The organism is Pseudomonas marincola (assembly GCF_900116605.1).
Taxonomy (GTDB): domain Bacteria; phylum Pseudomonadota; class Gammaproteobacteria; order Pseudomonadales; family Pseudomonadaceae; genus Aquipseudomonas; species Aquipseudomonas marincola.
The window spans coordinates 56,641-154,918 of sequence record NZ_FPBC01000011.1 but is presented as its reverse complement, the minus strand read 5'-3'; the positions used below and the strand labels follow the sequence as shown (position 1 = coordinate 154,918).

Here is a 98,278-nt window from a genome sequence, read left to right as displayed (position 1 = left end):
AGGCCGTCATGACGGAAGCCGCTGCGCGGATTCCATCTTCCAGCATAGAGAAGCTCACAACGGTGTGATTTTCGGCGTGCGGTGGATGGAACTCCCAACAACGGCGCGGTCGCGACTAGCGCTAAACCGCGCACGCTCTTGGTTTTATCAGCCGCGGTAATAGCGCTGTGGTACGAACGGGGTTTTGGCCACTTTCATCGCCACTTTCTTGCCGCGTACGATTGCCCAGACTTCGCTGTCTGCCGGTACATGGCTGGCTTTTACATAACCCATGGCAACCGGTGCGCCCAGTGTCGGGCCGAAGCCGCCGCTGCATACCGCGCCGATGATGGTGCCGTCGGCATCAACAATTTCTGCGCCCTCACGCACCGGAACACGCTCTTGCGGCAACAGGCCTACGCGCTTGCTTTCAACGCCGGCTTGCTGCTGGGCGAAGATACGTTCAGCGCCAGGGAAACCACCGGCACGCGCACCGTCGGCACGGCGAGCCTTGGAGATGGCCCAGAGCAGGCTGGCTTCGATTGGCGTGCTGCTGGTGCTCATATCGTGGCCATACAGGCACAGGCCGGCTTCGAGGCGCAGCGAGTCACGTGCGCCCAGGCCGATTGCCTCGACTTCCGGCTCGGCCAGCAAGCTGCGGGCGAGCATTTCGGCACTTTCATTCGGCACTGAGATTTCATAGCCGTCTTCACCGGTGTAGCCCGAACGGCTGACGAAGCAATCAACCCCGAGCAGGCGCACTGGCGCGAACTGCATGAAGGTCATCTGCGCCACTTCCGGCGCCAGGCGGCTGAGCACATCAACCGCTTTCGGGCCTTGCAGGGCCAGCAATGCACGCGTGTCGAACAGGCTTTCGATCTCGCACTGTGCGCCGATGTGCTTTTGCAAGTGGGCCAGATCCTGGTCTTTGCAGGCAGCGTTGACCACCAGAAACAGGGTGTCATTGCCGAGGTTGGCAACCATCAGGTCGTCAAGAATGCCGCCGTTCTCGTCCGTGAACATCGCATAACGCTGCATGCCGACCGGCAAGTCGATGATGTCGACCGGTACCAGTGTTTCCAGCGCTTTGGCCGCATCGGCGCCGCGCAGTACCAACTGGCCCATGTGCGAGACATCAAACAAACCGGCCTGATCGCGCGTGTGCAGATGCTCTTTCATCACACCCAGCGGGTATTGCACAGGCATGTCGAAGCCTGCGAACGGCACCATGCGTGCACCCAGTTCGAGGTGCAGGGCGTGCAGCGGGGTTTTTGCGAGTGTTTCGGTAGTCATGCGGGTCTCCTTGGTATTCTTTACGCCGCAGCGCGCTGGCTGCCACGTGTTTTCAGCATTCGATAATGTTTACAGCCAAACCGCCACGCGCGGTTTCCTTGTATTTGCTCTTCATGTCGGCGCCGGTCTGGCGCATGGTGCGGATCACTTTATCCAGCGAGATGAAGTGCTGGCCGTCGCCGCGCAGGGCCATGCGCACAGCGTTGATCGCCTTCACCGAGCCCATCGCGTTACGCTCGATGCACGGCACCTGAACCAGGCCGCCTACCGGATCGCAAGTCAGGCCAAGGTTGTGCTCCATGCCAATTTCGGCCGCGTTCTCGACCTGTTCCACCGTGCCGCCAAGCACTTCACACAGCGCACCGGCTGCCATCGAACACGCCACGCCAACCTCACCCTGACAACCAACCTCGGCGCCCGAGATCGAGGCGTTCTCTTTGTAGAGAATGCCGATTGCTGCGGCGGTGAGCAGAAAGTTGATCACGCCATCATCGTTGGCGCCGCTGATGAAGCGTGTGTAGTAATGCAGCACGGCGGGAATGATGCCTGCCGCACCGTTAGTTGGCGCAGTAACCACGCGCCCGCCGCTGGCGTTCTCTTCGTTGACTGCCAAGGCGTACAGGTTCACCCAGTCGAGTACGCTGAGTGCATCGCGAATATTGGCTTCCGGGTGTTTGCACAGTTGCCGGTGCAGAGCGGCTGCGCGGCGTTTGACTTTGAGCCCGCCCGGCATGATGCCTTCGTTGTTGCAGCCGGCGTTGACGCAGTCCTGCATCACTTGCCAGATGTGCAGCAGGCGCTCGCGGGTTTCCGCTTCAGGTCGCCACGCCGCTTCATTGGCCAGCATCACCTGGCTGATCGACAGCTTGTGTTCGGCGCAGTGGGCAAGCAGCTGCTTGGCCGTGGTAAAGGGGTAGGCCAGCTGGGTTTTGTCTTCGACAATGCGATCTGCCCCGGCGGCTTCATCGTCGACCACAAAACCGCCGCCAACCGAGTAGTACTCGCGGCTGCGGGTTTGCAAACCGGCTTCATCGAAGGCGCGGAAAATCATGCCATTGGGATGAAAGGGCAGCGGTTTGCGAATCATCGCAAGGTGTTCTTTCTCGACAAAACGGATGGTCTTTTCACCGAGCAACGGGATCTCACCGGCTTTGCGAATCTCGCTCAGCCGCTGCTCGATCGTCGTTGTATCGACGCTGTCCGGGTGCTCGCCGAGCAGGCCCAGCAGTACCGCTTTATCACTGCCGTGGCCTTTGCCGGTCGCGCCGAGTGAGCCGTAGAGTTCAACGCACACCTTGGCCGTCGATTGCAACAGGTCGTCACGGCGCAGGCCTTCGGCAAAACGGGCAGCCGCGCGCATGGGGCCAACCGTATGCGAACTGGAAGGGCCGATGCCTATCTTGAACAAGTCAAAAACACTGAGTGACATATAACCTCGATTTATCCGCGACCAACGCCGGGCGCTGGTCGCATCAATGACTTAACCTGCGGTTTAGTCAGCGTAGACCGGGAAGGTTTCGCACAGCTGCGCGACCTGACCGCGTACACGTTCGATAACTGCCGGGTTGTCCAGTTCATCGAGAATGTCGCAAATCCAGCCAGCCAGTTCGCGGCACTCGCCTTCCTTGAAACCGCGGGTGGTGACTGCTGGCGTGCCGATACGAATGCCCGAGGTCACGAACGGCGACTGCGGATCGTTGGGCACGGCGTTCTTGTTGACGGTGATGTGCGCATCGCCGAGCGCGGCATCGGCCGCTTTGCCGGTCAGGCCCTGCTTGATCAGGCTGAGCAGGAACAGGTGGTTATCGGTACCGCCGGACACCACTTCATAGCCGCGACCCACAAACACTTCCGCCATGGCGCGGGCATTGTTGATCACTTGCTGCTGATAGGTTTTGAACGCAGGCTCCATCGCCTCTTTGAAGCACACCGCTTTACCCGCGATAACGTGCATCAACGGGCCGCCCTGGCCGCCGGGGAAAACCGCCGAGTTGAGTTTCTTCTCGATCTCGGCGTTGGCTTTGGCCAGAATCAAGCCGCCGCGCGGGCCGCGCAGGGTCTTGTGAGTGGTGGTCGTAACCACGTCTGCGTACGGCAGCGGGTTCGGGTACAAGCCAGCGGCAACCAGGCCGGCCACGTGGGCCATGTCGACGAACAGATAAGCGCCAACTTTATCGGCGATTTCACGGAAGCGCGGGAAGTCCAGCGTGCGCGAATAAGCCGAGAAACCAGCCACGATCATCTTCGGCTTGTGCTCGACAGCCAGTCGCTCAACCTCGGCATAATCAATCAGGCCCTGATCATCAATGCCGTATTGCACTGCGTTATACAGCTTGCCGGATGAGCTGACTTTGGCGCCGTGAGTCAGGTGGCCGCCATGCGCCAGGCTCATGCCCAGAATGGTGTCGCCAGCTTGCAGCAGCGCCAGATAGACCGCCGAATTGGCAGACGAGCCCGAGTGCGGCTGGACGTTGGCGTAGTCAGCGCCGAACAGTTGCTTGGCGCGCTCAATGGCCAGGCTTTCGACGATGTCCACATGCTCGCAGCCGCCGTAGTAACGCTTGCCCGGATAGCCTTCGGCGTACTTGTTGGTCAGGCCGGTGCCTTGCGCGGTCATTACAGCGGGGCTGGTGTAGTTTTCCGAGGCAATCAGCTCGATATGGTCTTCCTGACGCTGCTCTTCAGCAGCAATGGCGTGGGCCAGCGCAGGGTCGTAATCATTCAGAGTCAGGCTTTTGTAGAACATTGCGGTGTCCTTCAAGAAGGCGCGGGCGCTTATCGCCCGCGCAAGATGATTTAGCGTTGCAGGGATTCGACGCTGCGCTCAACGATGTTCGGGTTGAAGTGATCGCGGGTCAGCTTGACTACGATCGGGCTCAGCAGCAGCAACGAAAGCAGGTTAGGCAGGGCCATCAAACCATTCAGCGTATCGGCCAGCAGCCAGGCGAAGTCGAGTTGGGCAATGGCGCCAAAAGGCACGGCCAATACCCAGATAATCCGGAACGGCATGATTGCTTTAGTGCCGACCATGAATTCCCAGCACTTCTCGCCGAAATAGCTCCAGCCAAGAATGGTGGTGAACGCAAAAACCACCAGCGCGATGCTCAGGAATGCGCCGCCAAAGCCGGGCATGGCCGACTCGAATGCCGAGGCTGAAAGCGCCGCGCCACTCACGCCGCTGGTCCAGACGCCGGAACAGATGATGGCCAGACCGGTCATGGTGCAGATGATCAGGGTGTCGATAAATGTGCCCAGCATCCCGATCATGCCTGAGCGAACCGGGCTATTGGTGGTGCCCGCCGCTTGCGCGATACCGGCGGTGCCGAGGCCCGCTTCGTTGGAGAAAATACCGCGGGCGACACCGAAACGAATCGCCGCCATCACTGCTGCACCGGCAAAACCACCGGTGGCGGCTGCTGGGCTGAAGGCGTGGGTGAAGATCAGGTTGAAGGCATTCGGGATCTGCTCGGCAAACACCACCAGCACCACAATCGAGGCGACGATGTAAGCGATGCACATGAACGGTACCAGTGCGGCTGCAACGACGCCGATGCGCTTGATGCCGCCGAGAATCACCAGACCCACGGCGACCATGCTGACCACGCCGGTTAGCCACAGGGGAATGTCGAAGGTGGTTTGCAGGGCGTGCGCCATGCTGTTGACTTGCACCATGTTGCCGATGCCGAAACCTGCAAGACCGCCGAAAATGGCGAATGCGGTGCCGAGCCACAGCCACTTCTTGCCCAGGCCGTTCTTGATTGCGTACATCGGCCCGCCGACATGCTCGCCGCGATCATCTTTCTCGCGGTAATGCACGGCCAGCACCACTTCGCAGTACTTGGTTGCCATGCCGACCAGCGCCGTGCACCACATCCAGAACAGCGCACCGGGGCCGCCGAGGAATATCGCCGTGGCCACGCCGGCAATGTTGCCGGTACCGACGGTTGCTGCGAGGCAGGTCATCAGCGCCTGGAACGGGCTGATCTCGCCGCTGGTTTCATCATCCTTCTTGCGGCCTTTCCACATCAGGCTGAAGCCAGCGCCGATCTTGCTCAGCGGCATGAACTTGAGGCGCAACATGAGGAACAGGCCCGTGCCGAGAATCGCCACCAACATGGGTGGGCCCCAGACGAGTCCGTTGATTGTGTTTACGAGGGTGTTGAGAAATTCCATATAACGCACCTTATTGTTGTTGTCAGCGTCAGGGGTTGCCTGTGCTGGTTAGGGGCTGTTTGCAGTTGTGTTGCAGGTGGAATTGTCGGTTGCCTCTGAACCACTCTGCGCCAGCTTTGTTGCGCTGGCGTTGAACATTTCTTTCAGAAGTCCGAGAACATCGTCAAACGGGTGAAACCATGGTGTTGCATGACCGATTACCGGTGAGCAATCGGCTATTGGTTGGCGCCACAGATTGAGGCGCCAATCCACACGGACCATCAGTTGATGAGCCGGGTATTCAATAAGCGGGGCGATGCCCCATAACAAACGCCTGCGGGTTGCGCAGGCGTTTGTCGGTGTTGCTTAGGCGTCTTGGTACGCTTCGATCGACGGGCAAGCGCAGATCAGGTTGCGGTCACCAAACACGTTGTCGACGCGACCCACGGGTGGCCAGTACTTACCGTCAATCAGCGAGGCGGTTGGGTAAACGGCCTGCTCACGGCTGTAGCTGTGCGTCCACTCGCCAACCAGCTCAAGAGCGGTGTGCGGCGCGTTTTTCAGCGGGTTGTTGTCTTTGTCGAGATCGCCGCGTTCTACCGCACGAATTTCTTCGCGAATGGCGATCATAGCGTCGCAGAAACGATCCAGCTCTTCTTTCGATTCGCTTTCGGTCGGCTCGATCATCAAGGTGCCCGCTACCGGGAACGACATGGTCGGTGCGTGGAAACCGAAATCGATCAGGCGCTTGGCGACGTCATCAACGCTGATGCCGCTGAGGTCCTTGATCGGGCGAATGTCGAGGATGCACTCATGCGCAACCAGACCGTTAGTGCCGGTGTAGAGCACTGGGTAATGCTCTTCTAGGCGACGGGCAATGTAGTTGGCATTGAGGATCGCCAGCTGCGATGCACGCTTGAGGCCTTCGCCACCCATCATGCTGATGTACATCCAGGTGATCGGCAGAATGCTTGCGCTGCCGAACGGTGCCGCGCTGACCGCGCCTTCTTTGCGCGCCATGTTGGCGTGGCCCGGCAGGAATGGAATCAGGTGCGACTTGACGCCGATCGGGCCAACACCCGGACCACCGCCGCCGTGCGGGATGCAGAAGGTTTTGTGCAGGTTGAGGTGCGATACGTCGCCGCCGAACTGGCCGGGTGCGCACAGGCCAACCATGGCGTTCATGTTGGCGCCGTCGATGTAAACCTGACCGCCGTTGTCGTGAACGATTTGCGCGATCTCGCGGATGCCTTCCTCAAACACGCCGTGGGTCGACGGGTAAGTGATCATCAGGGCAGCCAGACGATCCTTGTGTTCTTCAGCCTTGGCGCGCAGGTCTTCGATGTCGACGTTACCGCGAGCATCACAGGCCGTTACCACGACGCGCATGCCTACCATGCTGGCAGTTGCCGGGTTGGTGCCATGCGCCGATTGCGGGATCAGGCAGATATCGCGCTGATCGTCGCCACGGCTGATGTGGTAGGCACGAATTGCCAGCAGGCCCGCGTATTCGCCTTGCGAGCCAGCGTTTGGCTGCAGCGAAACACCGTCGTAACCGGTGGCAGCGCAGAGCATGGCCTCCAGTTCGTCGGTCAGTTGCTGGTAGCCAAGGCTCTGCTCAGCCGGTGCAAACGGGTGCAGGTTGCCGAACTCGGCCCAGGTCACTGGAATCATTTCGCTGGCGGCGTTGAGTTTCATGGTGCAAGAGCCCAGCGGAATCATGCTGCGATCCAGCGCCAGGTCTTTGTCGGCCAGCTTGCGCAGGTAGCGCATCAGCTCGGTTTCGGAGTGATAACGGTTGAACACCGGATGGCTGAGAATCTCGGACTGACGCAGCAGCGCTTGCGGCAGGCGGTTTGCAACGGCTTTGGCCAGCTCGTCGAAACTTGGCAGGCTGTTGCCCGGCTCGGCGAAGACTTCCCAGAGGCTTTCAATGGCCGCTTGGTCGGTGGTTTCGTCGAACGACACGCCAACACGTTGACCATCGACAACGCGCAGGTTGATCGACAGCTGATGCGCGTGCGCATGCAGCTTGGCCGTGCGTGCGCCGGTTGCGATGGTCAGGGTGTCGAAGAAGTTTTCCTGCTCGACAGCAAGGCCCAGCTTGGCCAGACCCTGAGCGAAGATTGCAGTCATCTGATGCACGCGCTTGGCAATGCGGGTCAGGCCTTGCGGACCGTGATAAACCGCATACATGCTGGCGATGTTGGCCAGCAGAACCTGAGCAGTACAGATGTTGCTGGTGGCCTTCTCGCGGCGGATGTGCTGCTCGCGGGTTTGCATGGCAAGGCGCAGAGCCGGCTTGCCGAAGCGGTCAACCGAGACACCGACCAGACGGCCCGGCATGTCGCGCTTGAAGGCATCGCGGGTGGCGAAGTAGGCCGCGTGCGGACCACCAAAGCCCAGTGGCACGCCGAAACGCTGAGCGCTGCCCAGGGCAACGTCGGCGCCGAATTCACCTGGCGGCGTGAGCAGGGTCAGGGCGAGCAAGTCGGCAGACACTGCAACCAGCGCGTTGGCCGCGTGGAAACGCTCAACCAGTGCGCGGTAATCGAAGATATCGCCGTTGCTGGCCGGGTATTGCAGCAGGGCGCCGAAGTAGGCGCTGGCGTCGGTGATTTCGGCTTCATCGCCTACAACCACGTCAATGCCCAGCGGTTCGGCGCGGGTGCGCAGAACGTCGAGGGTCTGCGGGTGGCAATGCTGGGAGGCGAAGAAGCTGTTGCTGGCCTTGTTTTTCGACAGGCGCTTGCAGAACGTCATGGCTTCGGCGGCAGCAGTGGCTTCGTCGAGCAGCGAGGCGTTAGCGATCGGCAGGCCGGACAGGTCGCTGATCAGGGTCTGGAAGTTCAGCAGGGCTTCGAGGCGACCCTGGGAAATCTCTGGCTGGTAAGGCGTGTAAGCCGTGTACCAGGCCGGATTTTCAAACAGGTTGCGCAGAATCGGTGACGGCGTATGAGTGCCGTAATAGCCCTGACCAATGAAGGTCTTGAACTGCTGATTCTTGGCCGCGATAGTTTTGATTTTAGCCAGTGCATCGGCTTCGCTGAGGCCCGGCGTCTGGCCCAGAACGCTGGTGCCTTTGATGCTTTCCGGGATAACGCTGGCGCTCAGAGCTTCCAGCGAGTCGTAGCCCAGCTGCGCGAGCATGGCTTCAATATCAGCGTCACGCGGGCCGATGTGGCGCGCGATAAATTCGTTTTGGGTCGTCAGGTCAGTCATCAGCAAACCTCAGGCGTCAGCGTTGGCATTTAGCAGGCGATCGTACGCTGCTTGGTCAAGCAGGTCGGCGATGGCGCCTGGGTTGGCAGGGCGGAAGCGGAAGAACCAGCCTTTGCCCAGCGGGTCCTCGTTGACCAGCTCAGGGCTTGATTCTAGCTCTGCATTGATCTCAACGACTTCGCCGTCCAGCGGCATGGTGATATTGCTGGCTGCCTTGACGGATTCGAGCACGGCGACTTCAGCTTCGGCGCTGTAGGCTTGCGTGTCCGGCAATTGCACGAATACCACGTCACCCAGCGCTTCCTGGGCATAGGCGGTGATGCCCACAGTGATCAGGCCATCTGCTTCCTGACGCAGCCATTCGTGCTCGACGGTAAAACGCAATTCGCTCATGTGAACTCCTCAAGTGACAGGCTCGCCTGTTTCTGTTGCAGGCGATGGTCTGATGCTCGCGGTTGGGTCGCGAGCTATTAATCAAACAATCTAGCAAGGGCAGTGCCAGTGCCGGTTTGTTTGATAAAAACCAGTAAAATCAGTCGTTTGAGGGTTTTTCACGGATACGGCGAGAGCGCTGCGTGTATTGATTTCGATACGGAATTTCAGGGTCAAAGCCTATATCCAGGGCTTGGCCCGCTGAATGCTGGATCTGGGTCATGTGTATCGAAACAGATACGATGTATTGAATTTGATACGGTTGTTCGTGTCAGCAAGCCAGTAATGGCCATTCCGGCCTAATGAAGAGCAGGCGACTTTTGAAGTTCGCGAAGGCGTTGCGCCAGTTGATAGCGCAGCGACTCATCTTCGGTCAGGAGCATGGCGCGCTGCAAATCGAACCGCGCCGCCTGCGGGCATTCCAATTGTTCAAGCAGATGCGCGCGGGCCAGATGGTCCGGCGCTGACGGTTCGCCCAACTGCAACACCCGCTCGGCATCTTTCAGGGCGGCCAGATAATCATCGGCCTGAGTGTGCAGTTCGCGCAAGTTGCGCGACAAGCGCTGGAGCATGTTCTGGTCGCTGGCCACCTGCAGGTACCCGGCCTGTAATTTGGCGTTCGTGCCCTGAGTGCGCAGCAGCAATTCGCGTTGGTCTTGCGGGTACAACCGCCGTCCGCTGCACGGGTCGAGCAGATGATCCGCGCCGGGAACCCGCAGCAGGAAGTAGCCGGGAAAATTAATCCCCTGCAGGGCTATTCCCAGACGCCGCGCCAACTCCAAGGCAATGATCGCCAATGATAACGGCTGGCCACAACGCCATTGCAGAACCCTGTGCAAGAGTGCGACGCGGGGCGTTAACAGCGGACTGTCGTCCTGACGAAAGCCCTGGTGACTGAGCTGCCTTAACAGCGGTTGCGCCAGTTCTTGTGGTGGCAGTGAGGGCAATGCCGCGTCTATCTGGCGCTGCAGTTCGCCGAACTGCTCAAGCACGAGGGCCGGTTGCAGCGTCGAATCATGCTCTGCGGCCAACCACAACGCGGCCTCCAATAAGGCGCTGGGCTGGCGGGAGAGGCACTCGATGCACATGGCGCGTGGATTCATTGGCAAACCCTCTGATGCATCTGTTTTAGCTGGCCTTGAGCGCTGCGTCTAGTGTTTGAGTGCTGGCTGCAGAACGGTTTTATGCCGTAGCCGACAAAACGCTGGGGCATGGCAGTTTATCGCTTGCTTATGCGCAGAGTTGCTCAGCAGCGGCTGGCTTATATCTGCTGGATAAGTCGGGGCTCAGGGCGGGGCCTATACTCATCTGAGTGTTCAGCAAGGGGCGCACCATGTTCAGCATGATGTCGGCATCGCGTCTTGAGTCACTGCATATGACCCAGGACCCGGCCACAGGCCTGCGGGCCATTATTGCCATTCACAATACGCAACTCGGCCCGGCACTGGGCGGCTGCAGATTCCTGACCTATCCCGATGAACAAGCCGCCCTGCGCGATGCCCTGCGGCTCGCCCAGGGCATGAGTTACAAGGCCGCCTTGGCCGGGTTGGCGCAAGGGGGCGGCAAGGCGGTGATCATGCGCCCGCCGCACGTGAATGATCGAGCCGCCTTGTTCGAGGCATTTGGCCGGTTTATCGAAACCCTCAAGGGCCGTTACATCACCGCAATGGACAGCGGCACCACCAGTGCCGACATGGACTGTATCGCCCAATACACCCAGCACGTTACTAGCACCACCTCGGCGGGCGACCCGTCACCGCATACAGCAATGGGCGTGTATAGCGGGATTCGTGCGACCGCGATGGCGCGCTTCGGCTGCGATGAGCTTGAGGGCATCCGTGTTGCCATTCAGGGTTTGGGCCATGTCGGCTACGCGCTGGCGGCGCATCTGCATGCAGCCGGTGCCGAGTTGATTGTCAGTGATATCGATCAAGGGCGCGTGCAACTGGCGGTCGAAGAGTTCGGCGCCAAGGCGGTGCCGACTGATGAGCTGCTCTCAACGCCCTGCGAGATTCTGTCGCCGTGCGGGTTGGGCGGCGTGCTCAATACCGAGAGCGTAACCAGGCTGCGTTGCAGTGCAATCGCCGGCGCCGCCAATAACCAGTTGGCCAATCCTGAAATATCCGACGCCTTGCAAGCGCGGGGCATCCTTTATGCCCCCGATTATGTGATCAATGCCGGCGGCCTGATCTACGTCGCCTTGCAGCATCAGGGGCAGGAGCTGCCGGCGATTACTGCCCACCTGGCGCGGATCAGCCAGCGCCTCACCGAAATTTTCGCCCACGCGCAGGCCGACAAACGTCCACCGGCCCGTGTAGCAGACGCGCTGGCAGAGCGCCTGCTGTATCCAAAATAGGTCGCAACACTGAAGCCGCGGCCAAAAGCCAACGCATCGGCAGACGCCCATAAGGTGTCGGGGAGCTAAACATGCAGGACAGCTTGAATATCACCTTCAGCCAATTTCTGGCCACAGACGGTCAACTGCTCGAAGCCTTGCCGGCGTGGGCGGATGACCAGCAGTTGCTGATTGGCTTGTACCAGCAGATGGTTTTAACCCGCCTGTTTGATCAAAAGGCCGTCGCCTTGCAGCGCACCGGGCGGATTGGTACCTATGCGCCCACGCTGGGCCAGGAGGCCGTTGGCGTTGGAATCGGCGCCGCGATGCATGCCGATGACGTGCTGGTGCCGTACTACCGCGACACGGCCGTGCAAGTGATGCGCGGCGTGAAGATGGAAGAAATTCTGCTCTATTGGGGCGGCGATGAGCGCGGCAGTGACTACGCCGATCCGGCTGTCGCACAGGACTTCCCGCTCTGCGTACCCATCGCCACGCAGGCTTTGCATGCGTGCGGCGTCGCCAGCGCGATGAAAATCCGTGGCGAGCATCGGGCCACGGTCACCACTTGCGGTGACGGCGCGACCAGCAAGGGCGATTTTCTCGAAGCATTGAACGTCGCCGGGGCCTGGCAATTGCCCGTGGTGTTCATCGTCAATAACAACCAATGGGCGATCTCGGTGCCGCGCAAGATCCAGTGCGCTGCCGCCACGCTGGCGCAAAAGGCAATCGGTGCCGGTTTCAGCGGCGAACAGGTCGATGGCAACGATGTGCTGGCGGTTTATCACCGCACACGCCTTGCGCTGGAGCGAGCACGGCAAGGAAAAGGCCCGACCTTAATCGAGTGCATGAGTTATCGGTTGGGCGATCACACCACCGCCGACGATGCCAGCCGTTACCGGCCTGATGCCGAGGTCAAGCAAGCCTGGCTGAGTGAGCCGATCAAGCGCATGCAAGCGTTCTTACGGGCGCAACAGTGCTGGGATGAGAGCCGCGAACAGGCGATGATCAAGACGTGTCAGGCTCAGGTGCAAGCGGCGGTCGATGCATTCGAAGGTGTCGACGCGGCGCCAGTCGAGTCGATTATCGACTACGTCTACGCGCAGTGGCCGCAGGCGCTCGCAGAGCAACGAGAAGACTTGCTGGAGCGCGCCAGTCGCAGGGAGGCCGAGCATGAATGAGCCAAGCAAATTAAGCCTGCTCGAGGCGGTGAATCTGGCGCTGCACCGGGCCATGAATGAAGACGAAAACGTGGTGGTGCTCGGCGAAGATGTTGGCGTAAACGGCGGTGTATTTCGCGCCACTCAGGGTTTGCGCGATGCATTCGGGTTGAAGCGGGTGATCGACACACCGTTGGCCGAAACCATGATCAGCGGATTGGCGGTCGGCATGGCGGCGCAGGGGCTGAAACCGGTCATGGAAATCCAGTTCATGGGCTTTATCTACCCGGCGCTGGATCATCTGGTGTCGCATGCCAGCCGCATGCGCAATCGCACGCGTGGCCGGCTGACATGCCCGTTGGTGTTACGCACGCCAATGGGCGCCGGCATTCGCGCGCCGGAACATCACAGCGAAAGCACCGAAGCGATGTTTGCGCAGATTCCCGGCCTGCGCCTGGTCATTCCTTCGTCGCCGGCCAGAGCATATGGGCTGTTACTCGCGGCCATCGACGACCCGGACCCGGTGGTGTTTCTTGAGCCAACGCGGCTGTACCGGATGAACCCGCAACCGCTGGTGGACGATGGCAAACGCTTGCCACTGGACACCTGCTTCACCTTGCGCGAGGGCGCAGACCTGACCCTCATCACTTGGGGCGCCAGCGTGCATGAAAGCCTGCTGGCGGCGGCTGCGCTGAGCGAGCAGGCCGTCTCGGTTGAGGTGATTGACGTGGCCTGCGTCAAACCACTGGACATGGACACGCTGCAGGCTTCGGTGCGCAAAACCGGACGCTGCGTGATTGTTCACGAAGCGCCGAAGAGCTGCGCGGTTGGCAGTGAGATTGCCGCCGGTTTGTATGAGCGCGCATGGCTGGATTTGCAGGCGCCCATCGTCCGCGTAACCGCGCCGGATATTCCGCCGCCTTTGTACCGGATGGAGCAACTCTACATCCCCGCGGTGACAGACATTCTCAGTGCGTGCACCGAGGTGCTCGAATACGCCTGATAGCCAGCGCTCAACTGTGCAGGAGAGCCGTATGAAGAACTTCAATTTGCCCGATTTGGGTGAGGGGTTGCAGGAGGCAGAAATCGTTCAGTGGCATGTCGCTGCGGGCGATACGGTTAAGGCAGATCAGTTGCTGGTCTCGGTCGAAACCGCCAAGGCAATTGTCGATATTCCCGCGCCTTATGATGGCGTGGTGCTGAAAACCTTCGGCAACGAGGGCGATATTCTGCATGTCGGTGAGCCGCTGTTGGCGTACGAAGGCGAAGCGGATGCCGGCACCGTGGTCGGGCGCCTGGACGGTGGCAAAGCCGAGCAGGAAGATCACTTTTTCATCGGTGCAGCGCCGTCGACTCGTGAGCACTCGGCTGCGCGTGCGACGCCTGCCGTGCGCCAGTTTGCGCGGCAGGTTGGCGTCGATCTCGACGGGCTCAGCGGCAGCGGCAGCAATGGCCTGATCACCAGAGCGGATGTCGAGGCGGCAAGCCAGACGGCACGCGATAAATTCGGCGGGGAGAAACTGCGCGGGGTGCGCCGCAGCATGGCCATCAATATGGCGCGCTCGCATGCGCAAGTGGTGCCGGTGGTGATTGTCGGCGATGCCGATTTGCATCGCTGGAAGCAAGCGCGTGACCCGATGGTGCGGCTGGCTCAGGCAATCGCCCAGGCCGGTACAGTCGAGCCGGTACTCAATAGCTGGTTTGACGGTCAGTCACTGTCGATCAAGCAGCATCAGAGCCTGGATCTTGGCATTGCGGTTGATAGCCCCGATGGCCTGTTTGTGCCGGTGCTGCGTGATGTTGGCGCGCGTAGCGCCGAGGACCTGAAAGAGGGCATGGCGCGATTGCGCGCGGATGTTAAGGCGCGTTCGATTCCGCCGCAGGAAATGATGGGCGCGACCATCACGCTGTCGAACTTCGGCACGCTGTTTGGCCGTTACGCCAACCCGATCATTGTCCCGCCGCAAGTGACCATCATCGGCGCCGGAGGCATCCGTGACGAACCCGTTGCGGTGGCCGGCAAGGTCGTGGTGCACCCGATTTTGCCGTTGTCGCTGACCTTCGATCACCGCGCTGTTACGGGAGGCGAGGCCGCGCGGTTTCTCAAGGCATTGGTCGATGCACTGGAGCAGCCCTGAATCGAAAACGGGCTCACCGTAGTGAGCCCGTTGGCAGTTGCATGGTATCGCCTGGCTACTGACTGGCGCTGTGCTCAGCGACCTGTATCGCGGGTCGCCAGCACCATGTGGTTGTCAGTAGCCAAGCAGTCTGGGCAAGGTCAGGGTTATTGCGGGAACGCAGGCGATAATGAAGGTCGCGATGGTCAGGATGGCCACGAATGGCAATGCCCGTTTCGAGATGTCTTCAATGGCCGTCCCCGAAATACCCGAGGCAATGAACAGGTTCTCGCCCATGGGCGGCGTCATGAAGCCGATGCTCAGGCAGCAGATCAGGACGATGCCAAAGTGCACCGGATCGATCCCCAGCGTATAGGTGATTGGCAGAATTACCGGTGTCAGAATCATGATCGCAGCCAGCGTTTCCATGAACATGCCGACAAACAGCAGGAACCCGATGATCAGTATCCAGATCAGGTAGATGTTGTCCGTCAGGCTCAGCATCGAGTCGGCCACCACCGCCGGAATCTGATTTTCAACCAACAAGCGGCCGAACACTGTGGCGGTAAACAGAATCACCAGCACCCTGCCGGTGATCCAGGTGGTGGTTTCCAGCGATTTGAAAATCTCCGGTAAACGCAGTTCCTTATGGATGAACAGGCCGACAAACAAGGTGTAGAAAATTGCCACGATGGCAGATTCGGTCGGCGTAAACAGCCCGGTGTAAATGCCGCCGAGAATCACGAACGGCGCCAGCATCGACCAGAAACCATCGCGCATGGCCTTGCGTATCTTGCTGCCTGACCAGCCATCGTTGCTGCCGGTGTAGCCGAGTTTTTTGCAGCGAAAGTAGTTCATGATCAGCAAGCCGCCCGCCAGCATCAAGCCGGGCACCACACCTGCAATAAACAGTTTGGGAATCGACACGGTGTCAAAGGCGCCGTATTTCTCCACCGCAGCCGGTGGTGGCAGCATGCCCATGGCCGAGATCCCGAAGATCACCATCGGAATCGACGGCGGAATGATGATGCCAAGCCCGCCGGATGAGGCCGTAACGGCCGACGCGTAACCTTTGGCGTAGCCGCGCTTGACCATCGCCGGAATCATCAGCATGCCGACGGCAGCCGTTGTCGCGGGACCTGAGCCCGAGATTGCACCGAAGAACAGGCAAGCCAGTACGGCTGCGGCAGACATGCCACCGGTAATCGGCCCGGCAAAGCTTTCGGCCAGCGTTACCAGCCGCCTGGAAATACCGGCTGCCTCCATGAGCGCGCCGGCGAGAATAAATGCCGGCAGTGCCATCAGTGGAAACGAGCCCACTGAGGTGAAGGCAATCTGGACGAACTTGATCGGGTTCTCACCCAGATAAAGAAACGAGGCCAGGGCCGATACTGCCAGTGAAATGCTGATGGGCGTGCCTATCAGCAACAGCAGAATGAAGGAGCCGAAAAGGATATAGACGATCGTGGTATCAACCATGGACCCGCTCCTGAAACTGGCTTACTTCGCGGGTGTTTTTGGCTTGGGAGTCCTGAATGATCTTTTCCAGTTCCTGGGCTTCCGGGTCGCGAATATCGATGCCCTTGACCAGCTTGTAATAGTTGACCTGAAGGACGCGCAAGGTCATCAAGGTGAACGCGATTGGCAGAACCAGATACAGGTACTTCATCGGGATGCCCAGCGTCTGCGATTTCCAGAAGACATTGGCCTTCATGAAGAACATCACGCTGAGGTAGACGAAGTAGCAGTTGAAGCAGACCCAGATCAAATCCGACAGCGCTTCCAGCGCTACAGCAACCTTGCGTGGCATCAACTTGAACTGGAACGTAACGCGGTTGTGTGCGGCTAATTTGGCCGCGTAACTGGCGCCGAAGAATGCGAACCAGACAAACATGTAGGTAACCAATTCCTCGGTCCATGAAAGGGAGTGATTGAACAGGTTACGGCTGAGAATTTGCGCAAACAGGATAATTACAAACAGGGCCAACAGGACCCGGCAAATGTAATTCTCGAGGTTGTCGATAATTTTGAAGAAGCGGCTGGCAGGTTTCATGATCGCCTTCCTGAACGCTCGGCTTCAGGGTAGAAGCGGGCGTTGTGCTGCGTGAGCAATTAGCCCGCAGCGAACAGCAAGTTCGCCGCAGACCGTGATCAGGGAAAGGGGGGCAGGTGCCGGGGTTGCCGGCACCTGACGGTTTAGATGGTGTCGCGACCCAGGGCCTTGAGCACGACATTGACCTGATCTTTACCGCCGATTTGCTCGTAGTACTTAGGCCACACCTTGCTGACTGCCAGATCGATCCATTCTTTCTCGCCATTGGCCGGGTCGGTGATTACCATGCCTTTGGCGGTCAGCTCTTGCTTGATCTTGTCTTCTTGCGCAACCAGCCACTTTTCACTGTGCAAGGTGGCAGCTTTGCCTGCATCCAGAATGATCTGCTGCATTTCCGGAGTCTGCTCTTCAAACATCGACTCGCTGACAATCAGCGGTTCAATGGAGAACAGGTAGCGCAGGTTAGTGACGTACTTCTGCACTTCGTCGAACTTCATCGCGTTCACAGTCAGGTACGGGTTGTCCTGACCATCGACCACTTTCAGTTGCAAGCCGGTAAACGTCTCCGACCAGGCCATTGGCGTTGGGTTAATTCCCCAGGCGCGATAGGTGTCGATCATGATTTCGTTTTTCGGTACGCGAATCTGCAGACCCTTGAGGTCGGCGACGGTGTTCACCGGCTTTTTCGAGTTGGTCAGTACCCGGAAACCCGAGTAAGCCCAGCCGATGATTCGCACACCGGCATCGCGCACGGTGTTGTCGATCAACTGCTTGCCGATGTCGCTTTGCGTCATGGCCACTGCATCATCCAGGCTCTGGATCATGTAGGGCATGGTCAGAATGCCAACGGACGGCGAGAACGGTGTGACGTTGTTGATCGCCAGAATCGAGAAGTCGAGGGTGCCCATTGCGGCGTTGCTGACGGTGTCTTCTTCGCTGCCAAGTTGGCCATTGAGAAATAGCTTGGCTTCATCCTTGCCGTTGGTACGGGCTTTCAGCTCCTCAGCAAACTTCAGGCCGAGTTCGTGTTGGGTGCCGCCGGCACCATCGCCCACTGCAACACGGAAGGTCTTCGCGTGGGTCATGCTGCTGCCAAGCGCAGATGCCAGTAAGCACATGGCGAGGGCGAGCGGTCGGGTGAACTGTTTGCTGGTTGTCATAACTGCGTACTCCGTTCTAGTTGTTTTGGATTACGAAAGTGCAGGCCGAGCGGTTTCCAAAATCCTGGGACCAAACTCGAGCAAAACCGAAGAGACGTGTGTTGCATTGCAGTGCTGCTAATGTCTGCGATGCCGTATTATTTTCCCGTCTTTACGTTTGACCGGGACCAATAATCCGCCTGTGTTTGAGGTCTGTTTAGGGCCACATCAAGCGCCTGTCTGGGGCCAGTTTGAAGTGCGCGGTTTAGGGGCAATAAATCGCTCTAAATCAGCTGTTTGCACCAAAAAATGACTCATTTTTATGAGTGTAAAAGGGGCGCTGAAGGGGCCAGTTGGCAGCGATGGTGCACGCCTACTGGCGTGTGTGCAAGAGCTGTAAAATCTCGTCGAAAACCCGGTTGTCGAAGCTCTGTGACAAGTCCAGCTCGAGGCTGTTCTGGTAGTAGTTGCTAAGATCCAGGCCCACGCCCAACGCATATAATTCCACGCCGGGCTGCTGCTCGATCTGCCGTGCGACCTGTTTCAGGTGCAGGTCGAGAATGTCCTGATCATTGGTTTGATGGGTGGCGCTGTCCATTGGGCAGCCGTCGCTGATAATGATCAGGATGCGCCGTTTGGCATCACTGCGGCGCAATCGCTGATGCGCCCAGAGCAAGGCTTCACTGTCGACGCTCTCGCGGAACAGATCCGATTTCAGCAGCGCCGCAATGCTTGGCCGCGCTTTGCGCCAAGAGGTGCTGGCGTCTTTGTATACGCGGTGCTCAAGCTCATTTAAACGGCCAGGATTGGCCGGTTGGCCTGCTGCGCGCCAACGTTTAAGCGGTCGTCCGCCATTCCACTGGCCAGTGGTGAAGCCAAGTATCTCGCTCTTGGCGCCGGCTAACTCAAGGGCGCGACTCAAGGTGTCGACCAGTAACGCAATCGACTCAATGTGATTGCGCATTGAGCCTGAGTTGTCGACCAGCAGGGTCACGCAGCAATCGCTGTGCGGCCGCTCGCGTTCATGGCGAAATATCTCGCGCTGTTCGGGGCTGATGATCAGGCGGCTGAGTCTGCCAGCGTCTATTTGACCGTCCGCCTGAGCAAACGCCCAGCCATCACGTTGCGGTTCGGCCAGCAGGTTACGCAGGCGTCTGGCCAGCCTTGGCAGATTCAGGCCTTGTTCGGCAGCGCGCTGGTCGAGGCGTTGGCGAAGCTGCTTTAACAGGTCGCTGCGCACCAGATTCGCGGCGTTCAACTCGCGATCATAGTCGCGGCTGTAAACCGGGTAGGTGAACGCGTCGTGGCCGTTGCGTGTGCTGCCTGCGCCAGCCGTCGTGGCGTGCTCATCGCCCGTTGCATCGCTCTCATTGTCGAGCAGCAAGGCAAAAGCCAGGTGCGATTTTTCAGCTATTTCCGAGACTTTGCGTTCATCGTTATTGAGCAGTTCTGCATCAAGCTGATCCAGCAGCTCGACCACTTTATCGGCAATCCAAAGCGCATGTTCGCCGAAGCGCAGTTGCTCATTACGCGTTCGCCTTAGCAGTCCGAAGTGCGCGCCGAAGTGACCGAGCAGACTTAGGCGCGGCGCTTCAATGAGCATTTCAGTTTGCTCGCTGGCGCGCCCGCCGCAGAGCAGGAACCAACTCATTTGCGCCACAGTGAAGAGCATCAGGCCGACGTGCCCTTCGGTTTGCCCTGAGTCCAGAAACTGCTGGCTCCAGTTGCCGTAGCGCTGCATAAGATTACGTTTCATGCCCGGGTGGCAGTCGCTCACCAGTGATTCAACGCGCAGTTGCTCAAGCAGTTCGAATACCAGCCGGGCAATCGGATGCGCAGGTAATTGCGTGTGCAAAAGCGCGCGGTCGCTGTACTTGAGTTTCAGCGCCAGGCTGTCGGCGACGGCGCGGTAGTCCGCAAAGTTATCCTGTTGTGGATCTGGGTGCAGATGCGGTGCGCGCACCGCAACGCGCTGGCCGTCTACTTCCAGCCGGGCGCCGCGATAGCGCACGCGACGTTCTCCGGAAAACGCCCGTAGAGACGCAGCGCACAGCTCTTCGAGTTGCTGTTGGCGCTTCTCGCGTCGTGGTTGTTGCATGTCACTGCTCACGCCAGCGCCAAGTGCGGCAACGCCGATTCTTGCAGTTCATCATCGAAGCAGCGCTGGTAGTATTCCGCGACAATGCTGCGCTCGGCTTCGTCGCACTTGTTGAGAAATGACAGGCGAAATGCCAGCGCCGGATCACCGAATATCTCAGTGTTTTCGGCCCATGCAATCACACCGCGTGGCGACATCAGCGTCGAAAGGTCGCCACAGGCAAAGCCCTCACGGGTCAGGCCGGCCACCGCCACCATCGACTCAAGCAGTTGTGCAGGGTAGAGGGCAAGCAGTTGCGGAACCCGCGCGGCTACAATTGCCTGCTCCTCAGCCGGGGGCAGGTAGTTCAGGCAGGCGACGATATTCCAGCGGTCGAGCTGCGCCTGATTGAGCACTTGTGTGCCGCTGTATAAGCCATTGAGGTTACCCAAACCGACCGTGTTAGATGTGGCGAACAGGCGAAACTGCGGGTGTGGGGTGATCAGCTGATTCTGGTCGAGCAAGTTGAGTTTGCCGTCACGCTCAAGAATGCGCTGAATAACGAACATCACGTCCGGGCGCCCGGCATCGTATTCATCGAATATCAGCGCCACTGGCCGGCGCAGCGCCCACGGCAGAATGCCTTCCTGAAATTCGGTGACCTGTTTGCCGTCCCGCAACACAATGCCGTCCTTGCCGATCAAGTCCAGGCGGCTTATGTGGCCGTCCAGATTAACCCGCACGCAAGGCCAGTTGAGCCGCGCCGCTATCTGCTCGATATGAGTTGATTTGCCCGTGCCGTGCAAGCCCTGAAGCATCACGCGACGGTTGCGGGTAAAACCTGCCAACACCGCTTGCGTGACTTCTGGATTAAACCGGTAGGCGCTGTCGATTTCCGGCACTTGATGATCGTGCTTGAGCAGGACCGGTACGCGCATGTTGCTGTCGATACCGAACAGTTCACGGGCAGAGACCAGCCGGCTGGCAGATTCAAGGGTCAGATCAGTCATGCGCAGTGCCTCTGAAACGGAATGAGTTCAACCGATTCTATGGGCGCTATTGATCAGGGGCAGGGGCCAGTTGGCATTCAACGATGGGCCAGGAACGGGCTTAAACAGTAGAGCTTTGCCGGGGCTGGAGCCAAAACTGCAGTGCAACTGGCTCTATGGCAGGCGCGCGTGCGCGCTAAGGATGGGGCCAGACAGAAACAATAAAGAGGCTTCCCGCATGTCGAACACGACTCTGACCCTTGCCCTCAACAGCCAGCTGAGTGATTTGTTTCAGCGCTATGAGGCGCATACACAGGTAACACCGGAGCAATATGTCGAGGCCTTGCTGGCCAAGACCTTGCCTACCTTGCAGGCTGTAGTTGAGGCGCTGGATGAAGCCGGTGGTGACTCCGAGGCGATGGCTCAGCTGTTCGCCAGCAAAATGGCGCAGATGGCTCAACCCGCTGCGCCCGCACAGGCCTGATACTCAGGCCAGGCATTCGATTTTCTGGCGAATCTCGGCAAGTTTGCCTTCCATCACACGTTCCAGGTGCTGGAGATCCTGCAATACCTCGGCCTTGGGCGAGAGTTGCGGGACTTCAGCTGTGGTCAGTTGTTTGAGTTCTGCCAGTGCGCTGCATAATACCGGGCTGCTGTTGCTCAACTCAGCGTAAGCCTGGCTGTGCCGACTCTGGCCCGGGATGGCTGTGCGCGGATGAGCGAAGGTGAACTTCTGGCTGTGTGCTCGCAATGAGCTGGCCGGACGCTCAAAGTAGATTTTCAGTACATCGCGGTCACGCTCCTGGCGCAAACTGAAGCGTTTGATTGATTCTACAGCGCTAATGCCCATCTCTTTCAGGGTTGGGTAGTCGGTCATGGCAGTTACCTCAGAAATCAGTGATCGATAATTCGGCTCCATTGCAAGCGCACGGCAATCAACCCGGCTGATGATTCCTCAGCTGAGCAAATTGGGGCGGATTGTTATTGTTTTCAGCGATTCTCGATCTGCATGTCAGGTGCAAGGCGCAGTTCGGAAGGGGGTGCCGCTCTCCTGCGGAGAGGTGTGCACAGTTTAGTCGGCAAGCTCGATTGGCCAAGAGCCAGCATTGGCCCTGCGATGGGGCCAGCGTTGTTCGGGCAAGCAAAAGCCCCGCAGCGGATTAACGCAGCGGGGCTTTTATCAGCCAATTTCAGGTGTGTGGCTTAGCTGTTGGTGACCGGCGCCGTAGACATTCGCGGCGCTGCTGTTGTTGATTTCTTGCGATTACCAATCCACCAGGCCGAGTAGGCACTCACCGCGCCGGCGAACAACACATACAGGCACGTCGTCCACGGTTGCCCGTCACTGCTGCGCATCAGCGCGGTGGCAATCATCGGGGTCAGGCCGCTGGCGAATATCCCTGAGAATTGATAGACGAACGAGATGCCGGTGTAGCGCACTTTGGCGTCAAACAACTCGCAGAACAGAGCGGCTTCCGGGCCATAAACGGCGGCATAGAAAATCCCGAACGGGATTACGATCGCCATCCAGATGAGGAACATATTGCCCTCGCTGGTCATCATCAACCAGAAGGCCGGGAATGCCGCCAGTGCGGTAATCAGCGAGCCCCAGAAGTACACGCGGGTGCGGCCGATGCGGTCACTCAGTGCGCCAAACATGGGGATCGTAAAGCACATCACCACCGCCGCAACCATGACCCCGATAAGTGCTTCGGAGCGCGGTAAATTGAGGGTCTGGGTCAGGTAGCTGAGGGAGAACACGCCGAATACGTTGAAGAACACCCCGTCGATGTACCGCGCTCCCATACCGGCGAGAACGTTCTTCGGGTAGCGCTTCATCATGTCGACAAATGGAATGGCGGCTTCGGCGTTGTCGGCTTTGACCTTGGCGAACTCCGGGCTTTCCATGACGTTCAGGCGAATCCAGGTGCCGACAAATACCAGACCGGCGCTGAGCAGGAAGGCGATCCGCCAGCCCCACTCGAGAAACTGTGTCTCGGTGAGGAAGTACGACAGCGCACCAACTACGCCCGAGGCCAGACAAAGGCCTATGGCAAGGCCGATTTGCGGCAGGCTGGCATAGAATCCGCGCTTATGCTTCGGCGCATATTCGAAGGCCATTAGCACCGCGCCTCCCCACTCACCGCCCAGGCCGATGCCCTGGAAAACACGCAACAGTAGCAGGAGCAGAGGCGCCCAGATGCCGATACTGTCATAACTGGGCACCAGGCCAATCAAGAAGGTCGCCACGCCCATGATCATCATGGTCATGACCAACATACTTTTTCGACCGATCTTGTCGCCAAAGTGGCCGAAGATAACCCCGCCAATCGGCCGGCTCAAAAAGCCGACAGCGAAAGTGCCGTAGGCCAGCATGGTTGAAATCAGTGGGTCATCACTGGGGAAGTAGAGCTGGTTGAAAACGATGCCGGCGACGACGCCGTAAAGGAAAAAATCGTACCACTCGATAGTGGCGCCTATGACACTTGCGATTACGACTTTGCGCACGGGATTTGGCGTGGACATGTCAGTATTCCTATGTGTTTGGCTCGGCAATCAAGCCGCTTGCGCACAGCTCGCGCGCCACGGCGGCTCTATTGCTGCAGTGACTCAAGAGGCGTGGGCACACAACTCTGAGGTTTTTGTCGGGTTGACGTTGACCGTGGCCAGCGACGGCTTGAGCGCATCTTCGAGAATCATCGTCGAGGCCTTCTCGGCAATCATCACCACCGGCACGTTGGTGTTGCCGGAAACCAGCGTCGGCATGATCGAGCAGTCGACCACGCGCAAGCCCTGGAGGCCGTGAACACGTAAACGTGAGTCGACCACCGCCAATGGGTCTGAACCCATTTTGCAGGTGCCGGACGGGTGGAAGATGGTCGCGCCGTATTGCCGGCAGAACTCGAGGATTTGCTCGTCACTCTGCGCTTCAATGCCGGGCAGGTGCTCGCGTTTGATCAAGTCCTTAAGCGGGCCGCTGGCCGCCAGTTTGCGGGTGTAACGAACCCCGGCAATTACCGTCTGGCGATCAAGCTCAGTCGACAGGTAGTTGGGCTGCATCGACGGCGGCTGATTAGGATCGGCCGAGACAATGCGCACGTACCCGCGACTCTCCGGCCGCAACTGGCACACCGACATGGTGAAGCCTGAGAACGGATGCACTTTGCCGCCAGCCGAATCGGCGCTGAGCGTGCCGAAATGGTACTGAATATCCGGCGTCTTGCTTTGCTCAATAACCTTGGTAAACAAGCCACCCTGGTTAATGCCGATTGCCAGCGGACCGCTGCGGGTAAACAGCCATTGCAGGCCCATGCGCAGTTTGCGCCACGGCGAACGCAGTTCGTCGTTGGTGGTAATCGGGCGGGTGCATTCGTACATCATGCGAATTTGCAGATGATCCTGCAGATTTTCGCCCACGCCAGGGAGGTCTTTTACCAGCGGGATCGAGAACTTCTGTAAAAGCTCGCTCGGGCCAACACCGGAGAGTTGCAGCAGTTGTGGCGATTGCAGGGCGCCGGCGCTGAGGATCACTTCACGTTTGGCTTTTACCGTGAGCTGCTGGCCGTTTTGCTCATACACCACCGCATTGGCCCGTGTGTCTTCAAACAGCACGCGCTGGGCTTTAGCCTGCGAGATGATGGTCAGGTTGCTGCGTTTCTGTGCAGGTTTCAGGTAGGCGACTGCGGTGCTGCAACGCAAGCCATTGCGGGTGGTCAGCTGGTAGTAGCCAACACCTTCCTGATCGCCGCTGTTGAAATCCTTGCTGCGCGGAACGCCCAGCTCAACGGCAGCGTTGATGAAACCTTCTGTGAGTGGATGGCGGGCCTTGATGCTGGAGGCGCTGAGTGGCCCGTCTGTGCCGCGGGTAGGGCCGGGGCCGAGGTCGTTATTTTCGCTGCGACGAAAATACGGCAGTACATCCTTCCAGGCCCAGCCTTCGTTGCCCGCGTCGGCCCAGGTATCGTAGTCGGCCTGTTGACCGCGGATGTAGATGAGCCCGTTAATGGAGCTGCATCCACCCCACACCTTGCCTCGCGGCCAATAGATGCGACGGTTGTTCATGCCAGGATCGGGGTCGGTGTAGAACCCCCAGTTATAGACAGGGTGGAACATGGTTTTGGCATAGCCAATAGGGATGTGGATCCACGGATACCGATCCGGTGGGCCGGCTTCGAGCAAGCAGACGCTGTAGCGCCCGTTCTCGCTGAGCCGGTTAGCCAGCACACAGCCAGCAGATCCAGCACCCACTACGACGAAGTCATAGATGAGCGACATTCGAAATCCTCTTTGTTTTTATTAGTGCGAAACCGAACTTCGAGATCAAATTAGAACAAAACGGTTCATTGTTGTTGGGCCAGAAATGACTTGTGATTGAGTCCACAGCCTTGTATTTACTGGCCTGTAAGATATTTTGTTTATAATCATGGAGTTATTTTCATGCCACAACTAACAGGCGGTATGGCAAATGGAACGAAACGTATCAAAAGCAGATGAGGCGCTGGGCGCTGCCACGCCAGATCGCAGCTTGCGGGCTTTGTTGCTGCTCGACGCCATCGCTCAGTCCGACTCGCCCTTGTCGCTGGCGCAGCTGAGTCATCGTCTGGATACGCCCAAGGCCACATTGCTGAGGATGGTGCAGGCGATGGAGCGGCTGGGGTTCTTGCTGCGCGAAGAGGACGAAAAGTCCTATTTGCTCGGCCCGCGTTCGGGGCAGCTTGGTTTGCACCTGTTGCGCAATGGCGTGGTTATGCAGCGCCATCGGCTGATTCTCGAAGCGCTGGTTCGCAAGCTGGGGGAAACCTGCAATCTGACCGCGCTGGATGGCTCGCAAGTGATCTATATCGATCGGGTCGAGACCACAGAACCGCTGCGACTGCATGTCGAGCCTGGCACGCATGTTCCGCTGCACTGCACGGCGAGCGGCAAGCTGTTTCTGGCTGAAATGCCGGTTGCAGATCGTGAGCAACTATTAACCTGCATTCCATTGCTGGCGCAGACCTCGCGCACCATCACCGACACGGGGTTGCTGCAAGCCGAGCTTGAGCGCATTCGCAGCCGGGGCGTGGGTATCGACAGTGAGGAATTTGTGGCGGGGATGGTCGCCGTGGCTGTGCCTATTCGCGATGCGCAGGGGCGTTGTGTGGCCGCGCTGGCGTGTCACGCGCCGACCGCGCGCAAGAGCCTGAATGATTTGATTGATGGAATTGAAGACATGCAGGCGGCGGCCGCGCAGCTGGCCTTGATGTTTGTCTCGCAAACAACCGGCGCCTGAAACAGCGGGGCGCCGGTGCCCAGGCTTCAGATAAACAAGCCGCTCAACGGGGACGATGCATCAGCGCTCAAACGACGCGGCATGCGTCCGGCCTGATACGCCTCTCGTCCGGCGCTAACGGCCTGACGCATGGCCGAGGCCATGCGAATCGGTTCGCGTGCGCGGGCAATTGCGGTATTCATCAGTACGCCATCGCAGCCAAGTTCCATGGCAATTGCCGCGTCGGATGCCGTGCCCACGCCGGCGTCAACGATTACCGGTACGTGAGCATTTTCGACAATCAGGCGAATGTTGTAGGGGTTGCGAATACCCAGACCCGAGCCGATTGGCGCACCCAAAGGCATCACTGCCACGCAGCCCAGTTCTTCCAGGCGCCGCGCTACCAACGGGTCGTCGCTGGTGTAAACCATCACCTTGAAACCCAGCTCAACCAGTTGGCGCGCAGCAATCAGGGTTTCGCCGATATCGGGGTAGAGTGTTTGCTCATCACCGAGAACTTCGAGTTTGACCAAGTCATGGCCATCAAGCAGTTCGCGGGCCAGCAAGCAGGTGCGTACGGCATCCTTGGCGGTGTAGCAGCCTGCAGTGTTGGGCAGGAGCGTGAATTTTTCGGGCGCAATGGCATCGAGCAGATTCGGTTCCTGAGCATTCTGGCCAAGGTTGCTGCGGCGCACAGCAAAGGTGACGATCTGCGCGCCGCTGGCATTCACGGCGGCTTGTGTCTCAGCCAAGTCTGCATAGTGGCCAGTACCAACCAGTAAGCGCGACTGAAAGGCCTGGCCGGCAATTATCAGCGGGTCCGCTATTGCTGCTGCGTGGGTCATAAACACTCCTGATCAACAGAATTGAAACCTTGCTTGCGGCTATCGCAAATCCCGAATCAGCCGCCGCCGATGGCGTGGACTATTTCGAGGCGATCGCCGCTTTGCAGGCGCCGTGTGGCCAGCTCACTGCGCGCAATAACCTGCAGGTTGTGTTCAACAGCCAGACGTCGTTCAACCAGACCGTTCAACTCCAGCAGTTCGAGCAGGCTCAGGTTTTCGGGCACTTGCTGCGCGGTGCCGTTAAGGATGATTTCAATCATGCGTGTATCGCACCGTGGTGGTTCGCTTTGTCTGCATGGTTGATTGATTCTGTGCGCCTCAGAAGGGCCAATGGTGCCAGCCATATTGGTCCAGTACGGCGCGGTGAAATGCCCCTGTGCGGCGCTGGCACCTCAGTTGGGTAAAAACTGGTTCTATGTGCGCTGGCGCCATGCTCCTAGTTTCATCACCAGAGGCTGAGCCTGCATTTACAGAACGCAGCCTGACGCTGGATAACCGCGGCCGCATGAATCTCCACCCCGGCCGCCGACAATTACAAAGTCCCACGCTGGAGGTTGGCATGAACACCATGACGAATGAAATTGATGCAGCTGAAGTGCTGGCCAGTGACCGCAGTCACGTATGGCATCACATTACCCAACACAAGCCGCTTGAACAGAATGATCCGATGATCATTGTTGAAGGCAAAGGCATGCGCGTGTGGGACATCAAGGGCAATGAATACCTGGATGCGGTGTCGGGCGGCGTGTGGACTGTCAACGTTGGCTATGGCCGTGAAAAGATTGCCGATGCGGTGCGCGATCAACTGGTCAAGCTCAATTACTTTGCAGGCTCGGCCGGTAACATTCCAGGCGCCTTGTTCGCCAAAAAACTGATCGAGAAAATGCCCGGCATGAGCCGCGTGTATTACTCGAACTCAGGTTCTGAGGCCAACGAGAAGGCCTACAAAATTGTTCGCCAGATTGCCCATAAGAAGTACGGCGGCAAGAAGCACAAGATTCTCTTCCGTGAGCGTGATTATCACGGCACCACCATCACTGCACTGAGCTCGACCGGTCAGTTCGAGCGCAAGAGCCAGTACGGCCCGTTCACTCCAGGGTTCGTCGAGTTCCCGCATTGCTGCGAATACCGCTCACAGTTCGGTGATGTCTCGGACTATGGCGTACGCGCGGCACTGGAAATGGAAAAAGTGATCCTGGCCGAGGGCCCGGATACAGTTGGCGCGGTGGTGCTTGAGCCCATTACAGCGGGTGGCGGGGTGATTACTCCGCCGGCTGGCTACTGGGAAACCATTCAGGCCATTTGCAAGAAATACGACATTCTTCTGCACATTGATGAGGTGGTTTGCGGCCTCGGACGCACCGGTAAGTGGTTCGGTTATCAGCACTACGGCATCAAGCCGGATATCGTCACCATGGCCAAAGGGGTTGCCAGTGGCTATGCAGCGATCTCTTGCACCGTGACCACCGAAGAGGTTTTCGAGTCGTTCAAGGGCGAAGCTGACGACCGCATGGGCTACTTCCGCGATATCAGCACCTTCGGCGGCTGCACTGCCGGCCCGGCAGCGGCGCTGGCCAATATGCAGATCATCGAAGAGGAGGGTTTGCTGGAGAATGTCACGCAAATGGGGGAGTACTTCATGGCCCGTTTGCGTGAGCTGCAAGACAAGCACCCGCTGATTGGTGATGTGCGTGGCAAGGGGCTTTTCTGTGGCTTGGAACTGGTCAAGGACCGGCAGACCAAAGAGCCGGTGGCAGAGAGCGTGGCCATTGCCGTCGCCGCAGACTGCATGCGCCAAGGCGTCATTATCGGGCGTACCAATCGCAGCTTTGAGCAGTTCAATAACACCTTGTGCTTCAGCCCGGCGCTGATTGCGACCCAGGCTGAACTGGATCAGATCATCACCGCCGTGGACAACGCGCTGGCCCGAGTGGGCGGCGGCGCTTAACTTCAGTAATGGCGTTTAATCAGCCGGGATGACCTGTGTGAACGGGTCTCCCGGCTTTGGCGTTTTGTCCATAAATGCGACTGATGCCGAGGTGGCTGACCAATAGTCTTGAGTGGCGGTTGGTGCTAGTCTGCGGCGCAGTCATCGCACCGAGGTGCATGGGCAAAGTGGAGTTGCTGGGCTGACGATGTGGGTTCCAGCATGTGCAGTTCTTACAGCTGAGGCCGCGATATGTTTCATCTATTTCATTTGTCCGCAGACAAGCCGACCGGCTTGCAGCAGCAGTTACGTGAACAAATTGCCCAGGTCATTCTTAACGGCAATATTCCGCTCGATAGCCCCCTGCCTTCCAGCCGTAAACTCGCCAAGCAGTTGAATATCGCCCGCAATACCGTGGTGCTGGCGTACGAGCACTTGCTTGATGACGGTTATCTGGTCGCCCGTGAGCGCAGCGGTTATTACGTAAACCCGGATATTCTGGCGCGCAAAGTCGAGCCGGCGAGGGTGCCGGTCGATTCGACATTTGATGGTGCGCCAGACTGGTCCACGCGGCTGGTGGTAAAGCCGACCGAACAGCGCAACATGAGCAAGCCGCGCGACTGGCAGAAGTACCAGTATCCATTTATCTACGGGCAGTTTGACCCGGTGCTGTTCCCGACTGCGAACTGGCGGGAGTGTTGCCGCGATGCCGTGAGTATTCCGGCGATTCGTGATTGGGCATCGGACCGTTTCGATGACGATGATCCGCTGCTGATGGAGCAAATTCGCACGCGCTTACTGCCGCGGCGTGGCGTTTGGGCCTCGCCCGAGCAAATTCTGGTCACCGTTGGCGCGCAGCACGCGTTGTATATGCTGGCGCGTTTATTGTTGCGCCCCGATAGCCTGATGGGCGTCGAAGACCCTGGCTACATGGATATTCGCAACATCGCCATGCTCAACCCGTCGCGGCTGCAGCCACTGGCTGTGGATGCGCAGGGCTTGGTACTCAGTGATCAGCTCAATGATTGCGATCTGGTTTACACCACGCCCAGCCATCAATGCCCGAGCACGGTGACCATGCCGCTGGACCGGCGTTATGAGTTGTTGCGCCGGGCCAACGAGCATGACTTTTTAATCATCGAGGATGATTACGAAAGCGAAACCAACTTCAAGGCCAATCCGATCCCGGCGCTCAAGAGTCTGGATAAGAACGATCGGGTTTTGTATGTCGGCAGCCTTTCAAAAACTCTCGCGCCAGGCTTGCGCGTCGGTTATCTGGTGGGCCCGGAGCCGCTTATTCGTCAGGCGCGTGCGTTGCGCCGGCTGATGGTGCGCCATCCAGCGGCAAACAATCAGCGTTCGGTGGCGTTGTTCCTTGAGCGTGGTTATCACGATGCGTTAATCATGAGCCTGATGCGCGCCTATCAGGATCGTCATCAGCAAATGGGCGATGCATTGCGTGAGTATTTGCCGGATTCGTCGCGCGAGCCGAGCTTTGGTGGCTCCTGCTACTGGGTCAAAGGCCCTGATGGATTGGACGCCCGCGAGTTGCAGAAACAGGCTGCCAAACAGGGTGTATTAATTGAGCCAGGCGATATTCATTTCTATGGTGAACGCCCGCCGCTGAACTATTTCCGGCTTGGCTATTCCTCGATTGCCGCAGAGCGAATCCGACCGGGTATCAAAATCCTCGCCGAGCTGATTGAGCAACTGAGCTAAAGCACTCTTCCGGGCCCACAGCAGTGGGCCATCTTGCCTACACCGCAGGCTTATGTCTGCGGTGCGATTTCCTGCGCGCGTTAAAAAGCCCTGTGGCCACTGGCGCAACAACTGGCCCGCAACTGGTTCTATCGGCTGCGTCTCTCAGGCTCCTACTCTAGGTCCAGTCCAGTTGGAACTGCATAGGCTCGACAGCGCAGGTTCTTACTGGGTTGCCGGTGCTCCATCACAAAAACAACGGGAGAGATCGACATGCAGAAAGTCTGTTCGACTGCGTCCAGTCACACCGCCCAAGGTGCCTTCGTGGTGCCAGTTGGTGGTCCAGCTGCCGTTTCGGGTTGGGTGTTGGAGCACCTGAATATTCAAGCAGGGCAGCGTGGCTGCCCTGAACCTGCCGAGGCTCTCGGCTATCCCTGTGCGCCGATGCCGCTCTGCGGCTAAGCCCCGATCAACCGGCGGCTTGGCCGTCGTACACCTAAGTTCTGAGAGGAAAGTCGATATGGCACGCATGACACCTAGCGAGGCTTTAGTTGAAACCATGGTCGCCAATGGCGTAACCGATATCTTCGGCATCATGGGCTCGGCCTTCATGGACGCAATGGATATTTTTGCCCCAGCCGGCATCCGTTTTATCCCGGTTGTGCACGAGCAAGGCGCTGGCCACATGGCCGACGGTTATTCGCGAGTGAGTGGTCGCCACGGTGTGTGTATCGCCCAGAACGGCCCGGGTATCACCAACTTTGTCACGGCCATTGCCGCTGCTTACTGGGCGCACAGCCCGGTTGTGGTCATCACTCCGGAAACCGGTTCAATGAGCCAGGGGCTTGGCGGCTTCCAGGAAGCTCAACAGCTGCCGTTCTTTGAAACCATCACCAAGTACCAAGGCCACGTTGCCAACCCGGCGCGCATGGCTGAACTGACCGCGCGCTGCTTTGACCGCGCCATGCAGGAAAACGGCCCGACCCAGCTGAACATTCCGCGCGACTTCTTCTACGGCGACATTAACGTTGATATCCCAACGCCAATTCGCATTGAGCGCAGCGCCGGCGGTGAAAACAGCCTCGCAGAAGCGGCTGCGCTGCTCGCGTCGGCGAAAAATCCGGTGATCATTTCCGGTGGCGGTGTGGTCATGGGCGATGCCGTTGAAGAGTGCAAGGCGCTGGCCGAATACCTGGGCGCGCCGGTGGTGAACAGCTACCTGCACAACGACTCATTCCCGGCCAGCCATCAACTGTGGTGCGGCCCGCTGGGCTATCAAGGCTCGAAAGCCGGCATGAAGTTGCTGTCCCGTGCGGACGTGGTACTGGCTCTGGGCACACGCCTTGGACCATTCGGTACGCTGCCGCAGCACGGCATGGATTACTGGCCGAAGCAGGCCAAGGTGATTCAGATCGATTGCGATCCGAAAATGCTCGGTCTGGTCAAGAAGATCTCGGTAGGGATCTGCGGGGATGCCAAGGCTGCTGCGGTAAACCTGCTGGGCCGCCTGCAGAATCTGGATGTGCTGTGCCTTGAGAACAAAGGCGCACGCGCAGAAGAAATCGCCATGGAGAAGGCGAACTGGGAAGCCGAACTGACTGCCTGGGTTCACGAGAAGGATGAATATTCGCTCGACATGATCAACGAGCAGAACGGCGAAGACGGCAACTATCTGCACCCGCGTCAGGTCCTGCGTGAGCTGGAAAAAGCCATGCCGGCGGATGCCATGGTCTCGACCGATATCGGCAACATCAACTCGGTATCCAACAGCTACCTGCGCTTTGAGCAGCCACGTTCGTTCTTTGCTGCAATGAGCTTCGGTAACTGTGGTTACGCGCTGCCAACCATTATCGGCGCCAAGGTTGCCGCACCGCATCGTACCGCTATCTCCTACGCCGGTGACGGCGCGTGGGGCATGTCGATGATGGAAATCATGACCTGTGTTCGCGAGAACATTCCGGTGACTTCTATCGTCTTCCATAACCGCCAGTGGGGCGCGGAGAAGAAGAACCAGGTCGACTTCTACAACCGTCGTTTTGTGGCTGGCGATCTGGAGAACCAGAGCTTTGCCGGCATCGCCCGCTCAATGGGCGCAGAGGGTGTCACTGTTGATCGTCTGGAAGATATCGGACCGGCGTTGAAGGCTGCATGTGAGGCACAGAAGGCAGGCAAAACCACGGTTATTGAAATCATGTGTACCCGCGAACTCGGTGACCCGTTCCGCCGTGATGCGTTGTCCAAGCCGGTGCGTTTCCTTGAGAAATACAAGGATTACGTATAAGCCCTGGCGGCCTGTACAAGCACCCTGCAGCGGCGCCTTTGGGCGCCGTTGCAGTATCGCCAGCGAGCAAATGGGAGGTGAATGATGTTGAGCACGACAGCACGCGAGTGCCCGGCTTTTTTGCTCAATCGGGCCAAGGCTTTGCCCCAGGTGGTAACCGCGGTGGTCAACCCGGTCAATCTGCTGACGTTGGGCAGCGCCAAGCAAGCCTTTGATGAGGGCTTGATCGTTCCGGTTCTGGTGGGTGATATCCAGCAGATGCGTGGGTTGGCCGAGCAACTCGACTGGGACCTCAATGGCATACGGCTGATAGCCGCGGCGGATGAGGCCGAGAGTGCTGCGATCAGCTGCGCACTGGCCGGCAAGGGTGAAGCGAGTGCGTTGATGAAAGGTCATCTGCACACCGACACTTTGTTACGCGCGGTGCTTAAACGCGATGCCGGACTGCGCACCGCCAGCCGTCTCAGTCATGTTTTCCACATGACTTTACCGGGCAGTGACAAGGCGCTGTCGATTACCGATGCGGTGATTAACGTGCAGCCTTCAATCATCGACAAGGTGCACATCGTTCGTAATGCAATCCAGCTGATGCATGCGCTGGGGTATGAGTCGCCGCGGATGGCAATCCTCTCCGGAACCGAAGAGGTGAGCAGCAGCATGCCGTCGAGTCAGGATGCCGCCGAGTTGACCAAATTGGCGGCTATTGGCGCGATCAGTGGCGCGAGGATTGAGGGCCCGTTGGGCTTTGATAATGCAATATCGGCCGAGGCCGCGAAGATCAAGGGCATTGCCGGACAAGTCTGTGGTAACGCCGATATTCTGCTGGTGCCAAATCTTGAATCGGGTAACTTTCTGTTCAAGCAGATGGTTTATTTCATGAGCGCTACGGCCGCAGGTCTGGTGCTGGGCGCCAAGGTGCCGATTATTCTGACATCGCGCGCTGATCCTCTGGAGGCACGACTTGCCTCATGCGCGCTGTCATCCATTTTTATTGATTACTGTGCGCAAACGCCTGAGCGGGCGCTGGCGGTTTAGTCACACTTCAACGGAGAGTTGCTATGGCAGTGCAACGTTACGCATTCATTTTCAAGGCCCCGGGCATGGATTTCATGACCCATAACGGCAAACTTGAGTCGGACGCTTTCTCGGCGACCCTGTGTGGGGTGGCCGATGTTGAGCAGGCTGTGATGGTGGCGCTCGAACTGCTGACGCATCACGTGCAGTTGATCGAGTTGTGTGGGGCGTTCAGCGAGGCGGAAACCGAGCAGATCCGTCAGGCCTTGGACGGCAGAATTCCGCTGGGCGCAGTTCAGTACAGCGCTGAGGACCGTGCGCGACTGCTGCAGCCCGGCGCTTAATCGCAGAACTCAGGCGGGCATTGGGGCTGTTTGTGCATGCAGATGCCAGGCGCTTAATACCCGCCGCGGCCACCAGTCACTGCTTTCTATCAATTGACGAATAAACACTTGCTGTTGCGTATCACCGGCAAAACATTGCGGGCGTGCGAATATCGGCAGCTCGCGCAATTGGTCGGTCTGTGCCACGGGTTGCGGATGATTGGGCAGTATCGGCAGTCTCGGGCACAGATAGAAGAGAATCTGGCTGGTCGCACGGCACTCATCGCTGCCATCAAACAAGGCATCACTGGCGCTCACAAGTAGCTGCTGCGCCAGTTCAGGTCCTTTCTCGGCAGCGCTTTGGCTTAGCGTTTCCCAGCGCGGGGCGACTTCCCGGCGAATAAAACCATCGAGCCGAGCGGCAAGTTCATCGGCGCTTAAGCCATGCATATCCAGTTGCGTGCACTGCGCGAGGATCCGCAAGTAGGTTTTGTCGATGAGGGTGCGTCCGGCATTTTGCCAACCATAACCGGCTGCTTTATGCAGGCTTCCATAAAGCAGCAATAGCAGCATGTTGTCACTGCTACGCGGATCGTTGCCGGTTGCGAAGCGCGGATTGGCGCGTTGCCAATGGTTGCGCAGGCATTCACTCATGCGCGTCAACTCAAGGTTGCTCAGGGCCATTTTTCCCTCCTGCTGTGAACCGCTCCGCGTGCTTTAGTGGGGCCAGTGTGAAACTCGCCAACGCACAGAATATGCGGCTTGTACGGATTCACTTAGCGCCAGCTGCGAGGGGCTATGGGGCCAGTCGGATTGGCCCCTAACAAGGCGGCTCAGTGGCCCTAATGAGTCGGTCCGGGTTTCACTAGCATCGGTGGCACGTGATGAAACAACGGTGTAGGTGCCAACCATGACAATAAAACAACACCACACGATTCCACCGGTTGCGGTCCCGGCAGAGTCGCAACCCGGCAATACCGACTCGTGGCTGGTACGGCGGGTACAGAAGTGCAAAGTGGTTATGCCCGGACTGATTATTTCGGCAGTAGTCGGTGTCAGTGCCTCGTTCCTCTCCGAGCACTACGGTGCACCTGTGATGCTCATGGCGTTGCTGTTGGGCATGGCGCTGGGGTTTCTTTCGGAGGAGGGCCGCGCTGTTGCCGGAATCCGTTTCACCTCCAGCACGATCTTGCGCATTGGCGTTGCGCTGTTGGGGATGCGCATAACCCTGGAGCAGATCATGTCGCTCGGCGGCACCTTGCTGGCAGTGGTAGTCGGTGGGGTGTTTTTGACTATGACCTTTGGCGTGGTATTGGCCCGTATGCTCGGGCAGTCGCGTGACTTCGGTATTTTGAGTGGCGGCAGCGTGGGCATTTGCGGGGCTTCCGCTGCGCTGGCGATTTCGGCGGTGTTGCCGCAGGACAAAAACAGCGAGCGCAACATCATCTTCACGGTGATCAGCGTGACGGCGCTGAGCACCATCGCCATGATCATTTATCCGCCCATCGCACAATGGCTCGGACTGGATGCACGGCAGGCCGGGGTGTTCCTTGGCGCGACGATTCACGACGTTGCGCAAGTCGTTGGGGCTGGCTACAGCATGTCGGATGAAACGGGCGATACCGCAACGGTAGTCAAGCTGCTGCGTGTGGCCATGCTGGTGCCGATTGTGTTCAGCCTGTCGCTGATGCTGCGCAAACGCAGCGATGGCCCGCGAGCGGCTCTACCCCTGCCGTTATTCATTATCTTTTTCGTGATCTTTGTGGCCATTAACAGCAGTGGCGTGGCAACACCGGCCATCCGTGAGTTCGCTGTGAGTGTTTCAAGCTGGTGTCTGGTCACTGCGATTGCTGCGCTGGGTATGAAAACATCGCTGAAGTCGTTGCTTGAGGTAGGCTGGCGCCCGGCTACGTTGCTGGTCAGTGAGACCGTGTTTCTGGCGACTCTGATACTGTTGGCTGTTCATTGGATGGGGTGAGGTTGAACGTGGGCGTAAAGCCATGAGTGTGCAAGTGCACCTGATGTTTCTGGGCTGTGTGTTACTTGCCACGCTGGCACAGAACCTCACAGGGTTTGCCTTCGGCTTGATCCTGCTGGGGATGGTTGCCACCCTCAATATTGTTTCACTCGCCGATGTGGCCGTGGTCATCAGTTTTCTCACCGTTGCCAATGCGCTGGCGACGTTGGGCGGGCCTAAACCTGCACTTGATCGCAGCGTCCTGATGCCGATTCTATTGAGCAGTTTGTTGGGTGTGAGTGTGGGTATGTGGGGCTTGGGTGCGCTGGATGAGGCGCAAATGGCCTGGCTGCGGCTCTTGCTGGGCTGCGTAATTATCATCGCCAGTTTGCTGTTGGTGGTGCAGAGCAAGCCCCGAGAACGTCTTTCCGGGCAACCCGCTTTCTGGGTTTCAGGCGTTCTATGCGGGCTGCTTAACGGGCTGTTCTCGAGTGGCGGGCCACCGCTGGTGTATCACCTCTATCGCCAGCCACTGGCTTATGAGGTCATCCGCAACACGCTGATCACCGTGTTTGCGGCCAACTCTGCAACGCGTCTGGGCTTGGTGATTGCCCAAGGGCAGTTGCACATGCAAGTGATCTGGCTGAGCCTTGAGGCGCTACCGCTGGTGCTGCTGGTAAGTGTACTGATGCGGCGCTACCCGCCGCGCCTGTCACTGCGCACGGTTCGCTGGCTGGTGTTTGCTTTGTTGGTGCTGGCGGGTGCCAGCCTTATCGTCGAGTCACTTGGGCAGGTGCTGGCAATGGCCGCAAAACCGCCCACGCTCCCCCACGGTGCATGACCGCAACCACGGGGTAATCAGCGTGGTGACCCTTACTCGGCGGCTTGCGGTTCCTTGTCCAGATCGTTGAGAGCATCCGGTTGGTTCTTGAAGGCTTTGGCGAAAATGTCGCGATTCTTGGCCATGAAAATGCCCAGTTCTTCGCCCTGTTGTTCGTTGAGGCTCGGAACGGCCTTTTGCAGCACGTCTGTCAGCAGCTCTGCCAGTTCAAGCATTTTGTCATGACGGTCAGCTTCTGCTTTATCCATGAATAAACGCTCCAGATCTCGACTGCTGCGGTACACCACTTCGACGGCCATTCATCACCTCTACCTTCACGCTGATTAATTACATTCAGGAGCTCTGCAAAAGCACGCGGCTGGCGCGGTGTGTTTGCAGGCTCTTTAGCTGTTTATTTATACAGTATTTGTAGCTTAAAGAATTCCAGCGGTTTTGAACAGCAGCAATCATGCCGTACCGCACAAAACCGAGAGCGCTGATTACTTATCGGAGCGAATCGGGCCAAACTTGATGTCAGTGCGAAATGTTAAGTGTGGCTGCCGATTACTGGCATTTCAGTGAAGCACGAATTGCCCGGGTGGTCTTGCTCAACGCGGCTAATTATTAAGTCGTCAGAGGCCGCGCTGCGTAGTAAATGTAATGCTTTCACGGCATTATGCGCGCATCAATTCAGCAATATTTTCGCGCCCCATAATCACCGGTTCGTCCCGAAGTTGCGGGTGTCCTGAGTTGTATTTTGGTCTGCGTGCGGGTCGGTTCAACGTTAAGGAAGTGGCTATGAAATGGGTGGATAACACCAGGCAGCAAATGCACAAAAGCGCAAACTCGATCGGTAATCTGCTGGTGGAAGGGTTCCACTACATTGGGCTGTTTGCCATCGGCGGCGTCACGGCGTGGGCGTCGATCATTGCCTTTATGGAGATGCTCGAAAAAGGCCACGCCAGTGTCGATGGCGTGCTGCTGTTATTTATCTACCTGGAACTGGGGGCGATGGTCGGGATTTACTTCAAGACCAATCACTTGCCTATCCGCTTTCTGCTGTATGTGGCGATCACCGCGCTGACGCGTTATCTGATTGGCGATGTATCGCATCACAAGGCGCCGGACGTGGGTTTGGTTTATGCCTGCGGTGGCATATTCCTGCTGGCCTTGTCGGTGCTTGCAGTGCGCTATGCGTCTTACCGCTACCCGTCGAGCAAGCCGATCGACGCCACCGGTGATGTGGTCAAGGATAAAGCCGAGAGCCATTAATCATCGGCTGTTTGGCAGCACTCTGTCGCGGAGTGCTGCCAGCGGCCAAAAGCGCTTATTTGTCGAGTGGTGCGAACAGTGCCGCCAGATCCTCTTCGCTGATCTGCCACTGTTCCAGGCTGCCGCCTTCAAGTACGCCACGGGCCAGATTGGCCTTGGTGTGCTGCAACAACTGGATTTTCTCTTCGACGGTGCCGCGGCTGATCATCTTGTAGACGAACACCGGCTTTTCTTGGCCGATCCGGTAGGCGCGGTCGCTGGCCTGTGCTTCGGCTGCCGGATTCCACCACGGGTCGAAGTGGATAACGGTATCGGCGGCCGTCAGGTTGAGGCCAACGCCACCGGCCTTGAGGCTGATCAGAAACACCGAGAATTCGCCAGCCTGAAAGTCATGCACCGGCGAGCGCCGGTCTTGGGTGGCGCCGGTCAGTTTGCCGTAGCTGATGCCGCGCTCTTTCAGCTCAGAGGCGATCAGGTCGAGCATTGAGGTGAATTGCGAGAACAGCAGCACGCGGCGACCTTCCTGCGTCAGCTCCTCAAGCATGTTCAGCAATGACGTCAGCTTGCCTGAGTCCGAGGCTTTCAGCGTGCTGGACTCATCGCCCAGCAAACGCAGATCGCAACAGGCCTGACGCAAGCGAAGCAGCGCTTCGAGAATGACTATCTGGCTGCGCGCCAGACCCAGTCGGGCGATCTCGTCGCGGACCTTTTTATCCATCACCAGACGCAGGGTTTCGTAGCGATCGCGCTGAGTCGGCGTCAGGTCGACCCATTGGGTGATTTCGGTTTTTGCGGGCAACTCGGTGGCGACTTGTTCTTTCTTGCGGCGCAGCACGAACGGCTTGATGCGCCCATGCAAATGCGCCAAACGCTGGCTGTTGGCGTTCTTTTCAATCGGCGTGCGGTAATCGTGATTGAAGCTTTTGCTGTCGCCCAGCCAGCCCGGCATCAGAAAGTTGAACAGCGACCAAAGCTCGCCAAGGTGATTCTCCAGCGGCGTGCCGGTCAGGCACAGACGGCGTTCGGTTTTCAGTTGGGAGGCGGCTTGAGCGGCCTTGCTGCGCGGGTTCTTGATGTTCTGCGCTTCATCCAGAATCACCAGATGATAACTGTGTGCGCCGAGCATTTTGAGGTCGCGCGGGAGCAGGGCATAGGTGCTCAGAATAATGTCGTACTCGCCGATGTGCTTGAACTGATTGCGCCGCTTGATGCCATGCAAAGCCAGCACTTTCAGTTGCGGGGTGAAGCGTTCGGCTTCGTCCTGCCAGTTGGGAATCAGGCTGGTCGGCATGATGATCAGCGCGGGCTGCTGCAAACGCCCGGCCTGCTTTTCACAGAGGATATGCGCTAGCGTCTGCACGGTCTTGCCCAGACCCATGTCATCGGCCAGTACGCCGCCTACCTCTAATTCGGCAAGCGCTTGCATCCAGGCCAAGCCATGCACTTGATAGGGCCGCAGTTGCGCCTGCAAGCCTTCGGGCGGGCTTACGGTTTTGTCGCTGTAGGCCTGCAAGCGCTGGGCAAAGCCGCGCAGTTGCTCGCCGCCTTGCCAGTGAATTGCCGGGCCTTGTTCGAGTGCAATCAGGCGCGCCGCGTCGGCTCGCGGCAGGCGCAAGGATTGGCTGGTTTCGCCCGGTTCGCGAAAGAACAATTCGCCGAGCGTCGCCAGCAGCGGCTTTAGCCGTGAAAAGGGCAGCGCCACGCGTTGCTTGTTCTGGGGCAGGGTCACCAGCAGCATTTCATCGTCGCGGCGCAGGGCCAGTGCTTCGCCATTGAGCAGGTTGGGGTTCTTGCGAATTGCCTGCAGCAGAATTGGCAGCAAGCTGATGCGCTGGCCTTCAACCTCGATACCCAACTCCAGATCGAACCAGTCATGCTCGGGTGCCTGCTCGATGTCGGCGTACCAATCTTCAATCTCGCTGAGGTTGAAGTAGAAGTCGTCGTCCATTTCGATCAGCCACCCGGCCTCGCGCAGTTCGGGCAGATGCTGTTTGGTGAATGTCAGCCAGGCGCCTTCATTGCCCAGCTCGAAGTGTTCGCCGGGATGGTCGCCCAGCGCTTCGCTCTGGCGCAGCGATATTTTCAAACCGCAGTCGAGCAGGTGTTGGCGCATTGCGGCTTCCGCTTGCGGGTTGCGGATTATGCGCAGCGGGATTTCACCAGGGCGTTTTACGATCAGGTCTTTAGGGGCTTTACCGAAGGCCAGATGGCCCTGATAGTCGAATGCCAGCGCAGCACGGTGCTGGGTTTGTTCCTGCATACGGGCCTTGCGCGCATCGAAGTGCACGCGCACGTGGCTGCCAAGCGACAGCACCGCGCGAGGGGAGACGCCTTCAAGGCGCTCCTCCAACAGTCCGGCAGTATCCAGGGACGGCGCATTCTGGCTCATCGTGCTGTTAACCCTAGTCAGCATTCACTGTCGACATGCCAACACTTAAACAAGAGGAAAGCAGACGATTTTGACACAGCTGGGAAGGCTTGCGGCGATCAGCAGACGAAATCGCTGCAATCGGTGCCGATGCCTGTTATTTGCAGGTAATTAACGCGCCAGCGAGTTGCCGGCGACGCTTTGGCGGTATTGGCTCGGCGTGGCATTGAATGCCTGACGAAAGCGATTGCTGAAATGACTGGCACTGGAAAAACCACACGCCAGGGCTATTTCAGCAAACTCCAGAGCGCTGCTGCGCAGCAGGAATTGCGCATGTTGCAGGCGTTGGTTGAGCACATAACGATGCGGCGGCAAGCCAAAGCTCAAGTTGAACATGCGCGCAAAGTGGTACTCGGAAAGCGCGCACAATCCCGCCAGATGGCCCAGTGTCAGCGGTTGATCAAGATTGGCCTGGATATAGTCGCGCAGACGCTTGCGGTGCGCAGGTGCCAGACCGCCGCGTAATTGCAGGCCTTCACGGCGGCTGACTTGCGACAGCAATGCATGGCTGAGCATGCTGTGGGCGAGGCTGCTGGTGAGCAATCGCTCGGCTGGCTCATCCCAGTTGAGTTGAGTCAGTTGGCGGAAGCGTTCGGCCTGATCCGGATCATCGACAAAGGTGGATTCACGCAATTGCAGCTCGCGCGGTTCGCGGTCGAGCGTGCGCACGGCAGCAAGAGCGAATTGCTCCTGGCTGATGTACAGGTGCGCCAGTTGAATCTCGCCGTTGATTACCCAGGACGATTGGTGCTCGGCGGGCATCACACAAAGCTTGCCAGGCGCGCCTTTTTGGTCCGGCCGCTCGGCGCGGAAAGTGCCAGTGCCACCGGCCAGATAGCACGACAGCGTGTGATGGCTCGGCGCGAGATAGCTGCGGGTGTCGTGATGGTTACTCCAGATCGCAGCCGACAGCCCGTCACCCAACTCTGCAGTGTGATGCAGGCGGGCATTGGGTGAGCTGTTCATGCTCTGAAATACGTGGAGTTGTTCTATGGGTGGCATACGCTTTCCTGGGAGGCGGCCCGAAACGGCGGCGCCAATGACGTGCTGGCCGGTTATTCGGGGTGCCCAATTGCCACTATGCTACGCCGCCAATGCGTGTCTGCCAGCCCCCAGCGGCTAAAAAGCGCAAGATTTTGCTAGTTGCCGGGCCGGGTGATCCGCTCACAAGTGCGCAAGTTTGTGCAAGCGCAGCCACCGCTCTCAGCGCAGAATTGGCGCATTGAATGGGAGCTGGGTAATGAATATTTCGCTGTACCTGATGACTGTGCTGATTTGGGGCACAACCTGGATCGCCCTGAAGCTGCAACTTGGCGTGGTGGCTATCCCTGCCTCCATCGCCTATCGCTTTGGCTTGGCCGCCGCCGTGTTGTTTGCGATTTTGCTGTTAAGCCGACGCCTGCAAAAAATGCATGGCCGCGCCCATCTGGTGTGCGCTGCACAGGGTTTGTGCTTGTTCTGCATTAATTTCATGTGTTTCTACACTGCCAGCCAATGGATTCCCAGCGGGCTGGTGTCAGTGATTTTCTCCACCGCCACGCTGTGGAATGCGCTGAATGCGCGGGTGTTCTTCAAACAGAAAATTGCCAGTAACGTGCTGCTCGGAGGTGCGTTGGGTTTGAGCGGGTTGGCGTTGCTGTTCTGGCCCGAACTATCCGGCCACGAAGCCAGCCGCGAAACACTGTTGGGGATTGGCCTGGCAGTGATTGGCACGCTGTGTTTTTCGGCGGGCAACATGCTCTCGAGTTTGCAGCAGAAAGCTGGCTTGCGACCGATGACCACCAATGCGTGGGGTATGTTCTACGGCGCGCTGTTTTTAGTGGCCATTTGCGTGGTGAGCGGTACGCCGTTCGCTTTCGAGTGGAACACCCGCTATATCGGCACACTGTTGTATCTGGCGATTCCCGGTTCGGTGATCGGCTTTACCGCCTACCTGACCTTGGTCGGGCGCATGGGCCCTGAACGCGCCGCGTATTGCACGGTGCTGTTCCCAGTGGTCGCGTTGAATATTTCGGTGTTCGTCGAGGGCTATCAATGGACAGCGCCGGCGCTATGCGGGCTGGTGCTGGTCATGCTCGGTAATATTCTGGTGTTCCGCAAACCGCGAGCAGCGCCTGCCTTGCAAGCCGCTGGCGGACAGCAGTAGCGCTAAGTCGGTTGGGCGATCAGCGAATTGATCGCCCAAGTCGATGGCTATTTAGCCGGTGTGGTCTTCTTGCGGCGAAACAGACGTGACCAGTGCGGCGAGATGCAGATAATCAGCGCAATCGGGTAGATCAGGTAATGCGCGACAAACAGCACCTGACCGCCAAGGCCCGGTGACTCCTTGAGCATCATCATGGCGAACAGGCCGATATACAGGCCGCCTAAAATCCCCGCGTAGCACAGCACCAAACGCAGGCGCTCTTTCCAGTTCATCGGCCGGCGATGCATCCAGCGAAACGCGATGAGCAGCAGTAAACCAGTCAGGAGCGCCGCCACCAGAGTAGCCGGAAAACCGCCGAGCTTGAGCAATAGGCGCGCCATCAGGTTGAAGCCGAATGCCGCGATCACACCGCCCACGGCGTAGTGGATCATCGAGGGTACGCGCTCGATAGAAGTCTTCATGATAATTGCCTATTGAGACCGAAGCGTTTCTTCAAAGCATGCTCCAGCAGGTTCTTGGGTAATAGCGCGGCCAGCAGCGGCAGAGCCCGGCTGCCATTGCCGAGGCGCAGCAAACGTGGCGGATTGGTGCGTTGGCTGGCAGCCAGAATATCCCGGGCTACGTCTGTGGCCGGTGTCGGATTGTCTTGTGAGGCGTTGGCGCGGGCGCGAATCCCCTCGCGCAGCGGCCACCACGGCGAGCCTTCGCTGATCAGTTGTTCAGCCTCGCGGCTGGCATTGGCGCCGAAGCTTGAAGCAATCGCCCCCGGCTGCACCTCCATGACGTTAATCGAGAAGGGCGCAAGCTCAAGACGCAGGGCGTCGGATAGCGCGTGCACTGCCGCTTTCGAGGCGCAGTAGGTTCCTGCAAACGGAGTCACCAACACCCCAGAAACGCTGCCGATATTGATCACCAGGCCTTTGCGTTGGCGCAGCAGCGGGAACACCGCGCGGGTGATTTCGATCAGTGAGAATACGTTGGTTTCAAACTGCCGGCGCATGGCCTCTGCGCCGCCATCAAGCAGCGGGCCCATGGCGCCGTAGCCGGCGTTGTTGATCAATACATCGAGACCGCCCGCCTGCGTCTCGAGGCGCGCCGCTAATTGGACGATGGCGCTGGCGTCATTCACATCCAGTTCGACGGCGTTGAATCCGGCTGCGCTGAGAGCCTCCAGATCCGCCGCTTTGCGAGCCGTTGCCCAGACGCTATAGCCGGCGTTGCCATAGGCATCCGCCAAAGCACGACCAATACCACTGGAACATCCGGTTATCAGGGCTACAGGCTGGGTCATGCGGCATCCTTATCGTTGTTATGGCAGGTGTTGAATATGCCAGTTCAGCTTCCCTGTGCCCAGCGTACCGTTTGCAAATGGCTGGATAAACCTTGATTGCCTGCTTGTTCGAAGATGTTCGCGGCCCTACTGCACGAAACTGCCTTGAAGGCGTTGCGCCCTGAACTCGAGGCTGCTGGGCCGATACCCACTGCGCAAGTTCGGCAATGGCATGCAGTGTTGCCAGCTGGCGCCCGGCTGCAAGTCGCCTGGCCCGCTGTAGCGCGGCGCTTCGTAGAGGCCCTGAGCCAGATCGACGCTGTCGCCTGGACGATAAGCCGCCACCTGCCATTGCAGTTCGGTGAGCACGGCGCTGCTTGAGTTGGTCAGGTCTATAGCCAGCGGGCGATCGGCAGGGCAGCGCTGAGGATCGTAGCTGAGGCGTAATTCGAGATTGGCCAGGTGGCGGTTTTCGCGGCTTTCTTGCCACACCACAACGCCGGCAACGATGCCCAGGCCGATCAGGGCGATCAACGTAATGGGCAACGCTTTGCTGGGGTAGCGGATCAGCAGGATTAACCAGCTGAGCACCAGAATCGAGCCGTAAAGCATGGTCTTTCGCCTTGTGAGAGAGCGTGCATTTATCCTACTACACAAGGCGTGAGACTAACGGCGCTTTTGCGGCGCCGTAATATTGTCTGACGTTTACTCGGGCGCCTGATCGCGCAGGAACACCAGATTGTCCGGCGTTGAGCGCTCTGACGAATAAGCGTAGCCCTGATAATTGAAATCCTTGAGGCCCTGCGGGTCGCGCAGGCGTTCCTTGATCACGTAGCGCGCCATCAGGCCACGGGCTTTCTTGGCGTAGAAACTAATGATCTTGTACTGATCATTTTTCAAATCGCGGAATTCGGTATTGATGATGCGGGCATTCAGCGCCTTACGCTTCACCGCGCCGAAGTACTCATTGGAAGCCAGATTGAGCAACACGTCATCGCCTTGCTCGGACAGCGCTTGATTCAACCAACCGCTGATACGCTCGCCCCAGAATGCGTAAAGATCCTTGCCGCGCGGATTGGCCAGTTTGGTGCCCATTTCCAGGCGATAGGGCTGCATCAGGTCGAGCGGACGCAGCACGCCATACAGGCCGGAAAGCATGCGCAGGTGCTGTTGTGCGAAGTCGAAATCCGCTTCGGCAAAATCTTCGGCATTGAGGCCGGTGTAAACATCACCCTTGAACGCGAGCAGGGCCTGCTTGGCGTTTTCAGTGGTGAAATTTGTCGTCCAGCTGCCGAAGCGAGCGGCATTGAGGCCGGCGAGCTTGTCGGAGAGGTGCATCAACTCGGCGATCTGCTGGGGCGAGAAGTCGCGCAACTGGGTGATCAGGTCTTGAGCATGGTCGAGGTGCTCTGGCAGGGTAAAACGCTCGGTTACCGAAGGCGTCTCGTAATCGAGGGTTTTAGCCGGGGAAATCACCAACAACATAAAATCTGCTCCTAATCTGTCTTGGCCGCGATTTTAGGCCGAGTCGGGGGTTTGGCTCCACCTATAACGCCGATGGTTTAATCTTATCGGTCTCGAAACGACAAGTTTTCGCGGCCTCAACCATCGAAGCGAGCAACTATGAACGACTGTGATCACGCGCGCTGGGAACCCGACCATAACTACCGCCCGCTGGAAACCCATGCAGAGCAACAGGCGTGGCGTGTTGCAGCGCTCACAGGCATCACCATGCTGGTGGAGATTGTCGCGGGTTACCTGTACAACTCCATGGCGCTGTTGGCCGACGGATGGCACATGGCGTCGCACATGGTGGCGCTGGGCATGACGGCGCTGGCTTATTTTCTGGCGCGCAAATACGCCCACGACCCGCGCTTCGCCTTCGGCACGTTCAAGGTTGAGGTCCTCGCGGGGTTTGCCAGTGCGGTGTTGCTGGTTGTAGTGGTGGCCATGCTGGCATTTGAGTCACTGTTGCGGCTCTGGCATCCGCAGCAGATTGCCTTCGACATGGCCTTGCTGGTGGCGGTGATCGGCCTTTTGGTGAACCTGGTGTCGGCCTGGATGCTGCGCGATCAGGATCATGCGCATGACCACGGCCATGGTCACAGTCATGCTCATCACGATCACGATCACGATCACGATCACGATCACGGCGAGCGTGGGCGTGATCTCAATCGGCATGCCGCATTTATTCACGTGCTGGCCGACGCGCTGACCTCCATCGCGGCGATTGCGGCGCTGGCTGGCGGCTTGTTGTTTGGCTGGAACTGGCTCGATCCGCTGATGGGCGTTATCGGCTCAGTGATCATCGCCATCTGGGCCAAGGGCTTGCTGATTGAAACCGCCAAAGTGCTGCTCGATCGTGAGATGGACAGCCCTGTTGTGGCGCGAATTCGCACCATTGTGGCGCAACAACCGGACACCCAGATCAGCGATTTGCACCTGTGGCGGGTCGGCCGTGCGCAATACGCCTGCATTATCAGCGTGGTGACCCATGGCGAGGCTTCAGCCGACGACTACAAGGCTCAGTTGGCGGGGATCAAGGAGCTGGTGCACGTGACGTTGGAGGTCAACCGCTGTGAAGCGTGACGGGAGAAAATCGGCGAAATTGAGAAGCTGTGAACTGGCGCAACGAACAGCGTAAAAATGATGATTTTTGAGCTGTTTTTGCAGAGGGTGGACTATCGACTTTACCCATGCTGCAGCGTATCGCCAAGCGCTATTCGTCGAGTCGACAAATAAACTTAAAAAAAGTGAAATGTCGTTTAACTGTCATGTTTTTTGGAGTATCAAGAAAGGGACGCCGAACCCTGCAGACAGGTGGCGACTTTTGGCCCTCACCTTGCTTGCAGTCTTCTCAGCCGCCCCCTGAGAAGTTTGGCGGCCCTGTGCAACGCAGCGCAAACCCAGCGCCGTTGCTTGGCTTCTACCAGAAGGTGAACGAGTATGGATGACCACGGACGCATCAAGCCCACCGCTCCAACCCTCTACGCTCTCGACACCAATGTGCTGATTCACGACCCCAACGCGCTGCTCAATTTTGAAGAGCACCACGTTGCAATTCCCATGACTGTTCTGGAGGAGTTGGACAAGCTTAAAACTGGCAAGCAGGGTGTGGCGGCCGAGTGCCGTCAGGCGATTCGTTTGATCGACAAAATTCTCGGTAGTGCTTCACCTGAACAGATAGAACACGGCGTTCCGATCGAACGCGAAAAGAGTGGCGCCTGCGGTTTCCTGTCGATTCTCATGAGCAAGAGCGCGACGCCGGTTACCTGGCTGCCGGAAGACCTCAACGACAACAAAATCATCAACCAACTGGTCGAGCTGAAAACGCGTCGGCCCGGCTTCAATGTGGTGCTGGTCACCAAAGACATCAACATGCGCCTCAAGGCTCGCGGCTGCGGCCTTGAATCCGAGGACTATCACACTGACCAACTAGTTGATGACATCTCGCTGCTACCCAAGGGCTATCACAGCGTGGAAGGCTCGTTCTGGGATGGCGTGAGCAAGGTTGAGACGCGTCAGGATCACGGTCGCACCTGGCACCGTGTGCAGCTCACCGACAGTTTGCCGTTTGTGCATATCAATGAGTTCATTGTTGACGAGCAAGGCTTCGTCGGCTGGATCAAGGGTGTCGAAGACGGCGAGATGCTGATTCTCGACCTGCATCAGGAACCGCTGATGCATCAGGAAGCATGGGGCCTGCGCCCACGTGATATTCATCAGGCGCTGGCACTGTATGCGCTGCTTGATCCGGATATTCATCTGGTCAACCTGACTGGTGCAGCCGGCTCCGGTAAAACCATCCTGGCGCTGGCGGCGGCAATTGAGCAGACCATGGTCAGCAAGCGCTATCGGCGCATTATCGCCACCCGTAGCGTGCAGGGGCTGGATCAGGAAATCGGCTTCCTGCCCGGCACCGAGGCCGAAAAAATGGAGCCTTGGCTGGGCGCCATCACCGACAACCTCGAAGCCCTGCACATGGACGATGAGAACACCCACGGCAGCGTCGACTACATCCTGCAAAAAGTCCCGCTGCAGTTCAAATCACTCAACTACATCCGCGGGCGCAGCTTCCAGCAAAGCCTGATCCTGATAGACGAATGCCAGAACCTCACCCCGCACCAGATGAAAACCATCATCACCCGTGCCGGTGCGGGTTCCAAGGTGATCTGCCTGGGTAACCTGGCGCAGATTGATACCCCTTATCTGTCCGCCCCGAGTTCGGGCCTGACTTACCTCACGGAGCGCTTCAAAGACTTCTCCCACGGCGTGCACATCACCTTGCAAGGCGTGCCGCGTTCGCTGTTGGCGGAATACGCCGAAGGCAATATGTAACGCTGAACCCCGTTGTTTCATCTGCATTAACCATCAGCCCGACGCAATGTCGGGCTGTTTGCGTGCAGAGGAGGATGCTTAAACCTGACTCGCGGGTTTACAATCGGGCTACACCCGTATGGAGCAAGACCGTGCTAACCCATCTCGACTCCCAAGGCCGTGCCAACATGGTTGATGTCAGCGACAAGTCGCAAACCGTGCGCGAAGCCGTTGCCGAAGCGCGTGTGCGTATGCGCCCGCAAACCCTGCAGATGATTGTTGAAGGCGACCATCCCAAAGGTGATGTATTCGCTGTCGCCCGGATTGCGGGTATTCAGGCGGCCAAGAAAACCTCTGATCTGATTCCGCTGTGCCACCCGTTGATGCTCACCAGCGTCAAGGTGGAGCTGACGGCCGAAGGCGCCGACACCGTGCGCATTCAGGCGCGCTGCAAGCTCACCGGACAGACCGGCGTCGAGATGGAAGCACTGACCGCTGCCAGTGTTGCCGCGCTGACCATCTACGACATGTGCAAGGCAGTTGATCGTGGCATGACCATCGAGAATGTGCGGTTGCTGGAGAAACTTGGCGGCAAGAGCGGCCATTTCAAGGCAGACGAAGAAGGAGCCTCGGCATGATTCGGGTGCAGTATTTTGCACGCTACCGTGAGGCCCTCGGTCTGGATGGCGAGCAGTTGCGTGACAGCGGTGAGTTCACCACGGTTGATCAATTGCGCCTGTTCTTGCTGGCCCGTGGCGGCGTATGGGACGTGCTTGGCGAGCAGAATCTGATGTGCGCACGCAATCAGGAGTTGTGCAGCCTGGACGAGCCACTGGAGGAGGGCGACGAAGTTGCGTTCTTCCCGACCGTAACCGGAGGTTGAGCATGGCGATTCGAGTTCAGCAGGCGACATTTGACCCGGGCGTGGAACTCAATGCCCTGCACGCCAGCAACGTCGGCATCGGTGCGGTGGTGAGCTTTGTTGGCTACGTGCGTGACTTCAATGAAGGCCGTGAGGTGGCTGGGATGTTCCTTGAACACTTTCCCGGCATGACTGAAAAGTCGCTGGGCAAAATAGCCGATGAAGCCAGCCAGCGCTGGCCGCTGATCAACGTCGAAATTATCCACCGCATTGGTCGTCTGGAACCGGGCGAGCCCATTGTGTTTGTCGGCACCACCAGCGCCCACCGTCAGGCCGCTTTTGATGCCTGCGCGTTCATCATGGATTACCTGAAAACCCGCGCGCCGTTCTGGAAGAAAGAAGACACCAGCGAAGGCCCGCGCTGGGTCGAAGGCCGTTGCAGCGATCAGGACGCCGCCGAGCGCTGGAAGCAAAGCTGAACGCCGAATCACCTGAGCGCTGAGCCTGCGCTCTACTGCAACCCTGTAAGTGCCTGTGTGATGCCGCGCGTTGGATCGACTCATAAAGTCAGCGCGGCGGCTTAAACCGTTAGCTCTTTCCTGCCAGCTGCTCTTGGCGCTCAGCCTGATTCAGGTCAGGCCGGCAAAGTGCTCAAGCAGCGGCGTTGCGCCAGCTATCACCAGTTGATCGCCCTGATTGACCACGGTTTCGGGCACGGCGTAAACGAAATCACTGCGTGGGCGCTTGATGCCGATGACTGTCACGTCGTACTTGGCGCGAATGTCGGACTCGGCCAGCGTCTTGCCAATCGTCTCCGGCGGCGCGCCAGTGGTGGCCAGGGCAAAACCATCGTCGAACTCGATGAACTCGAACATCTTGCCAGTCACCAAATGCGCCACACGAGAGCCCATTGCTGCTTCCGGGTAAACCACATGATCGGCGCCAGTGCGCTCTAGAATGTGGCCGTGGCGATTGCTCATGGCCTTGGCCCAGATGTCTTTGACGCCAAGCTCATGCAGCGCCAGAACCGTCAGCACGCTGGCTTCAAGATCGCTGCCAATCCCGACCACCACATGCTGAAAGTCACCCAGCCCGAGTTGGCGCAGAGCGTCGATATTGGTGCTGTCGGTTTGCACCACATGCGTCAGCCGGTCGGACCAACGCTGCACATGCTCTTCATCCTGATCGATACCCAGCACATCATGGCCGAGGGCAATCAGGGATTCAGCCACGGCGGAACCAAAACGGCCGAGGCCGATGACGGCAAAGCTGTCGCTGTGTTTGGTCGAGAACAGTTTATCCAACAAGGGGACGTTCCTCCGGGTAGCGGTAAGGTGTGGTGCTTGAGCGCAACGCCAGCGCTGCCGCCACGGTGATGGTGCCAACGCGGCCGATGAACATCAGCACGATAATCACCAACTGGCCAGAGGGCGGCAAGTCTGGGGTGATGCCGGTGGTCATGCCGACCGTGGCGAAGGCCGAAATGGTTTCAAACAACACGTCCTGCAATTGGAAAGACGTGACGCTGAGCAAAATGATCGTCGCAACTGACACCACTGCGGCGCTCAGCAGCACAATCGCCAGCGCCTGACGCTGGGTTTCATAAGCAATGCGGCGATTGAATGCAGTGGTGTCGGCGTTGCCGCGAATCTCGGCCCAGACCACGAACAGCAGCAAGAAGAAGGTGGTGACCTTGATCCCGCCCGCCGTGCCTGCGCTGCCGCCGCCGATGAACATCAGCACATAATTGACCACCAGCGTCACGGCGTGCATTTCGCCAATGTCCAGAGTGTTGAAGCCTGCGGTGCGCGCGGTTGCCGAGTGAAAGAACGCGCCGAGAAATTTGTCCCACCAACTCAGCGGGCCGAGAGTGTTCGGGTTGCTCCATTCATAGGCCAGAATCGCCACGGTGCCGCCGATCAAAAGAATAGCGGTGCCGATCAGGGTGATTCGCGTATGGATCGACCATGTTTTGGTCTGGCTGCCCTGACGGAATATTTCCAGCAATACCGGAAAACCCAGGCCGCCAATCAGCAGCGAGGAGGTAATGCTCAGCACCACAACGGGGCTGGACTCGAAGCGCATGAGGCTGTCTGAGTAGGTCGAGAAACCTGCGTTGTTGAACGCCGAAACGGAGTGGAAAACCCCGTTCCACAGCGCGGTAAGCCAGGGTTCGTTGTAGCTGAAGTGCAGATCTATGGTGAGTATCACTGCGACCACCAACTCGACGCTGACGGTGACGATCAGGATCATCTTCAGCACATCGACCACATCGCCAAGGCCCAGTGAGCGGATTTCACTTTGCGCGATCAGGCGCTGGCTGAGTTGCATGCGGTTGCTCACCAGCATGCCCAGCAATGTAGCGCCGGTCATGATGCCCAAGCCGCCAATCTGGAACAGAATCAGGATCACGGCCTGACCAAAGCCAGACCAGTACACCGCGGTATCCACCACGCTCAGCCCGGTCACGCAAACCGCTGAAACGGCGGTGAACAAGGCCGTGAGCAGCGGCACGCTGAGGTTGTCGGTATGCGAGACCGGCAGCATCAATACCAGTGTGCCCAGCGCGATTGCGGCGAGAAAAGTCAGCGGTACCAGCCGTGTCGGGTGCTGCAGTGTATTGCGCCGCAAAGTCTTCAATCCTTTAAAAATGTGGCCTGAACGGCTCAGCATCACCAAGCCTGGCCCGCAACAATGTGGCAATCCTGCGCATCAATATAGCCTATGTATCAAGGGCATCGGCAGCGCAATTTCGGTCTGTGTTGGCGATTAACTGCGGTTGATCTGCATCAAGGGTCAAGTGCCAGGATCGGATTAAACTGAGTTTCAATGACCCTTTCAGGTATTGGCACATGGCCAAGTCTTTCCCCTTGCATCCCAAGCATCCTGAGCGCATCTGCTGGGGATGTGACCGCTACTGCTCAAGTCAGTCACTCGATTGTGGCAACGGCTCTGATCGCACCATGCACCCGGCGGAGATGCTAGGGGATGACTGGTATGAGCATGGCGACTGGGGCATCTCAGTCTCGGAACCGCCCACGCCTGCCGTGCGCAAGATAGCCGTGGTCGAATTACCAGCCGTTTAGCCGGTGTGACGCTCATGCAATGAAAAACGCCCGATGCTTGGCTGCATCGGGCGTTTTTGTTTTTAGCGGTTAGGGCGATTCAGCCTGCCGCGATAAAGATGATGATTGGCCCGCACACGGCCAGCAGCACGTTGGAAATGGCGTAACACACGGTGAAACCGATTACCGGCGTATTGCTGCCGGACGCGTCGATGATCTTGTTCATCGACGCTGCTTCGGTTTGTGCGCCAGCCAGTGCGCCAAACAGAATCATTGGGTGCAGGCGCAATATGTAACGGCCGAAGTACAGGGCCACAATCGGCGGAACCAGCGTTACCACAACACCGGACAACAACAGCGAAACGCCATGTTCCTGCATGGCGGTAATGGCTTGCGGGCCAGCCAGCAGACCAACTACAGCGCCGAAAGCAGTGAGGCCGAACTCGGAGAAGGCCCACTGAGCAGCGGGCGGTAGCGCGCCGATTTCAGGGTGGCGCGAGTTATACCAACCAATAGCCAATGCGGTGACCAGCACGCCGCCGCCGACGCCCAGCTCGACCGGAATCATACCGACGTGCGCAGACAGCATGCCCAGCAGCGAACCGATTACCATGCCCAATGCATGCACGGCGATGTCACTCTTGTAATTGCTCTCGCGGATGCGCCCCAAGCGATTGGCCAGCGCCTCTACACTGCTGGTGCGGCCGGTAATCGAGATCACATCACCGCGACGAATTTGCGTGTTGGGCAGTTGCGGCAGGGGATAACCCTGACGCGTGATGTCATTCAGAAAGCAGCCCAGACGATCAGCCGCCGTCAGCTTCGAGCGAATTTCATGCAGGGTTTTACCGGCGAATTCGGCGGAGGTCAGAATGATATCGACCGAGCGCGTCGGGAACGACATCGACTCTTCATGATCGACCTCGGGGCCGACCCATTCGGTGAGCGAACTCACCGCTTCGCGCAGGCTGTAAACGCCGACAATATCGCCGCCTTTGAGCACGAAGCGGCTGTCACGTTCGATGATCTTGCCATCGCGAACCACCCGCTCGACGCTGAGCGCAGTGTGCAGTTTTTCGATATCTGCAATGCTCTTGCCGTCCGCATTGCCGCCTGCCAACACCTGATGCGCGCGCACCACAATGCGCGTGTAGGGAATGGTGATGGCGTCTTCATCCTTGGCGATGCCCAGCTCCAGTTCCAGTTCGCGCGCTGAGGCCTTGAGATCTACACCGAGTAGTTTGGGCGCCACACTGCCAACAAACACAATCAGGCCGATGGTGCCGAACAGGTAGGTAATCGCGTAGGCAACGGCCATGTGACTGTTGAGTTTGGCCACCTCGGCCGGATCAAGGCCGAGCTGGTTAATCGCGCTGCTCGCCGTACCCATGATCGCCGTGTCCGTCAGGGCACCAGCGCCCAGACCTGCGGTAAAGCCTGCATCGAATTTGTACACGTAGAACATCAGCAAAATCATCGCCAATGCGGTTGCGCAGAGCACCACCGAGAGAATCACCAGCTTCAGGGTGCCGCTGTTCAAGCTGCCAAAAAACTCCGGGCCGCTCTTGAAACCCACGGCGTAGATGAACATGACGAAAAACACTGACTTCAGAACATGCGGAACTTCGAGGCCTATCTGGCCCACCAGCAAACCCACCAGCAGGGCGCCTGCGACCGAGCCTAGGTGGAAGCTGCCAATATGAATCCGGCCCAACAGCACCCCCAAAGCAATCGTCAGGAAAACTGCCGTCTCGGGAGCAGAACGCAATGCGTTAAGGAGAAAGTCGAGCATTCAATAAGTCTCACAGGAAAGGAATCGATGCAGTTACGTTCTCCAAGCATAGATGCGCTTGGTTGCAGCGGCAGGGCAATTTATAGCTTTATTGCGTAACGGGAAGGTGGCCACTGTTTATTGCCTTAGCGCCTGAGCAGCCTCGGCGAATAGCGATGGCAAGCTGGCGCCCGGTTTGCGCTGTGGGCAATTAACAGGCACAAAAAAAGGCGAAACCTTGAGGTTTCGCCTTGGTTGTTACTGCGCAATCAGTGCTTGCGCGGTACCGGCTTGAGCAGTTCTTCAGGCGGCATTTCGCAGGCGATTTTGCGGCCCAGCAACTCCTCGATTGGCGGCAGGGCGTAGGCGTCGTCCTCACCGGCAAAGCTGATCGAGGTGCCATTGGTGCCTGCACGGCCCGTACGGCCAATGCGGTGTACGTAGTCGTCCGGATCTTCCGGCAGGGTGAAGTTGATCACGTGGCTGATGGCATCGACGTGGATACCGCGACCGGCTACGTCGGTTGCAACCAGTACGCGAATTCTGCCTTCGCGAAAGCCTTCGAGAACCTTGATGCGTTTGTGCTGCGGCACGTCGCCGGACATTTGCGCGGCGCTGATGCCGTCGCGGGTCAGGCGTTCCTCGATACGGCGTACTTCATCTTTGCGGTTGGCAAAGACCATCACGCGAATCCAGTCGTTCTGGGCGATCAGGTTGTACAGCAGCTTGTACTTGTCGCTGCCGGCAACGGCGTAAACGTGTTGTTCCACGGTGTCGCTGGCGACGTTTTCCGGCTCGATTTCAACGATGGCCGGGTTGGTCGTCCATTGTTTGGCGAGGTTCATTACATCGTCGGTGAACGTCGCAGAGAACAACAGTGTCTGGCGCTCGGACTTCATCGGGGTTTGGCGGATAATCTGGCGAACCTGCGGAATGAAGCCCATGTCGAGCATGCGGTCGGCTTCATCGAGCACCATCACCTCAACCATGTCGAGATGCACTTCGCCGCGCTGGTTGAAGTCGAGCAAGCGGCCTGGGGTCGCGACTAGAATGTCGCAGAAACGCGATTCCAGCAGCTTCAGCTGTTTGTCGAAGTCCATACCGCCCACAAAACTCATGACATTGAGGTTGGCGTATTTGGTCAGGTCGGCGGCGTCTTTGGCGATCTGCACCACCAACTCACGCGTCGGCGCGATGATCAGTGCGCGTGGCTCGCCCATGTAGCGGTCTTTCGGCGGCGGCGTTTGCAGCAACTGGGTGATGATCGAAATCAGGAAGGCGGCGGTTTTACCGGTACCGGTTTGCGCGCGACCGATTGCATCCTGCCCATTGAGGGTAAAACCCAGCACTTCAGCCTGAATCGGTGTGCAATACGGGAAGCCAAGGTCATGGATCGCGTGCATCAGCTCGGGAGCAAGTTTGAAGTCATGAAAGCGGGTCTTGCCTTCGGCAGGCTCGACCACGAAGTCTTCAAGCTTCCAGTTATCAACCGGCTTGGGTGCGCGCTGGCGGCGAGGTTTTGCGGATTTGGCTGGGTCTTTGCGTGCAGCAGTTTTGGCCTGGGCAGCAGGTGCAGGCGCATTGGCAGCAGCAGAGGATGAGTCGAACGTGCTGCGCTGGGATTTTTCTTCAGTCTGGGGCGCTACAGATTGTGCAGGCTGACTGGCTGGGCTGTTGGACTGGCCCTCGGCTTTGCCGAACATCTTTTTAAGTGCTTTGAGCACGGTCATCTCGTCAATTGGTTAAGTAATGAACCGCACCAGTGTAAAGCAAGAAGCTTGCGCGGCGAAGTGTTCCAGCTTGCAAGTTTGCTTTTCGGGTGTTATGTGCTGGCTCAACGGGTGCTGCCGGGCGATAAAACGGCGCTTTTCATGGCCTGCTGAGGCTGCGGTTTCAGGCACTGATGCAATTACGACCCGCTTGTTTGGCGCGGTAGAGCGCACTGTCTGCCCGCGCCAGCATGCTTTGCACTGTGTCGTCCGCAGCGCCTAACGTCATCCCGATTGATACTGTAATGCCTGGCAGCATGCCAACCGGCGAGTAAAAGGCCGGAATTCGTTCAAGGCTTTCGCGCAAGCGCTCACCAATCACGCTGGCATCCTGCAGTTCCAGCTCTGGAAGCAGGATCACAAATTCTTCGCCGCCATAACGCACCAGGCAATCACGCGTGCGTAATTGGTTGCGCAACGTATGTGAGAGCAAACACAGGGCATAGTCGCCGGCCAGATGACCGTGCTGATCGTTGTATTCCTTGAAATAGTCGACATCCAGCATCAGCAGACTAAGCGGTTTTTTGTCGAAGGCGCAGCGGGTGATTTCGCGCTGGAAATTACGGTTAAGCCAACGCCGGTTATAGGCGCCCGTGAGGCTGTCGATGTTGGCGTGCAGTTCGCTGTCGACAAGGCGGCGGTTGCCATCGCGCAGGCGTTTGGCGAGTTGCTGGAGCAGGTTCTGCATCAGCGCCGGCGATTGTTGGCAAAGTACCAGCACCGCGTCTCGATGCAGGCGCAGCACGCGGCTGGTTTTTTTACTGATCACATAAGCGCTCGGGCAGGCGCTATCAATAAAGCTGACCTCGCCCGCACAGTCGCCGACATTCAGCGTGCACACCGGCAGGTTGTCCACCGAGTCGATATGCACATCGAGTTTGCCCTCCAGCACCACGTACAGATAGGGATTGCTCTTGGCGGGCGACAGCAAGACTTCACCTTTGTTGAGATCGTAGGCGTGAAACTCATCCAACACTGCCGAAAGGCTGTGGCTGGCGATACTGCTGAACAACTGCAACTGCTGGAGGGTTTGCAGGCTTGCCTGCCAGTTCGCCGTTTTCATGGTTTCAAATACGATTGGGTGAGATCGCCAGCATCGACCTGTAACCTCGACTGCCGGATGTTTGCCTTGATTGGCTTTGAGCAATGCTAGCCGAGCGAATTGATCTGACAACCACGGCAAAGACACGGCTCGCTGAGCGGTATTTGGGCGAGTGTGCGCTGCTTCACAGGTCATCACAGAGCAATTAACGCCAGCGTCGGTAGCGGCGGGGGAGAACGCGTCTAGCGCGGTGGTGGCGGAATTTTCAACGCGCTCCGGGTGGCAAGAGTGCGTTGAAATCCTTTGGTGGCTATTTGGTATCACTTTTACGACGAGCGGTTACTTAAGCACTCAGTTGGGTGCTCAACCAGCGGCCGATATCGGCTATCTCCGCCGGGATCACTTCGTGGCTCATCGGGTATTCCTGCCAGGTCGCTTGCACCCCGCGCTCGGTCAGCCAGTCGTAAGCTGCGCGGCCCATGGCGGGCAGCACGACGTCGTCCTGTGCGCCATGCAGGCAGCAGGTGGCGAGGTTTTTCTTGTCCGGCGTAATGCTCAGATCGCCCGCCAATGTTGGCCCGTACGTGGACAACGCCAACACGCCTCCCAAGGGGCCGGCCCAGCGTAAAAATGCGGTGTGCAGAACCACTGCGCCGCCCTGGGAAAAGCCCGCCAGAAAGATCCGCGCCGGATTGATTCCGCTGTCACGCTGCGCCTCAATCAGGCCGATGAGCATCTGTGCAGACGCTTCGAGTTGCTCGTGATTGATCGCCCGCGAAGGGCTCATTGCCAGAATGTCGTACCAACTGGGCATTGCCCAACCGCCATTCACGGTCACCGCCTGAGTCGGCGCTTGCGGCAAGACAAACCGGGTGCTGAGCAGTTGGCCTTGCAGTGCTTCAGCAACGGGCAAGAAGTCGTACTTGTCTGCCCCCAAACCGTGCAGCCAAATAACGCAGGCGTCAGCGTCTTTGGCTGGGTGAAGTATCAATGGGTCGTGCATATGTGGCTCCAATTTGGTGCGGCGGTGCTTTAATGGTGCATATTGTTTTGCGAGGCATGTCAAATCTATAAAAAATATGTCGCACGCATGCAAGTATTACGCTTGACCTACCCGTATTGTGCAACAGGCACAGCGCTGGTACGGGCCTTGCTATAACTATCTGGACTGGTAACGCATCCCGGTAGTGCCAAGGCTGTAATGCTACTGGGATCGGAACAGACGGGAAGCTGATTGATGGGGTTTCCAACGGTTCGCCGAGCACAAGCGATAAATCGTTTGATGTTGGGCAAAAGGCTATCCGTCTCTCGTCCATTCGACCAATGGACGGAGCTTGAAGTTTTGGCTGATGAGGGCATCGGCAACTAAACTCAGGCTGAGGTCCGACTCCCGGTTGATCACGTTGCTGCCTGCGTGATTTTCCTGCCCCATAAGGGTACGGTGATAGGGCCGAGACTCCAAACACAACAAAAGCAACTGGAGGTTTTAATGAAGATGGTGAAATCCACCCTGGCAATTCTGACAACTGCAGCCGTTTTAGGCGTAAGCAGCTTCGCGCATGCGGGCGCTACCCTTGATGCAGTACAGAAGAAAGGCTTCGTGCAGTGCGGTATCAGCGACGGGTTGCCTGGCTTCTCCTACGCCGATGCCAAGGGTAACTACCTGGGCCTGGACGTTGATGTGTGCCGTGCTGTGGCAGCCGCTGTATTTGGCGATGCCAGCAAAGTTAAGTACAGCCCATTGACCGCCAAAGAGCGCTTCACCGCGCTGCAGTCTGGCGAAGTTGACATGCTTTCGCGTAACACCACCTGGACCAGCTCGCGTGATTCGGGTCTGGGCCTGAACTTCGCCGGCGTGAACTACTACGACGGTCAGGGTTTCCTGGTTAACAAGAAACTCGGTGTTTCCAGCGCCAAAGAACTCGACGGTGCAACCGTTTGTATTCAGGCGGGTACAACCACTGAGCTGAACCTTTCGGACTACTTCCGTGCCAATGGCCTGAAGTACACCCCAATCACTTACGATACTTCTGATGAAAGCGCCAAGTCGGTTGAAGCCGGCCGCTGCGACGTTCTGACCTCCGACCAATCGCAACTCTACGCACAGCGCATCAAGCTGGCCGCTCCTGAAGAGTACGTAGTTCTGCCTGAAGTCATCTCCAAGGAGCCTCTGGGCCCTGTAGTTCGTCAAGGTGACGAGGAGTGGTTTGACATCGTACGTTGGTCGCTGTTCGCCATGGTCAACGCTGAAGAGCTGGGCATCACTTCGAAGAACGTCGAAGAAATGGCCAAGTCGACCAAGAACCCTGACATCGCTCGCTTGCTGGGCGCTGAAGGTGAGTTCGGTAAAGACCTCAAGTTGCCTAAAGACTGGGCGGTTAAAATCGTCAAGCAAGTGGGTAACTACGGTGAAAGCTTTGAGCGTAACGTCGGTTCAGGCAGCGAGCTGAAAATCGAACGTGGCCTCAATGCCCTTTGGAACAAAGGTGGTCTCCAATACGCACCGCCGGTGCGCTGATCATCCAGGCTGGCACCTCGTCCTGAGGTGCCACCGTTGTTCTGATCTACTGGATTCTGCGTCGGTGTGAGTCGGCGCAGGATTCACTGAGGGCTCATATGCAAACAAATGCAAATGCCTCTCGTACCCGTGGCTCGGTCTGGACCGATCCCAAGGTACGCGCGTGGCTATTTCAAATTCTGGCGGTTATCGCGGTCGTCGCGCTGGGCTGGTATCTGTTCGACAATACCCAGACCAACCTGGACAAACGCGGTATTACTTCCGGTTTCGGCTTTCTCAATAACAGTGCCGGCTTTGGTATTGCTCAACACCTGATTGAGTACACCGAACGAGATTCCTACGGAAGGGTATTTGTCATCGGCTTGCTCAACACCTTACTGGTCTCCGGGATCGGTATTGTGCTGGCAACCATTCTCGGTTTTATTCTCGGTGTTGCCCGGTTGTCACCCAACTGGCTGGTGCAGAAACTCGCCACGATCTACATCGAGACGTTTCGTAATATTCCCCCCGCTGTTGCAGATTTTCTTCTGGTATTTCGCGGTCATGCTGGCCATGCCAAGCCCGCGCCAGAGCCTTGACGTAGGTGGAACATTCTTCCTCAACAATCGCGGGCTGTACCTGCCTTCACCTTCGGCAACGGATGGCTTCGTGCCGTTTTTGGCGGCGTTGGTGATTACCATCATCGGCGTGATCCTGATGGCGCGTTGGGGGCGTAAGCGTTTTGAGGCGACAGGGCAGCCGTTTCCGACATTCATCACCTCGGTGGTGTTGTTGGTGGCGATCCCCGGGCTGACCATTCTGCTGGCCGGTAACCCATTCACCTGGGAAATCCCTGAGCTCAAGGGCTTCAACTTCCGTGGCGGCTGGGTGATGATCCCGGAGCTGATCTCGCTGACGTTGGCGCTGAGTATCTATACCGCAGCGTTCATCGCCGAAATCGTGCGCTCGGGGATTCAGGCCGTCAGCCATGGCCAGACAGAAGCCGCGCGCTCGCTGGGCCTCACGCCCGGCAAGACCTTGCGCTTGGTGGTTATTCCGCAGTCATTGCGGGTGATCATCCCGCCACTCACCAGTCAGTACCTCAACCTCGCCAAAAACTCCTCGCTGGCAGCCGGTATCGGTTATCCCGATATGGTTTCGCTGTTTGCCGGCACGGTGCTTAACCAGACCGGACAGGCGATTGAAGTCATTGCCATCACCATGAGCGTGTACTTGGCGATCAGCCTGAGCATCTCGTTGTTGATGAACTGGTACAACAAGCGCATCGCGCTGATCGAGCGGTAAGGAGCAGCCCATGCAAACCCATACGTTTAAACCGGATCTGCCACCACCGCGCATGAGCGTGGGTGTAATCGGCTGGATGCGTAGCAACCTGTTCTCGGGCGTGTTCAACACCCTGCTGACCCTGTTGGCTATTTATCTGGTCTGGCTGATCGTTCCGCCACTGCTCAATTGGGCATTCTTCGATGCCGACTGGGTCGGCACTACCCGCGCAGACTGCACGGGGCAGGGCGCCTGCTGGGTGTTTATTCAGCAGCGTTTTGGCCAGTTCATGTATGGCTTCTACCCGAGTGAATTGCGCTGGCGTGTCGACCTGACGCTCTGGGCGGCAATCATCGGCGCAGCGCCATTGTTCGTGCCGCAAATGCCACGCAAAGCCTTGTACGGCATCGCTTTCCTGATCATCTATCCGCTGCTGGCCTACTGGCTGCTGCACGGTGGTGCGCTGGGCCTGAGCGTGGTGCCGACTACCCGTTGGGGCGGCCTGATGCTGACGCTGGTAATTGCAGCGGTCGGGATTGCCGGTGCCTTGCCGCTGGGCATCATGCTGGCGCTCGGACGGCGTTCGGAAATGCCCGCCATCCGGGTTATCTGCGTGACGTTCATCGAGTTCTGGCGTGGCGTTCCGTTGATTACCGTGTTGTTCATGTCATCGGTCATGTTGCCGCTGTTCCTGCCGGAAGGCATGAGCTTCGACAAACTGATGCGTGCGCTGATCGGCGTCATCATGTTCCAGTCGGCCTATATCGCCGAAGTGGTGCGCGGTGGCCTGCAAGCCATTCCCAAAGGTCAGTACGAAGCCGCTGCTGCAATGGGCCTTGGCTACTGGCGCTCAATGGGCCTGGTGATTCTGCCGCAAGCGCTGAAAATGGTGATTCCGGGCATCGTCAACACCTTCATCGCGCTGTTCAAAGACACCAGTCTGGTGATCATCATCGGCCTGTTCGATCTGCTTAACAGCATCAAGCAAGCAACCACCGACCCCGCCTGGCTAGGCATGTCCACCGAGGGTTACGTGTTTGCTGCATTGGTCTACTGGATTTTCTGTTTTGGTATGTCCCGCTACTCCATGCATCTGGAGCGCAAGCTGGACACTGGCCATAAGCGTTAGGAGCTAACCCATGAGTGAAGCAATTAAAAAGCCTGAGGCTGCAGAAGGCATGATCCTGATGCAGGGCGTACACAAATGGTACGGCCAGTTCCACGTGCTCAAAGACATCAATCTGGACGTCAAGGCCGGTGAGCGTATCGTTTTGTGCGGCCCTTCCGGCTCAGGTAAATCGACGACTATTCGTTGCATCAACCGACTGGAAGAACACCAGCAGGGCCGCATCGTGGTGGACGGCACTGAACTGACTCACGACCTCAAGCAGATCGAAGCAGTACGCCGCGAAGTCGGCATGGTGTTCCAGCACTTCAACCTGTTCCCGCATCTCACCGTGCTGCAGAACTGCATGCTGGCGCCGATGTGGGTGCGCAAGATGCCCAAGCGTGAAGCGCAGGAAGTGGCCATGCATTATCTGGAGCGCGTGCGGATTCCGGAGCAGGCCGACAAGTTTCCGGGCCAGCTTTCCGGTGGTCAGCAGCAGCGTGTGGCGATTGCCCGTGCGCTGTGCATGAAGCCTAAAATCATGCTGTTCGATGAGCCGACTTCGGCACTCGATCCGGAAATGGTCAAGGAAGTACTCGACACCATGATCGGCCTGGCAGAAGACGGCATGACCATGCTCTGCGTAACGCACGAGATGGGTTTTGCGCGCACCGTTGCCAACCGGGTGATCTTCATGGACCGTGGCGAGATTGTCGAAGAAGCCGAGCCGGACACCTTCTTCACCAATCCGAAAAACGAGCGCACGCAACTGTTCCTCAGCCAGATCCTGCATTGATCCACTGGCAGTTGTAACTATAAGGGAGTCGCAAGACTCCCTTTTTTGTGGCCGCAAATCGCCGGGCTTCGCGTAAACTCGTGCCAAATCGGACGCTACCCGCGTCGACACTTTTTGCGAGCGCTCCACACTATGACCCCGACTTGCGCGCCTGGCAGCGACATGCATCCCAACGCCGAATTGATCACGCGCTTTTATCAGGCGTTTGCAGCGCTGGATGCTGAGACGATGGCCAGCTGTTACAGCGCCGATGTGCAGTTCAGCGACCCGGTATTTACCGGTTTGCGTGGTGAAAATGCGGCCGATATGTGGCGCATGCTGACGTCGCGCGCGCAGGAGTTCAGCGTCACGTTCGCCGATGTACAGGCAGATGATCAGCAAGGTCGCGCCACCTGGACCGCCCGTTATCTGTTCAGCCAAACCGGCAATACCGTGGTCAATCACGTTGAGGCGCGCTTTGTGTTCAAGCAGGGCAAGATCGCTGAGCATCACGATCATTTCAATCTCTGGGGCTGGGCGCGTCAGGCGCTGGGTTTCAAAGGTCTGCTGATCGGCTGGCTGCCGCCAGTGCAGAAAGCCATCCGCGCTCAGGCGGCCAAAGGCCTTGGGCAATTTCAGGCTGCGCGCAGGGCTAAGTGATTTGGCAGAAGTGACAGACATCCAGCAACCCGCCGCAGCGGTCATCAAAGACTGGTTCGTGTACTTGGTGCGCGCCGCCAATGGTGCGCTCTACTGCGGCATCAGCGATGACCCGCAACGGCGTTTCATCAAGCACCAGAGCGGCAAAGGCGCGCGTTTCTTTTGCTCAAGCCCGGCCGTTGCCTTGGTGTATACCGAGCTTTGCCCGAGCAAAGGCGATGCGTTGCGCCGCGAGCGGGCAATCAAGCGCTTGAGCAAGGCCGCCAAGGAGGCGTTGGTTGAGGACGCTTTGGCCATAGTCACGACTGATGAGGCGCCATCAGCCTAAACGACTAGGCCGATGGCAGCGTGCCGCGTAAGCTCAAGGTTTGGATTCAGCCTTGCGGAGTTGGTCATGCACGAATTGATTTTGCACCACTACCCGAACTCACCGTTCGCCGAAAAAACCCGTTTGATGCTCGGCTTCAAACAGCTTTCATGGCGTTCGGTAATGATCCCGCCAATCATGCCTAAAGACGACCTGTTGGCTCTGACCGGTGGCTACCGCAAAACCCCGGTGCTGCAAGTCGGCGCCGACATCTATTGCGATACCGCGCTGATCGCCCGTCGTCTGGATGCAGAAAAAGCCACACCGGCGCTGCACCCGGCTGAAGCGGAATTTGCGGTCGCAAGTTTCGCCCAATGGGTAGACACCGTGGTGTTTCAGCATGCCGTGAGCCTGGTGTTTCAGCCCGAGTCGATTGCCGTGCGGTTTGCCCAGGTGCCGCCAGAGTTCTTGCAGGCATTTGTCAAAGACCGCACCGCGCTGTTCACCGGCGGCTCGGCGCAACGCCTGAGTGTTGAGCAAGCCAAGCACCAATGGCCGACCATCATGCAGCGCCTGCAAGCACAGTTGGCAGCGCAGTCGGGTGATTACCTGTTTGGCGAGCCTAGCGTTGCTGATTTCTCGATGGCGCATGCGCTGTGGTTCCTGCGCGCCACGCCCGTCACCTCACCACTGGTTGATGCCTATCCGGACGTGGTGGCGTGGCTTGATCGGGTACTCGGTTTCGGCCACGGCTCAATGAGCGAAATGAGCGGCGAAGAAGCCATCGGCGTTGCCCGTGAAGCCAGCGCAGCGGCCTTGCCGGAAGAGTCTTTCAGCGACCCGAACGGCTTCAAGGCTGGTCAGCAGGTCACTATTGCCGCCACTGATTACGGCGTCGATCCTGTGGCCGGCGAATTGCTGTTCAGCGGCAGCGAAGAACTGATCCTGCGCCGCGAAGACCCACGCGCCGGTTCGGTAAACGTGCACTTCCCGCGCTTTGGTTTTCAGATCAAGCCGGCGTGATACGTTGCTAGTTGCATGGCGATAGCGGGCGGTTTGTCTGCATTACCAAGAACCCGATTTCAGTCAGCTGAAATCGGGTTTTGCATTTCAGTGCGAGCGTTTCGGGGCGAGTCTTTGCCGCTCAGTTGGGTTGCCGGCATTCAGGCGATGGCGCTGCCCAATAGCCAATCCCAGAAGCACAAACCCCGAGGCCAGCCAACCGGACTCGGGGTTCATATGTGCGCAGTTCCAGCAGTCTGATCAGTCTTTGCGGCGCTTCAGCTGATCGGTGAGCTGGGTCGGCAGGTTGCGGATGGTCAGGATGTCCTGCGCCTCGTCGTATTCGACCTTGGAGCCCAGCAGGTGCGCTTCAAAGCTGATCGACAAGCCTTCGGCACGACCAGTGAAACGGCGGAACTGGTTGAGGGTGCGCTTATCTGCCGGAATCTCTGGCGAGAGGCCGTAATCCTTGTTGCGGATGTGGTCGTAAAACGCTTTAGGGCGTTCCTCGTCGATCAGACCAGACAGCGCCTCAAGCGTCATCGGCTCGCCAATTTTGGCCTGGCTGGTGGCGTAATCGACCAGCGTGTCGGTCTTGCTGCGGGCCTGCTCTTCGGGCAGGTCTTCGCTTTCGACGAAGTCGCTGAATGCCTTGAGCAGAGTTCGGGTTTCGCTCGGCGAGTCGACGCCTTCCTGGCAACCGATGAAGTCGCGGAAGTACTCCGATACCTTCTTGCCGTTCTTGCCCTTGATGAACGAGATGTACTGCTTGGAGCTGGAATTGTTGCGCCACTCCGAGATATTGACCCGTGCGGCAAGGTGCAATTGGCCGAGGTCCAGATGCTTGGCTGGCGTCACATCCAGGCTGTCGCTGACGGCTACGCCTTCGCTGTGATGGAGCAGGGCGATGGCCAGATAATCGGTCATGCCTTGCTGGTAGTGAGCAAACAACACGTGGCCACCGACCGACAAGTTGGACTCTTCCATCAACTTTTGCAGGTGTTCAACTGCCTGGCGACTGAACGCGGTGAAGTCGCTGCCGCCGTCCATATAGAGTTTCAGCCAGCCACTGAAAGGGTAAGCGCCGGACTCATCATGAAAGAAACCCCACGCCTTGCCTTGCTTGGCGTTGTAGCTCTCGTTGAGGTCGGCGAGCATGTTTTCGATGGCTTGCGAGGCTTCCAGTTCGGTATCGCGGGCGTGCAATACGGCTGGGCTGCCGTCTGGCTTCTTGTCGATCAAGTGGACGATACAGTGACGGATCGGCATGAGAACTCTCGTGAAAATCTACAACAGGGAACAGCGGCGCGATGAGCGCGCCGCTGAGAATGGTCGCTAGTTTACCTGATTAAGCGCTGGCTTCGCTGTTCTTGGCGCGGCGCTTTTGCAGGGTTTTCAGGCGTTCGATCACGTAGCGCAGGTGCACGTGCAGGTCATACAGCTCGTTGGAATAAGACAGCGGCACTTCCACCCGCGCCAGCTCGTCCTGCAACGCGTCCAGACGTTTGATCTCGGCGTCGAGATGCTCTGGCAGGCTGCCTTCGTGCAGTTGGCGGTCGATCTCGCGCAGGTATTTGTACCAGCGATAAATACGTGCCCGAATCCGCCAGCGGTATAGCGGGCCGACAGCTTTGAACAACGGAAACAGCACCACCAGCAACGGAATCAGCAAAATGATGTAACGGTCGGCGAGCGAGGCAATGCGAAACGGCAAGTAGCGTTGCAGCAGCGGCAGGCCGTTCTTGTAGAAGTGCTCGGCGTCGCTGGAGAGCTTGAACGTGTGTGGGTCGGCGCTGGGAAGTTCACCGGCTTTGTCGAGCAGGGTGCCGTTCTTCATCACCGTGGTGGCCGCTTGCAGAAACAACGCGGCGAGGCCCGGATTGAAGTCTTCGTTGATCACCAGCGTGGCCATTGGCGACAAGGTCATGGTGTTCTGCGCCGGGGCATTCTGCGCCAGATTGAGCAGGCCTTCACCGACTTTGATCCCGCTCAGAAATGGCAGGCGCGCCTCGTAGGCATCCACGCGGCGGAAGTTGGCCAGAGTGATATCGGGGTTGGAGGCGATTTGTTGAATTCTTGGGCTTTCGGCCGGGCCGACAAAGAAGGCGGCGTCTACCTCGCCGGTCAGCAGCGCATTGGCCGCCTTGCTGCCGCCAATGGTTTGCCATTCGCTTGGGTAGCTGTCCGGCAGAATATCGTTGGCGCTCAAAATTGCTGACGCCACCGCCATAGTGCCGCTGTTGGCGCTGCCCAGGGCCACACGCATGTGCTGCAGATCGGTGATTTTATCGAGGCTGACTTCATTGCGGTAAAACAGCCAGAGCGGCTCGTGATACACCGCGCCAAGGCTGAGCAACTTGTTCTGCTGCTGCGGCTTGAGCAACTGCTCCATGCCGCTCTGCACCAGACCGATTTGCACCTGCGGATCATCCTCCAGCAGTTTTTCGAGGTTTTCGCGCGAGCCGGTGGTGGGCTGAAGTTTCAGGTCGAAACCTTCTTTGGCCAACTCGACTTTGAGCTTTTCGCCAAACACGCGGTACGCACCGCCTTCGGCACCTGTGGCCATGGTGGCGTACATCGACGGCGGCGGGGCGACAAAATAAAACACGGCGCCAATCAATGCTGCGAGTACCGGCACGATCCAGAGGTTGGCCAGCAGCATGATTTTAAGATCGGTTAGTACACGGCGCATGGGGCATCCTTTTCTCGGGTCCGTCTTTAAGAATAGAGTCTAGTGGCGGCGAGCGGTATGGCTATTTTGCCATTTGCCGGCAGCACGCAGAACTTGGCACTGTGCCGGAACTCTAACTTTGCGGGCTAGATAAGCATTCAAGCTTGGCTACACTCAAATTCGCCTAGTATTTGTAATGGAATCCGCAGGTGTGCGGTTCAACGACTCCGGAGGTCACTGTATGTCGAATGAAGGCTATCACGAGCCAATTGAAGAGCTGAGTGATGAAACCCGTGATATGCACCGGGCGATTGTTTCGCTGATGGAAGAACTGGAAGCGGTCGACTGGTACAACCAACGGGTCGATGCCTGCAAGGATGAGGAGTTGAAGGCGATACTTATCCACAACCGCGACGAAGAAAAAGAGCATGCCGCCATGGTGCTTGAGTGGATTCGCCGGCGCGATAAAGTGCTCAATAAAGAGCTCAAGGATTACATGTTTACTGATAAGCGCATCGCTCACTGACAGGGCCATGCGCAAACATTGAGGGCGAGGCTGCTGCTGCGATATGTCCGCGCAGCAACAGCCTTAACCTCATGCCTAAATAGCTTTCTGCCAGCTCATGGCTTTGCCGGTTTCCGGACTCAGCTCATACCCGCTGAAACCGAATGCCGTGTAGGCGGCCTGGGCAATGTGATTGCCTTGCAGTACTTCCAGCGTCAACTTGCAGCAGCCCTGTTCAACCGCAATTTTCTCGGCTTCAGCCAACAGCTGTTTCGACAGGCCGCGACCGCGAAACTGCTGCAGCACAACCACATCATGAATGTTCAGCAGTGGTTTGCAGGCAAAGGTCGAGAAGCCTTCGAAGCTGATCAACAGCGCCGCAGGCGCATCCTCGACAAACGCCATGACCACATGAGTGCCCGGCCGCTTGGCCAGTGTACTGGCAAGGTTTTGCTTAACCGCCTCATCCAGTTCCTGCTTGCCGCCCATATCATCCTTGGCATATTCATTGAGCAGGAATATCAAGGCGTCTGCATGGGCGGGCAGGCTTAAATCGGCACGAACGATGCTGCTCATGAAGTCTTCTCTTTCAGGGTGGGATTGTTTTTCTTCAGGCGCCAGCTGTTGGCAATGTCGATAAGCATCAACACACCCAGCAGTGCCAGCGCGTAGATCGCGTCCTGGCCGAGAAACACCAGCACACAGGCGCACAGCAAGGTACTGAATCCTGCCAGCCAGCGCCATACGCCTTTAAGCAGTATCCAGCCGGCGGCCATGCTCAGCAGATAAATCAGAATGAAGTTGCCATTGGCGTAGCGGATCAGCTGATCGATAGACAGCGACCAACTCCACGCTAGCGTCGCACAAATCGCGCAGCAAACCACCACCAGCAACAGCGCCCGCGCCGGCATACCCTGAGCGTTACGTTCGGCCAGCGCTCTTGGCAGCTTGTTTTCTTCGGCCAGGCTCCAGATCAGACGGGCAAAGCCTTGCACGTAAATATTGATCGAGGCGAAGCAGGCCAGATAGCCGATCATCGCGCTCAACCACGCCGCCTTCGGCCCCAGCACAATATGCAGCATGCGCGGCAGCGAAGTGGCGTCGCTGTTTACATCGCCATAGGTGCCGAAACTCAGCACGGCCACCGAGCAGGCCCAATACACGAAGCCGGCGAGCAACACACCGAGGAGCAGGGCAATCGGGAAGTCGCGCTGCGGGTTCTTGAATTCCTCGCCCATGTGGGTGAATGCCTCGATACCGACGAAACACCAGAACATCACCCCGAGCGCTGCCGGTAGCAGCTGCCATTGAGTTTGGGTCGGCAATAGCGGCTGGCTGTCGTGCGGCAAGTCGCCCAGCCACCAGATAAGTGCGACCGTTGCAATAATCGCGATGGCAATTGCGCCCTGAATCATTCCCGAAGCTTTGGCTGGCCGCTGACCGAGTATCAACATGGCTGCCAGCGTGGCGATTTGCACCATCAGCAGTTGATAACTGTTGAGGTCAAACAATGCCATCCAGAAACCGCTGGCAATATTCAGGGCCGCCGGCAAACCGACGGGCAGAACCGCCAGAAACAGCAGGGCGCTCACCCGTTCCATGCGCGGACCAAAACCCCGGCCAATCAGGTGTGGCGCACCACCGGCATGCGGATAGTGCCGGCCAAGTTGGGCAAAGGTGAACGCCACCGGCAACACCAGAACAATCAAGATCATCCACGCCCACAACGAAGCCGGGCCTGCAGCCGTGGCGGCCAGTGCGGGCACCACGAAAACGCCGGTGCCGAGCAATGAAGTGCTTAACAGGCCGATGCCTTGCAGCAGGCTGAGTTCTTGGTTGAGGCGGCTCATGATGTATGCTCTGAATAATGGCAACTTATTGAAAATAAACAGCCTGTAACGGCTTTAACTAATAGCCATATTAATTCGCCAGCCGTTGCAGCAGCTCCGGCAAAGTGGCGGCACTTTACGGCAAAATGACGTATTTGCCCGCCACTCTGATTTTTTTTGCGTGAGAACACCTGTGGATAAATTCGATCAACAGATCATTGCCCTGTTGCGTGCCGATGCCCGCATAAGCGTGAGCCAGATCGCCCGTGAAATAAGCCTGTCGCGTTCGGCGGTGGGCGAGCGTATTCGGCAGCTGGAACAGAGCGGCACGATACTCGGTTATCACGCGCGCATGGCCGAACCGTCAGCGGCAGTCAAAGCCTATCTCGAGCTGTTCTACAGCGGCGCGCGCTGCGAAGAATACGTCGAGCTCATGCGCGTGTATCCAGAGATCCGCCGCTGCAGTGGCATCAGCGGCGAGACCGACATGCTGGTGTATATCGAAGCGCCCAGCATGCATCGACTCGGTGAAATTCGCGGTGATATCGAGCAGTTTCCCGGCATCCGCAAAGTCAAAACCCATGTAATGGTCAAGGATTGGTTGATGTGAGCAAGCCCCTGCGGATTCTGCATACCTCGGACTGGCACCTCGGCCAGCACTTCATGGGCAAGACCCGGCACGCCGAGCATCAGCAGTTTTGTGCGTGGCTGATCGAACAAGTGCAAGCGCATCAAGTCGATGCTGTGCTGATCGCCGGCGATATATTCGACACCGGCGCGCCGCCGAGTTACGCCCGCGAGCAATACAGCGACTTCATCGTCGAGTTGCGCCAAACCGGCTGCGCGCTGGTGGTGCTCGGCGGCAACCATGACTCAGTGGCCATGCTCGGTGAAAACAAGCGCCTGCTCGCGCAACTCGGCGCGCGGGTGATCCCTGCTGTGAGCGATGATTTAGCCGAGCAAGTGCTGGTGATTGATCACCGCGATGGCACGCCCGGTGCGGTGCTCTGCGCCATTCCGTTTATTCGCCCGCGTGATGTTCTGCTCAGCCAGGCAGGGCAGAGCGGCGCCGATAAACAGTTGCAACTGCAACAGGCTATCGCCGGGCATTACCAGCAGCTGTTCGAGTTGGCCGAGGCCAAGCGCGCTGAGCTAGGTTTGCCCCTGCCAATAGTCGCCACCGGCCATCTCACCACAGTTGGCGCCAGTGCGAGCGAGTCTGTGCGTGAGATCTACGTTGGCACCCTGGAATCATTCCCGACCAATGCCTTCCCCGCAGTCGATTACATCGCCCTGGGCCACATTCACCGGCCGCAGAAAGTTGCAGGTCTCGAACACATTCGCTACTGCGGCTCACCGATTGCGCTGAGCTTCGATGAAGCCCGCCAGCAAAAAGAAGTCTTGTTGGTTGATCTCGACTCAAGCGGTTTGCAGCAGGTCAGTGCACTCGCAGTACCGCGCACGCAAGTGCTGTTGTCACTCAAGGGAACCCTTAAAGAGCTGCAAGCGTTGATCGCAGATGCCGCCCTACAAGGCACGGACCAGCGGCCCGTTTGGCTGGAGATTCAAGTCAGCGCGGATGATTACCTGAGTGACCTGCAAGTGCGCATCGCAGCATCGTGCGAAGGGCTGCCGGTCGAAGTACTGCGCATCCGCCGCGAGCGTGGCGCAGCGACAACAAACTTGTTCAGCGACGCCAAAGAAACCCTCGACGAACTCAGCCCAGAACAAGTCTTCGCGCAGCGGTTGAGTACCGAGTCGCTGGATAAAGTGGACGAGGTGAGGCTGCAAGAGCTTTATCGTGAAATGCTTGAGCGATTGCACAATGAGCGCGGGTGAGATTTAAGCTTGTTGGGATTAGCAAATAATCAAACTGGGAAGTGCTATTGAGTAAAAGGAGTTATGCCAACAATGGTCATTCGCCGAAAGACAGTCACACTGACCGGGCAACAGGATCTGTGGATCAAAGTGCAGGTCGAGCAAGGTCACTTCGGCAATGACAGCGAGTATATTCGTGACCTTATTCAGCGCGACCCGCAGGCTTTGGCGCGAGTCATTGCGCTTCGACAGGCGCTGAACGCTGGAGCCTTGAGTGCTAACGCCAAGCCTCTGGAGATGAGCGGCATCAAGCAAGCTGCTCGTTGTCGATTCTATTCAGAAGACTAAGTCATTCAATAAAGGTCTCGACGAGGACCGAGTCCGCATTCGCAGACCTACAGTTGCCTGGGGGAGCGAGTTGCGTGCTTCATCGAAAACTATCCCCTGCACGTCGCGCCCGACAATGCCAGAATAGCGGCTCTACTGGCCTGCGACCTTTACATGAAAATCCTCAGCCTGCGCCTCAAGAACCTCAACTCGCTGAAGGGCGAGTGGAAGATCGACTTCACTGCCGAGCCATTCAAAGACAACGGTTTATTCGCGATCACCGGCCCGACCGGTGCCGGTAAAACCACGTTGCTCGATGCCATCTGTCTGGCGTTGTACCACCGTACGCCGCGCATGAGTACGGTGTCGGCGGGCAGTAATGAGTTGATGACGCGCCACACCGCCGAATGTCTGGCCGAGGTTGAGTTCGAGGTTAAGGGCGTGGGTTACCGGGCTTTCTGGAGCCAGCGCCGCGCCCGCGATAAAGCCGACGGGGCGTTGCAGGCGCCGAAGGTCGAGCTGGCGCAGATGGCAGACGGCGGCATTGTGACCGACAAGATCAACGAAAAACTGCGTGAAACCGAGCGTCTCACGGGTCTCGATTTTGAGCGCTTCACCAAGTCGATGTTGCTCGCTCAGGGTGGTTTTGCCGCCTTTCTTGAGGCCAATGCCAACCAGCGTGCCGAGTTGCTCGAGGAGCTGACTGGCACTGATATTTACGGGCAGATTTCGCAGCGGGTATTCGAGCAAACCCGTGAAGTTAAAGCCGCCCTCGATCAGTTGCGGGCCAAGGCTGAAGGCTTTGAATTGCTCAGCGACGAGCAGCGTCAGCAACTCAATGCCGAGGTTGCCCAGGTTGCCTTGGATGAGCAGCGCATTGGCGCAGAGCAGGCTGACCTCAACACGCAAGCGCAGTGGCGTGAGGCCAAAGCCAAGGCGCAGGCGCAGTTGCAGCAAGCGCAGCAGCAAGCAGGCGCGGCCCAGTCAGCGTTGAGTCAGGCGCAGCCGCAGTTGCAGCAGTTGGCGGCGAGCGAGCCGGCGAGCCAGTTACAGCCGCTGTACCGTGAGCAGCAACGCATCAACCGTCAGTTGCAGGGCAGCCAGACGCAGGCGCAGCAGTTGCATGATCAGCATGCCAATGTGCTGCAGCAAATCTGCCAGCAGGCGTGGCAAGGCCAACAGATCAGCGAGCAAGCCTTGCAGGCTGAGTCGGCTGCATTGCAGGCTTTGCAGCAGCGCAGCGAGGAGGTTGCTCAGCGTTTGGCGGTTCAGCCGCAGCGGGCTCAGCTTGGCGCGCATCTGTCGGCGTGGGAACAGCAGTTCGGGGCTTTGCAGGCAAACCAGCAGGAGCAGGCAACTGAGCGCGACAAGCAGCAACAGCTCGATGCGCAGCTTGCTCAACTCGCGGCGCAATTAACCCAGCAGCAAACTGCGCTGAATAGCGCGCAAGGCCAACTCAAACACGCCGAGCAGTCTGCCGCCGATGCGCAGGCCCAATGGCAGGCGCTGCTTGCCGGTCAGGATGACGCTGCGTTGCGTGAGCAGTCGCAGCAACTCGCCGAGCGCGGGCGTCAGCTTGAACGTTTGGAAATGCTGCTGACACAGCGTCAGCAATGGCTTGATCAGCACGCTCTGGCGCAATCGCAGCTGACGTCGCAACAAGCCGAACAGGTTGAGCTCAATCAGCAGCGTGAAACCTTGCGCAGCCAGTTTGTCGACCTCAAGCAGCAGATCGCCGATAAGCAAAAGTTGCTCGAGCAAGAGCAACGTATTCAACAGTTGGAGCATTATCGCGCGGCCCTCCAGCCTGACGAGGCCTGTCCGCTGTGTGGCTCGCACGAGCACCCGGCGATTGCCGAGTATCAGGCGCTCAATCCGTCGCAAACGGCTCAGGCGTTGCAGGCCAAGCAGACCGAACAGGATGCCGTGCGCAGCAAGGGCGAGGCGCTGAATAAACGTCTGGGCATGGTGGAAACGCAAATTGCTCAGGCTCAGGCGCAAATCGCTGCGGCCGAGAAGGGTTTGGGCGAGTGTGATCTGCGTTGGCAACAGGCCTGCGAGATTCTCGGCCAATCACTAACCGACGCCGCTGCCTTGCAAGCTGCTCAGCACGATCACCTGCAACATGTGGCGCAGCAACAACAACGCCTGACGCAACTGGACGCGCTAAAACTCGCCGCCCAGCAAGCGACAGATGCCCGCTTGCTGGCCGAGCGTGAAGTGAGTCGTTGCAGTGCCGAGCTTGAGGCGCTGGTGATCAGGCAAGGCAACCTGCAATTGCGCCAACAAGACTGTGCTGCCCAATTGCAGCTGCTGCAAAACAAGCACGCGCAAGCGCTGGAGAATCTGAGCAACGCCCTGCAAACGCTGGGCTACAGCCTGCCTGATGCGCCGGCTGACTGGTTGCGCGAGCAGCGCGCGGCGTGGCAAAGCTGGCAGGACGATGAGGCGGCAAGCCAGCGTTTGGTTATCCAGCAGCAAGAACAGAAGTACGCGCTACAACTGGCGCAAGAGCAGGCGCAGAACTGGCAACAGCGTTGGCTGGATCAGGCGCAGGAGCCGCTCGCTGCTCTGGCTCCGGTTGCTCAGCCGCATGAGGAACTAAAGGGATTGCAGCGCAGCTGGCAAGGCGCGCAGCAACAAGCCGACCAACTCAATGGCCAGTTGCAAACTGTGCGGGCGCGTATCGAAAGCGAGCAACAAGAGCAGTTAGCCTTGACTAAGGACTGGCTCGTCGCGCTGGCGGCCAGCCCGTTTGCTGACGAGGCGCAGTTTCTCGGCGCATTGCTCGATGATGCCGAGCGCCAGAACCTGCGTGAATTGCAGCAGCGTCTGTCGAATGATATCGCTGCGGCGCTGGCGTTGGAGAGCGATTGCAACGTGCGTCTCGCCGAACTGCAACGCACTGCGCCAAGCGGTGCGTTGGCCGAGTTGAGTGATGATGATCTGGCGCAGCAGCTTGTGCAGCTCAATGCGCAACTGCGCAGTTTGAGTGAACGCCAGGGAGAGATTCGCGCCCAACTGCAAGGCGATGATGCGCGGCGATTGAGCCAGAGGCACCTGTTTGAACAGATCGACGCGCAACAAGCCAATTACGACGTGTGGCAGCAGCTCAACAGTCTGATCGGTTCGGCGGATGGCGCAAAATTTCGCAAGTTCGCCCAAGGTCTTACGCTTGATCATTTGGTCTATTTAGCCAATCAGCAGCTTGAGCGATTGCATGGCCGCTATCAGCTGGCGCGCAAGTCTCAGGGTGAGTTGGAGCTTGAAGTTGTGGATACGTGGCAGGGTGATGTGGCGCGCGACACCAAAACGCTGTCCGGCGGCGAGAGCTTTTTGGTCAGTCTGGCGCTGGCCTTGGCGTTGTCGGATTTGGTCAGCCACAAGACCAGCATCGATTCGCTATTTTTGGATGAAGGCTTTGGCACCCTCGATGGCGAGACGCTGGAGATTGCGCTGGATGCGCTGGATAGCCTCAACGCCAGCGGCAAGATGATCGGTGTAATCAGCCACGTCGAGGCGCTGAAAGAACGAATCCCCGTGCAGTTGAAAGTGCACAAAGCCATCGGCATGGGATACAGCGGCTTGGACAAGCAATTCGCAGTTTAAACCCATACACCCAGCCGAATCGTGCCGCATCGTGGAGGATGGATAGCCCCGTCGGGGCAATCCGTCATGGCAATTTATGGTTATATCCGGGCAAGCGTTGCTTGCCTTGACGGTTTAGCCGCGTCGCGGCTTAACCATCCTCCGGGTTTGCGGCGATGAAGTCGACTACCACTTCTGCCAGTTTCTCGCCCTGATCTTCCTGCAGGAAGTGCCCGCCATTGACGATGGTTGTGTGGGCCTGGCCTTGGGTGCCGGGGATTAATTTCTGCAGGAGTTTATCGCCACCGGCGGTGATCGGGTCCGAGTCACTGAATGCGGTGAGGAAGGGTTTATTCCACTTCATCAGCACTTGCCACGCCGCACGGTTACGCTCGGCTGCGGGATCATCCGGCGTGGTTGGCACCAGCAGTGGAAATTGCCGCGCGCCTTCTTTGTACGACTCGTCGGGGTAGGGCGCATCGTAAGCCGCAATGACGGCTGGCGACAGTTCGGTGGTAGTCGCGCGACTGATGATCGCGCCTGCAGCAAATTCCGGGGTTTTCTGCGAGTACTCCTGCCAGCTCTTGAACGCATCGCCCGGATTATGATCGCCGGTGGGCAGCATGGTATTGGCGGCCACGACGCGGGCAAATCTGTCCGGGTTTTCTGCAGCCAGGCGCAGGCCGATCAAACCACCCCAGTCCTGACACACCAGTGTGATGTTGGTCAGTTTGAGTTGATCAAGCACGGCCTGCATCCAGTCAACGTGGCGCTGATAGGTGTAATCGGTGCGTTTGCTGGGCTTGTCTGAGCGGCCAAAACCGACCAGATCGGGCGCGATGACCCGATGGCCTGCGGCGACCAGCGTGGGGATCATTTTGCGGTAGAGGTAGCTCCATGACGGCTCACCGTGCAGCAGCAATACCGGCGCTGCATCGGCGGGGCCTTCATCGAGATAATGCACGCGCAATTGCCCGCCTTCGCTGTCGTCGAGAGTCAGGTAGTTGGGCTTGAATGGGTAACCGGGGAGGTTTTCGAACCGGCTGTCCGGGGTGCGTAGAACGTCCATGATTGAACCTCTGCGTGGGATTACCTCGCAGAATGTACCCGCGCCCGGCAGTGTTCAACCTTTCGAATGACGTGAATGTTGCCTTATCAGGTTAGCTGACGGGGGATTGTTAAAGCCTTATCCATGCTGTCGAGGCGTGCCACGTTGTGGAGGATGGATAGCCCGGCGGGCAATCCGTCATGGCGATTTATGGTCGTATTCGGGCAAGCGATGCTTGCCTTGACGGTTTAGCCGCGGAGCGGCTTAACCATCCTGCGGGTTTCCGGTTTCCGGTGATTTGGGTTTGGGGCGTGCCACGTTGTGGAGGATGGATAGCCCGGCGGGCAATCCGTCATGGCGATTTATGGTCGTATTCGGGCAAGCGATGCTTGCCTTGACGGTTTAGCCGCGGAGCGGCTTAACCATCCTGCGGGTTTCCGGTTTCCGGTGATTTGGGTTTGGGGCGTGCCACGTTGTGGAGGATGGATAGCCCGGCGGGCAATCCGTCATGGCGATTTATGGTCGTATTCGGGCAAGCGCTGCTTGCCTTGACGGTTAAGCCGCGGAGCGGCTTAACCATCCTTCGGGTTTCGGGTTTCCGGTGATTTGGGGTTGTGGCAAGCCACGTTGTGGGGGATGGATAGCCCCGCGGGGTAATCCGTCATGGCGATTCATGATCGTATCCGGGCAAGCGACGCTTGCCTTGACGGTTTAGCCGCGGCGCGGCTTAACCTCCCTTTATTTCCAGCGGGCTTTTACCCAGTCTTTCTGTTGCTCGGGCGTTAAGAAGGTCCATGCGACGAAGCGGCTTTGTTTCTGGCCTTGGGCCATTTCCACGGTGCGCACGTTATGGGCGCCGACTTTGCTCAGGGCACTGTAGACGCCGCCGAGGTTGCCGGCCTTGGATATCAGGGTGCTGAACCAAAACACCTGGCTGGCATGTTCTGCGCTCTCTTTGATCAGGCGGTTGACGAACTCCGCCTCGCCACCTTTGCACCACAGCTCTGCCGCCTGGCCGCCAAAATTCAACACCGGTAGTTTGCGCTTGGGGTCGAGCTTGCCGAGGTTGCGCCATTTGCGGGTGCTGCCGCGTGTGGCTTCTTCCGGTGATGCGTGAAAGGGCGGGTTGCACAGCGTCAGGTCAAAGTAATCATCGGCGTTGATCAGGCCGGTGAAGATGTGGCGGCTATCGGTTTGCTGGCGCAACTCGATGGCTTTGTCGAGTTTGTTGGCTTTAACGATTGCGCTGGCCGATGCGATGGCCTCGGCGGCGATATCCGCGCCGACAAAGTGCCAGTCGTATTCGCAATGGCCCAACAACGGATAAATGCAGTTCGCGCCCACGCCGATATCCAGCGCGCGAATATTACCGCCACGGGGTATCTGTTTGCCGTTGCAGCTGGCCAGCATGTCCGCCAGATAATGCAGGTAATCAGCTCGCCCCGGAATCGGCGGGCACAGGTAGTCTGCCGGAATATCCCAGTAGGCAATGCCGTAAAACTGTTTGAGCAGAGCCCGGTTGAAGACTTTGACCGCCGCCGGATTGGCGAAGTCGATGCTCTCCTTGCCATACGGGTTGATAATCACGAACGCTGCCAATTCCGGGCTGGACTTGATCAGCGCTGGGAAGTCGTAACGGCCCTGATGGCGATTACGCGGATGCAGTTGGCCCTTGGCAGAGTCAGCTTTGCTTGGCTTTGGCGGTGCAGGTTGGCGTGGCATGGTGATCCGTTTGGGTAAGCGCAGGCTGGGCATTATTCACATTGAGGCGCGCATGGCTAGCTGATATGCAATGCCGCGCCCAGGTAGTCGAAGAATATACAGTACAGCGCCAACGGAATTGGTAGGCCCAGCAGCGTGCCTAAAAGGTAGTCGCGAAAACGCACGCCCGAGAGCGCCAGTGCGTAATTCAGCGCCGGCACGGTCTGGAACAGCATGCGCAGCGCACTGATGCTCAGCACCGGGCGTTTATCCAGCCCCGCCAGCAAGCGCTTGGCCAGTTTGTTATCCAGTTCGCGTAACGCGCTGCCGCCCATGTAGCTGATGGTGAAGTAGGTGAAGGTGCACGACAGGCATGCGGCGACGTAAGTTGCAATTCCGCCCCACAAGCGGCCCAGCGCGAGTACGGCGGCGGCGAGAAAAACCCAGCCGGGAATCTGGATCAGGTTGCCGAGTGCAAACATCAGCACGAATAACAAAAGCCCGCTGACCGGATGCATCTGAATGACTGATTTAAGTGCTTCAAGGCTGAAGTGCTGGCGCAGACCGGTGGCCTCGAACAAGGCGAACAGCGCGAGCAGAAACAGCACCACCAATAACAGTCGTTTACCTGCGCTCATTGCGCCTCCAGCGGGTTACGCCAGATTTAAGGATAGCCCAATGCTGCTTTGATCTGCTTGAGGTGTGCGCCGATCCAGTGTTTGTCGATGGCGCCCCAGTTACCGATTGCATAGTTGCCGGCATTGTTGCGCTCGCCTTCCTGCTGCACGAATTGGCAGTCGATATCCAGGTCGGCCAGCGCCGCGATGGTGTCTTGGGCGGTGCGTCTGGGCATGCCGGTGGCGAGCATCAGCGCGGGGACATTGCACGCTTCGCCGCTATCGATCAGCCACGCCACATACAGGCGTCGGTAAAAGCTGCTCTTGGTTTTGCTGATCGCTGCCGTCATCGCCTTGTTGCTCCCTGTTCCATGTGCTGCGATCAAGCCAGCGTCGCCATGCCAATGTAGCAGGCAGCGCCCGCCAGATAGCCGAGTAGTGCCAGCAGGCTGATCTTTTTCAGGTACCAGATGAAGTTGATGTTCTCCATGCCCATCGCTGCCACGCCGGCTGCTGAGCCAATAATCAGGCAGCTGCCGCCGGTGCCTGCGCAGTAGGCCAGCAGTTCCCAGAAGTCGCCGTTCTGCACGAAGCTTTGCAGCCAGCTGGCGTTTTCGCCGGCGCTTGCCAGCGCTTCCGGAGTAACCAGCGGGTACATGTTCATGGCGCCGGCCACCAGCGGTACGTTATCGACCACCGAGGAGAGCAGGCCGATGGCGATGTTGATCGAGTAGATATTGCCCAGGCTGTTTTTCAGCGCAATCGCCACTTGGTCAAGGTGGCCGGCGGTTGCCAGGCTCGATACCGCCAGCAGGATGCCGAGGAAGAACAGCACGCTGGTGCTGTCGATGGTGCGCAATACGCCAACGACCGAGAGCGGATGTTTGACTTCAATGTTCTTGTCGCGGTGGATGATCGACGTCGCCACCCACATGAAACCCAGCCCGAACAAAATGCCCATGTACGGCGGCAAATGGGTGACCGACTTGAAGACCGGCACGAACAACAGGCAACCCAGCCCCAGACACAGCACCAGATTACGCTCAAACGGCGTGGTCGGGTTACGCAGGCTCTCTTCAGATTTGAACTCGGGCGGGCGCTCGACTTCGCCTTTTAGGCGGAAGCTCAGGTAAATCATCGGCACCAGCAGGCAGACCAGGCTTGGCAGGAACAGGTTGCCGATGATGCTGCTGGCAGTGATCTGATCGCCGATCCAGAGCATGGTTGTGGTCACGTCCCCAATCGGCGACCAGGCGCCGCCGGCGTTGGCGGCAATGATCACGATGCCGGCGAAAAACCAGCGGTCCTGCTGGTCGTCGATCAGTTTGCGCAACAGCGAAACCATGACGATGGTGGTGGTGAGGTTATCCAGTGCCGCGGAAAGGAAGAAGGTCAGCAGGCCGATCAACCAGAGCAGGTTGACGCGTTTCTTGGTGGTGATGTGGTCGGTGACGGTCTTGAAGCCTTCGTGGGCGTCGATCAGTTCGACAATCACCATGGCGCCAAGCAGGAAGAACAGGATTTCGGAGATTTCCCCGAGATGTTCGCGCAGCTGATGCACCACATATTCGGAGTTGCTGTCGTGGCCGACGCTGATATTGGCTACATGCGGAATAATCACATCGGCGCCGAGCACCAGAATGGTCCACGTTACGACGGCCGTGAGCAGCGCTGAGGCGGCTTTATCAATCTTTAACGGATGTTCGAACGCAATACACAGATAACCGAGAACAAATACCAGCGCCATCAACACATACATGATCAGAATTCCAGAGTTCGATTCTGTACGCAGGTGGTCGATTGCCGAGCTGTTGGGTCAGTCGGAAGTTGGCGTCAGGCAGGCGCGCTGGCAGCGTTTAGGGCTCACCAGAGGCTATCAATACTGCGGTTGCCAGCTTTTTACTCGAGAAACTCTTGTACAGAATCTGGGCTTTTTACCGGCGGTTTAGCGCCGTGGGCTCTTGATGCGGTGAAGAAGATGCCTGAATAGCAGGGCATAAGGAAAGTGATTTATCAGAATAAGCGGCTCAGTGCAGCAAAACCGGAAAAATTACCGGATCGAAGAGCATCGGGCAGCCATGCGCAGCTGCCCGATGTGCGTGACAGTAGCTTATGCCGCTTCGCTTTCAGCGGCGTCGGCTTTGCCGGTTTCCGCCAGTGCTTTGGGCGGCCACGTGTAGGCCACGAAGATCGCCATGAACGGCATGATCAGGTTGAAGAAGCAGTACGGCAGATAGGTCAGGGTGGAAACCCCCAACGTGGCCGCCATGTAGGCGCCGCAGGTGTTCCACGGCACCAGAACCGAGGTCAGCGTGCCGCCGTCTTCGAGTGCGCGTGACAGGTAAACCGGCTCGATGCCGCGCTTCTCGTATTCGGCGCGGTACATGCGGCCGGGCAATACCAGCGCAATGTATTGGTCGGCGGTAATGATATTGGTGCCAATAGTTGTGACTACGGTGCTGGCGATCAGGCTGCTGGTGCTCTTGGCCAGATGAATCGCGCTTTCGAGCAGGCGCTGGAGCAAACCGAGCTTTTCCAGTACACCGCCAAAACACATGGCGCAGATGATCAGCCACACGGTCGTCAACATGCTGCCCATGCCGCCTTTGGAGAGCAGGCCGTCCAGCGAGGCGTTGCCGCTGTGCGACTCGTAACCGGCGAACAGCGCCGTCCACACGGTTTTAAGCGAAGACAGACTGCCCGCCGCCGGGTCGGCCAGACGCGCCATGACATCCGGTTGGAAGATCACGGCGAATACGGCGCCAACCAGCGCGCCAATGAAAATGGCCGGAAAGGCCGCGCACTGACGCACGGCCAGAAACAGCAGCATGGCCACGGGAAGCAGCAGGTACCAACCCAGATTGAACTGGCTCTCCAGAGCTTGCAGCACTTCAGCGATGCGGCCGGTGTCATGGCTTTCGGCAGCGTTCTGCCCGAGTACAAAGAAGATCACCAGCGCAATCGACAATGCCGGCACGGTGGTGCGCAGCATTAAGCGGATGTGGGCGAACAGGTCCGATCCGGCAGCAGCGGGGGCCAGATTGGTGGTGTCGGACAGCGGCGAGAGCTTGTCGCCAAAGTAGGCGCCGGAAATGATTGCCCCGGCGGTAATCGCCGGATCGAGGCCGAGGCCCGAAGCGACGCCCATCAGGCCAATGCCAAGCGTACCGGCGACCGTCCACGAACTGCCGATCGACAGCGCCGTCAGGGCGCAGATCAGGCAGCTGGTGATGTAGAAATATTCGGCCGAAATCAGCTTGAGGCCGAGCCAGATCATGGTGGGCACCGTGCCGGCCAGAATCCATGTGCCGATCAGCGCACCCACGGCGAGCAGAATCAGGTTGGCTTTCATGGCCAGATGAATGCCAGCCAGAATTCCTTCTTCGATGTCTGCCCAGCGCCAACCGTTTTTCAGGCCGATGACACCGGCGACAAACGCGGCGCTCATCAGCGCAATCTGGTTGGGGCCGCTGGAAGAGCTGTCGCCATAAAGAAAGACCGACAGGCCAAGCAGAACGATCAGCACGCTGATCGGCAGCAATGCATCGAAAAGAGAAGGGGAGCGCGGGTTAGACATGTCAGTACCAATTAGAAACGCCGAGGCCCGCTCTTTAGTTGGAGCGGGCCTCGGCGGGTAGTGCGGGTGAATGGATTACAGCGAGGCGATACGGGCGCGTTGCTCTGCCAGCTTGCCCAGAGCCTGTTCGGCTTCGGCCAGTTTGGCGCGCTCTTTCTCGATCACTTCAGCCGGAGCCTTGTCGACGAAACCGGCATTGCCGAGCTTGCCGCCAACACGTTTGACTTCGCCTTCCAGACGCTGGATTTCCTTGTCCAAACGGCCCAGTTCAGCCGCTTTGTCGATCAGGCCAGCCATCGGCACCAATACTTCCATGTCGCCAACCAGGGCGGTGGCCGACATCGGTGGCTCATCGCCAGCGGCGAGAATGGTGACGGACTCAAGCTTGGCCAGCTTGTTGAGCAGCGGTGCGTTTTCCTGCAGGCGGCGCTGATCTTCGCTGTTGGCGTTCTTGAGGATGATGTCGATACGCTTGGCCATCGAGATATTCATCTCGCCACGGATCTGGCGCAGGCCAAGCATCAGGGCTTTAACCCACTCGATATCACCTTCGGCGGCCGCGTCGATACGCGCCTCATTCGCTACTGGCCAGGCCTGCAGCATGATGGTGTCGCCGGTAGCGCCCGCTTGCGCCTTGATCCGCTGCCAGATTTCTTCGGTGATAAACGGCATGAACGGATGCGCCAGACGCAGCGCAACTTCCAGCACGCGAATCAGTGTGCGGCGCGTGCCGCGCTGGCGTTCGATTGGCGCGTTCTCGTCCCACAGAACCGGCTTAACCAGTTCCAGGTACCAGGCGCAGTATTCGTCCCAGATGAATTCGTACAGGGCCGAGGCGGCGAGGTCGAAACGGAAGGCGTCGAGGTGACGGGTTACAGCGGCTTCGGTGCGTTGCAGCTGCGAGATGATCCAGCGGTCGACCGACGACAATTCGACGGCTTCGCCATTGATACCAGTGTCCTGGCCATCGGTGTTCTCGATGACGAAGTTGGCGGCGTTCCAGATCTTGTTGCAGAAGTTGCGGTAACCCTCGACGCGGCCCATGTCGAACTTGATATCGCGGCCGGTCGAGGCCAGCGACAAGTTGGTGAAGCGCAGGGCGTCGGTGCCGTATGCCGCAATACCTTCCGGGAACTCGGCGCGGGTCTGCTTGGCGATCTTCTCGGCCAGTTTTGGCTGCATCATGCCGCTGGTACGCTTGGTCAGCAGGCTTTCGAGGTCGATGCCGTCAACGATATCCAGCGGGTCGAGCACGTTACCCTTCGACTTGGACATCTTCTGGCCCTGACCGTCGCGCACCAGGCCGTGAACGTAAACGGTCTTGAACGGAACCTGCGGCGTGCCGTCTTCGTTCTTCACCAAATGCATGGTGAGCATGATCATCCGGGCAACCCAGAAGAAAATGATGTCGAAACCGGTCACCAACACGTCAGTCGGGTGGAAGGTCTTGAGGAATTCAGTTTGCTGCGGCCAGCCCAGTGTCGAGAAGGTCCACAGGCCCGAGCTGAACCAGGTATCCAGTACGTCTTCGTCCTGGCGCAGGGCAACGTCGTCGCCCAACTGGTTTTCGCTGCGAACTTCGGCTTCGGTGCGACCGACATAAACGTTGCCGGCATCGTCGTACCAGGCCGGAATGCGGTGGCCCCACCAGAGCTGACGGCTGATGCACCAGTCCTGAATGTCACGCATCCAGCTGAAGTACATGTTTTCGTACTGCTTGGGCACGAACTGGATACGGCCGTCCTCAACGGCTGCAATCGCAGGCTCAGCCAGCGACTTGGTCGATACGTACCACTGATCGGTCAGCCACGGCTCAATGATGGTGCCCGAACGGTCGCCTTTCGGCACTTTCAGGGCGTGGTCATCAACGCTGACCAGCAAACCGGCGGCGTCGAAGGCTGCAACGATCTGCTTGCGCGCCTCGAAACGGTCAAGCCCGGCGAATTCTGCGGGCAGGGCGGTATCGGCTTGGGCATTGACGCTGCCGTCGATGTTGAAAGCTTGTGCGTTCGCCAGCACCACTGCGTTCTTGTCGAAGATATTCAGCAGGGTCAGGTTGTGGCGTTTGCCGACTTCATAGTCGTTGAAGTCGTGCGCCGGGGTGATTTTCACACAGCCGGTGCCGAATTCAGGGTCGCAGTAATCGTCAGCAATAATCGGGATGCGACGGCCAACCAGCGGCAATTCGACAAAGCTGCCGATCAGCGACTTGTAGCGCTCGTCTTCCGGGTGCACGGCAACGGCGGCGTCGCCGAGCATGGTTTCCGGACGCGTCGTGGCGACGATCAGGTAAGTGTTGCCTTCAGCGGTGGTCTTGCCGTCAGCCAGCGGGTACTTGAGGTTCCACAGGTGACCTTTCTCGTCGTGGTTTTCCACTTCGAGATCGGAAATGGCGGTGTGGAACTTGGTGTCCCAGTTGACCAGACGCTTGCCGCGATAGATCAGGCCGTCTTTGTGCAGGCGCACGAAGGCTTCTTTAACCGCGTCCGACAGGCCGTCGTCCATGGTGAAGCGCTCGCGCGACCAGTCTACCGAGGAGCCGAGGCGGCGAATCTGACGGGTGATGGTGCCGCCGGACTGCTCTTTCCATTCCCAGACTTTTTCCAGGAACTTGTCGCGGCCCAGGTCGTGACGGCTCACGCCATCGGCGGCCAGTTGGCGTTCAACCACCATTTGCGTGGCGATGCCCGCGTGGTCGGTGCCTGGCTGCCACAGCGTATTGCGGCCTTGCATGCGGCGGAAACGAATCAGCGCATCCATGATCGAGTTGTTGAAACCATGGCCCATGTGCAGGCTGCCGGTGACATTCGGCGGCGGGATCATGATGGTGTACGGCTGACCCGAACCTTGTGGGGCGAAATAGTTGTTCGCTTCCCAGTTCTGGTACAGGGAGGTTTCAATGGCGTGCGGCTGGTAGGTCTTGTCCATGCGCGGCGGGACCCTTTTGACGGCTGATCGGAAAAGCCGACAAGTATAGCGGGGAAGGGGCCTGTGGCGTAAGGGTAAGCGTCGGCAGAGGTGCCGATTATTGACCTGTGGCAATCGCTATCTGCCAGCGAGTAGGCAGCTTGGGCAGTTTCTGGCGGGTGAGAGTGTGGATTGGACGGGTAGAAGCCAGCATTTTCGCTGTGGCGAACATGCTGGCGAGGCGTTGCCGCTCAGGACTTGCGCGGCGGCAACAGGCGGCTCAGGCGCGCTTCGAGGCGAGAACGCAATTCGGCTTCGATCTGCGGCACGAAGTCATCGATCACGTCCTGCAGAATCAACTGCGCCGCGGCGCGCAATTCGCTGTCGAGTCGGTTCATTTCACTGTCGCGGCTGATCGACTCCTGCACGGTCTGGCGCAGCGCACTGATGGTGCCCGGCTCATGAACGACGGCTTTGGCCAGTGGGGTTTTGCTGGTTATCTGCTGCGGTGGCTCTGTGATGGTTTCCGAAAGCAGCGGCACATCGTCGATGTCATCAAAGTCGTCAGCGACTTCTTCGGTCAGCAGCGGCGGCTCGAGGCTGTCATCGCCCAGCAGTTCGCGGATGGATTCAAGGTCATCCAAAAGCTGCTTGGGTTCGCGAGGAGGCATTGGGTTGTCCATGGTGCTCTTACAGTTCAACTCGTTTAGGGGCAAAACCGCGGTCGCGGTAGGTGCGGAAATTGTCGCGGCAGGCTTGGAGCAGTTCGGGTTGCTGATTGACTATTTCAATCACCCGGGCGAACTGTTCGGTGTGCGGCGAAAGGTTCTGGTCAAGGTTGATCAGCACGCCCTGCTCGCTGGCAGGTGGCTGGTCGCGGCCGATCACCACGGGTGAGTTGGCATCGTCCTCAACCAGATCGTGGGGTACAAAGCAGTCGTTCTTGAACGCCCAGAGCAGTTGATCGAGGGTTGCGCACTGTTCGGCATCGCTGCCGCGCAGGAACACCGGCAAACCGGCGCGCCACGCCTTCATCGCCAGTACGCAAGCGGCTTTGAGGCGCTTGGCTGGATCGCTATCGGGCAGTACATAGAATTCTATTCGCGGCATGCGTGGGCCATCGTTGCGGTACAGGTTGGGGTGGAGAATGTTCCACGGGTCAGCATCGTGTCGAGCCTCGCCATCAGGCCAGTCGCCAGTAAATCAGCATGCTGGCGTTGGCCCTGCATTTATTGCAGCAGGCGAGGCTCGCACGTGTTGCGCTGTTAACACTAAAGGTAGCGCGCGAATGGCCCGCGCGCATCCCGATAGCCTGTTACTTAAGCTTCGCTGCGGTCGAGCAGGTACTGTGTCAGCAATGGCACCGGACGGCCGCTGCCGCCTTTGTCTTTGCCGCCGCTGATCCATGCGGTGCCTGCAACGTCCAGGTGCGCCCAATTGTACTTCTTGGCGAAGCGCGACAGGAAGCAACCTGCGGTGATGGTGCCGGCTTTCGGGCCGCCAATGTTGGCGATATCGGCGAACGGGCTGTCGAGCTGTTCCTGATATTCATCGTACAGCGGCAATTGCCAGGCGCGGTCGTCTGCAGTGAGACCAGCGCCGAGGATCTGCTGGACCAGTTCATCATTGTTGCCCATCAGGCCGGAAACATTGCTGCCGAGGGCAACGATGCAGGCGCCAGTGAGGGTGGCGATGTCGATAACCGCTTGCGGTTTGAAACGCTCGACGTAGGTCAGCGCGTCACACAGCACCAGTCGGCCTTCGGCGTCGGTGTTGAGGATTTCAACTGTTTGCCCGCTCATGGTCGTGACGATATCGCCAGGACGCGTGGCGCCGCCGCTTGGCATGTTCTCGGCGCAGGCCAGAACGCACACCAGGTTAATTGGCAGTTGCATTTCGAGTACGGCTTTGAGGGTGCCGAATACGCTGGCCGCGCCGCCCATGTCGTACTTCATCTCATCCATGCCGGCTGCCGGCTTGATGCTGATGCCGCCGGTGTCGAAGGTGATCCCTTTACCGACCAGAACATAAGGTTTGTCGGTTTTCTTGGCGCCCTGATAGTTCATGACAATCATGCGCGGCGGCTGCTCGCTGCCTTGCGCCACTGCGAGGAATGCGCCGGCGCCGAGGGCCTTGAGCTTTTTCTCGTCGAGAATATCGACCTTGAGACCTTTATATGCCTTGCTCAGCTCTTTGGCCTGTTCAGCCAGGTAGCTTGGGTGGCAGATGTTCGGCGGCATGTTGCCGAGGTCTTTGGTGAACGCCATGCCTTTGGCAATGGCCTTGGCCTGATTGCTGGCGCGCTCTGCATCCGCCTGATCAGCCTTGTCGGTGATCAGAGTGATTTTTTTCAGGGCGATAGCGTCAGCCTTCTGGCTCTTGAACTGATCGAACTGATACGTGCCGTCTTCCAGTGTTTCTACCAGCAGACGGGTCTTGCCGTAGGTGTCACGGCCTTTAACTTTCAGCTCGTTGAGCGCCAGAATGGCGTCGCTGCCGCCCAAACCTTTCAATACTGCATAGGCGGCGCTGAGCATTTTGCGAAATTGGCGGTCAGACAACTCGGCGTCTTTACCGCTGCCAACCAGCAGCACGCGTTCGGCTTTGAGGTTAGGCAGATTGTGCGCCAGCAGGGTCTGGCCAAGTTTGCCGGCAAGGTCGCCGCGCTTGAGCAGAGCGCTGATTGCACCTGAGGTGGCGGCGTCTATCGTTTGGGCGGCTTCACCCAGTTTGCGGCCTTCGCCTACAGTGATGACTAGCGTGGCGGTTTTCAGTGTTTCCGGACGAGCGCTTTTGACAAAAAATTCCATGGAATGGTGTCCTCAAGACAACGAGTCGGTATTGCTGGATAATGGCGACAAATTTTACGTGGTTCGCAGAGTCTGCGGGCTGGCAAATGGTGTGGCTAGTTTGAGCTTAGCTGCCTGAGCCTGACAACCCTGGAGTGTCTGGTTTGATCGTCTTCCGTTATTTATCCCGCGAAGTTTTGACTACCTTAACCGCGGTGAGTGCCGTGTTACTGGTAATCATCATGAGTGGGCGTTTCATCAAGTACCTTGCGCAAGCCGCTTCTGGTGCGCTGGACCCTGGCGTGTTGTTCCTGATTATGGGATTTCGCCTGCCGGGCTTCCTGCAACTGATTTTACCGCTGGGTCTGTTCCTCGGGATTCTTCTGGCTTACGGGCGTCTTTACCTCGAAAGCGAGATGACTGTGTTGTCGGCAACCGGCATGAGCCAGCAGCGCCTGCTCGGTTACACCATGATCCCAGCGGCGCTGGTCGCGTTGCTGGTGGGCTGGCTGAGCCTCGGACTGGCACCGCAAGGGGTCACCCGCGTGGCGCAGATTCTTAACGAGCAGGATGCCCTGACTGAGTTCGATACCCTGGTGCCAGGGCGATTCCAGGCGCTGCGTGAAGGCTCGCGGGTTACCTACACCCAGGAACTGTCGAATGATCGCAGCGAGTTGGGTGGCGTGTTCATCTCCGAGAAACGTCTGTCGAATGACGGCGCCAAAGAGCGCGGCATTACTGTGCTGGTGGCCGAAAGCGGGCGTCAGGAAGTACAGCCCGATGGCAGCCGTTATCTGGTGCTGGAAAACGGTTACCGCTATGACGGCAATCCGGGTAAAGCGGATTACCGGGCCATTAAATATGACACCTATGGCGTGTTGCTGCCCAAGCCTGAAGTCAGCTCGGAGATCAGTGACCGTGAAGCGGTGCCCACCCGCGATCTGATCGGCAGCGACAACATTCGTTATCAGTCCGAGTTGCAGTGGCGCTTGTCGATTCCATTGCTGGTATTCATCGTCACCTTGATGGCCGTGCCGTTGTCGCGGGTTAATCCGCGTCAGGGCCGCTTCCTCAAATTGCTGCCGGCGATTCTCTTGTACATGGCTTATCTGTCGATTCTGATTGCTGCCCGTGGTGCGCTGGATAAAGGCAAGATCCCGCATGCGCTGGGCTTATGGTGGGTTCACGGGGTGTTCGCTTTGATTGGTTTGAGTTTGCTCTACTGGGAACCGTTGCGCCTGAAGATGCTGAGCCGCAAGCAGCGTGCGGAGGTGGCTCGTGGGTAAGCTCGACCGCTACATCGGTGCTCAGGTTTTCATGGCCATTCTGGCTGTGCTCGGGGTTATTGTCGGCTTGGCGCTGCTTTTCGCTTTCATTGATGAACTGGGCGATATCGATGAAAACTACGGCATGGCCCAGGCCGCGTGGTACGTGTTGCTGACCACCCCGAGCCGTGCCTATGAAATGCTGCCAATGGCGGCGCTAATCGGCTGCCTCATTGGTTTGGGCGGGCTTGCCAGCAACAGTGAGTTGACCATCATGCGCGCCGCCGGTGTCTCCATCGGTCGGATCGTCTGGGCGGTCATGAAGCCGATGCTGGTGCTGATGTTGGTGGGTATTCTGATCGGTGAATACCTTGCACCCTGGAGTGAAAACAAGGCCGAGGCCGGGCGCTCGATGGCTCAGGGCGGCGGTGAAGCGCAAAGCTCCAAGCGTGGCCTGTGGCATCGTCAGGGCGATGAGTTCGTGCACATCAACGCCGTGCAGCCGAATGGAGTACTGTTTGGTGTGACCCGCTATCGGTTTGATGATCAGCGCCACATGCTGTCATCGAGCTTTGCCCGCAAGGCGACGTATCAGCAGGATCACTGGGCGCTTGAGAACGTCAATACCACGGTATTCCATGAAGATCGCACTGAAGTTGTCACCACGCCGACAGAGCGCTGGGATGTCGAACTGACGCCGCAATTACTCGGCACGGTGGTGTTGGAGCCGGATGCGTTATCAATCAGCGGGTTGTGGGGTTACATCCATTATCTGGGGGCGCAGGGCCTGAATAATGGCCAGTACTGGCTGGCATTCTGGACCAAGGTGTTGCAGCCGGTGGTAACGGGTGCGCTGGTATTGATGGCCATCTCGTTCATCTTTGGCCCGTTGCGCTCGGTAACGCTCGGCCAGCGTGTATTTACCGGTGTGCTGGTGGGCTTTGTGTTCAAGATCGCCCAGGACCTGCTTGGCCCTTCGAGTCTGGTGTTTGGCTTCTCGCCGCTATTTGCGGTGCTGGTGCCTGCCGGAATCTGTGCGTTCGCGGGGCTGCTGCTGATGCGCAGGGCAGGCTAGCGCCACTCAGCGCGCGCATTAAAAAGCCCCGATGCAGTGATGCGTCGGGGGCTTTTTAATGCGCGGCGGTTAACTATTTCTTGTGGATGTTCTTGGGCAACTGAACCGTTTGCGACTCGGAATAGATGTCGTGCCAGCTGCGCTTTTGTTTGTCCCAGAGGATCCAGAAGAAACCCAGCCCCAAGCATAGCCAGGAGGCGATAGAAATCACGAAGCGCAGCAATGCCTGCCACAGGCTGATCGCGCTGCCATCGGCGTTCTGGATGCGAATGCCCCATACCTGCATGCCCAGCGTCTGGCCGTTGTAAGTCCAGAACTTGCTGAAAAAGCCGAACAGGCAGAAAAACAGAATGGTCGACAGGATCGGGTCGCCGTCCAGTGCGCCGGCGTCGGACATCTCGCGCAGGGTGTCGGCGCCGTAAAAGCCCATGAGAATCAGTTTATAAATGAAGGTGACGACAATCAGCAGGGCGACGCACAGCAGGAAGTCATAAAACATGGCGGCGCAGCGGCGGGGCAGGCCAGCGGCTGGAAATTCACCTTGCGGGCGCAGGAGGTGTTTGGGCATTGGCAGCTCGTGTCTTGAGGGTGGTGATAGGCAGAAGATGATACCCATAAAAAAACCCCTGATGTCGCCATCAGGGGTTTTTCAAAGCGGCGGGCTTATTCCTGGATTTGAACCTGGTCAGCCTGCATGCCTTTTTGACCTTGTACAGCGACGAAGCTGACTTTTTGGCCTTCTTTCAGGCTCTTGAAGCCATTACCTTCGATCGCGCGGAAATGCACGAACAGATCCGGACCGCTTTCTGGAGTGATAAAACCAAAACCTTTCTCGTCGTTAAACCACTTGACGGTACCGTTCTGACGATTCGACATGTCTTATTCCTTGAAACTTAAAGTTGATGACAGCCTCCTCATAATAGAAGGACTGAGACTGGTTGCAAGGAGTAACAAAGCGAACGGGATGTAGCGGATCTAGGATCTACTGCATCAGGTCACAATTCACGGCGACCCATGCAAACACAGTCAAATAACTCTACGCTAACTCCGCAGCAAATGCCAACCCCTAAAACAGGGTATAGCTAGGCGGGCTAGGGTAAAGCTCAGTGTGATGCTAGATTTTTTGGGTCTGTAAATGCGCGACAGGATCTGTGGCAAGTTGACCTTTGATGCAGTTGGTTTGTTGGCTCAACAAACAACTTTTAGAAGATTGGTGCCCCGGGGGAGACTCGAACTCCCACTTCTTTCGAAAACGGATTTTGAATCCGCCGCGTCTACCGATTCCGCCACCGGGGCACTAATGGCGGCGGAGTATAAGGACGACTTTGCCGTTGGTCAATGCATTGCGTGGTCAATTTCTACATTTTCCGTTAAACTTTTGCGCCCTGCTATACGATCCTCCCGCCATGCGTGTTGCTGACTTTCGATTTGAACTGCCTGAAACCCTGATCGCCCGCCATCCCCTTGCTGAGCGGCGCGCTAGTCGTTTGCTGACTCTGGACGGCCCGACGGGTGAAATTAACCATCGCCAATTTGCCGATGTACTTGATCATCTGCAGCCGGGCGACCTGATGGTATTCAACAATACCCGGGTTATTCCTGCGCGCCTGTTCGGCCAAAAAGCCTCGGGCGGCAAGCTCGAAGTGCTGGTAGAGCGCGTGCTGGATGCTTACCGGGTATTGGCGCATGTGCGCTCGAGCAAGTCGCCCAAGCCTGGCTCGATGATTCTCATTGATGGCGGCGGCGAAGCTGAAATGCTTGCCCGCCACGATGCCTTGTTTGAGTTGCGCTTTAATGAGCCGGTGTTGCCGTTGCTTGAGCGCGTCGGGCATATGCCGCTGCCGCCCTATATTGATCGCCCTGACGAGGCGGCGGATCGCGAGCGTTATCAAACTGTATACGCCGAGCGTGCCGGTGCTGTTGCCGCCCCCACCGCCGGGCTGCATTTTGATCAGCCTTTAATGGAGGCAATTGCCGCCAAGGGTGTATCCACCGCATTTGTCACCTTGCACGTGGGCGCAGGCACCTTCCAGCCGGTGCGCGTCGAGCGCATTGAAGATCACCACATGCACACTGAATGGCTCGAAGTCAGCCAGGAAGTGGTGGATGCGGTTGCAGCCTGTCGTGCACGCGGCGGTCGGGTAGTCGCGGTGGGGACGACCAGTGTGCGTTCGCTGGAAAGCGCCGCGCGTGATGGCGTGCTTAAACCATTCAGTGGCGACACCGACATTTTTATCTACCCGGGGCGTCCGTTCCATGTGGTCGATGCGCTGGTGACCAACTTCCACCTGTCTGAGTCGACACTGCTCATGCTGGTCTCGGCGTTTGCCGGATATCCCGAAACCATGGCGGCCTATAAAAGTGCGGTCGCTGAGGCTTATCGCTTCTTTAGTTACGGTGATGCCATGTTCATCACCCGCAATCCCGCGGCACGCGGGCCTGAGGAACAAGTATGACGCGCACCTGCCGCATGTCTTTCGAATTACTGGCGACCGAGGGCAAAGCCCGACGCGGTCGTCTTACTTTTCCGCGTGGCGTGGTAGAAACTCCGGCATTCATGCCAGTCGGTACCTACGGCACGGTAAAAGGTATGTTGCCGCGTGATATCGAGGCGATCGGTGCGCAGATGATTCTGGGCAATACCTTTCACCTGTGGCTGCGTCCTGGCACTGAAGTGATTAAAAAGCACGGCGACCTGCATGACTTTATGCAGTGGAAAGGTCCGATTCTTACTGATTCCGGTGGTTTTCAGGTGTTCAGCCTGGGCGCCATGCGCAAGATCAAGGAGGAGGGCGTTACTTTCGCCTCCCCCGTTGACGGCGCCAAGGTGTTCATGGGCCCGGAAGAGTCGATGCAGGTTCAGCGTGATCTGGGCTCTGACATTGTGATGATTTTCGACGAGTGCACGCCGTATCCGGCCGAGTTCGATGTGGCCAAGCGTTCGATGGAGCTGTCGCTGCGTTGGGCCAAGCGCTCGAAAGAGGCGCATGGCGATAACACGGCGGCGCTGTTCGGTATCGTTCAGGGCGGCATGCACGAAGAACTGCGCATGCGTTCGCTCGAAGGCCTCAATGAAATCGGTTTCGACGGCCTCGCAATTGGCGGTTTGTCGGTGGGTGAACCGAAAGAAGAAATGATCCGCGTGCTCGACTACCTGCCAGACGTCATGCCGGCTGACAAACCTCGTTACCTGATGGGCGTTGGTAAGCCTGAAGATCTGGTAGAAGGTGTGCGCCGGGGCGTCGACATGTTTGATTGCGTAATGCCAACTCGCAACGCGCGCAATGGCCATTTGTTTGTGGATACTGGCGTACTGAAGATTCGTAACGCCGTGCACAAACACGATGATTCTCCGTTGGATTCGTCCTGTGATTGCTATACCTGCAAGAATTTTTCGCGCGCGTATCTGCATCATCTGGATAAGTGTGGCGAAATGCTGGGCAGTATGCTCAATACAATCCACAACTTGCGTCACTATCAGCGCCTTATGGCTGGTTTGCGCGAGGCTATTCAACAGAGTACATTGGCCGCCTTTGTCGATGACTTCTATGCTCGGCGCGGGCTTCCAACGCCACCGCTGGACACTAATAACTAGTTATAAGACCTTTCCAACAGGAGTGTTAAATGAGCTTTTTGATCCCTGCTGCATACGCTGACGGTGCTGCTTCGGTTGCGGGCCCCGCAGGTAGCGGTTTTGAGTGGGTATTTCTGGTCGGTTTCCTGGTCATCTTCTATCTGATGATCTGGCGCCCACAGTCCAAGCGCGCTAAAGAGCACAAGAATCTGCTCGGCAGCCTGCAAAAGGGCGACGAAGTGGTAACTACTGGCGGTATCGCCGGCCGTATTGCCAAGGTCAGTGATGACTTCGTAGTCATTGAAGTGTCTGACACCGTTGAACTTAAAATTCAGAAGGTAGCGATTGCTGCCACTCTGCCGAAAGGCACGCTGAAAGCTATTTAAGATTCACATAATTTTTATTCGATGGGGCGCTTAATGCGCCCCTCGTCATAACGGGCGGCGTCATGCTCAATAAATTTCCCATTTGGAAGTATCTGCTGATCGTGGCTGTGCTCGCGGTCGGCTTTTTGTACTCGGCACCCAACCTGTACCCTGATGATCCGGCGATTCAGATCACCGGTAACAGCACGGCGCAACAGATCACTCAAGCCAACCTGGATCTCGCCAGTGCTGCTTTGAAAGAAGCCGGCATTGAAGTCAAAGGGCTTGAATTGGCAGCGCAAGGTAAAGGTGGTTTGCTGCGCCTGGTCGAGAAGAAGGACCAGTTGCCAGCTAAAGATATTGTGCGCAAGGCGCTGGGTGGTGACTTTGTAGTTGCCCTCAACCTTGCTCAGACCACGCCTCAGTGGTTGCGTAACGTCGGTGCCAGCCCAATGAAGCTGGGCCTCGACTTGTCGGGCGGTGTTCACTTCCTGCTCGAAGTCGACATGGAAAAAGCGCTGGATGCACGGCGCAAGGTCTATGAAGGCGAAGTTAAGAGCTTGCTGCGTAAAGAGCGCGTGCGCTATCGCAGCCTGCCGGAACTCAATGGCGCCATTCAGTTGGGCTTCTCTGACGAGGCGACGCTGGAAAAAGCCCAGCGCCTGATTACTGCTGATTACCGCGACTTCGACATCACCTCGCTTGAGCGTGATGGCTTGCAGGTTCTGCGCTTGGCGCTGAATCAGGCCAAAGTGGCTGAAATTCGCGAATACTCGATCAAGCAAAACCTGACAACTGTGCGCAACCGTGTCAACGAGCTGGGTGTAGCTGAGCCGCTGGTACAGCGCCAGGGCGCCAACCGTATCGTGGTTGAATTGCCAGGCGTGCAGGACACAGCTGAAGCCAAGCGTATTCTCGGTAAGACCGCCAACCTCGAGTTCCGCCTTGAAGCGGCTGCCGATGCTTCGCGTGCCTCCACTGAATCCTTCGATTTCCGTGAGCCGGGCCGTCCGCCGGTGCAGTTGGAGCGTGACCTGATCATCACCGGTGACCAGGTCACGGATGCCAGTGCGAGCTTCGATGAAAATGGTCGTCCGCAGGTGAATATCCGTCTGGATAACCACGGTGGCGACTTGATGAACCGTGCAACCCGCAGCAATGTCGGGCGCAGCATGGCGGTGATCTTCATCGAGCAGAAGCCGGTCAGCAAGCTTGTGCGCAAGGTTGTTGATGGCGTCGAGCAGGAAGTCTCGGTGCCGAGCTTCACCGAAGAGAAGAAAATCATCAGCCTGGCGACTATTCAGTCTCCGCTGGGCAGCCAGTTCCGTATTACCGGCCTGAACGGTCAGGGCGAGTCTTCCGAGCTTGCGCTGCTGTTGCGTGCGGGTGGTCTGGCGGCGCCTATGTACTTTGCTGAAGAGCGCACCATCGGCCCGAGCCTCGGTGCCGACAACATTGCCAAGGGCGTAACGGCCGCGCTGTGGGGCATGCTCTTCGTTTCGCTGTTCATCATTGCCATCTACCGCTTCTTCGGTGTGCTGGCAACGATTGCGCTGGCATTCAACATGGTGCTGCTGCTGGCCTTGATGTCTCTGCTCAATGCCACGCTGACCTTGCCGGGTATCGCCGGTATCGTACTGACCATGGGTATGGCGGTAGACGCCAACGTGCTGATCTTCTCGCGGATACGTGAAGAGATTGCCAATGGCATGTCGGTACAGCGCGCCATGCACGAAGGTTTCGACCGTGCTTTCTCAGCGATCATCGACGCCAACCTTACTACCTTGCTGGTGGGTGGCATCCTGTTCGCAATGGGTACAGGGCCGGTCAAAGGCTTCGCGGTCACCCTTTCGCTGGGTATTCTCACTTCGATGTTCACTGCAATCTGGGTCACACGCGCCATGGTCAATCTGATCTTCGGCGGCCGTGACTTCAAGAAGCTGTGGATTTAAGGGGCTGACATGAGCAAACGTACGATTAACTTCATGGGCGTGCGCAACCTTGCGTTCGCCGTGACTGCACTGCTGACGCTCCTGGCGTTGGGCAGCTTCTTCGTCAAGGGGCTGAATTACGGCCTGGATTTCACTGGCGGTACGCAGATCGAACTGGCTTACGAGCAGCCAGCGGACCTGAGTAAGGTTCGCTCCACGCTGGGCGCGGCAGGTTTTGCCGATGCCGTGGTGCAGAGCTTTGGTGCGACCACTGATGTTGTGGTGCGCATGCAGGGTGATGACCCGGAGCTGGGCACCAAGGTGGCGACCGCTCTGCGCGATTCGGGCGACAAGCTGCAGGTTAAAAAGGTTGAGTTCGTCGGCCCGCAAGTGGGTGAAGAGCTGCGCGATCAGGGCGGCATCGGCATGCTGTTGGCGTTGGGCGGCGTACTGCTGTACCTGGCTTTCCGTTTCCAATGGAAGTTCGCCGTCGGTGCTGTGGTTTCGTTGCTGCACGACGTGATCATCACCCTGGGTCTGCTGTCGTTCTTTCAGGTCACCTTCGACCTGACCGTGCTGGCGGCGATTCTGGCGATCATCGGTTACTCGCTGAACGACACCATCGTGGTATTCGATCGCGTGCGGGAAAACTTCCGCGTGCTGCGCAAGGCTACGTTGATCGAGAACATCAACGTGTCGACCACGCAAACGCTGCTGCGTACCTTGGCAACCTCGATCTCGACGTTGCTGGCCATTGGTGCACTGCTGATGTTTGCCGGTGACAACCTGTTCGGCTTCTCTATCGCGCTGTTCATTGGTGTGTTTGCCGGTACTTACTCATCGGTTTACATTGCCAACGTAGTGCTGATCTGGCTCGACCTGACCGTCGAAGACCTGATCCCGCCGGTTGTAACTGAAGAAGTGGATGAAATGCCTTAAGGCTCGTTCCGTCAGGCGTTTTGTATAGCCTGAATGATCGGCGCTTTACGCCGCTTCATCTTAAAGAGCACCCAGTCGGTTTTGCCGTCTGGGTGTTTTTTTATGGCCGCGATGAAAATCTGTGAACCCGTACTAATAGCGGGCTGAAGCGCTGAGCGGGTGGAACTAGCAGGGGCTTGTGGATGTCTCATTTGCAACAAGGCCGTTAAGTGCCAGAACAATAGTTGGGAGATAGATATGAACAAGTCATTGCTAGTGGGTACCGTTTTGGGCGCTGTTGCTGTGACTGCTGGTGGCGCCGTTGCGACTTATAACTATGTCAGCGGGCCCGACTACGCCGAAGTGCTGGCGGTAAAGCCAATCAATGAAACCATCAAGACCCCGCGCGAGGTCTGCAAGGATGTTGCTGTCACCCGCCGTAAACCGGTGCAGGATCAGCATCAGATTGCCGGTACCGCGATTGGCGCGGTAGTAGGTGGTTTGCTGGGTAATCAGGTGGGTGGCGGCAGTGGTAAGAAGATTGCCACGGCAGCCGGTGCTATCGGTGGCGGTTATGCCGGTAACAAGGTGCAGGAGAACATGCAGAACAATGACACCTACACCACGACCGAGACGCGCTGTAACACCGTAACCGACACCAGCCAGAAGCTGGTCGGTTATAACGTCAAGTACAACCTCGACGGCAAGATCGGTGAAGTACGTATGGCCAGCGATCCGGGTCGTGCGATTCCGGTTAAAGACGGTCAGTTGGTGCTGAGCGAAGCGGATCTGCAGCAGCAGTAAATTTCGGCTGACAAAAAATACCCGCCTGGCGTTGTGCTGGCGGGTATTTTTTTGCCTGTTCGCTGGCGATTAAATTGCAGACAATAAAAAAGCGCCCGAAGGCGCTTTTGGCACAGCATGAGGCTTAGCGCTTAAGCGAGGCCGACATGTGTGGCTGGATGGCGGTAAGTACCGCCTTGAAGCACTTGGTGTTACCGGCAACGATCTGGCCCTTTTCAAGGAAGTCGTGGCCGCCGCTGAAGTCGCTGATCAGGCCGCCTGCTTCTTGAATCAGCAGAGCGCCTGCCGCCATGTCCCACTCAGACAGGCCGAACTCCCAGAACGCATCGA

The 98,278-nt window shown here is 58.1% G+C and carries 89 protein-coding genes, 1 tRNA gene and 1 pseudogene (1 of these 91 cut by a window edge); 42 read left to right on the top strand and 49 right to left on the bottom strand.

Features of this window, described 5'->3' with window-relative positions:
- Window positions 1-147: 147 nt before the first annotated feature.
- The 7 genes from gcvT to BM395_RS17410 all read right to left on the bottom strand — a co-directional run bounded on the left by gcvT (window position 148) and on the right by BM395_RS17410 (window position 10,181).
- Window positions 148-1,272 carry a glycine cleavage system aminomethyltransferase GcvT gene (gcvT, locus tag BM395_RS17445; protein ID WP_090514195.1) on the bottom strand — a complete coding sequence of 375 codons (1,125 nt, stop codon included), beginning with the start codon at window positions 1,270-1,272 and terminating at the stop codon, window positions 148-150.
- 52 nt (window positions 1,273-1,324) lie between these two features.
- Window positions 1,325-2,701 carry an L-serine ammonia-lyase gene (locus tag BM395_RS17440; RefSeq protein ID WP_090514192.1) on the bottom strand — a complete coding sequence of 459 codons (1,377 nt, stop codon included), beginning with the start codon at window positions 2,699-2,701 and terminating at the stop codon, window positions 1,325-1,327.
- A 63-nt stretch (window positions 2,702-2,764) separates the two neighbouring features.
- Window positions 2,765-4,018 (bottom strand): serine hydroxymethyltransferase, encoded by a 1,254-nt coding sequence (glyA, locus tag BM395_RS17435; protein WP_069901067.1) that lies wholly within the window; start codon window positions 4,016-4,018, stop codon window positions 2,765-2,767.
- 50 nt (window positions 4,019-4,068) lie between these two features.
- Window positions 4,069-5,445: an alanine/glycine:cation symporter family protein gene (locus BM395_RS17430; RefSeq protein WP_069901069.1), complete on the bottom strand. Its 1,377-nt coding sequence runs from the start codon at window positions 5,443-5,445 to the stop codon at window positions 4,069-4,071.
- A 345-nt stretch (window positions 5,446-5,790) separates the two neighbouring features.
- Window positions 5,791-8,646 (bottom strand): aminomethyl-transferring glycine dehydrogenase, encoded by a 2,856-nt coding sequence (gene gcvP, locus BM395_RS17420; protein WP_090514186.1) that lies wholly within the window; start codon window positions 8,644-8,646, stop codon window positions 5,791-5,793.
- 9 nt (window positions 8,647-8,655) lie between these two features.
- Window positions 8,656-9,039, bottom strand: a complete 384-nt coding sequence (gene gcvH, locus BM395_RS17415) for a glycine cleavage system protein GcvH (RefSeq protein ID WP_090514183.1) — start codon at window positions 9,037-9,039, stop codon at window positions 8,656-8,658.
- Between the two features lie 338 nt (window positions 9,040-9,377).
- The gene (locus BM395_RS17410) at window positions 9,378-10,181 is read right to left on the bottom strand and encodes a SirB1 family protein (RefSeq protein WP_090514180.1); all 804 of its coding nucleotides are present in this window, start codon (window positions 10,179-10,181) and stop codon (window positions 9,378-9,380) included.
- Window positions 10,182-10,411: 230 nt separating this feature from the next.
- Here BM395_RS17410 and BM395_RS17405 point away from each other — a divergent pair, with 230 nt between their 5' ends.
- The 4 genes from BM395_RS17405 to BM395_RS17390 all read left to right on the top strand — a co-directional run bounded on the left by BM395_RS17405 (window position 10,412) and on the right by BM395_RS17390 (window position 14,711).
- Window positions 10,412-11,434 carry a Leu/Phe/Val dehydrogenase gene (locus BM395_RS17405; RefSeq protein WP_069901077.1) on the top strand — a complete coding sequence of 341 codons (1,023 nt, stop codon included), beginning with the start codon at window positions 10,412-10,414 and terminating at the stop codon, window positions 11,432-11,434.
- A 71-nt stretch (window positions 11,435-11,505) separates the two neighbouring features.
- The gene (gene pdhA, locus BM395_RS17400) at window positions 11,506-12,594 is read left to right on the top strand and encodes a pyruvate dehydrogenase (acetyl-transferring) E1 component subunit alpha (RefSeq protein ID WP_090514177.1); all 1,089 of its coding nucleotides are present in this window, start codon (window positions 11,506-11,508) and stop codon (window positions 12,592-12,594) included.
- Window positions 12,587-13,576, top strand: a complete 990-nt coding sequence (locus BM395_RS17395) for an alpha-ketoacid dehydrogenase subunit beta (RefSeq protein WP_090514174.1) — start codon at window positions 12,587-12,589, stop codon at window positions 13,574-13,576. Before pdhA ends, BM395_RS17395 begins: the two co-directional genes overlap by 8 nt.
- Before the next feature lie 31 nt (window positions 13,577-13,607).
- Window positions 13,608-14,711: a dihydrolipoamide acetyltransferase family protein gene (locus BM395_RS17390; protein WP_090514171.1), complete on the top strand. Its 1,104-nt coding sequence runs from the start codon at window positions 13,608-13,610 to the stop codon at window positions 14,709-14,711.
- 114 nt (window positions 14,712-14,825) lie between these two features.
- On the opposite strand, the gene BM395_RS17385 is transcribed toward BM395_RS17390, so the two are convergent.
- The 5 genes from BM395_RS17385 to BM395_RS17365 form a co-directional block, all read right to left on the bottom strand.
- Window positions 14,826-16,169, bottom strand: coding sequence for a TRAP transporter large permease (locus BM395_RS17385; protein ID WP_069901085.1), 1,344 nt, complete (start codon window positions 16,167-16,169; stop codon window positions 14,826-14,828).
- On the bottom strand, window positions 16,162-16,743 hold the full coding sequence (locus tag BM395_RS17380) for a TRAP transporter small permease (protein WP_090514168.1): 582 nt from the start codon (window positions 16,741-16,743) through the stop codon (window positions 16,162-16,164). The genes BM395_RS17385 and BM395_RS17380 overlap by 8 nt, the downstream gene beginning before the upstream one ends.
- Window positions 16,744-16,886: 143 nt before the next feature.
- Window positions 16,887-17,903: a TRAP transporter substrate-binding protein gene (locus BM395_RS17375; RefSeq protein ID WP_090514165.1), complete on the bottom strand. Its 1,017-nt coding sequence runs from the start codon at window positions 17,901-17,903 to the stop codon at window positions 16,887-16,889.
- A gap of 352 nt (window positions 17,904-18,255) precedes the next feature.
- Window positions 18,256-19,980 (bottom strand): cobaltochelatase CobT-related protein, encoded by a 1,725-nt coding sequence (locus tag BM395_RS17370; RefSeq protein ID WP_090514162.1) that lies wholly within the window; start codon window positions 19,978-19,980, stop codon window positions 18,256-18,258.
- Window positions 19,981-19,988: 8 nt separating this feature from the next.
- Window positions 19,989-20,969 (bottom strand): AAA family ATPase, encoded by a 981-nt coding sequence (locus tag BM395_RS17365; RefSeq protein WP_090514159.1) that lies wholly within the window; start codon window positions 20,967-20,969, stop codon window positions 19,989-19,991.
- A 217-nt stretch (window positions 20,970-21,186) separates the two neighbouring features.
- On the opposite strand from BM395_RS17365, the gene BM395_RS17360 reads away from it, so the two are divergent.
- Entirely contained in the window at window positions 21,187-21,432 is a 246-nt protein-coding gene (locus BM395_RS17360) for a hypothetical protein (protein WP_090514156.1), read from the top strand.
- Between the two features lie 3 nt (window positions 21,433-21,435).
- On the opposite strand, the gene BM395_RS17355 is transcribed toward BM395_RS17360, so the two are convergent.
- The 3 genes from BM395_RS17355 to BM395_RS17345 form a co-directional block, all read right to left on the bottom strand.
- Entirely contained in the window at window positions 21,436-21,825 is a 390-nt protein-coding gene (locus BM395_RS17355) for a DUF3461 family protein (RefSeq protein WP_069901279.1), read from the bottom strand.
- A gap of 326 nt (window positions 21,826-22,151) precedes the next feature.
- Window positions 22,152-23,474, bottom strand: coding sequence for an MFS transporter (locus BM395_RS17350; protein ID WP_069901095.1), 1,323 nt, complete (start codon window positions 23,472-23,474; stop codon window positions 22,152-22,154).
- Between the two features lie 84 nt (window positions 23,475-23,558).
- Window positions 23,559-25,223: a GMC family oxidoreductase gene (locus tag BM395_RS17345; RefSeq protein ID WP_090514154.1), complete on the bottom strand. Its 1,665-nt coding sequence runs from the start codon at window positions 25,221-25,223 to the stop codon at window positions 23,559-23,561.
- 190 nt (window positions 25,224-25,413) lie between these two features.
- Here BM395_RS17345 and BM395_RS17340 point away from each other — a divergent pair, with 190 nt between their 5' ends.
- Entirely contained in the window at window positions 25,414-26,220 is an 807-nt protein-coding gene (locus BM395_RS17340; protein WP_090514152.1) for an IclR family transcriptional regulator, read from the top strand.
- A 26-nt stretch (window positions 26,221-26,246) separates the two neighbouring features.
- On the opposite strand, the gene BM395_RS17335 is transcribed toward BM395_RS17340, so the two are convergent.
- The gene (locus BM395_RS17335) at window positions 26,247-27,044 is read right to left on the bottom strand and encodes a thiazole synthase (RefSeq protein WP_069901101.1); all 798 of its coding nucleotides are present in this window, start codon (window positions 27,042-27,044) and stop codon (window positions 26,247-26,249) included.
- Between the two features lie 56 nt (window positions 27,045-27,100).
- The gene (thiS, locus tag BM395_RS17330) at window positions 27,101-27,301 is read right to left on the bottom strand and encodes a sulfur carrier protein ThiS (protein WP_069901280.1); all 201 of its coding nucleotides are present in this window, start codon (window positions 27,299-27,301) and stop codon (window positions 27,101-27,103) included.
- A 302-nt stretch (window positions 27,302-27,603) separates the two neighbouring features.
- Here thiS and BM395_RS17325 point away from each other — a divergent pair, with 302 nt between their 5' ends.
- From BM395_RS17325 to BM395_RS17300, 6 genes are all read left to right on the top strand, one after another.
- Window positions 27,604-28,992: an aminotransferase family protein gene (locus BM395_RS17325; protein ID WP_069901103.1), complete on the top strand. Its 1,389-nt coding sequence runs from the start codon at window positions 27,604-27,606 to the stop codon at window positions 28,990-28,992.
- Between the two features lie 231 nt (window positions 28,993-29,223).
- Window positions 29,224-30,690 carry a MocR-like pyridoxine biosynthesis transcription factor PdxR gene (pdxR, locus tag BM395_RS17320; RefSeq protein WP_090514149.1) on the top strand — a complete coding sequence of 489 codons (1,467 nt, stop codon included), beginning with the start codon at window positions 29,224-29,226 and terminating at the stop codon, window positions 30,688-30,690.
- Window positions 30,691-30,942: 252 nt separating this feature from the next.
- Window positions 30,943-31,131, top strand: coding sequence for a hypothetical protein (locus BM395_RS17315; protein ID WP_069901107.1), 189 nt, complete (start codon window positions 30,943-30,945; stop codon window positions 31,129-31,131).
- 58 nt (window positions 31,132-31,189) lie between these two features.
- Window positions 31,190-32,950, top strand: coding sequence for a sulfoacetaldehyde acetyltransferase (gene xsc, locus BM395_RS17310; protein ID WP_069901109.1), 1,761 nt, complete (start codon window positions 31,190-31,192; stop codon window positions 32,948-32,950).
- Between the two features lie 84 nt (window positions 32,951-33,034).
- On the top strand, window positions 33,035-33,985 hold the full coding sequence (locus tag BM395_RS17305; protein WP_090514146.1) for a bifunctional enoyl-CoA hydratase/phosphate acetyltransferase: 951 nt from the start codon (window positions 33,035-33,037) through the stop codon (window positions 33,983-33,985).
- 23 nt (window positions 33,986-34,008) lie between these two features.
- Window positions 34,009-34,308, top strand: coding sequence for a DUF6506 family protein (locus BM395_RS17300; protein ID WP_069901113.1), 300 nt, complete (start codon window positions 34,009-34,011; stop codon window positions 34,306-34,308).
- Between the two features lie 9 nt (window positions 34,309-34,317).
- Here the strand turns inward: BM395_RS17300 and BM395_RS17295 are convergent, their stop codons facing one another.
- Window positions 34,318-34,971, bottom strand: a complete 654-nt coding sequence (locus BM395_RS17295) for a hypothetical protein (protein ID WP_090514143.1) — start codon at window positions 34,969-34,971, stop codon at window positions 34,318-34,320.
- Window positions 34,972-35,308: 337 nt separating this feature from the next.
- Between BM395_RS17295 and BM395_RS17290 the strand changes: the two genes are divergently transcribed.
- The gene (locus tag BM395_RS17290) at window positions 35,309-36,265 is read left to right on the top strand and encodes a YeiH family protein (protein ID WP_069901117.1); all 957 of its coding nucleotides are present in this window, start codon (window positions 35,309-35,311) and stop codon (window positions 36,263-36,265) included.
- A 22-nt stretch (window positions 36,266-36,287) separates the two neighbouring features.
- On the top strand, window positions 36,288-37,085 hold the full coding sequence (locus tag BM395_RS17285) for a sulfite exporter TauE/SafE family protein (RefSeq protein WP_090514140.1): 798 nt from the start codon (window positions 36,288-36,290) through the stop codon (window positions 37,083-37,085).
- A 32-nt stretch (window positions 37,086-37,117) separates the two neighbouring features.
- Here the strand turns inward: BM395_RS17285 and BM395_RS17280 are convergent, their stop codons facing one another.
- A complete protein-coding gene (locus BM395_RS17280; RefSeq protein ID WP_090514138.1) occupies window positions 37,118-37,384 on the bottom strand; it encodes a YebG family protein in 267 nt (88 codons plus the stop codon).
- 478 nt (window positions 37,385-37,862) lie between these two features.
- Here BM395_RS17280 and BM395_RS17275 point away from each other — a divergent pair, with 478 nt between their 5' ends.
- On the top strand, window positions 37,863-38,336 hold the full coding sequence (locus tag BM395_RS17275; RefSeq protein ID WP_090514135.1) for a phosphate-starvation-inducible protein PsiE: 474 nt from the start codon (window positions 37,863-37,865) through the stop codon (window positions 38,334-38,336).
- A 55-nt stretch (window positions 38,337-38,391) separates the two neighbouring features.
- Here BM395_RS17275 and BM395_RS17270 read toward each other — a convergent pair whose 3' ends face one another.
- A complete protein-coding gene (locus BM395_RS17270; protein WP_244529004.1) occupies window positions 38,392-40,725 on the bottom strand; it encodes a DEAD/DEAH box helicase in 2,334 nt (777 codons plus the stop codon).
- A 150-nt stretch (window positions 40,726-40,875) separates the two neighbouring features.
- Window positions 40,876-41,766: a helix-turn-helix domain-containing protein gene (locus BM395_RS17265; RefSeq protein ID WP_090514132.1), complete on the bottom strand. Its 891-nt coding sequence runs from the start codon at window positions 41,764-41,766 to the stop codon at window positions 40,876-40,878.
- A 238-nt stretch (window positions 41,767-42,004) separates the two neighbouring features.
- Here BM395_RS17265 and BM395_RS17260 point away from each other — a divergent pair, with 238 nt between their 5' ends.
- Window positions 42,005-42,910: a DMT family transporter gene (locus BM395_RS17260; protein ID WP_090514129.1), complete on the top strand. Its 906-nt coding sequence runs from the start codon at window positions 42,005-42,007 to the stop codon at window positions 42,908-42,910.
- Window positions 42,911-42,957: 47 nt separating this feature from the next.
- On the opposite strand, the gene BM395_RS17255 is transcribed toward BM395_RS17260, so the two are convergent.
- The 4 genes from BM395_RS17255 to yaaA all read right to left on the bottom strand — a co-directional run bounded on the left by BM395_RS17255 (window position 42,958) and on the right by yaaA (window position 45,665).
- Window positions 42,958-43,371, bottom strand: a complete 414-nt coding sequence (locus tag BM395_RS17255) for a hypothetical protein (protein ID WP_090514126.1) — start codon at window positions 43,369-43,371, stop codon at window positions 42,958-42,960.
- Window positions 43,368-44,201, bottom strand: a complete 834-nt coding sequence (locus tag BM395_RS17250) for an SDR family oxidoreductase (protein ID WP_090514123.1) — start codon at window positions 44,199-44,201, stop codon at window positions 43,368-43,370. Before BM395_RS17250 ends, BM395_RS17255 begins: the two co-directional genes overlap by 4 nt.
- Before the next feature lie 126 nt (window positions 44,202-44,327).
- Window positions 44,328-44,792, bottom strand: a complete 465-nt coding sequence (locus BM395_RS17245; protein WP_090514119.1) for a multidrug transporter — start codon at window positions 44,790-44,792, stop codon at window positions 44,328-44,330.
- A 93-nt stretch (window positions 44,793-44,885) separates the two neighbouring features.
- Window positions 44,886-45,665: a peroxide stress protein YaaA gene (gene yaaA, locus BM395_RS17240; RefSeq protein ID WP_090514115.1), complete on the bottom strand. Its 780-nt coding sequence runs from the start codon at window positions 45,663-45,665 to the stop codon at window positions 44,886-44,888.
- A 138-nt stretch (window positions 45,666-45,803) separates the two neighbouring features.
- Between yaaA and dmeF the strand changes: the two genes are divergently transcribed.
- From dmeF to moaE, 5 genes are all read left to right on the top strand, one after another.
- Complete coding sequence (dmeF, locus tag BM395_RS17235; RefSeq protein ID WP_090514112.1) at window positions 45,804-46,769, top strand: CDF family Co(II)/Ni(II) efflux transporter DmeF; 966 nt, start codon at window positions 45,804-45,806, stop codon at window positions 46,767-46,769.
- A gap of 357 nt (window positions 46,770-47,126) precedes the next feature.
- Window positions 47,127-48,518: a PhoH family protein gene (locus BM395_RS17230; protein WP_069901139.1), complete on the top strand. Its 1,392-nt coding sequence runs from the start codon at window positions 47,127-47,129 to the stop codon at window positions 48,516-48,518.
- Window positions 48,519-48,649: 131 nt separating this feature from the next.
- Window positions 48,650-49,135, top strand: coding sequence for a cyclic pyranopterin monophosphate synthase MoaC (gene moaC, locus BM395_RS17225; protein WP_090514109.1), 486 nt, complete (start codon window positions 48,650-48,652; stop codon window positions 49,133-49,135).
- Window positions 49,132-49,380: a MoaD/ThiS family protein gene (locus BM395_RS17220; RefSeq protein ID WP_069901143.1), complete on the top strand. Its 249-nt coding sequence runs from the start codon at window positions 49,132-49,134 to the stop codon at window positions 49,378-49,380. The genes moaC and BM395_RS17220 overlap by 4 nt, the downstream gene beginning before the upstream one ends.
- A gap of 2 nt (window positions 49,381-49,382) precedes the next feature.
- Window positions 49,383-49,838 carry a molybdopterin synthase catalytic subunit MoaE gene (moaE, locus tag BM395_RS17215; RefSeq protein ID WP_090514106.1) on the top strand — a complete coding sequence of 152 codons (456 nt, stop codon included), beginning with the start codon at window positions 49,383-49,385 and terminating at the stop codon, window positions 49,836-49,838.
- A gap of 150 nt (window positions 49,839-49,988) precedes the next feature.
- Here moaE and BM395_RS17210 read toward each other — a convergent pair whose 3' ends face one another.
- Entirely contained in the window at window positions 49,989-50,666 is a 678-nt protein-coding gene (locus tag BM395_RS17210; RefSeq protein ID WP_069901146.1) for a potassium channel family protein, read from the bottom strand.
- A complete protein-coding gene (locus BM395_RS17205; RefSeq protein WP_090514220.1) occupies window positions 50,656-51,990 on the bottom strand; it encodes a TrkH family potassium uptake protein in 1,335 nt (444 codons plus the stop codon). The genes BM395_RS17210 and BM395_RS17205 overlap by 11 nt, the downstream gene beginning before the upstream one ends.
- A gap of 221 nt (window positions 51,991-52,211) precedes the next feature.
- Here BM395_RS17205 and BM395_RS17200 point away from each other — a divergent pair, with 221 nt between their 5' ends.
- A complete protein-coding gene (locus BM395_RS17200; protein ID WP_075723392.1) occupies window positions 52,212-52,445 on the top strand; it encodes a DUF3079 domain-containing protein in 234 nt (77 codons plus the stop codon).
- A 79-nt stretch (window positions 52,446-52,524) separates the two neighbouring features.
- Here the strand turns inward: BM395_RS17200 and aspT are convergent, their stop codons facing one another.
- The 4 genes from aspT to BM395_RS17180 all read right to left on the bottom strand — a co-directional run bounded on the left by aspT (window position 52,525) and on the right by BM395_RS17180 (window position 58,009).
- Window positions 52,525-54,216, bottom strand: coding sequence for an aspartate-alanine antiporter (gene aspT, locus BM395_RS17195; RefSeq protein WP_090514103.1), 1,692 nt, complete (start codon window positions 54,214-54,216; stop codon window positions 52,525-52,527).
- Between the two features lie 248 nt (window positions 54,217-54,464).
- Window positions 54,465-55,919: an ATP-dependent RNA helicase RhlB gene (rhlB, locus tag BM395_RS17190; protein ID WP_069901281.1), complete on the bottom strand. Its 1,455-nt coding sequence runs from the start codon at window positions 55,917-55,919 to the stop codon at window positions 54,465-54,467.
- Between the two features lie 169 nt (window positions 55,920-56,088).
- Window positions 56,089-57,027, bottom strand: a complete 939-nt coding sequence (locus BM395_RS17185) for a GGDEF domain-containing protein (protein WP_090514100.1) — start codon at window positions 57,025-57,027, stop codon at window positions 56,089-56,091.
- Between the two features lie 322 nt (window positions 57,028-57,349).
- Complete coding sequence (locus BM395_RS17180; RefSeq protein ID WP_090514097.1) at window positions 57,350-58,009, bottom strand: alpha/beta hydrolase; 660 nt, start codon at window positions 58,007-58,009, stop codon at window positions 57,350-57,352.
- 486 nt (window positions 58,010-58,495) lie between these two features.
- Between BM395_RS17180 and BM395_RS17175 the strand changes: the two genes are divergently transcribed.
- The 7 genes and pseudogenes from BM395_RS17175 to BM395_RS17145 all read left to right on the top strand — a co-directional run bounded on the left by BM395_RS17175 (window position 58,496) and on the right by BM395_RS17145 (window position 64,660).
- Window positions 58,496-59,524 (top strand): amino acid ABC transporter substrate-binding protein, encoded by a 1,029-nt coding sequence (locus BM395_RS17175; RefSeq protein WP_069901153.1) that lies wholly within the window; start codon window positions 58,496-58,498, stop codon window positions 59,522-59,524.
- Between the two features lie 98 nt (window positions 59,525-59,622).
- Window positions 59,623-60,808: pseudogene (locus tag BM395_RS17170) on the top strand (amino acid ABC transporter permease).
- A 10-nt stretch (window positions 60,809-60,818) separates the two neighbouring features.
- Entirely contained in the window at window positions 60,819-61,916 is a 1,098-nt protein-coding gene (locus tag BM395_RS17165) for an amino acid ABC transporter permease (protein ID WP_069901157.1), read from the top strand.
- A 10-nt stretch (window positions 61,917-61,926) separates the two neighbouring features.
- A complete protein-coding gene (locus BM395_RS17160; RefSeq protein WP_069901159.1) occupies window positions 61,927-62,691 on the top strand; it encodes an amino acid ABC transporter ATP-binding protein in 765 nt (254 codons plus the stop codon).
- A gap of 132 nt (window positions 62,692-62,823) precedes the next feature.
- Window positions 62,824-63,330 carry a nuclear transport factor 2 family protein gene (locus BM395_RS17155; protein ID WP_244529003.1) on the top strand — a complete coding sequence of 169 codons (507 nt, stop codon included), beginning with the start codon at window positions 62,824-62,826 and terminating at the stop codon, window positions 63,328-63,330.
- 1 nt (window position 63,331) lies between these two features.
- On the top strand, window positions 63,332-63,658 hold the full coding sequence (locus BM395_RS17150; protein ID WP_170860616.1) for a GIY-YIG nuclease family protein: 327 nt from the start codon (window positions 63,332-63,334) through the stop codon (window positions 63,656-63,658).
- Between the two features lie 66 nt (window positions 63,659-63,724).
- Window positions 63,725-64,660 (top strand): glutathione S-transferase family protein, encoded by a 936-nt coding sequence (locus tag BM395_RS17145; RefSeq protein ID WP_069901165.1) that lies wholly within the window; start codon window positions 63,725-63,727, stop codon window positions 64,658-64,660.
- A gap of 240 nt (window positions 64,661-64,900) precedes the next feature.
- Here BM395_RS17145 and yejK read toward each other — a convergent pair whose 3' ends face one another.
- Entirely contained in the window at window positions 64,901-65,908 is a 1,008-nt protein-coding gene (gene yejK / locus BM395_RS17140) for a nucleoid-associated protein YejK (protein WP_069901167.1), read from the bottom strand.
- Between the two features lie 79 nt (window positions 65,909-65,987).
- The gene (locus tag BM395_RS17135) at window positions 65,988-67,331 is read right to left on the bottom strand and encodes a TAXI family TRAP transporter solute-binding subunit (RefSeq protein ID WP_090514090.1); all 1,344 of its coding nucleotides are present in this window, start codon (window positions 67,329-67,331) and stop codon (window positions 65,988-65,990) included.
- A gap of 220 nt (window positions 67,332-67,551) precedes the next feature.
- Here BM395_RS17135 and BM395_RS17130 point away from each other — a divergent pair, with 220 nt between their 5' ends.
- Entirely contained in the window at window positions 67,552-67,836 is a 285-nt protein-coding gene (locus tag BM395_RS17130) for an encapsulin-associated ferritin-like protein (protein WP_069901171.1), read from the top strand.
- Between the two features lie 75 nt (window positions 67,837-67,911).
- Here the strand turns inward: BM395_RS17130 and BM395_RS17125 are convergent, their stop codons facing one another.
- Entirely contained in the window at window positions 67,912-68,391 is a 480-nt protein-coding gene (locus tag BM395_RS17125) for a GNAT family N-acetyltransferase (protein WP_090514087.1), read from the bottom strand.
- Window positions 68,388-69,665: an L-methionine/branched-chain amino acid transporter gene (gene yjeH, locus BM395_RS17120; RefSeq protein ID WP_090514083.1), complete on the bottom strand. Its 1,278-nt coding sequence runs from the start codon at window positions 69,663-69,665 to the stop codon at window positions 68,388-68,390. The genes BM395_RS17125 and yjeH overlap by 4 nt, the downstream gene beginning before the upstream one ends.
- Before the next feature lie 172 nt (window positions 69,666-69,837).
- Here yjeH and BM395_RS17115 point away from each other — a divergent pair, with 172 nt between their 5' ends.
- From BM395_RS17115 to BM395_RS17100, 4 genes are all read left to right on the top strand, one after another.
- Window positions 69,838-70,254 (top strand): Lrp/AsnC family transcriptional regulator, encoded by a 417-nt coding sequence (locus BM395_RS17115; protein WP_090514079.1) that lies wholly within the window; start codon window positions 69,838-69,840, stop codon window positions 70,252-70,254.
- 8 nt (window positions 70,255-70,262) lie between these two features.
- On the top strand, window positions 70,263-71,483 hold the full coding sequence (sbcD, locus tag BM395_RS17110) for an exonuclease subunit SbcD (protein ID WP_090514215.1): 1,221 nt from the start codon (window positions 70,263-70,265) through the stop codon (window positions 71,481-71,483).
- Window positions 71,484-71,555: 72 nt separating this feature from the next.
- Window positions 71,556-71,810, top strand: coding sequence for a type II toxin-antitoxin system ParD family antitoxin (locus BM395_RS17105; RefSeq protein ID WP_090514076.1), 255 nt, complete (start codon window positions 71,556-71,558; stop codon window positions 71,808-71,810).
- A 153-nt stretch (window positions 71,811-71,963) separates the two neighbouring features.
- Window positions 71,964-75,398, top strand: a complete 3,435-nt coding sequence (locus BM395_RS17100; protein WP_090514072.1) for an AAA family ATPase — start codon at window positions 71,964-71,966, stop codon at window positions 75,396-75,398.
- 130 nt (window positions 75,399-75,528) lie between these two features.
- Here the strand turns inward: BM395_RS17100 and BM395_RS17095 are convergent, their stop codons facing one another.
- The 10 genes from BM395_RS17095 to BM395_RS17050 form a co-directional block, all read right to left on the bottom strand.
- Entirely contained in the window at window positions 75,529-76,446 is a 918-nt protein-coding gene (locus tag BM395_RS17095) for a haloalkane dehalogenase (RefSeq protein WP_090514069.1), read from the bottom strand.
- Between the two features lie 717 nt (window positions 76,447-77,163).
- Window positions 77,164-78,147 (bottom strand): 23S rRNA (adenine(1618)-N(6))-methyltransferase RlmF, encoded by a 984-nt coding sequence (rlmF, locus tag BM395_RS17090; protein ID WP_090514211.1) that lies wholly within the window; start codon window positions 78,145-78,147, stop codon window positions 77,164-77,166.
- Window positions 78,148-78,203: 56 nt separating this feature from the next.
- Window positions 78,204-78,764 (bottom strand): TVP38/TMEM64 family protein, encoded by a 561-nt coding sequence (locus BM395_RS17085; RefSeq protein WP_090514066.1) that lies wholly within the window; start codon window positions 78,762-78,764, stop codon window positions 78,204-78,206.
- A gap of 26 nt (window positions 78,765-78,790) precedes the next feature.
- Window positions 78,791-79,093 (bottom strand): winged helix-turn-helix domain-containing protein, encoded by a 303-nt coding sequence (locus tag BM395_RS17080; protein WP_069901189.1) that lies wholly within the window; start codon window positions 79,091-79,093, stop codon window positions 78,791-78,793.
- A 32-nt stretch (window positions 79,094-79,125) separates the two neighbouring features.
- Entirely contained in the window at window positions 79,126-80,502 is a 1,377-nt protein-coding gene (gene nhaD, locus BM395_RS17075) for a sodium:proton antiporter NhaD (RefSeq protein ID WP_090514063.1), read from the bottom strand.
- Between the two features lie 351 nt (window positions 80,503-80,853).
- Entirely contained in the window at window positions 80,854-82,320 is a 1,467-nt protein-coding gene (gene nhaC, locus BM395_RS17070) for a Na+/H+ antiporter NhaC (protein WP_090514060.1), read from the bottom strand.
- A gap of 75 nt (window positions 82,321-82,395) precedes the next feature.
- On the bottom strand, window positions 82,396-85,248 hold the full coding sequence (locus BM395_RS17065) for a valine--tRNA ligase (protein ID WP_090514057.1): 2,853 nt from the start codon (window positions 85,246-85,248) through the stop codon (window positions 82,396-82,398).
- A gap of 230 nt (window positions 85,249-85,478) precedes the next feature.
- Window positions 85,479-85,910: a DNA polymerase III subunit chi gene (locus BM395_RS17060; RefSeq protein ID WP_090514054.1), complete on the bottom strand. Its 432-nt coding sequence runs from the start codon at window positions 85,908-85,910 to the stop codon at window positions 85,479-85,481.
- Between the two features lie 7 nt (window positions 85,911-85,917).
- On the bottom strand, window positions 85,918-86,337 hold the full coding sequence (locus BM395_RS17055; protein ID WP_090514051.1) for a DNA polymerase III subunit chi: 420 nt from the start codon (window positions 86,335-86,337) through the stop codon (window positions 85,918-85,920).
- Between the two features lie 209 nt (window positions 86,338-86,546).
- Complete coding sequence (locus BM395_RS17050; protein WP_090514050.1) at window positions 86,547-88,037, bottom strand: leucyl aminopeptidase; 1,491 nt, start codon at window positions 88,035-88,037, stop codon at window positions 86,547-86,549.
- A 143-nt stretch (window positions 88,038-88,180) separates the two neighbouring features.
- Between BM395_RS17050 and lptF the strand changes: the two genes are divergently transcribed.
- Window positions 88,181-89,302: an LPS export ABC transporter permease LptF gene (gene lptF, locus BM395_RS17045; RefSeq protein ID WP_069901203.1), complete on the top strand. Its 1,122-nt coding sequence runs from the start codon at window positions 88,181-88,183 to the stop codon at window positions 89,300-89,302.
- Window positions 89,295-90,356 carry an LPS export ABC transporter permease LptG gene (gene lptG, locus BM395_RS17040; protein ID WP_069901205.1) on the top strand — a complete coding sequence of 354 codons (1,062 nt, stop codon included), beginning with the start codon at window positions 89,295-89,297 and terminating at the stop codon, window positions 90,354-90,356. The genes lptF and lptG overlap by 8 nt, the downstream gene beginning before the upstream one ends.
- A gap of 73 nt (window positions 90,357-90,429) precedes the next feature.
- On the opposite strand, the gene BM395_RS17035 is transcribed toward lptG, so the two are convergent.
- The 3 genes from BM395_RS17035 to BM395_RS17025 form a co-directional block, all read right to left on the bottom strand.
- Window positions 90,430-90,924, bottom strand: coding sequence for an RDD family protein (locus BM395_RS17035; RefSeq protein ID WP_090514047.1), 495 nt, complete (start codon window positions 90,922-90,924; stop codon window positions 90,430-90,432).
- Window positions 90,925-91,019: 95 nt separating this feature from the next.
- Entirely contained in the window at window positions 91,020-91,232 is a 213-nt protein-coding gene (locus BM395_RS17030; RefSeq protein WP_003284681.1) for a cold-shock protein, read from the bottom strand.
- 335 nt (window positions 91,233-91,567) lie between these two features.
- Window positions 91,568-91,652, bottom strand: a tRNA-Leu gene (locus BM395_RS17025).
- 110 nt (window positions 91,653-91,762) lie between these two features.
- Between BM395_RS17025 and queA the strand changes: the two genes are divergently transcribed.
- The 6 genes from queA to BM395_RS16995 all read left to right on the top strand — a co-directional run bounded on the left by queA (window position 91,763) and on the right by BM395_RS16995 (window position 97,948).
- Window positions 91,763-92,812: a tRNA preQ1(34) S-adenosylmethionine ribosyltransferase-isomerase QueA gene (gene queA, locus BM395_RS17020; protein WP_090514044.1), complete on the top strand. Its 1,050-nt coding sequence runs from the start codon at window positions 91,763-91,765 to the stop codon at window positions 92,810-92,812.
- Between the two features lie 14 nt (window positions 92,813-92,826).
- Window positions 92,827-93,951 (top strand): tRNA guanosine(34) transglycosylase Tgt, encoded by a 1,125-nt coding sequence (tgt, locus tag BM395_RS17015; protein WP_170827782.1) that lies wholly within the window; start codon window positions 92,827-92,829, stop codon window positions 93,949-93,951.
- 29 nt (window positions 93,952-93,980) lie between these two features.
- A complete protein-coding gene (gene yajC, locus BM395_RS17010) occupies window positions 93,981-94,316 on the top strand; it encodes a preprotein translocase subunit YajC (protein WP_069901213.1) in 336 nt (111 codons plus the stop codon).
- A gap of 62 nt (window positions 94,317-94,378) precedes the next feature.
- Window positions 94,379-96,247 carry a protein translocase subunit SecD gene (gene secD / locus BM395_RS17005; protein WP_069901215.1) on the top strand — a complete coding sequence of 623 codons (1,869 nt, stop codon included), beginning with the start codon at window positions 94,379-94,381 and terminating at the stop codon, window positions 96,245-96,247.
- A gap of 9 nt (window positions 96,248-96,256) precedes the next feature.
- Complete coding sequence (gene secF / locus BM395_RS17000) at window positions 96,257-97,165, top strand: protein translocase subunit SecF (protein ID WP_090514042.1); 909 nt, start codon at window positions 96,257-96,259, stop codon at window positions 97,163-97,165.
- Between the two features lie 237 nt (window positions 97,166-97,402).
- Complete coding sequence (locus BM395_RS16995) at window positions 97,403-97,948, top strand: glycine zipper 2TM domain-containing protein (RefSeq protein WP_069901219.1); 546 nt, start codon at window positions 97,403-97,405, stop codon at window positions 97,946-97,948.
- 124 nt (window positions 97,949-98,072) lie between these two features.
- Here BM395_RS16995 and suhB read toward each other — a convergent pair whose 3' ends face one another.
- On the bottom strand, window positions 98,073-98,278 hold the 3' portion of the coding sequence (gene suhB / locus BM395_RS16990; RefSeq protein WP_069901221.1) for a type III secretion system regulator SuhB. The gene runs 610 nt beyond the window's last position; 206 of the gene's 816 nt are visible here — the last part of the coding sequence; the start codon falls outside the window, past its right edge; the stop codon is at window positions 98,073-98,075.

Bases quoted from the DNA above. Each gene is read 5' to 3' on its own strand.
- BM395_RS17105 (WP_090514076.1), top strand. From the start codon at position 71,556: ATGGTCATTCGCCGAAAGACAGTCACACTGACCGGGCAACAGGATCTG.
- BM395_RS17080 (WP_069901189.1), bottom strand. From the start codon at position 79,093: ATGACGGCAGCGATCAGCAAAACCAAGAGCAGCTTTTACCGACGCCTG.
- BM395_RS16995 (WP_069901219.1), top strand. From the start codon at position 97,403: ATGAACAAGTCATTGCTAGTGGGTACCGTTTTGGGCGCTGTTGCTGTG.
- moaE (WP_090514106.1), top strand. From the start codon at position 49,383: ATGGCGATTCGAGTTCAGCAGGCGACATTTGACCCGGGCGTGGAACTC.
- BM395_RS17230 (WP_069901139.1), top strand. From the start codon at position 47,127: ATGGATGACCACGGACGCATCAAGCCCACCGCTCCAACCCTCTACGCT.
- BM395_RS17220 (WP_069901143.1), top strand. From the start codon at position 49,132: ATGATTCGGGTGCAGTATTTTGCACGCTACCGTGAGGCCCTCGGTCTG.
- BM395_RS17085 (WP_090514066.1), bottom strand. From the start codon at position 78,764: ATGAGCGCAGGTAAACGACTGTTATTGGTGGTGCTGTTTCTGCTCGCG.
- BM395_RS17285 (WP_090514140.1), top strand. From the start codon at position 36,288: ATGAGTGTGCAAGTGCACCTGATGTTTCTGGGCTGTGTGTTACTTGCC.
- BM395_RS17175 (WP_069901153.1), top strand. From the start codon at position 58,496: ATGAAGATGGTGAAATCCACCCTGGCAATTCTGACAACTGCAGCCGTT.
- dmeF (WP_090514112.1), top strand. From the start codon at position 45,804: ATGAACGACTGTGATCACGCGCGCTGGGAACCCGACCATAACTACCGC.
- pdhA (WP_090514177.1), top strand. From the start codon at position 11,506: ATGCAGGACAGCTTGAATATCACCTTCAGCCAATTTCTGGCCACAGAC.
- BM395_RS17270 (WP_244529004.1), bottom strand. From the start codon at position 40,725: ATGAGCCAGAATGCGCCGTCCCTGGATACTGCCGGACTGTTGGAGGAG.
- BM395_RS17395 (WP_090514174.1), top strand. From the start codon at position 12,587: ATGAATGAGCCAAGCAAATTAAGCCTGCTCGAGGCGGTGAATCTGGCG.
- yajC (WP_069901213.1), top strand. From the start codon at position 93,981: ATGAGCTTTTTGATCCCTGCTGCATACGCTGACGGTGCTGCTTCGGTT.
- xsc (WP_069901109.1), top strand. From the start codon at position 31,190: ATGGCACGCATGACACCTAGCGAGGCTTTAGTTGAAACCATGGTCGCC.
- gcvP (WP_090514186.1), bottom strand. From the start codon at position 8,646: ATGACTGACCTGACGACCCAAAACGAATTTATCGCGCGCCACATCGGC.
- secF (WP_090514042.1), top strand. From the start codon at position 96,257: ATGAGCAAACGTACGATTAACTTCATGGGCGTGCGCAACCTTGCGTTC.
- BM395_RS17365 (WP_090514159.1), bottom strand. From the start codon at position 20,969: ATGACTGATCTGACCCTTGAATCTGCCAGCCGGCTGGTCTCTGCCCGT.
- queA (WP_090514044.1), top strand. From the start codon at position 91,763: ATGCGTGTTGCTGACTTTCGATTTGAACTGCCTGAAACCCTGATCGCC.
- BM395_RS17165 (WP_069901157.1), top strand. From the start codon at position 60,819: ATGCAAACCCATACGTTTAAACCGGATCTGCCACCACCGCGCATGAGC.
- BM395_RS17180 (WP_090514097.1), bottom strand. From the start codon at position 58,009: ATGCACGACCCATTGATACTTCACCCAGCCAAAGACGCTGACGCCTGC.
- yejK (WP_069901167.1), bottom strand. From the start codon at position 65,908: ATGCCGATCCGTCACTGTATCGTCCACTTGATCGACAAGAAGCCAGAC.
- BM395_RS17100 (WP_090514072.1), top strand. From the start codon at position 71,964: ATGAAAATCCTCAGCCTGCGCCTCAAGAACCTCAACTCGCTGAAGGGC.
- BM395_RS17405 (WP_069901077.1), top strand. From the start codon at position 10,412: ATGTTCAGCATGATGTCGGCATCGCGTCTTGAGTCACTGCATATGACC.
- BM395_RS17305 (WP_090514146.1), top strand. From the start codon at position 33,035: ATGTTGAGCACGACAGCACGCGAGTGCCCGGCTTTTTTGCTCAATCGG.
- nhaC (WP_090514060.1), bottom strand. From the start codon at position 82,320: ATGTCTAACCCGCGCTCCCCTTCTCTTTTCGATGCATTGCTGCCGATC.
- BM395_RS17375 (WP_090514165.1), bottom strand. From the start codon at position 17,903: ATGACAACCAGCAAACAGTTCACCCGACCGCTCGCCCTCGCCATGTGC.
- BM395_RS17250 (WP_090514123.1), bottom strand. From the start codon at position 44,201: ATGACCCAGCCTGTAGCCCTGATAACCGGATGTTCCAGTGGTATTGGT.
- BM395_RS17155 (WP_244529003.1), top strand. From the start codon at position 62,824: ATGACCCCGACTTGCGCGCCTGGCAGCGACATGCATCCCAACGCCGAA.
- BM395_RS17280 (WP_090514138.1), bottom strand. From the start codon at position 37,384: ATGGCCGTCGAAGTGGTGTACCGCAGCAGTCGAGATCTGGAGCGTTTA.
- BM395_RS17335 (WP_069901101.1), bottom strand. From the start codon at position 27,044: ATGACCCACGCAGCAGCAATAGCGGACCCGCTGATAATTGCCGGCCAG.
- BM395_RS17300 (WP_069901113.1), top strand. From the start codon at position 34,009: ATGGCAGTGCAACGTTACGCATTCATTTTCAAGGCCCCGGGCATGGAT.
- BM395_RS17255 (WP_090514126.1), bottom strand. From the start codon at position 43,371: ATGAAGACTTCTATCGAGCGCGTACCCTCGATGATCCACTACGCCGTG.
- rlmF (WP_090514211.1), bottom strand. From the start codon at position 78,147: ATGCCACGCCAACCTGCACCGCCAAAGCCAAGCAAAGCTGACTCTGCC.
- aspT (WP_090514103.1), bottom strand. From the start codon at position 54,216: ATGCTCGACTTTCTCCTTAACGCATTGCGTTCTGCTCCCGAGACGGCA.
- tgt (WP_170827782.1), top strand. From the start codon at position 92,827: ATGTCTTTCGAATTACTGGCGACCGAGGGCAAAGCCCGACGCGGTCGT.
- BM395_RS17385 (WP_069901085.1), bottom strand. From the start codon at position 16,169: ATGGTTGATACCACGATCGTCTATATCCTTTTCGGCTCCTTCATTCTG.
- BM395_RS17380 (WP_090514168.1), bottom strand. From the start codon at position 16,743: ATGAAACCTGCCAGCCGCTTCTTCAAAATTATCGACAACCTCGAGAAT.
- BM395_RS17275 (WP_090514135.1), top strand. From the start codon at position 37,863: ATGAAATGGGTGGATAACACCAGGCAGCAAATGCACAAAAGCGCAAAC.
- yjeH (WP_090514083.1), bottom strand. From the start codon at position 69,665: ATGAGCCGCCTCAACCAAGAACTCAGCCTGCTGCAAGGCATCGGCCTG.
- BM395_RS17350 (WP_069901095.1), bottom strand. From the start codon at position 23,474: ATGTCCACGCCAAATCCCGTGCGCAAAGTCGTAATCGCAAGTGTCATA.
- BM395_RS17440 (WP_090514192.1), bottom strand. From the start codon at position 2,701: ATGTCACTCAGTGTTTTTGACTTGTTCAAGATAGGCATCGGCCCTTCC.
- BM395_RS17055 (WP_090514051.1), bottom strand. From the start codon at position 86,337: ATGCCGCGAATAGAATTCTATGTACTGCCCGATAGCGATCCAGCCAAG.
- BM395_RS17185 (WP_090514100.1), bottom strand. From the start codon at position 57,027: ATGAAAACGGCGAACTGGCAGGCAAGCCTGCAAACCCTCCAGCAGTTG.
- BM395_RS17060 (WP_090514054.1), bottom strand. From the start codon at position 85,910: ATGGACAACCCAATGCCTCCTCGCGAACCCAAGCAGCTTTTGGATGAC.
- BM395_RS17315 (WP_069901107.1), top strand. From the start codon at position 30,943: ATGCAGAAAGTCTGTTCGACTGCGTCCAGTCACACCGCCCAAGGTGCC.
- BM395_RS17035 (WP_090514047.1), bottom strand. From the start codon at position 90,924: ATGCCCAAACACCTCCTGCGCCCGCAAGGTGAATTTCCAGCCGCTGGC.
- BM395_RS17130 (WP_069901171.1), top strand. From the start codon at position 67,552: ATGTCGAATGAAGGCTATCACGAGCCAATTGAAGAGCTGAGTGATGAA.
- BM395_RS17340 (WP_090514152.1), top strand. From the start codon at position 25,414: ATGGAACGAAACGTATCAAAAGCAGATGAGGCGCTGGGCGCTGCCACG.
- BM395_RS17390 (WP_090514171.1), top strand. From the start codon at position 13,608: ATGAAGAACTTCAATTTGCCCGATTTGGGTGAGGGGTTGCAGGAGGCA.
- BM395_RS17125 (WP_090514087.1), bottom strand. From the start codon at position 68,391: ATGAGCAGCATCGTTCGTGCCGATTTAAGCCTGCCCGCCCATGCAGAC.
- BM395_RS17065 (WP_090514057.1), bottom strand. From the start codon at position 85,248: ATGGACAAGACCTACCAGCCGCACGCCATTGAAACCTCCCTGTACCAG.
- pdxR (WP_090514149.1), top strand. From the start codon at position 29,224: ATGTTTCATCTATTTCATTTGTCCGCAGACAAGCCGACCGGCTTGCAG.
- secD (WP_069901215.1), top strand. From the start codon at position 94,379: ATGCTCAATAAATTTCCCATTTGGAAGTATCTGCTGATCGTGGCTGTG.
- BM395_RS17135 (WP_090514090.1), bottom strand. From the start codon at position 67,331: ATGCGCCGTGTACTAACCGATCTTAAAATCATGCTGCTGGCCAACCTC.
- BM395_RS17260 (WP_090514129.1), top strand. From the start codon at position 42,005: ATGAATATTTCGCTGTACCTGATGACTGTGCTGATTTGGGGCACAACC.
- BM395_RS17360 (WP_090514156.1), top strand. From the start codon at position 21,187: ATGTCGAACACGACTCTGACCCTTGCCCTCAACAGCCAGCTGAGTGAT.
- BM395_RS17345 (WP_090514154.1), bottom strand. From the start codon at position 25,223: ATGTCGCTCATCTATGACTTCGTCGTAGTGGGTGCTGGATCTGCTGGC.
- BM395_RS17265 (WP_090514132.1), bottom strand. From the start codon at position 41,766: ATGCCACCCATAGAACAACTCCACGTATTTCAGAGCATGAACAGCTCA.
- BM395_RS17245 (WP_090514119.1), bottom strand. From the start codon at position 44,792: ATGCTTTACGGCTCGATTCTGGTGCTCAGCTGGTTAATCCTGCTGATC.
- BM395_RS17430 (WP_069901069.1), bottom strand. From the start codon at position 5,445: ATGGAATTTCTCAACACCCTCGTAAACACAATCAACGGACTCGTCTGG.
- gcvT (WP_090514195.1), bottom strand. From the start codon at position 1,272: ATGACTACCGAAACACTCGCAAAAACCCCGCTGCACGCCCTGCACCTC.
- BM395_RS17030 (WP_003284681.1), bottom strand. From the start codon at position 91,232: ATGTCGAATCGTCAGAACGGTACCGTCAAGTGGTTTAACGACGAGAAA.
- BM395_RS17200 (WP_075723392.1), top strand. From the start codon at position 52,212: ATGGCCAAGTCTTTCCCCTTGCATCCCAAGCATCCTGAGCGCATCTGC.
- BM395_RS17290 (WP_069901117.1), top strand. From the start codon at position 35,309: ATGCCCGGACTGATTATTTCGGCAGTAGTCGGTGTCAGTGCCTCGTTC.
- glyA (WP_069901067.1), bottom strand. From the start codon at position 4,018: ATGTTCTACAAAAGCCTGACTCTGAATGATTACGACCCTGCGCTGGCC.
- BM395_RS17370 (WP_090514162.1), bottom strand. From the start codon at position 19,980: ATGCAACAACCACGACGCGAGAAGCGCCAACAGCAACTCGAAGAGCTG.
- gcvH (WP_090514183.1), bottom strand. From the start codon at position 9,039: ATGAGCGAATTGCGTTTTACCGTCGAGCACGAATGGCTGCGTCAGGAA.
- BM395_RS17355 (WP_069901279.1), bottom strand. From the start codon at position 21,825: ATGACCGACTACCCAACCCTGAAAGAGATGGGCATTAGCGCTGTAGAA.
- BM395_RS17325 (WP_069901103.1), top strand. From the start codon at position 27,604: ATGAACACCATGACGAATGAAATTGATGCAGCTGAAGTGCTGGCCAGT.
- BM395_RS17410 (WP_090514180.1), bottom strand. From the start codon at position 10,181: ATGAATCCACGCGCCATGTGCATCGAGTGCCTCTCCCGCCAGCCCAGC.
- BM395_RS17145 (WP_069901165.1), top strand. From the start codon at position 63,725: ATGCACGAATTGATTTTGCACCACTACCCGAACTCACCGTTCGCCGAA.
- nhaD (WP_090514063.1), bottom strand. From the start codon at position 80,502: ATGTATGTGTTGATGGCGCTGGTATTTGTTCTCGGTTATCTGTGTATT.
- BM395_RS17095 (WP_090514069.1), bottom strand. From the start codon at position 76,446: ATGGACGTTCTACGCACCCCGGACAGCCGGTTCGAAAACCTCCCCGGT.
- BM395_RS17295 (WP_090514143.1), bottom strand. From the start codon at position 34,971: ATGGCCCTGAGCAACCTTGAGTTGACGCGCATGAGTGAATGCCTGCGC.
- yaaA (WP_090514115.1), bottom strand. From the start codon at position 45,665: ATGTTGTTGGTGATTTCCCCGGCTAAAACCCTCGATTACGAGACGCCT.
- BM395_RS17050 (WP_090514050.1), bottom strand. From the start codon at position 88,037: ATGGAATTTTTTGTCAAAAGCGCTCGTCCGGAAACACTGAAAACCGCC.
- BM395_RS17160 (WP_069901159.1), top strand. From the start codon at position 61,927: ATGAGTGAAGCAATTAAAAAGCCTGAGGCTGCAGAAGGCATGATCCTG.